This window comes from Amycolatopsis sp. TNS106 (genome assembly GCF_019330265.1).
Lineage (GTDB): Bacteria > Actinomycetota > Actinomycetes > Mycobacteriales > Pseudonocardiaceae > Amycolatopsis > Amycolatopsis lurida.
The window spans coordinates 5,093,358-5,208,700 of record NZ_CP024972.1 but is presented as its reverse complement, the minus strand read 5'-3'; the positions used below and the strand labels follow the sequence as shown (position 1 = coordinate 5,208,700).

The 115,343-nt window shown below is 67.7% G+C and carries 101 protein-coding genes, 2 tRNA genes, 3 rRNA genes and 2 other RNA genes (2 of these 108 cut by a window edge); 66 read left to right on the top strand and 42 right to left on the bottom strand.

Features of this window, described 5'->3' with window-relative positions; genetic code table 11:
- The 3 genes in view from CVV72_RS23275 to CVV72_RS23265 are tightly spaced (at most 49 nt apart) and all read right to left on the bottom strand, a layout consistent with a single transcriptional unit that may run on beyond the window.
- On the bottom strand, positions 1-321 hold the 5' portion of the coding sequence (locus CVV72_RS23275) for a helix-turn-helix transcriptional regulator (protein WP_219145806.1). Its footprint begins 6 nt before the window's first position; the window shows 321 of its 327 coding nt (coding positions 1-321); its start codon is at positions 319-321; the stop codon falls past the left edge of the window.
- A 49-nt stretch (positions 322-370) separates the two neighbouring features.
- Positions 371-1,738, bottom strand: coding sequence for a gluconate:H+ symporter (locus CVV72_RS23270; protein WP_219145805.1), 1,368 nt, complete (start codon positions 1,736-1,738; stop codon positions 371-373).
- Complete coding sequence (locus CVV72_RS23265) at positions 1,738-2,229, bottom strand: gluconokinase (protein ID WP_219145804.1); 492 nt, start codon at positions 2,227-2,229, stop codon at positions 1,738-1,740. Before CVV72_RS23265 ends, CVV72_RS23270 begins: the two co-directional genes overlap by 1 nt.
- Positions 2,230-2,332: 103 nt before the next feature.
- On the opposite strand from CVV72_RS23265, the gene CVV72_RS23260 reads away from it, so the two are divergent.
- Together CVV72_RS23260 and CVV72_RS23255 are read left to right on the top strand one after the other, a co-directional pair.
- Entirely contained in the window at positions 2,333-3,028 is a 696-nt protein-coding gene (locus CVV72_RS23260; protein WP_219145803.1) for a FadR/GntR family transcriptional regulator, read from the top strand.
- Positions 3,029-3,081: 53 nt separating this feature from the next.
- Complete coding sequence (locus CVV72_RS23255) at positions 3,082-4,023, top strand: CobD/CbiB family cobalamin biosynthesis protein (RefSeq protein WP_219145802.1); 942 nt, start codon at positions 3,082-3,084, stop codon at positions 4,021-4,023.
- Between the two features lie 206 nt (positions 4,024-4,229).
- On the opposite strand, the gene CVV72_RS23250 is transcribed toward CVV72_RS23255, so the two are convergent.
- From CVV72_RS23250 to CVV72_RS23240, 3 genes are read right to left on the bottom strand one after another with little or no spacing between them, the layout of a single operon-like run.
- A complete protein-coding gene (locus CVV72_RS23250; protein ID WP_219145801.1) occupies positions 4,230-4,850 on the bottom strand; it encodes an FMN-binding negative transcriptional regulator in 621 nt (206 codons plus the stop codon).
- A gap of 54 nt (positions 4,851-4,904) precedes the next feature.
- On the bottom strand, positions 4,905-5,726 hold the full coding sequence (locus tag CVV72_RS23245) for an SURF1 family protein (protein WP_219145800.1): 822 nt from the start codon (positions 5,724-5,726) through the stop codon (positions 4,905-4,907).
- A gap of 23 nt (positions 5,727-5,749) precedes the next feature.
- Positions 5,750-6,211 carry a low molecular weight protein-tyrosine-phosphatase gene (locus CVV72_RS23240; protein ID WP_219145799.1) on the bottom strand — a complete coding sequence of 154 codons (462 nt, stop codon included), beginning with the start codon at positions 6,209-6,211 and terminating at the stop codon, positions 5,750-5,752.
- A 130-nt stretch (positions 6,212-6,341) separates the two neighbouring features.
- Here CVV72_RS23240 and CVV72_RS23235 point away from each other — a divergent pair, with 130 nt between their 5' ends.
- Positions 6,342-6,662, top strand: a complete 321-nt coding sequence (locus CVV72_RS23235) for a hypothetical protein (RefSeq protein ID WP_125680336.1) — start codon at positions 6,342-6,344, stop codon at positions 6,660-6,662.
- A gap of 313 nt (positions 6,663-6,975) precedes the next feature.
- Here the strand turns inward: CVV72_RS23235 and CVV72_RS23230 are convergent, their stop codons facing one another.
- Positions 6,976-7,533 (bottom strand): chorismate mutase, encoded by a 558-nt coding sequence (locus tag CVV72_RS23230; RefSeq protein ID WP_219145798.1) that lies wholly within the window; start codon positions 7,531-7,533, stop codon positions 6,976-6,978.
- A 31-nt stretch (positions 7,534-7,564) separates the two neighbouring features.
- Here CVV72_RS23230 and CVV72_RS23225 point away from each other — a divergent pair, with 31 nt between their 5' ends.
- The 4 genes from CVV72_RS23225 (at position 7,565) to CVV72_RS23210 (ending at position 12,098) form a co-directional block, all read left to right on the top strand.
- Positions 7,565-8,386 (top strand): Nif3-like dinuclear metal center hexameric protein, encoded by an 822-nt coding sequence (locus tag CVV72_RS23225; protein ID WP_219145797.1) that lies wholly within the window; start codon positions 7,565-7,567, stop codon positions 8,384-8,386.
- 16 nt (positions 8,387-8,402) lie between these two features.
- Positions 8,403-9,140 carry a zinc ribbon domain-containing protein gene (locus CVV72_RS23220; protein WP_034313141.1) on the top strand — a complete coding sequence of 246 codons (738 nt, stop codon included), beginning with the start codon at positions 8,403-8,405 and terminating at the stop codon, positions 9,138-9,140.
- On the top strand, positions 9,137-10,249 hold the full coding sequence (locus tag CVV72_RS23215) for a bifunctional RNase H/acid phosphatase (RefSeq protein WP_219145796.1): 1,113 nt from the start codon (positions 9,137-9,139) through the stop codon (positions 10,247-10,249). Before CVV72_RS23220 ends, CVV72_RS23215 begins: the two co-directional genes overlap by 4 nt.
- 112 nt (positions 10,250-10,361) lie before the next feature.
- Positions 10,362-12,098 carry a hypothetical protein gene (locus CVV72_RS23210; RefSeq protein WP_219145795.1) on the top strand — a complete coding sequence of 579 codons (1,737 nt, stop codon included), beginning with the start codon at positions 10,362-10,364 and terminating at the stop codon, positions 12,096-12,098.
- An 83-nt stretch (positions 12,099-12,181) separates the two neighbouring features.
- Here the strand turns inward: CVV72_RS23210 and sfnG are convergent, their stop codons facing one another.
- Genes sfnG through CVV72_RS23190 form a run of 4 tightly spaced genes read right to left on the bottom strand, consistent with a single transcriptional unit; the run spans position 12,182 to position 17,143 of the window.
- Positions 12,182-13,309: a dimethylsulfone monooxygenase SfnG gene (sfnG, locus tag CVV72_RS23205; RefSeq protein ID WP_219145794.1), complete on the bottom strand. Its 1,128-nt coding sequence runs from the start codon at positions 13,307-13,309 to the stop codon at positions 12,182-12,184.
- Between the two features lie 33 nt (positions 13,310-13,342).
- Positions 13,343-16,177, bottom strand: coding sequence for an AAA family ATPase (locus CVV72_RS23200; RefSeq protein ID WP_219145793.1), 2,835 nt, complete (start codon positions 16,175-16,177; stop codon positions 13,343-13,345).
- Positions 16,178-16,208: 31 nt separating this feature from the next.
- Positions 16,209-16,577, bottom strand: a complete 369-nt coding sequence (locus tag CVV72_RS23195) for a zf-HC2 domain-containing protein (RefSeq protein WP_255632230.1) — start codon at positions 16,575-16,577, stop codon at positions 16,209-16,211.
- A gap of 11 nt (positions 16,578-16,588) precedes the next feature.
- Entirely contained in the window at positions 16,589-17,143 is a 555-nt protein-coding gene (locus CVV72_RS23190) for a sigma-70 family RNA polymerase sigma factor (protein ID WP_219145791.1), read from the bottom strand.
- Between the two features lie 246 nt (positions 17,144-17,389).
- Here CVV72_RS23190 and CVV72_RS23185 point away from each other — a divergent pair, with 246 nt between their 5' ends.
- The 5 genes from CVV72_RS23185 (at position 17,390) to rnpB (ending at position 20,984) form a co-directional block, all read left to right on the top strand.
- Positions 17,390-18,040, top strand: a complete 651-nt coding sequence (locus CVV72_RS23185) for a DUF4142 domain-containing protein (RefSeq protein ID WP_219145790.1) — start codon at positions 17,390-17,392, stop codon at positions 18,038-18,040.
- The gene (locus tag CVV72_RS23180; protein WP_219145789.1) at positions 18,037-18,846 is read left to right on the top strand and encodes a ferredoxin; all 810 of its coding nucleotides are present in this window, start codon (positions 18,037-18,039) and stop codon (positions 18,844-18,846) included. Before CVV72_RS23185 ends, CVV72_RS23180 begins: the two co-directional genes overlap by 4 nt.
- Positions 18,843-20,126, top strand: coding sequence for an NAD(P)/FAD-dependent oxidoreductase (locus CVV72_RS23175; RefSeq protein ID WP_219145788.1), 1,284 nt, complete (start codon positions 18,843-18,845; stop codon positions 20,124-20,126). Before CVV72_RS23180 ends, CVV72_RS23175 begins: the two co-directional genes overlap by 4 nt.
- A complete protein-coding gene (locus CVV72_RS23170; RefSeq protein ID WP_255632229.1) occupies positions 20,047-20,571 on the top strand; it encodes a hypothetical protein in 525 nt (174 codons plus the stop codon). Before CVV72_RS23175 ends, CVV72_RS23170 begins: the two co-directional genes overlap by 80 nt.
- A gap of 14 nt (positions 20,572-20,585) precedes the next feature.
- Positions 20,586-20,984, top strand: an RNA gene (gene rnpB, locus CVV72_RS23165) — RNase P RNA component class A.
- Positions 20,985-21,070: 86 nt separating this feature from the next.
- On the opposite strand, the gene CVV72_RS23160 is transcribed toward rnpB, so the two are convergent.
- From CVV72_RS23160 to CVV72_RS23145, 4 genes are read right to left on the bottom strand one after another with little or no spacing between them, the layout of a single operon-like run.
- Positions 21,071-21,715, bottom strand: coding sequence for a hypothetical protein (locus tag CVV72_RS23160; protein ID WP_219145787.1), 645 nt, complete (start codon positions 21,713-21,715; stop codon positions 21,071-21,073).
- Between the two features lie 50 nt (positions 21,716-21,765).
- Positions 21,766-22,908 carry a hypothetical protein gene (locus CVV72_RS23155; RefSeq protein ID WP_219145786.1) on the bottom strand — a complete coding sequence of 381 codons (1,143 nt, stop codon included), beginning with the start codon at positions 22,906-22,908 and terminating at the stop codon, positions 21,766-21,768.
- Positions 22,905-23,246, bottom strand: a complete 342-nt coding sequence (locus tag CVV72_RS23150) for a hypothetical protein (RefSeq protein ID WP_219145785.1) — start codon at positions 23,244-23,246, stop codon at positions 22,905-22,907. The genes CVV72_RS23155 and CVV72_RS23150 overlap by 4 nt, the downstream gene beginning before the upstream one ends.
- A 25-nt stretch (positions 23,247-23,271) precedes the next feature.
- On the bottom strand, positions 23,272-23,775 hold the full coding sequence (locus CVV72_RS23145; RefSeq protein WP_219145784.1) for a YbaB/EbfC family nucleoid-associated protein: 504 nt from the start codon (positions 23,773-23,775) through the stop codon (positions 23,272-23,274).
- A gap of 388 nt (positions 23,776-24,163) precedes the next feature.
- On the opposite strand from CVV72_RS23145, the gene CVV72_RS23140 reads away from it, so the two are divergent.
- From CVV72_RS23140 to CVV72_RS23100, 9 genes are all read left to right on the top strand, one after another.
- Complete coding sequence (locus tag CVV72_RS23140) at positions 24,164-25,027, top strand: hypothetical protein (protein WP_219145783.1); 864 nt, start codon at positions 24,164-24,166, stop codon at positions 25,025-25,027.
- Between the two features lie 443 nt (positions 25,028-25,470).
- On the top strand, positions 25,471-25,737 hold the full coding sequence (locus CVV72_RS23135; RefSeq protein WP_007035338.1) for a hypothetical protein: 267 nt from the start codon (positions 25,471-25,473) through the stop codon (positions 25,735-25,737).
- Positions 25,738-25,746: 9 nt separating this feature from the next.
- Positions 25,747-26,223: a hypothetical protein gene (locus CVV72_RS23130; protein ID WP_076153445.1), complete on the top strand. Its 477-nt coding sequence runs from the start codon at positions 25,747-25,749 to the stop codon at positions 26,221-26,223.
- Positions 26,224-26,226: 3 nt separating this feature from the next.
- The gene (locus tag CVV72_RS23125) at positions 26,227-29,187 is read left to right on the top strand and encodes an ATP-binding protein (protein ID WP_219145782.1); all 2,961 of its coding nucleotides are present in this window, start codon (positions 26,227-26,229) and stop codon (positions 29,185-29,187) included.
- The gene (locus CVV72_RS23120; RefSeq protein ID WP_219145781.1) at positions 29,184-31,349 is read left to right on the top strand and encodes a magnesium transporter; all 2,166 of its coding nucleotides are present in this window, start codon (positions 29,184-29,186) and stop codon (positions 31,347-31,349) included. The genes CVV72_RS23125 and CVV72_RS23120 overlap by 4 nt, the downstream gene beginning before the upstream one ends.
- A gap of 3 nt (positions 31,350-31,352) precedes the next feature.
- Positions 31,353-31,949, top strand: a complete 597-nt coding sequence (locus tag CVV72_RS23115) for a hypothetical protein (protein ID WP_219145780.1) — start codon at positions 31,353-31,355, stop codon at positions 31,947-31,949.
- A 4-nt stretch (positions 31,950-31,953) separates the two neighbouring features.
- Positions 31,954-32,952: a C40 family peptidase gene (locus CVV72_RS23110; RefSeq protein ID WP_219145779.1), complete on the top strand. Its 999-nt coding sequence runs from the start codon at positions 31,954-31,956 to the stop codon at positions 32,950-32,952.
- Positions 32,953-33,054: 102 nt separating this feature from the next.
- Entirely contained in the window at positions 33,055-34,176 is a 1,122-nt protein-coding gene (locus CVV72_RS23105) for a hypothetical protein (RefSeq protein ID WP_219145778.1), read from the top strand.
- 34 nt (positions 34,177-34,210) lie between these two features.
- Positions 34,211-34,408: a hypothetical protein gene (locus CVV72_RS23100; protein WP_219145777.1), complete on the top strand. Its 198-nt coding sequence runs from the start codon at positions 34,211-34,213 to the stop codon at positions 34,406-34,408.
- Positions 34,409-34,642: 234 nt separating this feature from the next.
- Here the strand turns inward: CVV72_RS23100 and CVV72_RS23095 are convergent, their stop codons facing one another.
- Positions 34,643-35,608, bottom strand: a complete 966-nt coding sequence (locus CVV72_RS23095) for an AAA family ATPase (RefSeq protein WP_219145776.1) — start codon at positions 35,606-35,608, stop codon at positions 34,643-34,645.
- 134 nt (positions 35,609-35,742) lie between these two features.
- Between CVV72_RS23095 and CVV72_RS23090 the strand changes: the two genes are divergently transcribed.
- Positions 35,743-37,152: a ribonuclease R family protein gene (locus CVV72_RS23090; RefSeq protein WP_219154068.1), complete on the top strand. Its 1,410-nt coding sequence runs from the start codon at positions 35,743-35,745 to the stop codon at positions 37,150-37,152.
- Positions 37,149-37,919, top strand: coding sequence for a helical backbone metal receptor (locus CVV72_RS23085; protein ID WP_219145775.1), 771 nt, complete (start codon positions 37,149-37,151; stop codon positions 37,917-37,919). The genes CVV72_RS23090 and CVV72_RS23085 overlap by 4 nt, the downstream gene beginning before the upstream one ends.
- A 46-nt stretch (positions 37,920-37,965) precedes the next feature.
- Here the strand turns inward: CVV72_RS23085 and CVV72_RS23080 are convergent, their stop codons facing one another.
- Positions 37,966-39,396, bottom strand: coding sequence for an aldehyde dehydrogenase family protein (locus tag CVV72_RS23080; RefSeq protein ID WP_219145774.1), 1,431 nt, complete (start codon positions 39,394-39,396; stop codon positions 37,966-37,968).
- Complete coding sequence (gene gabT / locus CVV72_RS23075; RefSeq protein WP_219145773.1) at positions 39,393-40,724, bottom strand: 4-aminobutyrate--2-oxoglutarate transaminase; 1,332 nt, start codon at positions 40,722-40,724, stop codon at positions 39,393-39,395. Before gabT ends, CVV72_RS23080 begins: the two co-directional genes overlap by 4 nt.
- 109 nt (positions 40,725-40,833) lie before the next feature.
- Here gabT and CVV72_RS23070 point away from each other — a divergent pair, with 109 nt between their 5' ends.
- Positions 40,834-42,303 carry a PucR family transcriptional regulator gene (locus CVV72_RS23070; RefSeq protein ID WP_219145772.1) on the top strand — a complete coding sequence of 490 codons (1,470 nt, stop codon included), beginning with the start codon at positions 40,834-40,836 and terminating at the stop codon, positions 42,301-42,303.
- On the opposite strand, the gene CVV72_RS23065 is transcribed toward CVV72_RS23070, so the two are convergent.
- Together CVV72_RS23065 and CVV72_RS23060 are read right to left on the bottom strand one after the other, a co-directional pair.
- Positions 42,287-43,021 (bottom strand): cache domain-containing protein, encoded by a 735-nt coding sequence (locus CVV72_RS23065; RefSeq protein WP_219145771.1) that lies wholly within the window; start codon positions 43,019-43,021, stop codon positions 42,287-42,289. The genes CVV72_RS23070 and CVV72_RS23065 overlap by 17 nt on opposite strands.
- A 32-nt stretch (positions 43,022-43,053) precedes the next feature.
- Positions 43,054-43,797 (bottom strand): FadR/GntR family transcriptional regulator, encoded by a 744-nt coding sequence (locus tag CVV72_RS23060; protein ID WP_034313079.1) that lies wholly within the window; start codon positions 43,795-43,797, stop codon positions 43,054-43,056.
- A gap of 164 nt (positions 43,798-43,961) precedes the next feature.
- Here CVV72_RS23060 and CVV72_RS23055 point away from each other — a divergent pair, with 164 nt between their 5' ends.
- The 5 genes from CVV72_RS23055 (at position 43,962) to CVV72_RS23035 (ending at position 49,512) form a co-directional block, all read left to right on the top strand.
- Complete coding sequence (locus tag CVV72_RS23055) at positions 43,962-45,383, top strand: gamma-aminobutyraldehyde dehydrogenase (protein ID WP_219145770.1); 1,422 nt, start codon at positions 43,962-43,964, stop codon at positions 45,381-45,383.
- 20 nt (positions 45,384-45,403) lie between these two features.
- A complete protein-coding gene (locus tag CVV72_RS23050; RefSeq protein ID WP_370641969.1) occupies positions 45,404-46,498 on the top strand; it encodes an ABC transporter ATP-binding protein in 1,095 nt (364 codons plus the stop codon).
- A 27-nt stretch (positions 46,499-46,525) separates the two neighbouring features.
- Positions 46,526-47,731, top strand: coding sequence for an ABC transporter substrate-binding protein (locus CVV72_RS23045; RefSeq protein WP_219145768.1), 1,206 nt, complete (start codon positions 46,526-46,528; stop codon positions 47,729-47,731).
- A gap of 80 nt (positions 47,732-47,811) precedes the next feature.
- The gene (locus CVV72_RS23040; protein ID WP_219145767.1) at positions 47,812-48,696 is read left to right on the top strand and encodes an ABC transporter permease; all 885 of its coding nucleotides are present in this window, start codon (positions 47,812-47,814) and stop codon (positions 48,694-48,696) included.
- A 9-nt stretch (positions 48,697-48,705) separates the two neighbouring features.
- Positions 48,706-49,512, top strand: coding sequence for an ABC transporter permease (locus CVV72_RS23035; protein ID WP_219145766.1), 807 nt, complete (start codon positions 48,706-48,708; stop codon positions 49,510-49,512).
- 6 nt (positions 49,513-49,518) lie between these two features.
- On the opposite strand, the gene pip is transcribed toward CVV72_RS23035, so the two are convergent.
- The 3 genes from pip to panB form a co-directional block, all read right to left on the bottom strand.
- Positions 49,519-50,472 carry a prolyl aminopeptidase gene (gene pip / locus CVV72_RS23030; protein ID WP_219145765.1) on the bottom strand — a complete coding sequence of 318 codons (954 nt, stop codon included), beginning with the start codon at positions 50,470-50,472 and terminating at the stop codon, positions 49,519-49,521.
- 89 nt (positions 50,473-50,561) lie between these two features.
- The gene (locus CVV72_RS23025) at positions 50,562-51,536 is read right to left on the bottom strand and encodes a right-handed parallel beta-helix repeat-containing protein (protein ID WP_219145764.1); all 975 of its coding nucleotides are present in this window, start codon (positions 51,534-51,536) and stop codon (positions 50,562-50,564) included.
- A gap of 395 nt (positions 51,537-51,931) precedes the next feature.
- Complete coding sequence (gene panB / locus CVV72_RS23020) at positions 51,932-52,807, bottom strand: 3-methyl-2-oxobutanoate hydroxymethyltransferase (protein WP_219145763.1); 876 nt, start codon at positions 52,805-52,807, stop codon at positions 51,932-51,934.
- 243 nt (positions 52,808-53,050) lie between these two features.
- Here panB and lysX point away from each other — a divergent pair, with 243 nt between their 5' ends.
- Positions 53,051-56,368 carry a bifunctional lysylphosphatidylglycerol synthetase/lysine--tRNA ligase LysX gene (gene lysX, locus CVV72_RS23015; protein WP_219145762.1) on the top strand — a complete coding sequence of 1,106 codons (3,318 nt, stop codon included), beginning with the start codon at positions 53,051-53,053 and terminating at the stop codon, positions 56,366-56,368.
- 143 nt (positions 56,369-56,511) lie between these two features.
- Positions 56,512-57,099, top strand: a complete 588-nt coding sequence (locus tag CVV72_RS23010) for a DinB family protein (RefSeq protein ID WP_219145761.1) — start codon at positions 56,512-56,514, stop codon at positions 57,097-57,099.
- On the opposite strand, the gene CVV72_RS23005 is transcribed toward CVV72_RS23010, so the two are convergent.
- Positions 57,096-57,632 (bottom strand): methylated-DNA--[protein]-cysteine S-methyltransferase, encoded by a 537-nt coding sequence (locus CVV72_RS23005; protein ID WP_219145760.1) that lies wholly within the window; start codon positions 57,630-57,632, stop codon positions 57,096-57,098. The genes CVV72_RS23010 and CVV72_RS23005 overlap by 4 nt on opposite strands.
- A 90-nt stretch (positions 57,633-57,722) precedes the next feature.
- Here CVV72_RS23005 and CVV72_RS23000 point away from each other — a divergent pair, with 90 nt between their 5' ends.
- On the top strand, positions 57,723-58,349 hold the full coding sequence (locus tag CVV72_RS23000; RefSeq protein WP_219145759.1) for a VOC family protein: 627 nt from the start codon (positions 57,723-57,725) through the stop codon (positions 58,347-58,349).
- Here the strand turns inward: CVV72_RS23000 and CVV72_RS22995 are convergent.
- Together CVV72_RS22995 and secA2 are read right to left on the bottom strand one after the other, a co-directional pair.
- Positions 58,320-60,077: an NAD+ synthase gene (locus CVV72_RS22995; protein ID WP_034313049.1), complete on the bottom strand. Its 1,758-nt coding sequence runs from the start codon at positions 60,075-60,077 to the stop codon at positions 58,320-58,322. The genes CVV72_RS23000 and CVV72_RS22995 overlap by 30 nt on opposite strands.
- Positions 60,078-60,236: 159 nt before the next feature.
- Complete coding sequence (gene secA2 / locus CVV72_RS22990) at positions 60,237-62,564, bottom strand: accessory Sec system translocase SecA2 (RefSeq protein ID WP_219145758.1); 2,328 nt, start codon at positions 62,562-62,564, stop codon at positions 60,237-60,239.
- Positions 62,565-62,713: 149 nt separating this feature from the next.
- Between secA2 and CVV72_RS22985 the strand changes: the two genes are divergently transcribed.
- Together CVV72_RS22985 and CVV72_RS22980 are read left to right on the top strand one after the other, a co-directional pair.
- Positions 62,714-64,285: an alpha/beta hydrolase gene (locus CVV72_RS22985; RefSeq protein ID WP_219154067.1), complete on the top strand. Its 1,572-nt coding sequence runs from the start codon at positions 62,714-62,716 to the stop codon at positions 64,283-64,285.
- Between the two features lie 52 nt (positions 64,286-64,337).
- Positions 64,338-65,888 (top strand): alpha/beta hydrolase, encoded by a 1,551-nt coding sequence (locus CVV72_RS22980; RefSeq protein ID WP_219145757.1) that lies wholly within the window; start codon positions 64,338-64,340, stop codon positions 65,886-65,888.
- 20 nt (positions 65,889-65,908) lie between these two features.
- Here CVV72_RS22980 and CVV72_RS22975 read toward each other — a convergent pair whose 3' ends face one another.
- On the bottom strand, positions 65,909-66,577 hold the full coding sequence (locus tag CVV72_RS22975; protein ID WP_219145756.1) for an LppX_LprAFG lipoprotein: 669 nt from the start codon (positions 66,575-66,577) through the stop codon (positions 65,909-65,911).
- 89 nt (positions 66,578-66,666) lie between these two features.
- Between CVV72_RS22975 and CVV72_RS22970 the strand changes: the two genes are divergently transcribed.
- The 6 genes from CVV72_RS22970 (at position 66,667) to rrf (ending at position 76,496) form a co-directional block, all read left to right on the top strand.
- Positions 66,667-67,932 carry an MFS transporter gene (locus CVV72_RS22970; protein WP_219145755.1) on the top strand — a complete coding sequence of 422 codons (1,266 nt, stop codon included), beginning with the start codon at positions 66,667-66,669 and terminating at the stop codon, positions 67,930-67,932.
- A 68-nt stretch (positions 67,933-68,000) separates the two neighbouring features.
- Positions 68,001-69,344 (top strand): type I glutamate--ammonia ligase, encoded by a 1,344-nt coding sequence (gene glnA / locus CVV72_RS22965; RefSeq protein ID WP_016331613.1) that lies wholly within the window; start codon positions 68,001-68,003, stop codon positions 69,342-69,344.
- Positions 69,345-69,358: 14 nt separating this feature from the next.
- Positions 69,359-70,921, top strand: coding sequence for an amidase (locus tag CVV72_RS22960; RefSeq protein WP_219145754.1), 1,563 nt, complete (start codon positions 69,359-69,361; stop codon positions 70,919-70,921).
- Between the two features lie 397 nt (positions 70,922-71,318).
- Positions 71,319-72,837: ribosomal RNA gene (locus CVV72_RS22955) — 16S ribosomal RNA — on the top strand.
- Between the two features lie 319 nt (positions 72,838-73,156).
- Positions 73,157-76,294 (top strand): 23S ribosomal RNA (locus tag CVV72_RS22950).
- A gap of 85 nt (positions 76,295-76,379) precedes the next feature.
- A 5S ribosomal RNA gene (rrf, locus tag CVV72_RS22945) occupies positions 76,380-76,496 on the top strand.
- The 16S, 23S and 5S rRNA genes sit together here, the layout of an rRNA operon.
- 127 nt (positions 76,497-76,623) lie before the next feature.
- Here rrf and CVV72_RS22940 read toward each other — a convergent pair.
- Positions 76,624-77,070 (bottom strand): Lrp/AsnC family transcriptional regulator, encoded by a 447-nt coding sequence (locus CVV72_RS22940; protein ID WP_219145753.1) that lies wholly within the window; start codon positions 77,068-77,070, stop codon positions 76,624-76,626.
- A 107-nt stretch (positions 77,071-77,177) separates the two neighbouring features.
- Between CVV72_RS22940 and CVV72_RS22935 the strand changes: the two genes are divergently transcribed.
- The 5 genes from CVV72_RS22935 to CVV72_RS22915 all read left to right on the top strand — a co-directional run bounded on the left by CVV72_RS22935 (position 77,178) and on the right by CVV72_RS22915 (position 83,336).
- On the top strand, positions 77,178-77,630 hold the full coding sequence (locus CVV72_RS22935) for a rhodanese-like domain-containing protein (protein WP_219145752.1): 453 nt from the start codon (positions 77,178-77,180) through the stop codon (positions 77,628-77,630).
- An 85-nt stretch (positions 77,631-77,715) separates the two neighbouring features.
- The gene (locus tag CVV72_RS22930; RefSeq protein WP_219145751.1) at positions 77,716-78,471 is read left to right on the top strand and encodes a type 1 glutamine amidotransferase; all 756 of its coding nucleotides are present in this window, start codon (positions 77,716-77,718) and stop codon (positions 78,469-78,471) included.
- 105 nt (positions 78,472-78,576) lie between these two features.
- Complete coding sequence (locus CVV72_RS22925; RefSeq protein WP_370641968.1) at positions 78,577-79,695, top strand: anion permease; 1,119 nt, start codon at positions 78,577-78,579, stop codon at positions 79,693-79,695.
- A gap of 106 nt (positions 79,696-79,801) precedes the next feature.
- Complete coding sequence (locus tag CVV72_RS22920) at positions 79,802-82,774, top strand: bifunctional [glutamine synthetase] adenylyltransferase/[glutamine synthetase]-adenylyl-L-tyrosine phosphorylase (protein ID WP_219145749.1); 2,973 nt, start codon at positions 79,802-79,804, stop codon at positions 82,772-82,774.
- A 127-nt stretch (positions 82,775-82,901) separates the two neighbouring features.
- Positions 82,902-83,336 (top strand): thioesterase family protein, encoded by a 435-nt coding sequence (locus CVV72_RS22915; protein ID WP_020633826.1) that lies wholly within the window; start codon positions 82,902-82,904, stop codon positions 83,334-83,336.
- A 90-nt stretch (positions 83,337-83,426) separates the two neighbouring features.
- On the opposite strand, the gene glnA (CVV72_RS22910) is transcribed toward CVV72_RS22915, so the two are convergent.
- On the bottom strand, positions 83,427-84,851 hold the full coding sequence (gene glnA / locus CVV72_RS22910) for a type I glutamate--ammonia ligase (protein WP_007033879.1): 1,425 nt from the start codon (positions 84,849-84,851) through the stop codon (positions 83,427-83,429).
- A 172-nt stretch (positions 84,852-85,023) separates the two neighbouring features.
- Between glnA (CVV72_RS22910) and CVV72_RS22905 the strand changes: the two genes are divergently transcribed.
- Positions 85,024-85,509, top strand: a complete 486-nt coding sequence (locus CVV72_RS22905) for an RDD family protein (protein ID WP_198935837.1) — start codon at positions 85,024-85,026, stop codon at positions 85,507-85,509.
- A gap of 61 nt (positions 85,510-85,570) precedes the next feature.
- On the opposite strand, the gene CVV72_RS41770 is transcribed toward CVV72_RS22905, so the two are convergent.
- Together CVV72_RS41770 and CVV72_RS22895 are read right to left on the bottom strand one after the other, a co-directional pair.
- On the bottom strand, positions 85,571-86,080 hold the full coding sequence (locus CVV72_RS41770; RefSeq protein ID WP_255632226.1) for a hypothetical protein: 510 nt from the start codon (positions 86,078-86,080) through the stop codon (positions 85,571-85,573).
- A gap of 548 nt (positions 86,081-86,628) precedes the next feature.
- Positions 86,629-87,357: a DUF4191 domain-containing protein gene (locus CVV72_RS22895; protein WP_219145747.1), complete on the bottom strand. Its 729-nt coding sequence runs from the start codon at positions 87,355-87,357 to the stop codon at positions 86,629-86,631.
- A 63-nt stretch (positions 87,358-87,420) separates the two neighbouring features.
- On the opposite strand from CVV72_RS22895, the gene CVV72_RS22890 reads away from it, so the two are divergent.
- From CVV72_RS22890 to CVV72_RS22865, 6 genes are all read left to right on the top strand, one after another.
- On the top strand, positions 87,421-89,508 hold the full coding sequence (locus CVV72_RS22890) for an ATP-dependent DNA helicase UvrD2 (RefSeq protein ID WP_219145746.1): 2,088 nt from the start codon (positions 87,421-87,423) through the stop codon (positions 89,506-89,508).
- Positions 89,509-89,724: 216 nt separating this feature from the next.
- Positions 89,725-89,991 (top strand): hypothetical protein, encoded by a 267-nt coding sequence (locus tag CVV72_RS22885; protein WP_219145745.1) that lies wholly within the window; start codon positions 89,725-89,727, stop codon positions 89,989-89,991.
- 167 nt (positions 89,992-90,158) lie between these two features.
- Complete coding sequence (locus CVV72_RS22880) at positions 90,159-90,542, top strand: WhiB family transcriptional regulator (protein WP_007033873.1); 384 nt, start codon at positions 90,159-90,161, stop codon at positions 90,540-90,542.
- Positions 90,539-90,790, top strand: a complete 252-nt coding sequence (locus tag CVV72_RS22875; protein ID WP_219145744.1) for a hypothetical protein — start codon at positions 90,539-90,541, stop codon at positions 90,788-90,790. Before CVV72_RS22880 ends, CVV72_RS22875 begins: the two co-directional genes overlap by 4 nt.
- A gap of 104 nt (positions 90,791-90,894) precedes the next feature.
- On the top strand, positions 90,895-91,764 hold the full coding sequence (locus CVV72_RS22870) for a bifunctional 2-polyprenyl-6-hydroxyphenol methylase/3-demethylubiquinol 3-O-methyltransferase UbiG (RefSeq protein WP_219145743.1): 870 nt from the start codon (positions 90,895-90,897) through the stop codon (positions 91,762-91,764).
- Positions 91,761-91,940: a hypothetical protein gene (locus tag CVV72_RS22865; RefSeq protein WP_219145742.1), complete on the top strand. Its 180-nt coding sequence runs from the start codon at positions 91,761-91,763 to the stop codon at positions 91,938-91,940. The genes CVV72_RS22870 and CVV72_RS22865 overlap by 4 nt, the downstream gene beginning before the upstream one ends.
- Before the next feature lie 3 nt (positions 91,941-91,943).
- Here the strand turns inward: CVV72_RS22865 and CVV72_RS22860 are convergent, their stop codons facing one another.
- The 3 genes from CVV72_RS22860 to CVV72_RS22850 all read right to left on the bottom strand — a co-directional run bounded on the left by CVV72_RS22860 (position 91,944) and on the right by CVV72_RS22850 (position 95,450).
- A complete protein-coding gene (locus CVV72_RS22860) occupies positions 91,944-92,855 on the bottom strand; it encodes a hypothetical protein (protein WP_219154066.1) in 912 nt (303 codons plus the stop codon).
- A 142-nt stretch (positions 92,856-92,997) separates the two neighbouring features.
- A complete protein-coding gene (locus tag CVV72_RS22855; protein ID WP_219145741.1) occupies positions 92,998-94,338 on the bottom strand; it encodes an AarF/ABC1/UbiB kinase family protein in 1,341 nt (446 codons plus the stop codon).
- Between the two features lie 77 nt (positions 94,339-94,415).
- Entirely contained in the window at positions 94,416-95,450 is a 1,035-nt protein-coding gene (locus CVV72_RS22850) for a hypothetical protein (RefSeq protein WP_219145740.1), read from the bottom strand.
- Positions 95,451-95,613: 163 nt separating this feature from the next.
- Between CVV72_RS22850 and CVV72_RS22845 the strand changes: the two genes are divergently transcribed.
- A complete protein-coding gene (locus tag CVV72_RS22845; RefSeq protein ID WP_034322173.1) occupies positions 95,614-96,177 on the top strand; it encodes a M48 family metallopeptidase in 564 nt (187 codons plus the stop codon).
- Positions 96,178-96,183: 6 nt separating this feature from the next.
- Here CVV72_RS22845 and CVV72_RS22840 read toward each other — a convergent pair whose 3' ends face one another.
- Positions 96,184-97,533 (bottom strand): zinc-dependent metalloprotease, encoded by a 1,350-nt coding sequence (locus CVV72_RS22840; RefSeq protein ID WP_219145739.1) that lies wholly within the window; start codon positions 97,531-97,533, stop codon positions 96,184-96,186.
- A gap of 203 nt (positions 97,534-97,736) precedes the next feature.
- Between CVV72_RS22840 and CVV72_RS22835 the strand changes: the two genes are divergently transcribed.
- The gene (locus CVV72_RS22835) at positions 97,737-98,741 is read left to right on the top strand and encodes a PDZ domain-containing protein (RefSeq protein ID WP_219154065.1); all 1,005 of its coding nucleotides are present in this window, start codon (positions 97,737-97,739) and stop codon (positions 98,739-98,741) included.
- A 128-nt stretch (positions 98,742-98,869) separates the two neighbouring features.
- On the opposite strand, the gene CVV72_RS22830 is transcribed toward CVV72_RS22835, so the two are convergent.
- Positions 98,870-99,418 carry a PPA1309 family protein gene (locus CVV72_RS22830; protein ID WP_219145738.1) on the bottom strand — a complete coding sequence of 183 codons (549 nt, stop codon included), beginning with the start codon at positions 99,416-99,418 and terminating at the stop codon, positions 98,870-98,872.
- A 174-nt stretch (positions 99,419-99,592) separates the two neighbouring features.
- On the opposite strand from CVV72_RS22830, the gene CVV72_RS22825 reads away from it, so the two are divergent.
- Positions 99,593-102,571, top strand: coding sequence for a UPF0182 family protein (locus CVV72_RS22825; protein ID WP_219154064.1), 2,979 nt, complete (start codon positions 99,593-99,595; stop codon positions 102,569-102,571).
- 67 nt (positions 102,572-102,638) lie between these two features.
- Positions 102,639-102,712 (top strand) — tRNA-Met (locus CVV72_RS22820).
- 188 nt (positions 102,713-102,900) lie between these two features.
- Here CVV72_RS22820 and CVV72_RS22815 read toward each other — a convergent pair.
- Positions 102,901-104,355: an FAD-dependent monooxygenase gene (locus CVV72_RS22815; RefSeq protein WP_219145737.1), complete on the bottom strand. Its 1,455-nt coding sequence runs from the start codon at positions 104,353-104,355 to the stop codon at positions 102,901-102,903.
- 93 nt (positions 104,356-104,448) lie between these two features.
- Here CVV72_RS22815 and CVV72_RS22810 point away from each other — a divergent pair, with 93 nt between their 5' ends.
- The 8 genes from CVV72_RS22810 to CVV72_RS22775 all read left to right on the top strand — a co-directional run bounded on the left by CVV72_RS22810 (position 104,449) and on the right by CVV72_RS22775 (position 110,347).
- Positions 104,449-105,042 carry a TetR/AcrR family transcriptional regulator C-terminal domain-containing protein gene (locus CVV72_RS22810; protein WP_219145736.1) on the top strand — a complete coding sequence of 198 codons (594 nt, stop codon included), beginning with the start codon at positions 104,449-104,451 and terminating at the stop codon, positions 105,040-105,042.
- Between the two features lie 83 nt (positions 105,043-105,125).
- A tRNA-Met gene (locus CVV72_RS22805) sits at positions 105,126-105,199 on the top strand.
- 279 nt (positions 105,200-105,478) lie between these two features.
- The gene (locus CVV72_RS22800) at positions 105,479-105,979 is read left to right on the top strand and encodes a PadR family transcriptional regulator (RefSeq protein ID WP_219145735.1); all 501 of its coding nucleotides are present in this window, start codon (positions 105,479-105,481) and stop codon (positions 105,977-105,979) included.
- Positions 105,980-106,045: 66 nt separating this feature from the next.
- Positions 106,046-107,149, top strand: coding sequence for a peptide chain release factor 2 (gene prfB / locus CVV72_RS22795; RefSeq protein WP_219145734.1), 1,104 nt, complete (start codon positions 106,046-106,048; stop codon positions 107,147-107,149).
- Positions 107,150-107,284: 135 nt separating this feature from the next.
- Positions 107,285-107,974, top strand: coding sequence for a cell division ATP-binding protein FtsE (gene ftsE / locus CVV72_RS22790; protein WP_005168409.1), 690 nt, complete (start codon positions 107,285-107,287; stop codon positions 107,972-107,974).
- Positions 107,975-108,025: 51 nt separating this feature from the next.
- On the top strand, positions 108,026-108,919 hold the full coding sequence (ftsX, locus tag CVV72_RS22785) for a permease-like cell division protein FtsX (RefSeq protein WP_125680480.1): 894 nt from the start codon (positions 108,026-108,028) through the stop codon (positions 108,917-108,919).
- Between the two features lie 52 nt (positions 108,920-108,971).
- The gene (gene smpB / locus CVV72_RS22780) at positions 108,972-109,454 is read left to right on the top strand and encodes an SsrA-binding protein SmpB (protein WP_034322147.1); all 483 of its coding nucleotides are present in this window, start codon (positions 108,972-108,974) and stop codon (positions 109,452-109,454) included.
- On the top strand, positions 109,451-110,347 hold the full coding sequence (locus CVV72_RS22775; protein WP_219145733.1) for an amidohydrolase family protein: 897 nt from the start codon (positions 109,451-109,453) through the stop codon (positions 110,345-110,347). The genes smpB and CVV72_RS22775 overlap by 4 nt, the downstream gene beginning before the upstream one ends.
- Here the strand turns inward: CVV72_RS22775 and CVV72_RS22770 are convergent.
- The 5 genes from CVV72_RS22770 to CVV72_RS22750 form a co-directional block, all read right to left on the bottom strand.
- Positions 110,337-111,662, bottom strand: coding sequence for an acyltransferase (locus CVV72_RS22770; protein WP_219145732.1), 1,326 nt, complete (start codon positions 111,660-111,662; stop codon positions 110,337-110,339). The genes CVV72_RS22775 and CVV72_RS22770 overlap by 11 nt on opposite strands.
- A 93-nt stretch (positions 111,663-111,755) precedes the next feature.
- On the bottom strand, positions 111,756-111,989 hold the full coding sequence (locus tag CVV72_RS22765) for a hypothetical protein (RefSeq protein ID WP_034322139.1): 234 nt from the start codon (positions 111,987-111,989) through the stop codon (positions 111,756-111,758).
- Positions 111,990-112,070: 81 nt separating this feature from the next.
- On the bottom strand, positions 112,071-112,712 hold the full coding sequence (locus CVV72_RS22760) for a response regulator transcription factor (RefSeq protein WP_219145731.1): 642 nt from the start codon (positions 112,710-112,712) through the stop codon (positions 112,071-112,073).
- Between the two features lie 52 nt (positions 112,713-112,764).
- Positions 112,765-113,904: a sensor histidine kinase gene (locus CVV72_RS22755; protein WP_219145730.1), complete on the bottom strand. Its 1,140-nt coding sequence runs from the start codon at positions 113,902-113,904 to the stop codon at positions 112,765-112,767.
- The gene (locus CVV72_RS22750) at positions 113,901-114,578 is read right to left on the bottom strand and encodes a sensor domain-containing protein (RefSeq protein ID WP_219145729.1); all 678 of its coding nucleotides are present in this window, start codon (positions 114,576-114,578) and stop codon (positions 113,901-113,903) included. The genes CVV72_RS22755 and CVV72_RS22750 overlap by 4 nt, the downstream gene beginning before the upstream one ends.
- 155 nt (positions 114,579-114,733) lie before the next feature.
- On the opposite strand from CVV72_RS22750, the gene ssrA reads away from it, so the two are divergent.
- Positions 114,734-115,106, top strand: a transfer-messenger RNA (tmRNA) gene (ssrA, locus tag CVV72_RS22745).
- Between the two features lie 50 nt (positions 115,107-115,156).
- Positions 115,157-115,343, top strand: the 5' portion of a protein-coding gene (locus CVV72_RS22740) for a hypothetical protein (RefSeq protein WP_219145728.1). Its footprint extends 107 nt past the window's final position; 187 of the gene's 294 nt are visible here — the first part of the coding sequence; it begins with the start codon at positions 115,157-115,159; its stop codon lies beyond the right edge, outside the window.

The window sequence follows — 115,343 nt, the reverse complement described above, 5'->3', positions numbered from 1 at the left end:
CGGCTCCTGCTTTTCGAGTTCGGCTTTGAGGTCGAGCAACGCGGTCACGTTGTGCTCGGTGAACTTGTCGATCCACCGGTCGTGGATCTGGCGGATCGGCACCGGGTTGAGAAAGTGCTTCTTCTCCCGGCCTTCCTTGCGTGTGACGACGAGCCCGGCCTCTTCGAGCAGTTTCAGATGCTTCATCACGCCGAACCGGCTCATGTCCAGGCCGGACTCGAGTTCGGTCAGCGTGCGACCGTCGCGCGCGAACAGTCGGTCGAGCAGGAACCGGCGGGTCGGATCCGCCAGGGCCTTGAAAACCAGGTCGTCGTCGGGCACGCCAGCAGAATAGGTGACCAAAAGGTCACATGACAACCCGGTACTGCGGCTACAGCAAGGCGCCGAGCGGCAGGATCAGCGCGATCGCGACCACCGAGATGACCGTCTCCATGATCGACCAGCTCTTCAGTGTCTGCCCGACCGAAAGCCCGAAGTACTCCTTGACCAGCCAGAACCCGGCGTCGTTGACGTGGGAGAAGAACAGTGACCCGGCACCGATCGCGAGCACCAGCAGCGCGCTGTGCGACGGGTCCATGGTCGCGGCGAGCGGGGCCACGATGCCGGCGGCCGACACGGTCGCGACCGTCGCGGAACCGGTGGCGAGCCGGATCGCGACCGCGACCAGCCAGCCGAGCAGCAGCGGCGACAGGTTCGCGCCGGTGGCGAGACTGGTGATGACGTTGCCGACGCCGGCGTCGACGAGGGTCTGCTTGAATCCGCCACCCGCGCCGACGATGAGCAGGATGCCGGCGATCGGCGGCAGCGAGTCCGCCACCGTGGACGACAGCTTGTCCCGCGTGAAGCCCGCGGACCTGCCAAGGGTGAGCATGCCGAGCAGGACCGCGGCGAGCAGCGCCACGAGCGGGTCGCCGATGAAGTCGAGCACGCGGCGGACGTGGTTCTCCTTCTCCAGCAGGATGTCCGCGAGTGCCTTGCCCATCATCAGCACGACGGGCAGCAGCACGGTGGACAGTGTCGCGAGGAAGCCGGGCCGCCGGCCGTCCGAAGAGGACGATTCCGGGATCAGGCGTTCCGGCGCGACGGCGTCCGGGACCATCTTCGCGGCCAGCTTGCCGAACAGCGGCCCGGCGATGATCACCGTCGGGATCGCGACGAGCAGACCGAAGGCCAGGGTGAGTCCGACGTTGGCGTTCAGCGCGCCCGCGGCGGCGAGCGGCCCGGGGTGCGGCGGGACGAGACCGTGCAGCACCGAAAGCCCGGCGAGCGCGGGGATTCCCAGCATCAGCAACGGTTTCCCGGTGCGCTTGGCGACCAGCAGGATCACCGGGATCAGCATGACCAGGCCGATCTCGAAGAACATCGGCAGCCCGATCAGCGCGGCGACCAGCGCCATCGCCCACGGCAGGGTGCGGTCGCCCGCGCGGCGCAGGATGGTGTCGACGATCTGATCCGCGCCGCCGGAGTCGGCGAGCAGTTTGCCGAGCATCGCGCCGAGTGCGATCAGCACGCCGACCGAGGCGACAGTGGACCCGACGCCGGAACTGAAGCTCTTGATCAGCTTGTCCACCGGCATGCCCCCGACGAGCCCGAGCACGCCGGAGCCGAGGATCAGGGCCAGGAACGGATGCTGCTTCGCCTTGGTGATCAGGACGACGATCACGGCGATGGCGAGCACCGTCGCGCCGATGAGACGGGTGTCGTGTCCGGTCCAGGCGGCGGCGAGAGTGGTGGTCATCAGCGGTCCTTGAAAGCGGAAAGGGCGATGTCGACGATCGCTTCCGGGTTCTTCGCGATGTCGGCGATGAGGCCGAATTCGTCCGGCTGCAACGGTTCGAGGTCGGCGAGCTGGGAGTCCAAGAGGGACACCGGCATGAAATGACCGGAGCGGGTCTTCATCCGGTCGGCGAGCAGGTCGCGGTCGCCGTGCAGGTGCAGGAACCAGACGTCGCCGCCGCTGCGCAGGATGTCGCGGTAGCGGTACTTGAGCGCGGAGGACGTCACGACGCCGCCGGAGGACTGATGGTCCCGGATCCAGGCGGCGATGGCTTCGAGCCAGGGTCGCCGGTCTTCGTCGTTCAGCGGGTGGCCGGAGCTCATCTTGTCGATGTTCGCCTTCGGATGGAACGTGTCCGCTTCGGCGTAGTCGACGCCGAGGCGTTCGGCGAGTGCCGTGCCCACGGTCGTCTTGCCCGAGCCGGAAACGCCCATCACCACGATGACGGTCATCCGTACCTCCCACGTCGTTGTAGCCGGGACGAGTACAGCTCAAAAGTACTACTTAAGCAACATCAAGTACTACTTAATCGAGTCAGAACGTTACAGTCGCCTGGTGGGCAACGACAGGCATGCCGAAGTACTCGACGCGCTCGGTTCCGCGATCGCGAACGGTGAGCTCCCGCCGGGTTCCGTCCTGCGCTCGGAGGAGCTCCAAGAGCGGTTCGGCGCGTCCCGCACGGTCGCGCGTGAGGTGGTACGCGTCCTCGAAACGATGTGCCTGACCAGCAGCAAGCGCCGGGTCGGGATGATCGTGCGCGAGCCGCGTGACTGGAACCATTACGACCCGAGGCTGCTCCGCTGGCAACTCGACGGATCCGAGCGGAAGACCGCGCTGCGAACCCTCACCGAACTGCGCTCCGGCGTGGAACCGTGCGCCGCCCGGTACGCCGCGCTGCGGGCGACACCGGAAGAAGGCGGCCGGCTCCGGGCCCTGGCGAAGAGGCTTGAGGAGACGGCGCACCAACGGGACCTCGAAACCTTCCTGGGGCACGACGTCGCCTTCCACGATCTGCTGCTGTCCGCGTCGCGGAACCCGATGTTCGCGCAACTTTCGGCGGTCGTCGCCGCGGTGCTCGCCGGGCGCACCGGGCACGGGCTGATGCCGGAGGAGCCGCAACCCGAGGCCGTCGCCCTGCACGTCGAGGTCGCCGCGGCCGTCGACGCCGGTGACCCTGACCGGGCCGAACGCGCGATGCGGGACATCGTCATCCAGGCGCGTGACGAGATGGCCGTCCTTCTGGACGGATGATCTTCGAGTAACCTCTGCAGGTCTTCGAGGGATACTGGCTGCAGGGGGCGATGGTGAGCGCGGCTCGCGCGATCGGCTTGGTGTTGGGGGTGGCCGCGGACGGGGTGATCGGAGACCCTCGGTCCCGGCGTCCGGCGACGGCGTTCGCCAAGGCGGCTTCGGCGGTGGACGCGAAGGTCCGGCCGAGGCATCCGGTGGCCGGCGTCCTGTGGACCGGTGGCCTCGCGGGCTCCGCCGTACTGGCGGGCGTGCTCGCCGAACGCGCCGGACGGCGCAGTCCCGTCCTGCAGGCGACCACGACCGCGGTGACCACCTGGGCCGTCCTCGGCGCCGCCGGCCTGGCCGCGCACGGCACATCGCTGGCCCGGGACCTCGAAGAAGGCGAACTCGAGACCGCGCGCGGCACACTGTCCACACTGGACCCCCGCGTCGCCGACGACCTCGGCGTCATCGGCCTCTCGCGCGCTTCGGTGGAGACACTCGCCGAGAACACCGCCGACGTCGTCATCGCCCCGCTGGTGTGGGGAGCACTGGCCGGTGTCCCCGGCCTGCTCGGCTCGCGCGCGATCAGCCTGCTGCGCGGCATCGGGCGCGGGCGCCCCGAGCGGTACCGATGGCTCGTCACCCGGCTGGACGAAATCGTCCATCTCGTGCCCACGCGAGTAGCCGCCGGGCTGACCGTGCTCGCGGCACCCGTCGTCGGCGGCTCGGCGGGCGGCGCTTGGCGGGCTTGGCGACGGGACACCACCGCGCACCCGAGCCCGAACGCGGGCCGAGTCGAGGCCGCGTTCGCCGGGGCACTCGAGATCCGGGTCGGCGGGCGGACGGTGTATCCGCACGGGGTCGAGGAACTGCCGGTGCTCGGCATCGGCCGCAATCCGGACGCCGGGCACGTGACGCGGGCTGTGGAACTCTCGCGAGTGGTCGGCTGGCTGGGCGCGCTCAGCTCGGTGGTGCTTGCGGGTCTCGTCGGGCTTCGGCGACGACGGCGCTGAGCTGCGGTTTCGGCGGCGGGGGAGCAAGGGACCTTTGCTACCACGTGGCGCGCTGACCTGCGGAAAGGGAGCGGGGGACCTTTGCTACCGCGTTCCAGGCGGGCGGGGGTGTGTGGAAATAGAGACGTTGAGTGTCCCTATTTCCACACACCCCTCACTCCGCGTTGCGGCCGTGTGACCTGCGGAAAGAGAGCAAGGGACCTTTGCTACCGCTCCCGCCGCGCCAGCTGCGCCCGCGCCCGTGCGTCCATCGGACCGTCTCGCCGCGCGAGCTCCGCGTCGATCCGTGCCCGGTCGACGGGCTGCTTGTTCCCGCCGAACTTGAACTTCGCCCGCACCCCGGTGACGGTCAGCTCGACACCGCGGATGCCGGGTAAGACCCGCTTGTCCGGCGCCTCGGTGGCGCTCACCCCCAACCGGGCCGAACCGGGTTCGAAGTGCGCGAGCTGTCGGTCGAGCAGCGTGGCCTTCTCCGCGGCGTCGTCGATCAGCCGGACGTCGCATTCGAGCTGGACGGACGCGTAATACGACGTCGGGACGCCGTGCGGCGGGTCGGCCGGGGTGTTCCAGCCGGAGCGGATGTAGGTGTGGTCGTCGATCACCGACAGCAGCGCGCGAGGGTGTTCCTCCAGCATCGGCCAGACCGGGTTGGGGCGCGCGAGGTGCAGCAGGACCGTTCGGTCGCCGTCGTAGACGAAGTGCACGGGGTTGACGATCGGCAGGTCACGGCCCGCACCCCCGGCGATCAGCTGGCCGAAGTCGTGTTCGGAGAGCCAGGCCTGCCATTCGGCGTCGTCGTGGGCGGCGTCCCACGGGTGAATCAGCATGATCGAAGGGGAGCACGCGGAATGGACCTATAAAAGGGCCATTTTCGCATCAGATCAGGTGGCCACTTCGGAGCGTTCGTCCTCGGCCAGCATCTCGGCGACACTCTTGCGGCGCTGTGGCCGCTCCGTGGCCAGCGCGCCGCCCGGCTTCAGCTCGCGGACGGTGAAGTACAGCCAGCCCATCAGCGCCATCGCCCCGAACGCGATCCACTGGAGCGCGTAGGAGAAGAACGGGCCGGCGTCGGTCTGCGGCAGCGGCAGCGCGCCCAGCACGCCGGGCTGGTCCACGTCGAGCTGGAAGTAGCCCGGACGGATGTCCAGCTTCGCGGCGCGCGCGACGACCTGGGAATCGACGACGTAGCTCTGCAGCTTCCCGCCGGTCGACTCGTCGGCGAAGGCGTCGCGGTTCTTCCCGTCCTTCTCGTCGTGACGGGCCCGCGTGACGATGTCGACCGTTCCGGCGGGAGGCGGGTCGAAGGGGAGCGCGCGCGACTTGTCGTCGAGCCGGACGTACCCGCGGTCCACCAGTACGACCGTGCCCTCGACGGTCCGGAACGGTGTCAGGACTTCGAAGGCCGCTTCGCCCTGTACGGAGCGCAGCCGGGCAATGACCTCACCCTCGGGCAGGTACGTCCCCTTCATCGCGACGAGGTGCCATTCGGTGCGCTGATCAGGGGCGGCTCCGTGGGGAAGCAGCTGGTCCAGCGACCGCGGCTGCCCCGAGAACGACTCCCGCAACGCCGCGTTCTGGTGCTCGCGTTCGGTGTTGCGGGAGAACTGCCACGGCGCCAGCAGGGTGAAGCAAGTGATGGCGAAGGTGAACACCACCAACGTCAACGCCAGCCACCCGGGCTTCAGCAGGAACTTCAACCGCACCCCACCACGGTAAGCGGTCGGCCTCAGGCGTGTGCGCGCACCCAGTCGAGCAGGCCGGGAACGGCTCGCTCGATCATGCCGAGGACGTCCTCGAAACCGTCGTCCTCGCCGTAGTACGGGTCCGGGACCTCGGCGCCTTCGGGCGCGGACGGATCGAACTCGCGCAGCAGCCGGACCTTCGCCGGGTCCGGCACCTTGCGCCGAAGGAACGACAGGTGACTCTCGTCCGCCGCGAGCAGCAGGTCGGCGGCCAGATGCCCGCGGTCGACCTCGGCCGCGACGTGACCGGTCGGGTAACCGTGTTCGGCCAGCTTCGCGCGGGCCCGCTTGTCGGCGGCCTCGCCGACGTGCCAGCCGCCGGTTCCGGCACTGGACACCTGAACGAGGTGATCGAGTCCCGCCTCCTCGGCCTTCGCACGGAAGACGAGCTCGGCCATCGGGGAGCGGCAGATGTTGCCGGAACAGACGAAGACGATGTGCAGCACCTGATCAGTGTGATGGCCGCCGGAGATCGACCGCTCACCGGCTCCGAACGGCTACCGGGCGCGCGAAGGTGGAAAGCCGGGACGAAGCGGGAGTAGACCTCCTGGAGAGAAACACGCAGGAAGGTCGCTTATGAGCGCACCAACACCCAGCGTCGAATCCCCGGCAACCGGGCTTCGCTGGTATCGCATCACCGTCAAGCTTCCGCACCCCTACGAGGTCGGGCGGATCCTGTCGGAGCACCACTTCGTCCAGGCGAGATCGCCGAAAGAGGCGATGACCAGGATGCCGTTGCACCTCCGGTCGAGCGCGTCCGTCGCGCCGTACGAGGTCGTCCGGCCCGACGTGCCCGATCAGGCGACGAAGGCCTACCGGGCGATGCTGTGGACGGGCCGCGTGGTGCGCGCGGCCGGCCGCTGGGCGATCAACAAGGACGCGAAGGCGCTGGACTGAGCCGGGAGCGGTAGCAAAGGTCCCTTGCTCTCTTTCCGCAGGTCAGCGTCCTGGGTGATCGACCCGGGGATGTCGCGAAAGCCACTTTCGGGACATCTGACGTCCTGAAAGTGGCTTTCGCGACACGGGCCGCGGCCGAGAAGTGGTAGCAAAGGTCCCTTGCTCCCCTCCGGCGGGCACTGTGTGGATTTCGGGTCACCCAACGCACCGAAATCCACACGGTCACTACCCGCAGTAGGAGGTGCGCGGAGATAGGGGCACTCAACGTCTCCCCCTCCGCGGTAGCAAAGGTCCCTTGCTCTCTTTCCGCTGGTCAGCGCCGCACGCAGGCAGACCGCACGGACTCCGCGAGCGCGCCCGAGTGCAGCCGGTCCAGCTCGCGCCGCGCGTCGGTCAGCCGCACCGTGACCGCGAGCCGCACGTCGCACGACCGCCGCGCCCGCGCGTCCCGCGTCTCCGCCAGTTCGGAGAGCAGGCCCGCGTTGAGCCGGTCGATCACCGGCCGCACCTCGGTCCCCAGATCGGGCCGTCCGGGCGGCCGCGTGGCGGGGTGCTCGGTCCACCGCGCGTACAGGCCGCGTTGCACGACCTTGTTCGCCTCGATCTGGTCGCGGAAGAACCGCACCACACCGGCCGCGTCGAGGCCGAGACCAGGCGCCTTCGCGGCCACCGAGTCGAGGATCTGCTGTTCCCGTACCGGGTCGTCGATCGGCGACGGCGTGCCGAACTTCGCGGCCGCGACCTTGTCGGCGATCTGCACGCGCTGCGCGGCCAGGTCGGTCAGCTGCCAGAGCCCCGAAGACGCTGACGCGGGCGGCGCCGGGAGCACCAGGAGAAGCAGCGAAGCGGCACAGAGCACCCGAAGTCGCATGCCCGGAAACGCTACATGCGAAAATCCCCGGGTGCCCGCGCTAGCCGAAGTCATCGCCGCCTTGGAGCAGGCGTACCCGCCCGAACTCGCCGAATCGTGGGACGCCGTCGGGCTCGTCTGCGGCGACCCGGCCGAGAACGTGGACAAGGTCCTGTTCTGCGTCGACCCGGTCGAGGAGACCGTCGACGAGGCGATCGACGGCGGCGCGCGGCTGATCGTCGCGCATCATCCGCTGCTGTTGCGTGGCGTCCACGGCGTCCCGGCCGACAGCACCAAGGGGCGCCTCGTGCACCGCCTGATCCGTGCGGGCGTCGCGCTCTACTGCGCGCACACCAACGCCGATTCCGCGTCGCCCGGCGTTTCCGACGCGCTCGCCGACGCCATCGGCCTGACCGTCCTCGGCCCGCTCGACCCCCGCGAAGACGGCGTCACCGGTATCGGGCGCATCGGGGAACTGCCCGTGCCCGAACCGTTTTCCGCCTTCGTCGAACGCGTCGCGAACGCCTTGCCGCGTACCGAACCAGGCGTCTACGGCGCCGGCGACCCGGCCCGCCTGATCCGCCGTGTCGCCGTCTCCGGCGGTTCCGGCGACAGCTATCTCAAACGGGCCACCGCCGCCGGTGTCGACGCGTACGTCACCGCCGATCTCCGGCATCATCCCGCCGGCGAGCATCTCGCCGAGATCACCGAAGTCCCCGCCCTGGTCGGCGTCACGCACTGGGCGAGCGAATGGCCGTGGTGCGAGCAAGCCTCGGCCGTCGTCCGCGCCGCGTTTGCGGGTAACGTCGACGTTCACGTCTCCACGAGGTGCACCGACCCGTGGACGCTACGGGCCACCCGAACCGAGCACTGACAATCCAAGGAGCACCGTGAAGGCCGACCCCGCCGTCCAGCGCCAGCTGCTCGAACTCGCGAAGGTGGACGCGGAACTCTCGCGTACCGCCCACCGCCGCCGCACCCTGCCGGAGATCGCCGAGATCGACGCGGGCGAGAAGACGGTGCGCGAACGACGTGACGCGCTGGTCTCGGTCCAGACCGCGGCGTCCGACCTCGACCGCGAGATCGCGCGCCAGGAGAAGGAGATCGAGTCGGTGCGCGCCCGCGGCGACCGCGACCGCAAGCTCCTCGAATCCGGTTCCGTCGCGGCGAAGCAGATGACCGACATCGAGCACGAGCTGAACAGCCTCAACCGGCGCCAGTCCGCCCTCGAGGACGACCTGCTCGAACTGATGGAGCGCCGCGAGGCGCTCGAACTCGACGCCCAGCGCACCAGTGCCGAGGTCGCGAAGGCCGAGAACGAGGTCGCCGAAGCCGTCCGCCGGCGCGACGAGCACTTCACCGATCTCGACACCACGAAGGCGCGCCGCGACGAAGACCGCGCCAAGCTCCTGCCGCGGTTCCCGGAAGACCTGATGAAGCTCTACGAGCGGGTCCGGGCGCAGAAGGGCATCGGCGCGGCGCTGCTGCGGGCCCGCCGCTGCGGCGCCTGCCAGCTCGACATCGACCGCCGCGAGATCGCCGAGATCAAGGCGGCCCCCGAGGACAACGTCATCCAGTGCGAGAACTGCGGCGCCATCCTGGTGCGCACGCTGGAGTCCGGCCTGTGACCGAGCACGTGCTCGTCGAAGCCGACGGCGGTTCGCGGGGCAACCCCGGGCCCGCCGGCTACGGCGCGGTCGTCAAGGACGCGGCCACCGGCGAGGTGCTCGCCGAGCGCAAGGCGTACGTCGGCATCGCGACCAACAACGTCGCCGAGTACTCCGGCCTGATCGCCGGGCTCGCCGCGGCCGCCGAGCTCGGCGCGTCCACAGTGGACGTCCGGATGGACTCGAAGCTCGTGGTGGAGCAGATGTCCGGGCGCTGGAAGGTCAAGCACCCGTCGATGCAGCCGCTGAACGCCGAGGCCAAGGAGCTGGCGGCGCGGTTCTCGCGAGTGCGCTACGAGTGGATCCCGCGTGCGGAGAACTCCCATGCGGACGGGCTCGCGAACGAGGCGATGGACGCCGGGGCCGCGAAGAAACCAGAAGCTCCGAAGACCGTGAAGCAGGACAGGGTCAGCCCGGTCGGCTGGACCGGCGCGACCGGGACACCGACGAAGCTGCTCCTCGTGCGGCACGGCCAGACGGCGATGTCGGTCGAGAAACGCTACTCCGGCCGCGGCGACGTGCCCCTCACCGAGCACGGCAAACAGCAGGCGGCCGCCGCCGCGAAACGCCTCAGTGCGATGGAGGGCCTGATCGTCGACGGCGAGGCCGCGCCGATCATCGCCTCACCGCTGATCCGCACCCAGCAGACCGCGCAGGCGATCGCGGACGCGCTCGGCGGCCGGGTCGAGACCCACCCTGGGCTGATCGAGACCGATTTCGGCGACTGGGAAGGCCTCACCTTCACCGAGGCGATGGAGCGCGACCCCGGATTCCAGACCAGCTGGCTTTCCGACACCTCGATCGCGGCGCCGGGCGGCGAAAGCTTCGACGGTGTCCACCGCCGCGTCCGCAAGGCCCGCGACGAACTGATCGCGAAGTACGGCGGCCGCACACTCGTGCTGGTCAGCCATGTCACGCCGATCAAGGCGCTGCTGCGGATGGGCCTGGACGCCGGGCCGTCGCTGTTGTTCCGTCTGCACCTGGACCTGGCCTCGCTGTCGATCGTCGAGTTCTATCCGGACGGCAACGCGTCGGTGCGGCTGGTGAACGACATCTCGCATCTGTCATAGCCGGGAAGATGTGGCGCGGATCACGCCTGGATATGACGTGTCGCGGGCGGTCGATGGGGTATTGGCTACAGTTCCGGCGACGGCACGTGAGCGAAAAGGCAAAGACGGGGACATGACGGCGAGCGCACTGAGCGAAGCTTCCGAACAAGACGTGCCCGGCCCGGCGGAGACGCCGGCCCGTCGTGGCCTGGCCGCCCGTGTCGCGCCGTACCTGGCGGTGCTCGCCGGGGTCGCGGCCGTCGCCTGGCACGCCACCCTCTACGGCCACTGGATCGTCGACGACGCGGCCATCACCTTCTCCTACGCGCGCAGCTTCGCCGACGGGCTCGGGCCGGTGCTGCAGCAGGGGCAGCCGTCGGTCGAGGGCTGGTCGAACTCGACGTGGCTGGTGGCGCTGGTGCTCGGCAAACTCGTCGGCGTCTTCGACAGCGGCATGCTGTTCGGCGTTCCCGACTACGTCCTGTTCCCGAAGCTGCTGGGGCTCCTGTTCACCGCCGGGACGCTGGCCGCGTGCCACGTCATGGCGAAGCAGATCTTCGCGCGCTTCGCCTGGCTGGCGACGCTGGTCGTCGGGCTGACGCTGGCCGCGATCCCGTCGTTCGTCATCTGGACGATCTCCGGTCTGGAGAACTCCCTGTTCGGCATGGCCGTCGCCTGGCTCGCCGCCCTGTTGTTCGTGGCCGTGCGCAAGGACACCGTGCTCACCGCGAAGGTCGCCGTCTGGTCCGGGGTGCTGGTCGCGTTCGCCGCGCTGACCCGCCCCGAAGGCCTGATCTACGGCGGCGCGTACCCGCTCGTCGTCCTGTTCCAGCTGCGGAAGCCGCTCCTGGGGCAGAGCGTCAAGCTGATCGTGGTGTCGGTGGTCGCGTTCGCGATCCCGTTCGGGGCGTATCTCGCCTGGCGGATCGCGGAGTTCGGCAGGCTGCTGGCGAACCCGTCCATCGCGAAGGGGCAGGGCCTGCCCGGGCTTTCGGCGCTGAAGCAGCCGTTCGAGCTGGTCGGCTACGCCGGTATCGCCGGGACGATCCTGCTGGCGCTGACCATCGGTTACGCGCTCGTCCGGGCGGAATGGCGGCGCGCGCTGATCGCGCTGCTGGTACCGCTGGCGCTGGGCATCATCGCGTACGGCGTGATGGTCCCGGACTGGATGGGCCAGCACCGGTTCGCGACCCCGATCTGGATCCTCGCCGTGCTGGCGGGAACGCTGGCCGCCGGTGAACTGCTGCGCCGCTCGCGGGCCGTGCTGCGGACCGTCGTGGTGCTCGTGCTGGTCGCGGCCGCGATCCCGTCCGGGATGGGCTTCGCGTCGGCGTCGAAGAAGTTCCAAGAGGTCCCGACCGTGCCCGCGTGCCTCATCGCCGACCGCTTCGGCCGCGGCTTCAACACCATGGCCGACATCCTCGGTCTCCAGCAGGCGTCGCTGCTGCTGCCCGACCTCGGCGGCTCGTCGATGACCAGCCGCCTGCACCTGGTCGACATGGCCGGGCTGGTCGAGGCGGACGTCGCGGACTTCCTCAAGAACGGCGACCTGCCGGGGCTGCGCGACTACGTGTTCGAAAAGGTCAAGCCGACCTTCATTCACTCGTGGGGCCCGTGGGCCGCGGGCAACGGCATCACCGTCGATCCCCGGATCGACCGCGATTACGAGCCGATCTTCGTGTACCCGGGCAGCGGCCCGCGGAACGGGGACTTCGTGCGCAAGGACGCGATCACCAGCCCGGAGAAGCTGAAGGCCGTCCAGGACTACGCCGCGAAGACCATGCCGGACGTCGAGAAGGCGCGCTTCGGCGGCCCGCTCAAGGACTGCGGCCCGACCATGCACCCGGGCCAGACCGTCTACCTGCCGTAAACCCCCACGCAATTCGGCACCTGGTTGCGATCGTTGCACGTGCAACGATCGCAACCAGGTGCCGAATTGCATAGGGGCGGGGGTCAAGGGGCGGAAGCGACGAGGGGTTCGGGGGTGCCGGCACCGCGTTCCAGGTCCGCCTCCTTCGCCCGGATCACCGGAAGCACGTGCTTCCCGAAGTACTCGACGTCCTCCAGGTAGTGCAGGAAGCCAAGCAGCAGCAGGTTCGCCCCGCGCTTCTTGTACTCGATGGCCCGGTCCGCGATCTGCTCCGGCGTGCCGATCAGCCCGGTGCGGAAGCCGTCGTTGTACTGCACCAGATCCTTGAACTCCGAGTCGGCCCACATCCCCTTCTTGTCCGAAGTGGAGCTTCCCGCCTGTTTGACGGCGTTGCGGAAGCCCTCGACGGCCTCGGTGTTCGCCTTCTCGACGATCTCGCGCAGCACGGCCTTCGCCTCGCTCTCGGTCTCCCGCGCGATCACGAAACCGTTGAGCCCGAAGCGGACGGCGTGGTCGTTCTCCGCCGCGTAGCCGCGGACCTCCGCGACCTGCTCGCTGAACCCGTCGAAGTCCTTGCCGTTGCTGAAGTACCAGTCGGAGACCCGGCCCGCGAGCTTCCGTGCCGCGGTGGAGTTGCCGCCCTGGAAGATCTCCGGATGCGGCCGTCCGACCGGTTTGGGCTTGATGTCGAAATCGTGGATCCGGTAGAAATCGCCGGTGAATTCGGCGTGATCACTGGTCCAGAGTTCCTTCAGCACGCGAATGAACTCCTCCGAACGACGGTACCGTTCGTCGTGTTCCAGCCACGGTTCACCGAGGTTCGTGAATTCGTCCTTGAACCAGCCGCTGACCACGTTCACCGCCGCGCGGCCGCCGGAGATCACGTCCGCGCTGGCGATGAACTTCGCGAGCACCCCGGGATGCCACAGACCGGGATGGATCGCCGCGATCACCTTCAACCGTTGCGTCGCGAGCAGCAGCGCGAGGCTGAATCCGGTCGATTCGTGCTGGTAGGCGGCGCCGTAGCTGGCCGTGTAGCGGACCTGGCTCAGCGCGTATTCGAACCCGCTGTTCTCCGCGAGGACGGCGAGTTCCCGGTTGTACTCGTAACCCCAGTCGGTGCGCTGCTCGATGTCGCTGGTGACCAGACCGCCGCTCACATTGGGGACCCAATAGGCGAATTTGAGTGGTTCGGATTCGATTCCCGGCATGCCGCGGAGTGAACCCGCCGACCCCGGAAATCGTCAATCGGTGTCCACGCGCTGGGACCGGCCGAGCGCGGAACTCAATTCGGTGCGGCCGGTGATCCCCAGTTTCCGGTAGGCGCCGGACAAATGGAGTTCGACGGTGCGGCGGGTCAGGTGCAGCGCCTCGGCGATCTCCCGGTTGGTGAGACCTTGTGACGCCATCAGCGCGACGCGGTATTCCTGTTTGGTGAGGCCGTGTTCGTTGTCCTTCGCCGTCGTGAGGCTCGTGCGCGCGTCCCGCAGCGCCTCGGCGGCCCGCCGCGCGAGCGGGCGCGCCCCGCAGTGCTTGCTCGACTGCGCGGCGATCCGCAGCGTGCCGATCGCCTTCTCGGTCTGCCCGCGCCGGGCCTGGAACACGCCGAGTTCGGTCAGTGCCTCGGCCAGCGCCAGTTTCGCGGTCGATCCGCCGAGGACGTCGACGGCCTTGGTGAGCAGGCGTTCGGCCTCCTCGCCGAAGCCGTCGTCGCGGACGAGACCGGCGGTGGTCAGCGCGCCACCGAGGATCCTCGGTGCTCCCCAGCGCCCGGCGGCGTCGAGATCCTCCTCGGCCAGCCGGGCCGCCGCGTCGGTGCGTCCGAGCGCCAGCGCGGTGCGGGCGGCGTGCGCGCGCCACGGGGCGAAACCGGGGAAGCGCATGCCGTGGTGTTCGAGACGGCGGCCGCAACCGCGCAGGTCTTCGTAGCCGAGTTCGGGTTCACCGGTGGCCGCGCGGAGCCTGCCGCGGGCGTAGAGCAGGTAATTGTGCGGGAAAAGTCCTTGGGTGGCCGCGAAATCGATTTTGCCCAGCAGCGCGGTCGCGACGTCGTGGCGGCCGAGGTCGACCGAGACCTCGATCAGCCTCGCCGCGCACAGCACCGCGATCGGGCACCGGCTGGTGACGCCGCGTTCGTCGAACTGCCGCACCAGCGATTCGTAGTGGACGCTCGCCCGCACCAGATCGCCGCCGGCTTGCAGGGCGATCCCGCGGGCGAGGGTGGCCAGGGCCCCCTTCGGCACATGGAAGTCCCAGGGCAGGCGTTTCGTGTCGAGTACTTGGCAGAGCTTGTCGGTGAGCGCGGGCTCGTCGGCGAGTGCGGCCGTCGCGAGCGTGAAGAAGTAGGGCTGTTCGAACAGTTCGGGCTGCTCGCCGGACAACGCCTCCCCGAAATACCGGACGGCGTTCGCCGAGGACTCCCCGCTGCGCACCGTGTCGAGCGCGAGCAACCCCGACCGGCTCTGCTGCGCGGCGGGATCGTTCAGCGGCGCCCATTGCCGCTCGAAGTCGCGGAAGTCCGGCGGCGGCCCGAGCCTGCTGCCCGCCTCGGCGAGATAGGTCATGCACAGCAGCGGCCAGACGGCGTCGGGCCCGCCCGCGTCGAGCCGCGCGGCGAACTGGCCCGCGGAGTTGATCGCCAGCCGCGCGTCCGGGCCGCAGCACAGGGAAAGGATCATGGCCGTCGCGACGAAGGCCGCGGTTTCCCGGTCGTCGATGTGGTCGATGGCCTCGCGAACCCTGGCCGGCGCCGAATCCGGGTCGCAGTGGAACTCCGCGTGCGCGAGCTGAAGCAGGATCGCCATCCGCTTGCGTTCGCTGAGCCGTTCCTCCAGCGCGCGCGACAGGAACCGGACGGATTGCTCCGGGTCGCCCTCGACCACGGAATGCCGTGCGGCCAGCCGCAGGACGTCGACCGCCCAAGGGATCCTGATCGCGGTCGCCTCCAGGAGATGCGCGCCGACCCGCTCCGGCGCGGCGCCCGCGTCGTGCAGGAGCCGTGCCGCCCGAGCCTGGGTGACCGCCCTGGTGGTGAGCGGCATGTCGGCGAGCACCGAGTTGCGGACGAACCGGTAGGTCAGCGCCGGCCGATGGCTGTTGGTCAGCAGATGCACGCGCACCATCGTGTCGATGGCTTCCAGCGCGGTGCTCTCGTCGACCCCGGCGAGCTGGGCCAGCAGGTCGAAGCTCGCGTCCTCGCCGAGGATCGCGACGGCTTCGAGCATCTTCGGCGCGGCGGTGTACTCGTGCATGCGGACCCGCAGCACCTCGCCGATCATCGCCGAACCCGCGGTGTCCAGATCCATCCCCGGGACCAAGCGGCGGGCCAGCGCGCCGAGCAGGAACGGGTTGCCGCCGGTGACCTCGCGGCATTCCTCGGCGAACCGCCCGGGCGGGACCCGAAGGAACTCGGCGACGTGCCGGGTGCCGAGCCCGCGCAACAGGATCGTCGCCGGGGTGCAGCCGGACATCTCCAGCAGCGCGACCTCGCCGGTCTGCAGATGGCCGATCAGCGAGGTCAGCACGACCAGCACCGGCAGGTGCTCGACACGATGGCGGATGTAGGCGAGACAGCGCATCGACCACGGGTCGGCGAGGTGGATGTTGTCGATGCCGAGGAAGACCGGCCCCTGGCCGGCGGCGTGCCGGACGGCGTGGAAGAAGGCGTCGAGTGCCTCGGTCTGTTCGCGTTCGGTCCGGGGAGGATGGTCCGGCAGGAGTTCAGTCTCATGCGGTGTGCGCGGTCGCGGTGATCCGGGGACGGCGGGGGCGTGGGTGAGCCCCTCGATCAGCTGACGGCCGACACCACCGCTCAGATGCGTCTCCAGCCGGGACGCGGTGGCGATCGCGACGGTGAACCCGGCCGCTTCCGCGAGCTCACCGGCCGCGGTGAGCACCGCCGACTTGCCCATGCCGAACTCTCCGGCCACCACCGCGCTGACGGCCCGGCCGGCCAGGGCGGCCCGGAACAGCCCCGTGATCGTGTCGAGTTCGCTGTCGCGGCCCAGTAGCCCGGCGGCGCGGCGCTTCGGTACCGAAGGCCCGCCGAAGGGGCTCTCGGGATTTACTTCGGTATGCACCGTAGAGACCTTCGTGTCGGGTTGCGGCAGACTACTCGAACGTGAGCGGTATCGGGAGTAATCGCTGGTCATCGAGGGGAGCAGGGGTCGAGATGCCCGCATCGGACGAGAGCCGCCGAAGCCGGCGGGACGACCGTTGTGACGACATCAAGGCCGCGACGACGCACGCCAGGAAGACCACCACGAGGTTGGCCGCGATCAGCGACAGCCGCCCGCACCGCGGTGAAGCGCCGGGGGACAGGTAGCGCAGGTCGGCTTTCGCGAGCGCGTCTTCCACCGAAGCGAATTCCGCGACCTGGCGGCCACAGCGCAGGCAGCCCTTCAAATGCGTTTCGAAGGCGAGAGCCTCGGCCTGGTCGAGCACACCGAGTACGTACGCCGCCACATCGGTGTGTTTCACCTTTCGCTTCCTCATCGCGAACCCAGCTCTCCTAACGACCGTCGCAATGTCCGCATGGCCGCGTACAGCCGTGATTTGACCGTTCCCTCCGGGATTCCCAATATCACCGCCGCCTCGCGGACCGTATGCCCGGTCAGATACGTCTCGTAGATGACGGCCTGATATTTGCCGTCCAGATAGCGTAGCGCTTCGGAAATGACGAGTGCGGACAGTGACTGCTCGGTCCGATCCGCTATTTCGGCGTTTTCGGAACTGTCCAGTTCCACCTCCTGTGGGCGCGCACGCCGGTTTCGCCAGCCGTCGATCACGATCCGCTTGGCGACCGTGAGCAGCCAGCCGCGCAGCATTCCCGGCTCACGGTTCAACGTGTCGGAATGCTGCCAGGCGCGAATCAGTGTTTCCTGGACGACGTCCTCCGCCCATTGTTGATCATGGCCGGTCAGGTACATCACCTGACTGAACAGGGTTTCCCGGAAATCCTTGTACAGCAACGAAATCAGTTCGTCGGAAAGCTCGCTCGGCCGAGGGTCGCCGCCGAGCCCGCATTCTCTGCCCACTGCTTCCATAGAGTTCGCAACCTCCCCAGCGGTGGAGGATTTCACAGGTTCGTACACCGTAGCGCAGACTTTCGCCGTGGGCCATGTGCAGTAGTGCTCTATTTACCATTAGTCGTCCGGTACGTAAGCCGACGGGAAACGGTTCTAAATATGTAGTGTGATGCACATCACACTGGCTGCGATAGCAGAGATCGAACCGGCCGCTCCGGTTCGCCGTACTCCCAGTGAGGCACTTCGAGGACGGGGACGGGTGAAATGATCTATCGGCTTCTTGGAGTGGTGATCGGCTGCATGGTGATATGGGTCGGTACGCCGACCGGCGCCTTCGCGGAAATCGACTCCCCTGATCGGGAGCTCCTCGTGCGAGTACGCCAAGCCGGTTTGTGGGAAGGCCCGGTGAGCCGTCAGGCGGAACATCGCGCGAGCGCGCGGCGGGTCCGCGAGGTCGGCCGCGAACTCGCCGACGACCACGACCGTCTCGACGCACAGGCGCGCACCCTCGCTTCGAAAGCCCGAATCGAACTGCCCGGCGAGCCCACCGAAGAACAGCGCTCCTGGGCCGACGAGATCACCGGCGCCACCGGTGCCGACTTCGACCGGCTCTACGTCAATCGCGCCCGCGCCGCGCACGGGAGCCTCTTCGGCCTCGCTTCCCACGTCCGGGCCGCCACCCGCGACGACGAGATGCGATCGTTCGCCCAGGCCGCCGTCGACACCGTCATGCGGCATATGACCCTGCTCGAAAGCACCGGTATCGCCGAGACCACCTCGCTGATGGTCGTTCCGGCGGGCGGCAACGAACTCGACGGCGGCGACCTCGCGCTCGGCATGCTCATGGTGGGGATCGCCGGTGGAGCGACCTTCGGGCTCGTCCGGGTTCTCGGCGCGCAGGGCAGGCGAGCATGACGGCCGCACTCCTGGCGGTGCTCCCGGCCCCGTCACCGCACGACAGCGGGGTGCGGGACATCGCCGCGCTTTCCGCCCGGTTCGCCTACGTGACGATGTGCCTGACGCTGGTGTGGGGCGTGTTGAGCGCGACCGGCTGGATCAGGCGCGCCACCGGTCACGACGCGTTGCGCGGGGGTCACGTCGTGTTCGCGACGTTCAGCCTCGCCACCGGTGCCGTCCACGGACTGTCCTATCTGTTCCTCGACGACGGCTCGTTCGGTGTGCTCGCGCTGCTGATCCCGTTCGCGGGCGGCGGGTTCGCGCGGCACGCGGCGGGTGTCGCCGGGCTGGAACTGTTCATCGCCGTCTCGATCACCGCCGCGGTGCGCCGTGGCGTGACCGATCGCCGAGGGCAGCGGTTCCACCAGGCCGGCTACCTCGCGGTCGGCCTGCTGGTGATCCACTCCTGGCTCGGCGCGGCCGCGAACGGGAACGTCGCGACGGTCTGGCTCGGCGGGATCACCGTGCTCACCCCGGCCGTCGTGCTCACCGTGCTCCGGGTGCTCCCGCCGGGGGCGCTGGTCCGGCTGGGGCTGCTCGACGGCGGAGCCGGCCGTGCCGAACCGGTCCGGATCTCCGTCGACGACAAGAAATGTCACCGCTACGCCATCTGCCAGGCCGAAGCGCCGCAGGTCTTCCAGCTGCAGGGAGACGGCCAGCTGCGCTATCTCCGGAAACCCGGCGCCAAACAGGTACCGCTGGCACAGGCCGCGGCCAGAGCGTGCCCGATGCGCGCGATCCGATTGCAGGGGGCTGGACGATGAGCGAACGGATCGTCGTGGTCGGCGGCGGGCTGGCCGGGCTGCGGTGCGCGGAACGGTTGCGGGAACTGCGGTTCGACGGCGAACTGGTGATCGTCGGCAACGAGCCGGAGCTGCCGTATCACCGGCCCGCGCTGTCCAAGCAACTGCTGACCGGCGCCACCCATCCGGCGGAAATGCTGCTCGCCCGGCCCGACGAGATCGACGCCGAATGGCGGTTCAACACGCCGGCGACCCATCTGCAGCCCGGCCGCCAGATCGTCCACCTGCCCGGGGCGGAGGAACTGCCCTACGACGGGCTCGTCATCGCCAGCGGCGTCGAACCGCGGCGCCTTTCCGGTGTGCCGCACGGACATCCGCGGGTGGTCGTCGTCAGGACACTGACGGACGCCGCGGAACTGCGCGACAACCTCGCCGCCGACCACGGGCCCATCGCGGTGCTGGGGAGCGGGTTCATCGGCTGCGAGGTCGCCGCGAGCCTGCGCGAGATCGGCCGGGAGGTCACCATCATCGGCCGGTCGGCGCACCTGCTCGGCGAGGCCGTGGGCAAGCACGTCGGCCAGAAGCTCTCGGCGCTGCACCGGTCGCGCGGGGTACGGCTGGCGCTGGGCGCGTCCATCGACGGCTGGCAGACCACGGCGAACGGCCTGCGGCTGCGCTCGTCCGACGGCTGGATCCTGGACGTCTCGTGTGTCGTCGTGGCCGTCGGGACCGTGCCGTCGATCTCGTGGCTGCGCGGGGCGAAGCTGCCGCTCGACGACGGTGTCGTCTGCTCGCCGACCTGTCACGTGCTGGGAATGAACAACATCGTCGCCGCCGGTGACGTCGCGCAGTGGCCGAACCTGCGTTTCGACGAGACGCCGCGACGGGTCGAGCACTGGCTCAACGCCGTCGAAATGGGCCGGGCGGCCGCGGAGAACCTGCTCGACGGCCCGCGGGCTTCGCGCCCGTTCGCACCGGTGCCGCGGTTCTGGTCCGAACAGCACGGCATGCGGCTCCAGGCGGGCGGCATCCCGAAGCTGGGCACCGACACCGTCGCGCTCGCTTCACCCGTCGGTGGCGAACGGCCCGTCACCGGTTTCGTCCGCAAGGGGCGTCTCGTCGGTGTCGTCGGCCTCGACAGCCCGTCCGCCGTCCGCCACTGGACCAACGAGATCGCCGCGCAGAACCCCGTCCGCCACCCGGGAGAAACGGAGACGCCTGATGCGCCGATCGCGGTTGACCATGCTCGTCGTCCTCGCGGTGCTCGTCGTGGGCGCCGCGATGTGGTGGCAGGCGGCTGAGCCGGTGTCGCGGACGGCACGGGCTCCGGTCACCGAAGCGCTCCCCACCCCGAGGCCCAGTACTCCGGCCGGGACGCGGCTCACCGCCGTCCACCTGGCCCGGATGGGGCAGGCCGTCCTCGACGAGACCGGCGCCGTCCTCTTCCGCTACGAACGCGACAATCCGCACAAGGCCCGCTCGGCGTGCCTTGGGGACTGCGCCACGGTCTGGACCCCCGTCACGACCAGCGGCACGCCGTCGGTGACCGGCATCGACCCGGCTCTCGTCGACACCGTCAAGCGTCCCGAAGGCGCCGAACAGGTGACCTTGGCGGGCTGGCCGCTGTACAAATCCGCCACGGCGCGGCCCGGCGAATGGACCGGACAGGGCACCGACCACGTGTGGTTCGTCGTCCAACCCGACGGGCGGCGCAACCCGAACTGCCTGCCCGGACCCGTGCAGTAGGATTCTCCGACGGACGAGTCGGCGGGGCGGCCGCGAGCCGGGAAACCGGTTCGAGGAAAGTCCGGACTCCACAGGGCAGGGTGGTTGTTAACGGCAACCCGGGGCGACCCGCGGGACAGTGCCACAGAAAACAGACCGCCTCCGTTCGCTTCGCGGGCGGAGGTAAGGGTGAAACGGTGGTGTAAGAGACCACCAGCGTCCTGGGTGACCAGGACGGCTAGGTAAACCCCACCCGGAGCAAGGTCAAGAGGGAGCCGCGAGGCTCCTGCGCAGGCGATCGAGGGCTGCCCGCCCGAGCCTGCGGGTAGGCCGCTCGAGCCCGTCGGCGACGGCGGGCCTAGATGGATGGCCGCCACCCGCGCCGCCGCGAGGCGGGGCGGGGACAGGATCCGGCTTACACGCCGGCTCGTCCGTACTACTTCTTCGACCGCCGAGGTGTCGGGTCGACGCGGGACCCCGTGCGAGCCGGCACCCTCCCCGGAGCCTGAAGAGGTCCTCGCTACTTCCGGCCGTCGCTGTCTTCCCGCCGTCCGGTCCAGTGGATGGTGTCCGGGAACTCGAAACGGTCGCGCAGATGCCGGTCCTCGGTGCGGCCGTGCAGGGTGAACGCGAAACTCGAACCGTCCGGCCAGGTGATGACGCGTTCGCGGAAGTCGATCGCGGGCGCTTGCGGTTTCCGGGCCTGCCAAAGGATCTCCGGCGGCGGCGCGTCGGCAGGGTCCCGGTAGGTCGAACCGGTGTCCACCACCGCGATCGCCGACGGCGAGCACACCAGCCACGGACCGCTCGCCTTGCGAAGCCGGTCGGTCAGGTCGAGCGCCAGCGCGTTCGCCGGGCCCTTCACGCGGATCTCCCGCTGGAACGGGTGACCCCCCTTGCCGCCGCCGCTGCCCGCGCCGTTCAGCAGCGCGAAGACGTAGACCACCGCGCCGCCGATGCCGCGGAACACGTTCCAGAAGAATCGCCGGACGAGCCGCTTTCCCTTGACCGTGCCGTCCTGACGCCTGCCGGGTACGTCGAAACCCAGGTCGGTGTCGCCCAGCCGCAGCACCAGGACCGGCTCGCGCCACTGGCCCGCCATCAGTTCCTCGACCCGTTCACGGTAACCGGGACGGACCTGGGCCTTCTCCGCCTTGTCCTCCATGCGTTCCTGGTGCGCGAAGATCTTCTCCGCCGCTCGCCTCCGGGATTCGCTCAGATGTCGAGGTTCCCCCGGGTCTCCTCCGGACTCTTGTCCCCGCCGATCTCGCTCTTGTCGAACCACGGCTCGTTCTCCCCCTCCGGCGTGACGGCTTCCTTGCCCTCGGTGTACGCGCCCTTCGCGGCTCCGATGCCGCCCTTGACGGCCGCGCCGGAGACCAGCGGGCGCGCGCCGACCGCGGTGCCGAACATCGTGGTGAGCGCCCGGTTGCTCGGGGTCAGCGCGACCCCGGCGGTGTTCTCCAGGACGTTCAGCGAGAACTTCGACTCACCGGCGAAGGTCCCGATCCGGAACTTCCTCGTCGCTTCCACGACCTTGGTCGAGTATTTCGCGAGGTACTCGATGAAGGTGTCGAGCAGCTTGCCGAACTTGCCGAGATACTTGGTCACCTTCTGCAGCACGCTGGCGGCCTTGGCGATGGACGCGGTCATCGCGGCGGCGACCGAACTGCCGAAGCTGATCACCGACGCCGCCAGCGCGGGCAGCCAGATGGTGATCAGCCAGGAGATCAGCTCGGTGATGATGCCCTTGATCAACTCCTCGATGACCACCATGACCATCGACCACATCTGCAGCACTTCGGCCACCGATCCGGCGGCGGACCCGATGCCGCGGATACCGGAGGAGAAGTCGCCCAGCGCTTCCTTCGCCGCCTTGCCCGCGTCGTCCACCCACTCGGCGAGCGCCGCGTCACCGGTCTTCTCGAAGTCCTCGGCGAGGGCGACGAAACCGTTCGCGAGGGTCACGAAGTTCTCCGATGCGTGCCCGATGGCCGGGCCGTCGCCGGTGACCTGGTGCAACGCGTCCTGCAGCGGCTGGACCAGCTCGAGCAGCATGTTCAGGCCGTGGCTGACCAGCCAGCCGATCGGGTCCATGGCGAAGGTGACCATGTCCGCGGCGGCCGCGCCGACGAACGCCGCCCCGTCTCCGACCAGCGCGGCACCCGCGGACGCCAGTTCGGCCGGGTTGTCCGCCTGGGCCGCCTGCTGGGCGTGCCCGGCGATCGACTTGCCCGACTTGTAGATCGTGCCCGCCACGGGCACGTGTCCCATCGCGCGATCGAGGTTCGCGCTCATGCTCTCGTCGTACGCCTGGACGTTCAGCCCGTCGGCGATGCTCGACTTCTCCTCGGTCATGACCCCTGCTTTCCGAGCGTCTGGTCGATGGTCGCCTCGTGTTTGCCGAACTCGACCTTTCCGGCTTCCTCGATGCCCCGGTACATCTCGGCGGCCTTGTTCAGCTTGGTGATGAACCCGTCGACGCCGTCCTTCATGTCGTTCATCAGGGAACGGAGTTCGCCGAGGCGGTCGGTGTAGCCCTGTTTGGCCCAGATCCCGACGACACCCCAGGCCTCGTCGGTCACGTCGGCGGCGTCGATCTTGGCGCCGAACTTCTCCGCTTCCTGCTCGTAATAGGGGAGCTGCTGGGCGTACGCGGCGATCGCCGCGATATTCGTCTCGATTCCCTTTGACATCTTGGGAGTCCCTCGGTCGGTTCGGTCAGCTGCGGCGGAGGAAGGAGCCGTCGTCGAAATAGTCGTCGTCGTCCCGCGGGGCGGGCCGGCGCGCCGGCCGGGATGGCTGCTGCGGTTGCTGCTGCTGCTGTGACGCCGGTTCTTCCTCGGCGGTTCCGAACGCCTCGGCCTGTGCCTCGCGGACCTGTTCCGACGTCTTGAGGCCGAACGCCTCACCGAACGTGTCGTCCACGATCCCGGCCTGCTGCTGGGCGGCGCCCGCGACGGCCTTCTGCAGGGTGCTCATGATCACCGAGGACAGGTGGCCCGCTTCGAGGCGCATGGCGCCCGCGCTGAGCCGGAGATCGGTGACGGTTCCGCCCGCCCCTGCGACCACCGTGACCTCGCCGGACGGGGAGGTCACGGTGGTCTCGACCCGCGCGATCCGCTCCTGCATGTCGCCGACCTCGGCGAAGCGCGCCTCGGCCTGGCGCACCTTGGCCTGGAAGTTCTCGAACTGGGCGATCAGTTGTTCCATCTGGGCGGACATCGTCGCTCCCCGTGCGCTGTGGTGATCCGTCGTCTGGAGTATGACGCAGCCGAGCGGGCTCGGTTCCGCCTTGTCTCCCGGCGGTAGCAAAGGTCCCTTGCTCCCTTCGGCGCCGTGGTGGGCGGCTTTCGCGATGGCGGCCAGGGCTGGGTGACTGTGTGGATTTCGGGTCACCCAACGCAACAAAACCCACACGGTCGCCACGCGGAGTGGCGGGTGTGTGGGAATAGGGACACTCAACGTCCCTATTCCCACACACCCCCAAGTGGCAGCAAAGGTCCCTTGCTCCCTTTTCGCAGGTCAGCGGCCCAGGTGGTAGCAAAGGTCCCTTGCTCCCGCCGCCCCTTCGGACGCTGCGCCCGTCGCTACTTGTCGGTAGGGTGCTCACATGGGTGAAGCGAGTCGGGTCACGGGGCGGTTCCGCGGAACGTTCGATGTACTGCATTCCCTTACCTACTTCGCCCCCGAGACGGAAGCCGCGCTCACCGGCGCGGGTCTCCGGCCGGGGCGCATGACGTACTTCGCGGGCCGCGCGGCGCCGATGGGCGCGGTGGGGCCCGGCGTGGTCGCGGCGACGTTCTACAACTTCAACCCCGAACTCGTCGCCCGCCACATCCCGCGCGCCTGGACGCTGGCCTCGCCCGAAAAGATCATCGAGGCCCGGTTCGAGGCCGTCGACGCGACACTGACCCGGCTGCTCGGCAAGGAGACGCTCGGTTCCGAAGGGGTCGCCGAAGCGGCGGAGCTCGCCCGCGAGGCGACCGGCGGCTGCCAGGTCGACGGCCGTCCCCTGTACGCCGGGCACGCGGGTCTCGACTGGCCGAGCGAGCCGCATCTCGTCCTCTGGCACGCCATCACCCTCCTGCGCGAGCATCGCGGCGACGCCCACATCGCCGCGCTCGTCGTCAACGGGCTCGACGGGCTCGCCGCCCTCGTCACGCACACCGCCACCGGCAAGGGTTTCCTGCCCGACGCGGCCAAGGTGTCCCGCGGCTGGAGCGACCAGCAGTGGGACGAAGCGGCGGCGAAGCTTCGCGAGCAAGGCATCCTCGACGGCGAGGGCGGCCTGACCGAGGCCGGGAACGATCTTCGTGAACGGCTCGAAGTCGCCACCAACGCGGCGTCGGCAGGGCCTTGGGAGCACCTCGGCGAGGAGAAGACGAAACGGCTTCACGAGCTGTGCGGACCTTTGAGCCGTCAGGCCGTCGAAGCGGGCGCTTTTCCCGCCAATGTGTTCTCTACGGGCCGATAATCACGCTATGTAGTGAAAATGGCCGCTCCGTTTTCGCTTTGGGTAACGGAAGTGTGACTTTCGCTTGATCGGCACTCATGATTTTTGTCGAATGCGTGTTCACCCAGCGGACTCGGGAGAAGCCACCGAACGAGTCATGTCACACTGGTCGAGGCCGAAATCTCCGCGGCCGACCCGTACTCACAGTGAGCAAGATGCCTCGCAAGCGAGTGAGGCCGTCCGCACACTGCGAAATACGGGTGGCCGGGGTTAATCCTGACGACCCTTGCAACGATGATGGAGACCGAGGATGGTCGTGGTGCTGTGCCTCGCTCTGTGAACTGTAGACAAAACGACATCTACAGAGCGCGCTTTGACCACTACGCCTCGTGACGCCATGATGTTCGAAGCACCACCGAGCCAGAACCGCGCGAACCCCCTCTCCGCGCACCGGGAGTAATGCGATGATGACCATGACCACCCTCGACACGCTGGCCGCCGGCGAGCTCGGCACCGGCAACGTCCGCACCTGGCTGATCGACAACATCATCCCCCTGGTGCTGCTGGCCGTCGCACTCCTCCTGCTGTGGCTTGGCGGTGGCAAAGGGGACAACGCCGGTGTCATGCGCCGGCTCGCCGGTGTCGTGATCGCGCTGGCGATCATCGGCCTCGCGGTGAGCGGCGCCGGAGTCAACGTGGGCCAGTGGATCGCCGGCCTCTTCACAGGCTGAGGGCTCGCGTTGCGTATCCGGACCGATGACGAGGTTTACCGGGTCGATGCCGTGTGGCTCGGCCCGCCGAAAGCGACTTTTCCCTGGAGAGCCCGCTACGTCGCGTGGCTCGTCGGTATCCCGGTCTTCCTGCTCGTGCTCACCGTCGAACGGTGGGCGGGCTGGAGCTTCGGGTTCTTCTCGACCGCCTGGGCCTTCGTCGCCACAATTGTGATCACCAGATTGATCACGGCCAAGATCAGCCACGAGCGTCCGCTGGGCGCCGTGGCCGCGATGGCGGCGAAAGAGCTCAACACACCCAGAGAACGGACCACGGGCACCGGGGGCGCGGCCAGCGCCTCCCGCGTCCGGGTGCGGGCGAACCGCCCGCTACCGAAGCACCGCAGGAGACGGCAGTACCAGCACCACGGCTACGGCGGCGGCGCCGGAGCTCAGGGAACACCACGAGCGCGTCGGAGCCGCCCTGCGGCTCGGGCCGGGAGGTAGTCGTTGTTCGGTCGCGGCGGAAGCCGAGGAAAACGTGATCGAGATCTGCAGCAAGGGGCCTGGCACCCGCCCCAGCAGGTCCGCTCCGCGCAGCCCAAGAAGGCCGGCAAGGGAAGGCGGCTGCCCGGTGAGGCGGCCATACCCTCCTATACCCCGTCCATCGCGGCGCGAAGCATCGACGGGCACCTGTTACGCACCGGTTATGAGGTGTACGCCTGGTACCGGCTCGCCCCGCAGCGCTGGTCGTTCCGGTCGGACTCGCAGCGCCGCGACCTGATCGCGGCCATCGCCGGGCAGTACGCGGAACTCCAGGGCCGCTGGCTGCACCTGCGCGTGACCAACCGGCCGTACCCGATCCGCATGTGGGCCGAGGCCCACGTGCACAACGCCGTCGGCCGTCCTCAGGACGTCCAGGGCGCGCTGTCCTTCGACGACTACCTCATCGGCGAGCAGCAGCAGCTGATGGGCCGTTCGATGGCCGAAAAAGAGGTCTACCTCGGCGTCCAGGTGCAGACCAGGCGGATGATCGACCGCGCGGTCGAGAGCGCCGCCCCGGTGCTGCGCAAGGTTTTCCCGGAGGCGGTCGACGCCGAGCTGGCCGCGCTCGACTCCGAGGTCGAGCATCTCGACCAGGTGATCGGCTCGGCCGGGCTCGAAGGCCGTCCGGTGCACGCCGAGGAGATGTCCTGGCTGATGCACCGCTCATGCTCGCTGGGCCTGCCCGCGCCGCGCAACATGCCCGCGGTCCCCGGCGCCGCCTGGGAGCCCGAGGACCTCGCCAGCTTCACCGACGCGGCGGACTTCCACGCCGAGCCGTACGCGCCGACGGTGACCGTCCGCGGTCGCACGGGGTCGAACGCCGGGGTTTCGCGGCATCTCGCCGTCCTCACCGTCGGCCAGATGCACGGCCTGCAGATCCCCGAGGTCGACGACCCGTGGATCCAGCACGCGGACCGGCTGCCCGCCGCGGTCGAGGTGTCCGCGCGGATCTACGTCCGGCGCCCCGAGGAAGTGGCGGGCGAGCTCCAGCGCCAGATGAACAAGGTCCGCTCGCAGGTCAAGCACTACACCGACGAGCACGAGCTGGAGCCGCCGCAGTCACTGGCACGCCAGGCGGGCCGGGTGCTGGAGATCGACGACGAGATGACGTCGGGTTTCACCGCGCTGGCCACCCGGGTGCGGTCGTGGTGGCGGCTCGCGGTGTCCGGGCCGACGGAGCGGGACGCCCTGCGCCTTGCCCAGCAGCTTCTTGACCTCTACAAGCCGAAGATCGCCGTCGAGCATCCCGAGGCCCAGTACGCGCTGGCCCGGGAGTTCATCCCTGGCGAGCCGCTGGCTTCGGCGGCGTACATGCGCCGCGGTTCGGTCGTGTGGGCGGCGTCGTCCGTTCCGACGGCGACGGCCGAGGTGGGCGACCGCCGCGGCATCCTGCTCGGCGAGACGGTGACCGCGACGCGGCGCCCGGTGGCGTGGGACCCGTGGATGGCTCAGGAAATCCGCGACGGTTCCGGTCTGACCGCGATGGTCGCCGGTCTCGGTGGCGGTAAGTCGTTCCTCGGCGGCGGCATCGTCTACAAAACGCTCCGCGCGGGCGCGCACTGGACGATCCTCGACCCGTCGGGCCCGCTATCGCGGCTCTGCGACCTGCCCGAACTGCGTCCGTACGCGCGGCCGATCAACCTGCTCAACGCGCAGCCCGGCATCCTCAACCCGTACCGCGTGGTCGCCGAGCCGCAGCTTGAGCACTTCATGGACGAGGACGATCCCGAGCGGTCGTGGCGGCGGGAGAAGGCCCTCGCGGGCGCGACGCGCCGCCGTCTCGTGCTCGACGTCCTCACCGGTGTCCTGCCGTACGAGGTCTCGCGGATGGCGCAGACCCGGATCGTGCTGCTGCGCGCCGTCCGCGCGGTCGGCGGCCGGTTCGACGCCGACCCGGGCCAGGTCATCGACGCGCTGCGGCGCGACTCCAGCGAGCACCACGAGCACGCCGTCGTCGTCGCGGACTTCCTCGACGAGATGCGCGAGCGGATGGCGCTGCTCATCCCGGAGAGCGACGCGGACCCGTACGCCGAGACCCGCGACGACCGGATGACCGTGCTGACCATGGCGGGGCTGACCCTGCCCAAGGACGGCGTCCCGCGCGAGTACTGGACGGACGCGGAATCCCTCGGCGTCGAGATGCTGAACCTCGCCGCGTGGCTGACGCAGCGGTCGGTGTACGAGAAGCCGAAGGAACTGCGCAAGGGCGTCTGGATCGACGAGGCGTTCTTCCTCTCCGAGGTCCCGACCGGTCGCGTGCTGATGAACCGCTTCGCGCGTGACTCGCGCAAGTGGAACGTCCGGGTGCTGCTGTCCTCGCAGATCCCCGCGGACTTCCTGAAGATCCAGGGTTTCGTGGCCCTGCTGGACTCGGTGTTCGTCGGCCGCCTCGACGACGACGACGCCCAGGCCGACGCGCTGCGCCTGCTGAAGGTCCCGGTCGGCGTCGGCTACGAACAGGTCGTCGCGGCGCTGGGCCGCCGCCCCGGTTCGTCACGCGATCTCCAGCGCGACGTCGAGCCGCGGCAGTTCATCTTCGGTGACGGCGCCGGCGGCGTGGAGCGGATCCGCGTCGACTTCTCCGGCCCGCATCTGGAGCACCTGCGTCGGGTCATGGACACCACGCCGGGTTCGCCCGACGCCAAACCGTCCAGGCCGGGCAACGAACTCGCGGTACCGGCGGAGAAGCAGTTCGTCGCTTCGCCGCCGGAGGAAGACGACTTCGAGCTCGAAGAGGATCTCGAACTCGCGGCCGAACTGGAGGTCGGTCTCACCGACGAACAGATGCTCGGCGCCCCGGACCCGTTGGCGGCCGAAACCGGAGAAGTGCAAGGCGCTGTCCAGAACGGACATAACGGGAACGGGAGTCAAGGCGAGCAGCACGCGCGCGCCGGCAAGGGTGGCACCGGCAGGGACGCCGCATGAACACGGTGCTCACACTGGCGTTCGTGCTCGCGTTCGCCGCCGGCTGGCACGCGCTGCGCCGCCGTCTCAAAGAGGGGCCGCGGCCGGGCAAGACCAGACCCAGCCGCCGCGCGACGATGTTCGTCGTCATGGTGATCCTGGGCCTTCAGGCCGTGGCGACCGCTCCGGCGGCGTCGGCCGCGGCCTGCGGTGAGGCCCCGAACCCGGAACGTCCCGGCGCGGGCATGGTCGGCGCGCTCGACCCGCCCGCCACCGCTCGCGGTGAAGGCGGCAGCCCGTACAACGTCTACGGGTACGCCGGGCACGTCTGGGACACCTTCGAAACCGACTGCGGCCCGCTCGCGGGCATCACCTCGCCCAACTCGACCATCGACACCTGGGCGGGAAACCAGCTTTTCAACATCGGCAAGAACATCGTCGGTGCGACCAACTCGCTGCACTACACCGTGTTGCAGGGCAGCCTGCTCAGCCCGCTGTACAACGCCGTCAAGGCCGGGGCCGAGAAGGTCTACAACAACATCTACGCGCAGTTGTTCGGCCTGGCCGCGCTGATCATGTCGATCATGTTGTTCCGCAACATCTGGCGCGGCGATCTCGCGGCGGTCAGCAAACGGGCGCTGTACGGCCTCGCCGCGGTCTGGCTGGCCGCGTCCTCCTTGGCACTGCTCAGATTCCTCGATCCGATCGACAACGCGATCGTGCAGACCACGACCAACATCCAGGCCGGGTTCATCGACGAGGCCAAGACCCCGCCGCCGTCCCAGCCGCAGCCGCCCGCCGCGCAGCCGTGCCAGGCGACTCCGGAGGCCGTGGCCGCGCGCCAGCCGTGGGACCGGGTCCCGACCGAGTTGCACTGCCGGGTCGTCTACGACAACTGGCTCCGCGGCGAATTCGGCAGCCCGGACTCACCGCAGGCGATCCAGTACGGCCCCGCTCTCCTGGACGCGCGTGCCTTCACCTGGGGTCAGATCCAGCAGGGCGGGGACGCCGACGCCGCGCTGGTCGACTCCAAGAAGGCGGCGTTCAAGGACATCTCCACCAAGCTCGGCCCGGCGACCGGGTACTTCACCGGTGAGGACGGCAGCCGCGTCGGTGCCGGTTTCCTTTCGCTCGGCCAGGGCATCTTCTACTCGCTGTTCCAGCTGCTGGCCAAGGCCACGGTGCTGCTCGCGCAGGTACTGATCAGGATCTTCGTCCTGACGGCTCCGTTGATCGGCCTGATCGCGCTGCTCCAGCCCCAGATCATGCAGCGCATCCTGAAGGTCGTCGGCGCGGTCGCCTTCAACCTCATGGTGCTCTCGGTGCTGGCCGGTGTGCACACCCTCCTGCTGGAGGCGATCTTCACCGCGGGGAACTCGCTGTCCCTGCTGACGAAGATGGCGCTGGCCGCGATCATCACCGTCCTGCTGTTCATGGTCGGCCGTCCCGTGCGGCGGCTGTGGCAGATGGTCGAGATGTCCGTCGGCATGGTCGGCGGCGCGATGCCTTCACCGCGCGGCGGGCTCTTCTCCCGTTTCCGCAAGAAGAACAACGAGCCGACCCCGCAGGACGCGTTCTGGCAGAACGTCCGCGACACCGACGACGTCGTCGACGGCGACCTCCGCGGTCCCGTGGGCGCGACGGTCGGTGGCGGGCGGTTCCGGCCCGAGGCGACGATCTTCGCCAGCTCCCAGCGGCTCGACAACGGTTCCGGCGCGATCCGCCCCGCGGCGGCCTGGTCGGGAGCGCCGTGGCCGGGTGCGGTCGGCGGTGGCGGCGGGATGCCCGCGCTGCCCGCCGGTGGTGGCGGAGGCGTTCCCGTGTTCGGCCAGTACAACCCGTCCGCGGGCAATCCCGGCGACTCGATGTTCACCTCCGGCGGGCGGAGCCCGATCCAGGTACCGAGCCGCCGGGTCGACACCTCGCCGGTCGCCGACCGGCGCTGGAGCGACGAACCCGAACCGGTCGTGGTGCCGTCGCGGATGAACTCCGCGGGCGGCGGTTACGCCATCCCCGACCAGTCGGGCGCCGTGCCGGTGCAACCGGGACCGTCGACACCGCGTCCGCGCCGTGTCGACCCCGAAGTCGTCGCGGGGAAGCCGGTCTTCGTGCTGTACCGGCCGTCGCGCGGGCTCGAGGTCCGCGAGGAAGTCCGCGACACAGACCACGCAGTGGGCCGGTGACCCATGCCGATCCGGACCAACCGCGGGCGTACCGCGGTCTACCGCAGACTGTGGGGCTGGCCGTTGCGCTCGCCCCGCCACCTCGTCGGCACGCTGGTGATCCTCGCGGTTGTGCTCACCGCCTTGGGCATCCTGCTGCCCAAGGCCATCGGAAAACCGGGACAGACGGCCGCCGGGCCGGGTTCCTCGGCGACAGCCACCTCACGCCCCGGCGTCGCGGCGCCGGTGACCGTGACGTCGACGTTGCCGCCGAGGCTCACCAGCCAGCCACCGCCGTCTTCCGCACCACCTGACCAGGACGGTATCCGGGTCGCCAAGAATTGGGTGACGGCATGGGCGAACCATCCCGACGGAACGACGACCGAGCAATGGCTGAGCGGCTTGAAGCCGTACACCACCGAGGAGTACCTCGCCGGGGAACTGACGACGGTGGAACCCGCGAACATCAAGGCCACCAGGGTGACCGGGGAGCCGCAGGTGGTCTCCTCGCTCGCCGGATCGATGGAAGTCGACGTACCCACGGACGGGCCCAGGGTCCGGGTCACCGTCGTCAAGACGAACCCGGGATGGCGGGTCACCAAGTTCACCCAAGCGGGCTGACCCGATGAAGATCGGGCTCATCGTCGGCGTGCTGATCGCCGCGGTCTTCGCCGCGGTGGTCACCACGAGCACGGTCACCAAGGTGGTGACCGACCATGTGGAGGCGCAGTCGGGCGGGATCGTCAAGACCTCGTGCGACGCGTCGATCGGGCCGACCCTGCCGGGACAGACCGATCGCGGCTCTTCGGACATCAACAAGCTGGACGAAGAGCAGAAGGGGATCGTCGCGCTGATCATCTCGATCGGCAAGCAGCGGTCGCTGTCCCCGCGCGCGTGGCAGGTGGCGATCCAGGCCGGGATGACCGAGTCCAAGCTGCGGAACCTGACCTACGGCGACCGCGACTCGCTCGGCATCTTCCAGATGCGGCCGTCGATGGGCTGGGGCACCGTCGCCCAGGTCACCGACCCGCCGTACCAGGTCAACAAGTTCTACGACGTGCTGCTCGCGGTGCCGGACTGGGAGAACATGCGGCCCGGCGACGCCGCGCAGCGCGTCGAGCGCTCCGGCTTCCCCGACCGTTACCACAACTGGGAGCCGATGGCCGCCCTCCTCGTGCAGAACGAGGGCCAGATCGTCGACGTCGTCGGCTGCGGCACGAGCGTCGGCAGCGTGGTGCCACCGAGCCAGGCGGCCGCGCAGGCCATCAAGTTCGCCCTCGCCGAGCAGGGAAAGCCGTACGTCTGGGGCGCCACGGGACCGAACAGTTACGACTGTTCCGGGTTGATGCTGCGGGCCTACGAGTCGGCCGGGATCATCCTGCCGCGCGTTTCCCGCGACCAGTACAAGGCGGGCGCGATGCTGCCGGTGCGGCAGGCGCAGCCGGGTGACCTGCTGTTCCTCGCCACCGTGCCGTCGAATCCGGCGACCATCCACCACGTGATGATGTACCTGGGCGACGGCAAGATCGTCGAAGCGCAGCAGACCGGGGTGCCGGTGCACATCCGCGACTTCTCCTTCGACGAGGCCGAAGTGGTCGCGCAGGCGGTCCGTCCTGGCGTTTAGCATGGTGAGAGCGTGGTATCGCGATCGCGGGACCAACGGATTCACCCGAAGTGGCGGCCTGTCCACCGGCACGCGGCCGCACACTGGCAGAGGATGAAGAACGTGGCACGGAAATTCGGAAGGCGAGGCAAGCCCGCGGCGGGAGGCGGCCCGGAGGTCGATCCCCGCGATCTCTTCGGTACCGCCCAGCCCGCGCGGCAGGCGGCGCGGCCGGCGTCGAGCACCCCGCTCGCCGACCAGCTGAACCAGGGCTGGCCGGGCGTCGATCCCGGTTACGTCGTGTTGCCGCGTTCGCTGGCCGAGGGGATGTCGCTGCCCTGGCAGCAGCAGATGGCCGCCCTGCTCGCTCAGTTCCACCAGGAGAACGCCCGGCTCGCCTGGCCGATCTACCGGGTCGTCCCGTCGCGCTACGAAAAGCTCGTCGATCTCGACGAGGAACAGCTCGCGGAGGCCGGCTACCTGGTCGAGATGGACACCGAGGGCGAGATGGTCTACCGCGAGCGCAGCGGACGGAAGATCGAAGACCCGGCGAACACCACGGTGCTCGTCTCCTGCCTCGATCCGATCCCGAAGCCCGCGCAGCGTTCGGCGCCCCCGGCGCCTTCGCAGACCGCGCCGCCCGCGACCGGGCAGCCGCCGCGCGCTCCGGCGCCGATGAACATCGGGCCCGCGCCGGTGTGGCGTACGGTCGCGCCGCCTCCGGGGCCGCCCGCGCCGCCGTTGCCGGGCAATCAGGGGATGGCCGCGCCTGCTCCTCAGGCACCGGGGCCTCAGGCACCTGCGCCGCAGACACCCGCCCCGCAGGCGCCCGCGCCTCAGGCACCGTCGGCCCAGCCGCCGGTGTCTCCGCCGCCGCTGCCTCAGCCCACCCGGACACAGTCCTCGCCCGGGAACCACACGCCGCCGCCGGTGAGCGCGCCTCCTTCCACCCCGGAGGCCCCGGCCGCCGCCTCGCCCTCGCAAGCCGAGCCGGAGCCGCCCGTGACGCCGCCGTCGTCGGCAATGCCCCCGGCTCCGCCGTTGACGCAGCCCGTGTCTCCTCCGCCGGGGATTCCCCTGGCGCCCGAACCGGCGACCCCGCCGCGTGGCGTCCCGATGCACCGCGGCTGGTTCGACGAACTCGCCGAGAACGTGCCGGAAAGCTCGAAGGTGGACCAGCCGGAGGGCGGCGAGTTCGGCCCGACCGGCGATCCCACGGAGATCCCCTACCGCTATCGCAAGTGATGACAGGACGTCCGGGTGATGTCAGGCTTGACGTATGTCGAGCGACCCGAACCCGGATCAGGGCTGGTACTTCAACACCAAGACGAACCAGGTCGAGCACCTGGAACGAGGCCGGGGCATCGACCTCCTCGGTCCGTACCCGGACGAGGCGACGGCCAGGCGCGCCCTGGAGATCGCCAAGGAACGCACCAGGCAGGCCGACGCCGAAGACGCCAAGTGGAACGGCGACTGATCTGACGGACGACTCGCGGCAGAACCCCCGTCCGCAGGCGTGTGTCGTCCATCCAGGCACACGAGTCGTCCGTCGGATCACACGTGTCGTCCATCCAGTCACGCGAAACCGCCCGCTCACCCCGGCGCCGCCGATGCTGCGAAAGCCACTTTCGCAACCTTCAACGTTGCGAAAGTGGCTTTCGCAGCACGTCGCTGTCGCAGCAGGCCGCCGGCCCCACCAGGCCGCTTCGCCTCAGGCGTCCTGAGCGGCGAGCGCCGGCCCGAGCACGAACTCCGGGTCCACCTGTGCGGTGAGGTCTTCCCCGGCCCGCCCGCTGCCCCACGCCCGCGCGTTGCGGAGGTGGAATTCGACGCCTTGCCGCTGGTAGCGCGCCCAGTCGCGCCGCTCGCCGTCGACGGTCGCGAGCATCGAGTCCAGCGTCGCGAGGTTGTGCGCTTCGAGTTCTCCGATCGGGCGCGCGCGGCCGCGTTCGGCGGCGCGGACGTGCCGCGAGTTCTCCATCCAGCCCAGCAGGGCGTCGCCGACCTCTTCGCGCAGGAACTCGATGTCCTCGTCCTCGGTCACCTTGTTGCCCACGACGACCAGCCGCACGCCGAAGTCCCGCGCGTAGTCGGCGTACTGCCGGTACACCCCGACGCTGCGCACGGTCGGCTCGCACACCAGGAACGTCACGTCGAACCGCGTGAACAGCCCGGACGCGAACGCGTCGGCGCCGGCGGTCATGTCCATGACCACGTATTCGCCCGCGTCGTCGATCATGTGGTTCAGCAGCAGCTCCGCCGCGCCGACCTTCGAGTGGTAGCAGGCGACGCCGAGGTCGTCCTCGTCGAACTGCCCGGTGACGCCGAGCCGCACCCCGCCGAATTCGCGGAAGCACGCCTGGAAGATCGGGTTGTCCTCGAACGGCCGGACCAGCCGCGACCCGCGCCCGGGCGGGGTCGTCTTGATCATCGAGGCCGCGTCGGCGATCCGCGGGTTGTCGCCGCGCAGGTACTCCTTGATCAGGCCCATGTTGTCGCCCAGCGTCGGCCAGGCGATGGCCTCTTCCTCGCTCGCGCCGAGCGCGACGGCGAGGTGCTGGTTGATGTCCGCGTCGATCGCCAGAACCGGTTTCCCGCCGCCGGCCAGGTACGCGGTGAACAGCGACGCCAGCGTGGTCTTCCCGCTGCCGCCCTTCCCGACGAACGCGATCTTCACGCCACGGCCCTTCCTGTCGTTTTGAAAAGGGTATCGGTTTTCATTTCGGCCCGTAACGTACACCCGACCGGCCCGCACCCGAACGGGCGATCAACGGCGCCGGATCGGGATAGGGTTGGGTGGTGCCTCCACTCGTGATCAGGACACACGTGGCAGGAGGGGACTTCGGTCACCTTCGAGCCGAGTTCTCGCTGCCGGAGTCGTTCGGGCCCGACGTGCTCGCCGAGGCGGAGGCGGCGGTCGTCGACCCGCTCGAATCGGCGGGGGAACGTGAGGACGCCACCGGTCTGCCCTTCGTCACCATCGATCCGCCCGGTGCCAAGGACCTCGACCAGGCGGTACTGGTCGAACGCGTCGACGGCGGCGGGTTCCGGGTCCACTACGCGATCGCCGACCTGGCCGCGTTCATCCCGCCGGGTGGCGCGCTCGACAAGGAGGCGCGCCGTCGCGGGCAGACGCTCTATCTGCCCGACGGGAACGTCCCGCTCCATCCGCCGGTGCTGTCCGAGGGCGCGGCGAGCCTGCTGCCGGGGGAGACCCGGCCCGCGGTGCTGTGGACGATCGACGTCGACGCGAGCGGTGAGCCGACGGCGACCAACGTCCGACGGGCGCTGGTCCGGTCCACCGAACAGTTCGACTACGAGACCGTCCAGGCGGCGATCGACGCGGGCGATCCGCACCCCTCGGTGGCCGCCCTGCCGGAACTGGGCCGTCTGCGCCGCGAACTCGCCATCCGGCGCGGCGCGGTGGAGCTGCAGCTGCCGGAGCAGGAGATCAGTGGCGATCCCGACGGCGGCTGGGCGCTGATCCAGCGGCCGCGCAACGACGTCGACGCGTGGAACGCCGAGATCTCGCTGCTCACCGGCATGGCCGCGGCGAAGATCATGATCGGCGCCGGGATCGGGGTTCTGCGCACGCTGCCCCAGCCCGACGCCGAAGCGATCGAATGGCTGCGCCGGTCCGCGCAGGCGCTGAACATCGACTGGCCCGAGGGCAAGAGCGTGTCGGAGTTCCTGGCCGCGCTCGACCCCGGCCAGCCCGCGTCCATGGCGCTTTTCGCCGACACCACCAGGCTTCTGCGCGGCGCCGGATACACCGCCTTCGACGGCGAACTGCCCGCCTTGACCACGCACGCCGGGATCGGCGGCGCGTACGCGCACGTCACCGCGCCGATCCGGCGGCTGGTCGACCGGTTCGCCACCGAGATCTGTCTCGCCGTGAGCGCCGGCCGGGAAGTGCCCGCGTGGGTCCGTGCGGCGCTTTCCGAGGTACCGGAGCAGATGACCGCGTCCGACACCCTGGCGGCGAAGGTCGAACGCGCCTGCATAGACCAGGTCGAGGCCTGGGTCATGGCCGAGCACATCGGCGAGGAGTTCGACGCGATCGTGCTGCGGGCCGACGAGACCAAGTCGGAGATCCTGATCGAGAATCCGCCGGTGATGGGCAAATGCGCGGGCGAGAAACCGCCGGAAGGCGAGCGGATCCGCGTCCGGCTCACGGCGGTGGACGTCGACAAGCGGAAACTGTCGTTCGAGCGCGCATGATCGACGATCTCGGCGAAGTCGTCCCGCTGCGCGAACCGGCGTCGCGGGTGGTGTCGCTCGTGCCGTCGCTGACCGAAGCCGTCGAGGTGAGCGCGCCGGGACGGCTCGCGGGCGCCACGGACTACTGCACCCATCCGGTGGATCTGGACGTTCCGCGAGTGGGCGGCTCGAAGTACCCGAACGTGGACAAGGTGCTCGAACTCGAGCCGGATCTGGTGCTGGCCAACTCCGAGGAGAACCGGCCGGAAGACGTGGAACGCTTACGCGCCAACGGGATTTCGGTCTGGGTGATGGAGGCGTCGGCGACCGTGCCCGGTGCGCTCGCCTCGATCCGGCGGATCCTGACGCAGGCCTACGACCTTGCCGAGCCGGAGTGGCTGGTCGAGGCCGAAGAGCTCTGGCGGGAGACGCTGCCGGAGCGGTTCCGCGCGGTCGTGCCGGTTTGGCGGAAGCCGTGGATCGTGCTCGGCAGGGAGACCTTCGGCGGCGACGTCCTGCATCGCGTCGGAATCGGCAACGTCTACGCGGATCACGAAGAGCGCTACCCGCGTCCGAAGCTCGACGAGCTCCAAGCGCGCTTCGGGGACGGAGACGCGAACCTGCTTGTACTGCCCGACGAGCCCTACGAGTTCACCGCGGACGACGGTCCCGAAGCGTTCCCCGGCGCGAAGCACGTCCTGGTCTCCGGGCGCTACCTGACCTGGTACGGCCCCTCGCTCGTCGAGGCCCACGCCCACCTCACGCAACTCGTCACCTGGTTGCGATAGTTCGTGCACCGAACCATCGCAACCAGGTGACGAATTGCGAGGGGGATCAGAGGGTGAGGCCGGTCAGGACGGTGACGCGTTCTTCGGTGAAGTCGGCCATCGCGGACGCGGGGCCCTCGCGGCCGACACCGGAGTCCTTCACGCCGCCGTAGGGCATCTGGTCGGCGCGGAAGCTCGGTACGTCGCCGACGAGCACGCCGCCGACACGCAGCTTCGCGGACACGTCGAACGCCGTCGGCAGGTCGCGTGTGAACACTCCCGCCTGAAGGCCGAAGCGCGAGTCGTTGATCCGGCGCACCCCGTCCTCCACCGAGTCCACGCGCGTGATCGACACGACCGGCCCGAAGACCTCGTCGGCCATCACCGACGCGTCCTCCGGCACGTTCGCGAGCACCGTCGGCTCGACGGTCGCGCCGTCGCGCTTGCCGCCGGCGAGCAGTTCGCCGCCCGCCTCGACCGCCGCCGTGATCCACGACTCCACCCGGGAAGCGGCTTCGGTGTTGATCAGCGGCCCGACGTCGACGCCGTCCGTCCGCGGGTTGCCGGTGCCGAGCGCGCGCACCTGCTCCAGCACCTTCGCCTGAAGCTCCTCGTAGACGTCGGCGTGCGCGTACACGCGCTGCACCGAGATGCACGACTGGCCGGCCTGATACATCGCGAACGTCGCGATCCGCTGCGCCGCGAAGTCCAGATCAGTCCAATCAGGACAGACGAGCACGGCGGCGTTGCCGCCGAGTTCGAGTGCGACGTGCTTGCGAGGCACGCTGTCCCGGATGCCCCAGCCCACCGGCACGGAACCGGTGAACGACACGACCGGCAGCCGCGGGTCCGAGACCAGCTTGGCCGATTCCTCGTTGCTCACCGGAAGAATCGACCAACTTCCGGCGGGCAGGTCGGTCTCGGCGAGGATTTCGCCGAGCAGCAGCGCGGTCAGCGGTGTCGCGGGCGCGGGCTTGAGCACGATCGGCGCGCCGACCGCGATCGCCGGCGCGACCTTGTGCGCCACCAGGTTCAGCGGGAAGTTGAACGGCGTGATGCCCAGCACGGGGCCCTTCGGGACACGGCGGACCAGCGCGAGCCGTCCGGTGCCGCCCGGGTCGGTGTCGAGGCGCTGCAGGTCACCGGAGAACCGGCGAGCCTCCTCGGCGGCCCAGCGGAACGTCGACGCCGCGCGCCCGACCTCGCCGCGTGCCCACTTCAGCGGCTTGCCCGACTCGGCGGTGATCAGCTGCGCCAGCTCTTCGGACCGCTCACCCAAAACTCGGGACACGCGGTCCAACGCGCCTGCCCGGACGTGCGCGGGCAGCGTCGCGAACTCCTCCTGGACGTCGTGCGCCGCCTGCACGGCGGTCTCGATGTCCGAAGTGGACGGAACGTGGTGCGAGCCCGCCTCGCTTCCGTCGAAGGAGTGACGGACGACGACGGTCTCGTCGCTGGTGACCGGTTTCCCGGCTACCCAGAAAGGAAAGGTGGTCACTTGGCGGCCTCCGTGCGGACAGCGTGCTCCAGGACCGACAGGCCCTCTTCGAGCAGTTCGGTGGACAGGGACAGCGGCGGCAGCAGGCGGACGACGTTGCCGTAGGTGCCGCAGGTGAGGACGACGACGCCCGCCCGGTGGCAGGCCTGCGCGACCCGCTTGGTCAGGTCGGCGTCGGGTTCGGTGGTGCCCGGCTTCACGAACTCGGCGGCCAGCATCGCACCGCGGCCGCGGACGTCGCCGATCACGCCGGTCTCCTCGGCCAGCGCCCGCAGCCGCGGCAGCACCGTGTTCTCGATGCGCTTCGCCGACGCCGCGAGGTTCTCCTGACGCATGACCTCGATCGAACCGAGCGCCGCGGCGCACGCGATCGGGTTACCGCCGTAGGTTCCGCCGAGCCCGCCCGGCGGGACGGCGTCGAGCAGTTCCGCGCGGCCGGTGACGGCGGCGAGCGGCAGCCCGCCCGCGATGCCCTTGGCGGTGGCGATCAGGTCGGGGACGACGTCTTCGTGCGTGGACGCGAACCACTCGCCGGTGCGGCAGAAGCCGGTCTGTACCTCGTCGGCGACGAACACGACACCGTTTTCGGTGCACCAGCGGGAAAGCGCGGGCAGGAAACCGGGTGCGGGCTCGATGAAGCCGCCTTCACCCTGCACCGGCTCCAGCACGACGGCCGCGACCTGGTCGCCGCCGATCTGCTTTTCGATGCGGTCGATGGCGATCCGCGCCGCTTCGGGACCGGACAGCCCGTCGCGGTACGGGTACGAGCCGGGAACGCGGTAGACCTCGGGCGCGAACGGGCCGAAACCGTGCTTGTAGGGAATGGACTTCGCGGTCAGCGCCATCGTCAGGTTCGTGCGGCCGTGGTAGGCGTGGTCGAAGACGACGACGGCCTGACGCCCGGTCGCCGCGCGGGCGATCTTCACCGCGTTCTCGACGGCTTCGGCGCCGGAGTTGAACAGGACCGAACGCTTCTCGTGGGTGCCCGGCGTGAGCTTGTCGAGTGCTTCGCACACCTCGACGTACCCCTCGTACGGCGTGACCATGAAACACGTGTGCGTGAACCGGCCCACCTGCTCGCGGACGCGGTCCACGACGGCCGGGGCGGCGTGGCCGACGTTGGTCACCGCGATACCGGAACCGAAGTCGATCAGGACGTTGCCGTCGGCGTCGGTGAGCAGGCCACCTTCGGCGGAGGTGACGTAGACCGGCAGTACCGAACTCACGCCCGCGGCGACGACGGCGGCGCGTCGCTCCTGCAGGGCGCGCGAGGCGGGGCCGGGGATCTCGGTGCGCAGCCTGCGCTGGGTTTCGGTGGTGACGGTCACGGCCAGACTCCTGCGGACGCGAGGGACGGGGTCGCCCTCCAGGATGGGAGCCTGCCCGGGCCACGTCAGCTCGACATCTTGTCGATATCGAGGCGTAGAGTTGGACAACATGGCACTGACCCTCGCCGCACTGGTGGCCGAACGCTCGCTCGGCCTGCGGGTGCGCGCGGCCGAGGCGGGGCTCGACCGGGCGATCGGCTGGGTCCACCCCACCGAACTGACCGATCCGCAGGCCTTCCTCGAAGGCGGCGAACTGCTGCTGACCACCGGCCTCACCCTGGATGAGACCACGTCGCCCGGGTACATCCGGCGGCTCGTCGACGCCGGCGTGGCGGGCCTGGGCTTCGGAGTCGGCCTCAGCCACGAGAGCATTCCTCGGTCCCTTGTGGACACCGCGGAAGAGGTCGGGCTGCCGGTGCTCGAAGTGCCGAGGAAGACGCCGTTCATCGCGATCACGCGGGCGGTTTCCCGCGCGGTCGCCGCCGACGAATACGCCTCGCTCGTGCGCACCGGCAAGGGTCAGCAGGAACTGACCAGGACGGCCGTCGGCAAGGGCGGGCCCGGTGGAGTGGTGCGCAAACTGGCGAAGCTGGTCGACGGCTGGGTGCTCCTGCTCGACTCGTCGGGCGCGGTCACTGAGGCTTCGCCTGCCGCAAGACCCTTCGCCGACGACCTCCAGGAAGACCTGGCGCGGCTGCGAGCGGGCACGCTGGTGACGGTGGCGGGGGAGTACAACGTCGTCCTGCAGACGCTCGACACCCGGGCTCGGGGAGTGCTCGCCGTCGGTACCCACGAGCCGCTCGATGCCGCGGGGCAGCATATCGTCAACACCGCGGTGTCGTTGCTTTCCCTTGCGCTGGAACAGAATCGTGAGCACGTAGGTGCCTTGCGGAGGCTGAGGTCAGGGCTGTGCGATCTGCTCGGCGCGGGGCAAGCCGAACTCGCCACGCGGACGATGAAGTCGCTCTGGGGCGGTGTCCCGGAAGCACCGTGGTCCGTGCTGGCCGTCGCCGGCCCCGCGGGCACGCGCCGCTCGCTCGCCGACGTGCTCGACGCGGAAGTGGCCGGAGACAAGGTGTTCTTCGGCGAGTCGGGGGCGTTCGTGGTCGCGCTCGGCGACGTGGAGACCGTCGCCCGGCAGGCTTCCCGGCTCGGCGGGCTGCACGCCGGGCTGTCCGATCCGGTGTCCACGGTCGATTTCCCGGCCGGGCTCCGGCAGGCGAAACAGGCGGCGGAAGCGGCGAAGGCCGAGCGTTCCCCGTTGGTCCGGTTCGCCGAACACGCCGGGCGCGGTTTCCTGGAGATGGTCGAGTCCCAAGCGGCACAAGCGTTTTCGGACAGTCTTCTGGCGCCGCTGCGGCATCATGACGAGACCGGCCGAGGCGAGCTCGTCGCGTCGCTGACCTGCTGGCTCGAACACCACGGTCACTGGGATCTGGCGTCCGCGCGGCTCGGCGTCCACCGGCACACCTTGCGCAACCGCATGCGCAAGGTCGCCGAACTGACCGGCCGTGATCTCGATTCCCCCGGGGTGCGCGCCGAATTCTGGCTCGCGTTGCAGGTCAGCGTTCGGACCTGACCAGGGCGATCGGCGAGTCTCCGCAGCGTCGCAGGTGCGTGCCGGTCTCTGTCGTGACCGGCTCCGCGCCGGCGGACCACCACGCCGGGACGTCGACGTCGCGGACCAGCGATCCGGTCGCCTGGCGCGCGTTGTTCGAGACGATCACCCGGCCCTGGGCGTTGACCAGCGCCGCGCGGCCGCCGAGCGCGCGCAGTTTCAGCTGCAGCAGGCGCTCGACCTCGCGTACGTAGATGTCCGCGCCGACGACCCCCGCGAACCCTCCGTCACGCTGGACCGGGACGGTGAAGGTCAGCGTGTACTCGTCGGTGCAGAGATAGTCGACGTACGGGCCGTTGATATGGCGGCGGCCGGTGTCACGCGGGACGGTGAACCACGATTGCCGGGTGTAGTCCAGGAAGTTCTCGCTGCCCGGATCGAGGCTGATGACCAGTTGCGCCGGTTCGGCGTCCCCGGTCTCGGTCCACCATTCGAAGCCGAATTCCTGATCGGCCAGCGCGTTCGGCGCGCTGATGAACCCGGCGCCGACGACCAGTCCGCCGAGGACGTCGAAGACCTGCGGCCGGAGGCGGGTCAGGTCTTCGACGGTGGCATCGGTGGAGGCGGCCAGGAGCCCCTCGGCGCCGGCCAGTAGCGGCTTCAACCGGCCGAAGACGTCCTCGACCAGGGTGGATACCTGTTCGACGACCTCGGAACCGGCGGACGGTGTGTCGTTCACGATGCTCACCTCGGATGCGCGGATGCCGCAGCTTAAGGGGCCAGAAGGTCTAAATGCACGTCCGCCAGCCGGTCTATCGCTTCGAGGATGTGCTCCTCGGTGAGCTTTCTGGCCAGCTCGCCGTCTCCCTGCGCGATGGCGGCGGCGATCGCGCGGTGTTCGGCGTAGGCGTTCTCGCGGGTGCCGTGCGGTTCGAGCGGCAGCCACAGCAATCCGCCTCGTTCGCTCTGCAACTGCACTTCTTCCCTGGTCAGCCGCGGCGATTGGGCGGCCGCGGCGACTTCGAGATGGAACTGGCGCTCGGCACGCGACGCCTCCGCGCCGGTCGCCGTGCGGATGTCCTCGGTCGCCAGTTCGAGCCGCTCGATGTCCTCGGGCGAACTCCGCTCGGCGGCGAGTTTGGCCGCGGCGCCCGCGATGGCGAGGTAGTGATCGCCGACGTCGCGAAGCTCGGACAGCGAAACCGTGCGAAGGCGCTCTCGCCACGAAGCGGCCGAAGGGTTGGCAGGCGTCTTCACGAAGCTTCCGCCGCCCCGGCCGCGTCGCGTCTCGACAAGGCCCTGCTGTCGCAAGGCCACGAGCGCTTCGCGGACCGTCACGGTGGAGACGCCGAACTGGGCGGCCAGCTCGGCTTCGCTCGGCAGCTGCTCCGAATCGGCCAGCAGCCCGAGAGTGATGGCGTCGACCAGTCGCGCGGTGACCGCTTCCGCCCGGCCGATCTGGTCGAGCGGAGCGAACATCGCTGATCGCGCGCTGTGCGACATCCCCTTACGCATGGTGGCCCTTCGCCCGTACCGCTACCCGATGGAAGCAATCTTGCCTCATCGTCTTGTCATTTAACATCTGGACTTATATGTTTTAGCGACCTCGCCGCCCCACAAGGGAGCAAGGGACCTTTGCTATCGCCTCACGCCCCCAGGCCCAGTAGCCAGGAGCTCTCGTGCAGCAGTTGAAGCACTTCATCGGCGGTGAGTACACCGGATCCGCGTCGGGCCAGGTCGCCGACGTCGTCGATCCCGTCACCGGCCGTCCGTATCGCACCGCCGCCGTCGCCGGCCCCGAAGACGTCGATCGCGCGCTCAAGGTCGCGGCCGCCGCCTTCGAAACCTGGCGCGAGACCACGCCCGCGCAGCGCCAGCTCGCGTTGCTGAAGATCGCCGACGCCGTCGAAGCACGCACGGAAGAGATCGTGCTCGTCGAATCGGCGGACACCGGCAAGCCGATCGCGCTCACCGCGACCGAAGAGCTGCCGATGATCGTCGACCAGTTGCGGTTCTTCGCGGGGGCCGCGCGTGTCCTCGAAGGACGGTCGGCGGGCGAATACATGGAAGGCCATACCTCTTTCGTCCGCCGAGAGCCGATCGGCGTGTGCGCGCAGGTTACGCCGTGGAACTATCCGCTCCTCATGGCGGTCTGGAAGATCGCCCCCGCGCTCGCCGCCGGGAACACCGTGGTGCTCAAACCGGCCGACACGACGCCCGCCTCGACCCTGCTCTTCGCCGAAATCTGCGCCGGATTCCTGCCGCCAGGCGTGCTCAACGTGATCTGCGGAGACCGCGACACCGGGCGGACGCTCGTCGAGCACGAGATCCCCGCGATGGTGTCCATCACGGGCTCCGTGCGGGCTGGGATCGAGGTCGCCGCTTCGGCCGCGAAGGACGTGAAGCGCGTACACCTGGAACTCGGCGGTAAAGCGCCCGTAGTGGTCTTCGCGGACGCGGACATCGAAGCGGCCGCTGAAGGCATCGCCGCCGCCGGGTACTTCAACGCGGGCCAGGACTGTACGGCGGCGACGCGCGTCCTGGTCGCCGACGAAGTCCACGACACGTTCGTCGCCGCCCTCACCCGGCAGGCGCGGGCGACCACCACCGGCAAACCCGACGACACGTCGGTCACCTACGGCCCTCTCAACAACGCAGCGCAACTCGAACGGGTCGCCGGGTTCGTCGATCGGCTGCCCGAACACGCGGTGGTCCACTGTGGAGGTAAGCGGCAGGGGGACGAGGGTTACTTCTACGAGCCGACGGTGATCTCCGGCGTTCGTCAAGACGACGAGATCAGCCAGACGGAGGTCTTCGGCCCGGTCATCACCGTGCAGCGCTTCGAGACCGAGGCCGAAGCGCTCGCCGCGGCCAACGGCGTCGAGTACGCGCTCGCGTCGTCGGTGTGGACCACCGACCACCAGCGCGCGATGCGGCTGGCCGCGAAGCTCGACTTCGGCTGCGTGTGGATCAACACGCATATCCCGCTGGTAGCCGAAATGCCGCACGGCGGCTTCAAGAAGTCCGGCTACGGCAAGGACCTCTCGCTCTACGGCCTCGAGGACTACACCCGCGTCAAGCACGTGATGAGCGCGCTGTGACGACCACCGAAAGGCACGCCATGCCTCATCAGGCACCCACCGCCGCCGCAGGGGAGCAAGGGACCTTTGCTATCACTTCCGCAGGTGGAGGCGACATTCCGGCCATCCGCCTGTGCGGGCTGCGCAAGGAGTTCGGCCAGGTCCACGCGGTCGACGGCGTCGACCTCGACATCCCACCCGGCGAGTTCTTCTCGATGCTCGGCCCGTCCGGCTCGGGCAAGACGACCGTGCTCCGCATGATCGCCGGCTTCGAGCTCCCGACGGCGGGCACGATCGAACTGCACGGCCGCGACGTCAGCCGTCTCGCGCCCTTCGACCGCGACGTCAACACCGTCTTCCAGGACTACGCGCTCTTCCCGCACATGACCGTGCAGCAGAACATCGAGTACGGCCTCCGCGTGAAGCGCGTCCCCCGCGCGGAGCGCCGTCAGCGTGCGAAGGAAGCTCTCGACACTGTCCGGCTCGGCGAGTTCGGCGAGCGCAAACCCGATCAGCTCTCCGGCGGCCAGCGTCAGCGCGTCGCGCTCGCCAGGGCACTGGTCAACCGGCCGAAGGTGCTCCTGCTCGACGAACCGCTCGGCGCCCTCGACCTGAAGCTGCGCCACACCATGCAGACCGAGCTGAAACAGATCCAGCGCGACGTCGGCATCACCTTCATCTTCGTCACCCACGACCAGGACGAGGCGTTGACGATGAGCGACCGCATCGCGGTGTTCAACGCCGGCCGGATCGAACAGGTCGGCTCACCGGTCGAGGTCTACGAGCGGCCCGCGTCGGCGTTCGTCGCCGGATTCGTCGGCACCTCGAACCTGCTCAGCGGCGGCGGCGCCGAGAACATCATCGGCGAACCCGGTGTGTTCAGCATCCGCCCCGAAAAGATCCGCATCGACGCCGATCTCTCGAAGACCGCGGAGGTCGGCGAGACCAGCGCCACCGGCACGGTCACCAACACCGTCTACGCCGGCGCGACCGTGCGCTACGAGGTGACCCTCGACGCCGGCGGCCAGCTCTCCGTGGTCCGGCAGAACACCGCCGAACCCGCGGGCTTCGAGGGCGGCCGTGTCCGCCTGAGCTGGCGGCACGAACACAGCTTCCGCGTCCCCGAAGCCGGTTAGTTCTCCCCAGCACCGAAAGGTTGTTCAATGAAGAACAGGAAACTCGCGCTCGCCGGCCTGCTCGGCGCCGGCCTGCTCGTGGCCGCCTGCGGAACCTCCGGATCCGGCTCGACCGCGGCCGCGCCCGGCGGACAGGGCTTCACCCCGCCGAAGCTCGACGCGCTCGCGCAGCTCGGTCAGCCGGAGGGCCAGGTCAACGTGCTGGCCTGGCCCGGCTACGCGGAGAACGGCTCCAACGATCCGGCCGTCGACTGGGTCACCGGCTTCGAGAAGGAGACCGGCTGCAAGGTCAACGTCAAGGCGTTCGGCACCTCCGACGAGGCCGTGAGCCTGATGAAGACCGGACAGTACGACGTCATCTCCGCCTCCGGTGACGCTTCGCTGCGGCTCATCGCGTCCGGAGACGTCGAACCGGTGAACACCGCGCTAGTGCCGAACTACGCCGACGTCTTCGACTTCCTCAAGAACCGCCCGTGGAACAGCGTCAACAACGTGTCCTATGGCGTGCCGCACGGCTGGGGCGCGAACCTGCTCACCTGGCGCACCGACAAGGTGACCCCGGCGCCGACGTCGTGGTCGGTCATGTTCGACGCGAACAGCCCGTACAAGGGCAAGATCACCGCCTACGACTCGCCGATCTACATCGCCGACGCCGCGCTGTACCTGCAGACGCACAAACCCGAACTCGGCATCAAGAACCCGTACGCCTTGGACGACAAGCAGTTCCAGGCCGCCGTCGACCTGCTCAAGCAACAGCGCCCGATGGTGGCGGAGTACTGGTCGGACTACCTGAAGGAGAGCCAGGCTCTCAAGAGCGGCGACGCGGTGGTCGGCACCGCCTGGCAGGTCACGGTGAACCTGACCAAGAGCGAGGGCGCACCGGTCGAGTCCGTGCTTCCGTCCGAAGGCGCGACCGGCTGGTCGGACACCTGGATGGTGTCGGCGAAGTCGCCGCACAAGACGTGCTCCTACAAGTGGCTGAACCACATCGTCAGTCCGAAGGCCAACGCCCAGGTGGCCGAGTACTTCGGTGAATCGCCCTCGAACCCCAAGGCGTGCGCCGAAACCAAGAACAAGGCGCACTGCGAGACCTTCCATGCCGGTGACGCCGCGTACGCCTCGAAGATCCAGTACTGGACGACGCCGATCGCGCAGTGCCTCGACGGCCGCACCGACGTCAAGTGCAAGGACTACGGCGAATGGACCCGCGCCTGGACCGAGATCAAGGGCTGACCTCCCGAACTCCGGGAGCGGACGGTGGTGCCCCCCCAACGCCGTCCGCTCCCGGTCCCATCCCTCACCTGGTGGAGACGATGACGACCACCTTCGATTCGCCCAGGCGGAAAACCTCCGCCTTCCTGTACCGCAAACCCCGGCTGCGACTGGGAATCCTGCTCTCCGCGCCGATGCTGTGGCTCGGCCTCGCCTACCTCGGCGCGCTGGCCGCGTTGTTCGTGACCGCGTTCTGGAGCACCGACGTCTTCACGGGCCAGGTCGTGACCGAGTGGTCACTGAACAACTTCGTCACCCTCTTCAGTGACGCGGTGTACCGCACGATCACCCTCCGGACGGTCGGGATCGCCGCGCTCGTCACGGTGGTCACCGCGATCATCGCCTTCCCGATGGCGTTCTACATGGCCAAATTCGCCTCACCGAGGGCGCGGCGCCTCCTGGTCATCGCCGTCATGACGCCGTTGTGGGCGAGCTACCTGGTGAAGGCCTACGCGTGGCGGACCATGTTGTCCGGCAACGGGGTCCTGCACTGGCTGCTGAACCCGTTCGGCCTCGACACCCCCGGCTACGGCGTGCTCGCGACCGTGATCACCCTGTCGTATCTCTGGCTGCCGTACATGATCCTGCCGATCTACGCGGGCCTGGAGCGGCTGCCGACCTCGCTGGTGGACGCCTCGGGCGACCTCGGCGCCCGGCCGTTCCGGACGTTCCGCTCGGTGGTGCTGCCGGTGACGTTCCCGGCCGTCGTCGCCGGCTCGATCTTCACGTTCTCGTTGTCGCTGGGCGACTACATCGCGGTCAAGATCGTCGGCGGCACGTCGCAGATGCTCGGCAACGTCGTCTACGACAACATCGGCGCGGCCAACAACCTGCCCTTCGCGGCGACCGTCGCGACCGTACCCGTGATGATCATGCTCGCCTACCTCGCCGCCGTGCGCCGCACAGGCGCGTTGGACAACCTGTAGGAGCGCGCGATGCGGCTTTCCCGGACGACCAAATACCTTCTGCTCGCGGCGCTGGTGCTCGGCCTCGCGGTGATCTACTTTCCGCTGCTGGTGGTGCTGCTCAACTCCTTCAACGCCGACACCACCTTCGGGTGGCCGCCGTCCAGCTTCACCCTCGAATGGTGGGGCCGGGCCGCAGACAACGAAGGCGCCCTGAACGCGCTCGGCACGAGTGTCCGAGCAGGACTCGCCGCGACCGCGATCGCCCTGGTACTAGGCACAATGGCGGCCTTCGCGCTGCAGAAGTACCGCTTCTTCGGCCGCAATCAGGTGTCGCTGCTGATCATCCTGCCGATCGCGCTGCCCGGTATCGTCACCGGTATCGCGCTGAACAACGCCTTCCGCACGATCCTCGGCATCGACCTCGGCCTGTTCACCGCGATCGTCGCGCACGCGACGTTCTGCATCGTGGTGGTGTTCAACAACGTCGTCGCGCGCCTGCGGCGTATGGGCGGCAACCTCGAAGAGGCGTCGATGGACCTCGGCGCCGACGGGCTCACGACGTTCCGGCTGGTGACCTTCCCGATGCTGCGCTCGGCACTCCTGGCAGGCGGCCTGCTGGCGTTCGCCCTGTCGTTCGACGAAATCATCGTCACGACGTTCACCCTCGGGACCGGACTGGAGACCCTGCCGATCTGGATCCTGAACAACCTGTTCCGGCCGAATCAGGCGCCGATCGTCAACGTCGTGGCCGCCGTGCTGATCCTGGCTTCGACCGTTCCGGTCTATCTGGCGCAACGGCTTTCCGGCGACACGACCTCGGGCGGCCGGTTGTAGTCGCTCCTACCGAAAGGAATCCGTCGCCTCACGGAGCGCGGCCAGCATCCCGGGATCCGTCACAGCGTGCCCGGCCGCCTCCACCAGCTCCAGTTTCGAATCCGGCCAAGCCCGGTGCAGTTCGTAAGCCGTCGTCGGCGGGCATACCGCGTCGTATCGACCCTGCACGATCACGCCGGGGATCCCGGTCAGCTTCCCGGCTTCCCGGATCAGCTGCCCTTCCTCAAGCCATGCGCCATGGCAGAAGTAGTGCAGCGCCAGCCGGGCGAACGTGACAGCGAACTCCGGTGACGCGTACTGGTTGCGGAAGGCGGGGTCCGGTCGCAGGCAGACGATCGCGCCTTCCCAGGCGCTCCAGGCGATGGCGGCACGTTCTCGAATCGCCCGATCGGGGTGGTAGACGAGCTCGCGGTACGCCGAAAGTGGGTCATCGCGGCGGTCCTCGGGGATCGGGGCGAGGAACGCTTCCCACTCCCGGGGGAAGAGGTTCGCAGCGCCGCCGTTGTAGATCCAGTCGAGTTCGCTGCGGCGGACGGTGAAGACGCCTCGCAGGATGATCTCGCTGACACGGCTCGGGTGGGCTTCGGCGTAGGCGAGGGCGAGGGTCACGCCCCATGAGCCGCCGAAGAGTTGCCACTGGTCGAGATTCAGCCGTTCGCGCAGCTTTTCCATGTCCGAGACGAGGTGCCAGAGGGTGTTGACCGACAGGTCTACGTCCGGCGTGCCGATGTGCGGAGTGCTGCGGCCGGCACCGCGCTGGTCGAACAGGATGATCCGGTAGGCATCGGGGTCGAAATGCCGCCGGGCCATCGAGGAGATGCCGCTACCAGGGCCGCCGTGCAGGACGACCACCGGTTTGCCGTCCGGGTTCCCGGCTTCCTGGCAGTAGATCCGGTGCCCGTCGCCGACGTCGAGCATGCCCTCGGCGCGCACATGGATCGGCGGGTACAGGTCATCCATAAGGACACTCTGCCCGAATAGGCGAGTGTCCGAAGGGTGGGGGCCCGCCCCCGCCGCCGGGCTGAGCGGGCCCCCGGTCTTCGGTCGCGTCAGCAGCCCGCCGTGGCGGCCACGTTCGCGAATCCCTTCCCGGCACCGGTCACCTTGTTGCTGGCGCAGACCTTGTTCCCCGTCGCGGCCTTCACGAGGTAGAAGCCGTAGGCGAAGCTGGACCACACGTCCGCGGTGTTGCCGGAGAAGGTGTTTCCGCGGCCCCAGCCGTCGAGCTGGACGTGGACTTCGAAGCCGCCGTAGGTCGCGTCGTGCACGAATACCTTGCTGCCCCGGTTGTCCGCGACCACGTAGTTGTTGCCCTTCATGTCCACCCAGCTGTCGGCGAAGTGCTCGCCGCTCTGCCCGGTCCCGTCGAAGACGTTGCCGCGCAGCTCACCGCCGGTGGTGCCTTCCTTGACGTCGATCGACTCGGCTCGCACGTTCGGGCCGATCTTGTTGTTCAGCGCCTTGTTGCGGTCGCTCCGGTCGGGCGTGCCGCCGGGCCAGTTGCCCTTCGCGGAACCGAAGTAGATGCCTTCGCCGTAGCCCGCGTATTCGCGACCGGTGTCGGTCACCTCGGAGTTCTTCACGATGTTGTCGGTGCTCGTGTACTGGAAATGGATGCCTTCGTGGCCGACGCCGGTGACCTTGATGCCGTCGACGACGGTGTTCCTGACGCCTGTCGCCATCAGGCCCTTCTGGCCACCGGTGAGGGTGAAGCCGGTCAGGTTCCAGTGGCTGCCCGTCAATTCCAGCGTGCGCCCGGCCGAGGCCTTGATGACCGCGCTCCGCGGCCCCTTCAGGGTGATACGGCTGCTGGCCGTGCCGCTCTTCGCCGCCTTGAAGTTGCCCGTGAAGGTCGTGTCGGCCGCGAGTTCGATGACCGTGCCCGGAGTGACCGAAGCAAGCGCCGCCGTTAGCTGCTCCGAAGTCCCTACGCGGATTGTCGCGGCTTCAGCTGGGTACGCCGCCAGCGTGGACAGCAGGGCGGCGCCGGTCGCAAGAGCCAGAACCCGCTCACGAACACGCATCCGTGGTCCTCCTCGTCGAGGGATCGAAGCTTGGTCGTGGCGGCGACGGCTAGACGGTAAGCCTCTTTACGAATGCGCGTCAAGGACATGATTGAAGTTCATATACGTGAACAACTAAAGGAGGGTCACCCCCGCGAGGCCTACCCGAAAGAGAGCAAGGGACCTTTGCTACCACGCTCGCGACGGGCAGAGGGTGTGTGGAAATAGAGACACTCAACGTCCCTATTTCCACACACCCCCGGACTCCGCGTAGTGACCGTGTGGATTTTGGTGCGTTCGATGACCCGAAATCCACACAGTGCCCGCGGGGGAGCAAGGGACCTTTGCTACCACTCGCCAGCCGGGCGGAGCGGTAGCAAAGGTCCCTTGCTCTCTTTTGGCAGGTCAGAGGTGTGTCAGTCCTGGAACGAGTGCTCCGGAGCCGGGAACTCGCCTCGCCGGACATCCTCCGCGAACGCCGTCGCGGCCCCCGCCAGCACGCCGGCGAGGTCGGCGTACTTCTTCACGAAACGAGGGGTCCTGCCGCGTCGAAGCCCGGCCATGTCCTGCCAGACGAGCACCTGCGCGTCGCAATCCGGCCCGGCGCCGATACCGACGGTCGGGATCTTCAGTTCGTGCGTGATCCGCTTCGCCGCTTCGGACGGCACCATCTCCATGACGACGGCGAAGGCGCCTGCCTCCTCCAAGGCGAGCGCGTCGGCGAGCAGCGCTTCGGCCGCTTCGCCGCGTCCCTGGACTCGATAGCCGCCCAGATTGTGTTCACTCTGCGGGGTGAATCCGATATGTCCCATCACCGGGACGCCGGCCGACGTCAGCGCCTCGACATGCGGAGCGAATTTCCGTCCGCCTTCGAGTTTCACCGCGTGCGCGCGGCCTTCCTTCATGAACCGCACCGAGGTTTCCAGCGCCTGCTGCGGGGAGAGCTGATACGAGCCGAACGGCAGATCGGCCACGACCAGCGCCCGCTTCACCGATCGGGTCACCGCCCGGACCAGCGGAAGCAGTTCCTCGACGGTCACCGGAAGCGAAGTGTCGTAACCGAAGACGTTGTTCGACGCCGAATCCCCGACCAACAGCACGGGAATGCCCACTTCGTCGAACAGCGCGGCGGTGTACATGTCGTAGGCGGTAAGCATCGGCCAGGTTTCGCCGCGCTCTTTCATGTCGCGAAGGTGATGTACGCGGACCTTCTTCCCAGATGTGGCCTGGGGCGCCGCGCCGGTCCCGTACGGAGCCGCGAGCTCGCCGGAATCCTTTTCGGTGGCAGACATCCTTGTCGACCGTCCTTCCCTCGAGGCCTCGAAGAGGTCCCCGGGTCGTGGAGCTGAACAGGCCAAGCGTGACATGCCCATATGGCCGTCCCAAGGCCCTGCGACCAGCTTCACACAGGGCCGTCACACCCGCGAATGAGGAAATTCAGACCAGAGGATGATGATCGTTGACAACCACACGGGGTTGTGTGACGTCAAGTAAGTACAGCTGTCGATCTCCTGTGTGTACCGCGAAGGACCAGAATGGCAAACCCAGTGAGCCGAGTCGCGCCGTGGAAGGCGAGGGCGGGCGGCATCGTCGCCACCCTCGTGCAGCTCGCGGCCGTGTTCTCGGTGATCCTCCTGCTCGCCGGCGGTGTGAAGGGGCCGGTGCTCAGGACGGGTGACATCGCCTTCTCGGCCTTGAGCATCCCGACGAACGCGAGCCTCGTGATCGTCCTGCTGCTCGTCGTCCTCGGCGCCGCGCTCCGCCGCCGCAAACGCGCCGCGCTTTACACGCTGCTGCTGTTCCAGGTCGGTGGACTGGCGGTGACGCTGGCGTTCCAAGCCGCGCTGCTGTGGTGGCCCGAGCTGCTGAAACTCGGTCCGTGGCAGGTCCGGCACATTCCGCATCAGGTGTGGGTGCTGGCCATCGCCGACCTGATCTCCCTCGGCATGATCGCGTTCCTGTGGATCCTGCGCCCGGCGTTCCCGGCCAGGCTCGCCCCCGGCGCGTGGCGCGATGGACTCACCGTCCTGTTCGGCGGCCTGGCCGCGGTCATTGTCGTCGGCTGGGGCTTGAGCGAAGCCTTTCCCGGTCGTCTCGCCGACACCTGGGCACGCTTCGCCTGGGTCGTCAACCACACGACCGGCGAGAACATTCAGCTGCGCCGGGTCGGCATCGGTGAAGGGCCCGCTTGGCTCGATCTCGTGCTCGACCTCAGCGCGACAGCCGTCGCGACTGCCGCGTTGTACACGCTCTTCCGCGGCGTGCGGAGCCGTCGCTTGAGGACGGACGAGGAAGAACTGCGCGTACGCCGCCTTCTTGCCGAACACGGCGAAGACGACTCGCTGGGCTATTTCGCCACCAGGCGCGAGAAGAGCGTCGTCTTCTCGCCCAACGGCCGCGCCGCCGTGGCCTATCGCGTGCTCGCGGGCACCAGCGTCGCGAGCGCGGACCCCATCGGCGATCCCGACGCCTGGCCCGACGCCGTCCGCTCCTGGCTGAACGAAGCGCGCACCTACGGCTGGACGCCCGGCGTGCTCGGCGCGAGTGAACATGGCGCGAAGGTCTACGCCGACGCGGGCCTGCGTGCGCTGGAAATAGGTGACGAAGCCGTCCTCGACGTCCGTGACTTCAGCCTGGCCGGACCGGAACGGCGCTCGGTCCGCCAAGCCGTCAAACGGATCGAACGGGCCGGATACACCACGAAAGTCCGTCGGCACAGCGAAATCCCGGCCGACGAAATGGCCAAGCTCCTGCTGCACGCACAGCAGTGGCGCGGAGCGGAAACCGAGCGCGGGTTCTCGATGGCTCTCGGCAGGCTCGGAGATCCGAGTGACGGCCGCAGCGTGATGGTGGAGGCGTACGACGCCAAGGGTCAGCTTCGCGGCATGCTGTCGTTCGTGCCGTGGGGCCGTCGCGGCCTGTCCCTCGACCTGATGCGGCGCGACCGCGACGCCGAAAACGGCCTCAACGAATACATGGTCGCGGAGGTCGTCGCGGCGAGCTCACACCTTGGCGCACAACGGATTTCACTGAATTTCGCGATGTTCCGCGCGGTCTTCTCCGAGGGGGAGCGGATCGGCGCGGGCCCGGTGCTGCGCGCCTGGCGCGGCGTTCTCAGCATGGCGTCGCGCTTCTTCCAGCTGGAATCGCTCTACCGGTCCAACGCCAAGTACGGCCCCGACTGGGAGCCGCGTTTCCTGTGCTATTCCTCGGCTCGACGGCTGCCTCGGGTCGGCATCGTCGCCGGTGCGCTCGAAGGATTCGTTCCGACAGGCCGGTCGGGACGAGCACTGAAACTGGAGACCGTCACCGACGACTTCGTCGCCGAGGTGCACCGCATCGAAGCGAACGCGGCCACCCCCGCGCCGAAACAGGTGCGGCGCCCCGATCAGGTCCGGGTGCGGATGGCGAAGCTGGATCGCTTGCGGGAAGCGGGGATCGATCCCTATCCGGTCGGCTTCGCCCGGGAGGATCTGCTCGGTGACGTCGTCTCGAAGTTCGGTGATCTGAGCCCGGACACCCGGACCGGTCATCGGGTCCGGGTCGCGGGCCGGGTGCTCGCGATGCGAAACCTCGGCGGTCTGTGCTTCGCCCGGGTCAAGGATTTCAGCGGCGAGATCCAGTTGATGCTCGACGCCTCCGTGCTCGACCCGGGCGGCTGGCGGCGAGGCGTCGACCTCGGCGATCACGTCGGCGTGAGCGGGCAGGTCGTGACATCACGGCGCGGTGAACTTTCCGTGCTCGTCGACGAATGGACCGTTACGGCGAAGAGCCTGCATCCGTTGCCGGACAAGCGAAAGGGCCTCACCGACCCCGAGACGCGGGTGCGGCAGCGTTACCTCGACCTAGCCGTGAACCCGGATTCGACGGCGATGCTGCGGATGCGCTCGACCGTGGTGCGCGCGGTGCGGGAACGGCTGCACCAGGGTGATTACCTCGAAGTCGAGACGCCGATGCTGCAGACGGTCCACGGCGGCGCCAACGCTCGCCCGTTCATCACGCACATCAACGCCTACGACATGCGGATGTACCTGCGGATCGCCCCCGAGCTGTACCTGAAGCGGTTGTGCGTGGCTGGTGTCGAGCGCGTTTTCGAGCTGAACCGGAACTTCCGCAACGAAGGCGTCGACGCGACCCACAACCCCGAATTCACCATGCTGGAGGCGTACCAGGCGTACGCCGACTACAACACGATGCGGACGCTGACGCGGGAACTCGTGCAGTGCGCCGCGGAAGCCGCGTACGGCGCGCAGGTCGTTCGCCGTCCGGGGGCGGACGGTCAGGTCGTCGAGTACGACATCTCCGGCGACTGGCCGGTGATCCCGGTGCATGAAGCCGTTTCGGCTGCGCTCGGGGAAAAGATCGACGCGAGCACCTCGGTCGCCGAGCTCCAGCGGCTGTGCCGTGCGGCGGGAGTGCCGGTGAACGAGGAGGCCGGGCACGGCGATCTCGTGCTGAAGGCCCACGAGCACCTGGTCGAAGGCGCGACCGTGCTGCCGACCTTCTACACCGACTACCCGACCGACGTCTCGCCGCTGACCCGGCAACATCGAGTGGACCCGCGGCTGGCCGAGCGCTGGGACCTGATCGCGTTCGGCTCCGAAGTCGGCACGGCCTACACCGAGCTGACCGACCCGCTCGAACAACGGCGGCGGCTGGAGACCCAGTCGCTGCGCGCGGCGAGCGGGGACGTCGAGGCGATGGAGCTGGACGAGGACTTCCTGCTCGCGCTCGAACACGGCATGCCGCCGACCGGCGGGCTCGGCATCGGCGTCGACCGGCTGCTGATGATGCTGACCGGGGCGTCGATCCGGCAGACGGTGCTGTTCCCGTTCGTCCGCCCGCAGGGCTAGCGGGGGAGCAAGGGACCTTTGCTACCACCTCTCTCGATCTTGAGGGAAGTGGTAGCAAAGGTCCCTTGCTCTCTTCCTGGCCGAAACGCCGCAACAAGCCGGTGCCGGATGCCATGATCCCCTTCCCAACGGAAGGAGCCGCCATGGCTGGAAACGTTCCCCCGGTCGCCGACGAGCGCGAAGGTCTTCTCGCGTACCTCGAGCAGCAGCGCCACGTCCTGCGGATCGCGGCGCACGGCCTCACCGAAGAACAGGCCAGAGCCGTCCCGACCAAGAGCTCCCTGAGTGTCGGCGGCCTGATCAAGCACACCGCGAGCACGGAAGACGGCTGGATCGACATCCTTCTCCAGAAGCCCGCGAAGCCGATGGACGAAGCGATGAAGGAGTACGAAGCCGGGTACGTGATGACGCCGGAAGAGACGGTCGAAAGCGTCCTCGCGCGCTACGACGAGGTCGCTCGCCGCACTTCGGACGTCATCGCAGGCATCGCGGACCTCGGCCAGCCGGTCCCGGTGCCGAAGGGCGTGCCCTGGTATCCGCAGGACGTCGACGCGTGGTCGGTCCGCTGGGTGCTGCTCCACCTCATCGAGGAGACCGCGCGCCACGCCGGGCACGCCGACATCATCCGCGAGCACATCGACGGCGCGACGGCGATCCCGCTGATGGCCGCCGCGGAAGGCTGGCCGGAGACGCCTTGGCTCAAGCCCTGGTCACCTACCCAAGGCGACTAGAACAAGGTCGGTTCGTCCGCCAAAGCGCCTTCGATGACCAGCATCCGGCGCTTGGTGGCGACCCCTCCGCGCGCCGAGAAGCCACCGTCCTTGCCGCCCGCCGCGAGCACGCGATGGCACGGAACGATGATCGGGAACGGGTTCCGGCCCATCGCCTGCCCCACGGCCTGCGCGCCGCCGGGCATGCCGAGGATGTTCGCGATGTCGCCGTAGGTCAGCGTCTTGCCCGCGGGGATGGTGCGGATGAATTCGTAGACGCGGTGGTGGAAGTCCGGTACTCCTTCGTAGTCGAGGCCGACGTCGGTGAGATCCGTGCGCGCGCCGTCCATCAACGAGACGATTCCGTCGATCGCGCGCTGGATCTCGCCCGGCGGCGTGGATTCGGCCGCCTCGGGAAGGCGCGCGGTCAGTCGCGCCCTCGTCTTCTCTTCACTGCCCTCGGGGAGCTGGACCGCGACGACCCCGCGTTCGCTCCACGCGATGCCGCAGTCGCCGATCGCGGTGCCGAACACGGAATAGCCCGGTGCCGTCATGTACCCAGGGTACGAGAGCGGTCCGACAGTTTCGGATTCGTCGCCGGGCCGTGGTGCCGCCGGAGCCGTCACTGCGGTAGGAGTATGGACATGAGCGACCTCGTGCTTGATCACCTCGTCTACGCCGGGCCGGATCTCGAAGAGGCCGTCGCGCGCGTCGCCGAGCTGACCGGCGTCACGCCGGTACGCGGCGGAAGGCATGTCGGGTTCGGTACGGCCAATTACCTGGCCGATCTGGGCGCCGGCGCCTATCTCGAGGTGGTCGGCCCCGACCCGGACCAACCCGAGCACGTCGGACCGCGCCCGTTCGGCATCGACGAGCTGACCGCGCCGGCCCTGGTCACCTGGGCCGCACGGGTGGAAGGCATCGACGAGGCGATCGCCGAAGCGCGTGAACGCGGCTACGACCCGGGCGAAGCGTCCGAGATGTCGCGGACCACCGACGACGGCGAGTTGCTGACCTGGCGGCTCACCGGCGCAGGCGGTCTCGACGGGCTCGCACCCTTCCTCATCGACTGGGGGAGCACCCCGCATCCGACGACGCGGGGGCTCCCGTCGATCCCGCTGCTCATGGTCACCGGCGTCCACCCCGAGCCCGCCGCGGTCGAATCCGCGGTCCGCGCGCTCGGGATGGACATGCTCGTCCGGCGTGACACGAAGCCCGGCCTGGTGGCCGTGCTGACGAACTCAGCGGGGAAGCAGGTCGCGCTGAGCTGAGCGGGTCACGACCGTGCCCTCTCGCCAGCCGTTGGTCATCGGCAGCCGCCGGTCCCGGCCGAACGCCTTGAACGTGATCTTGGTGCCCGGCGGGTACTGGCGGCGCTTGTATTCGGCCTTGTCGACCATCCGCACCACACGATCGATGGTCTCGGGTTCGAAGCCCGCGTCGACCAGGTCGACGTAACCGCGGTCGCCCTCGATGTAGTCGTCGAGGATGTCGTCGAGCATCAGGTAGTCGGGCAGCGAGTCGCTGTCCAGCTGCCCCGGCCGCAGTTCGGCCGATGGCGGTTTGGTGATCGAGTTCTCCGGGATCGGCGGGGTTTCGCCGTTCTTCTCGGCTTCCGCGTTGCGCCACTTGGCCAGGTGCCAGACGTGCGTCTTGAACAGGTCCTTGATCGGCGCGAAGGCTCCGACGGCGTCGCCGTAGATCGTCGAATACCCGACGGCGAGTTCGGTCTTGTTGCCGGTGGCGAGCACGAGGTGACCGTCCTGATTGGACAGTGCCATCAGCAGCATGCCCCGGACCCTGGCCTGGATGTTCTCCTCAGCGAGGCCCGTCAGCTGAAGCTGCTCCACGTAGACCTTGACCATGTCCGCGATCGGCTCGACGCGGTAGTGCGCGCCGATCCGGCGGGCGAGGTCCTCGGCGTCGCCCTTCGAGTGCTCGGAGGAGTACTCCGAAGGCATCGAAACGCCGTAGACGTTGTCGCCGCCCAGCGCGTCGGCGGCCAGCGCCGCCACGACCGCGGAGTCGATGCCGCCCGAGAAGCCGAACGTCACCGACGAGAAGCCGTTCTTGTGCACGTAGTCGCGCAGGCCGACGACCAGCGCGTGCCACACCTCGGCTTCGTCCGACAGCGGCTCGCTGATCGCGGACTCGGTGCGCGGGGTGTACGCCGGAACCGGCTCCTCGCTGAGCACCCGGCGCTTCACCCGCAGGCCCTCGAACTCGCCTTCGGCGGTGTGCCCGCCCGACTCGAGGTCCGTGTCGACGACGAGCAGATGCTCGACGAACTGGGGCGCGCGCGCCAGCAGCCGTCCGTCCGCGCCGACCACGATCGAGTCGCCGTCGAAGACGAGGTCGTCCTGACCTCCGACCTGGTTCGTGTACACCAGCGGCGCCCCGGCCTCGGCCGCGCGGCGAGCGATCAGCGGCAGACGGATGTCGTCCTTCGCGCGCTCGTACGGCGAAGCGTTGGGCGCGACCACCAGGTCCACCCCGGCCTTGCCCAGCGCGGAGATCGGGCCGCCGTCCTGCCAGACGTCCTCGCAGATCACCATGCCGACGTCGACACCGTGGAAGCGGACGACCTCGAGGTCGTGGCCCGGCTTGAACCAGCGGTGCTCGTCGAAGACGCCGTAGTTGGGCAGGTGGTGCTTGAACTGGCGGGCGACCACTTCGCCGCGGTACAGCGCGGCCGCCGCGTCGCGCGGGCCGGTCTCGTCCAGATCGAGGTACCCGATGTAGGTGAGGACCTCGCCGCATCCGGCGTCTTCGAGCCGCTTGGCGAGCGCTTCGACCATCTGCTTCGAGGCGGACGCGAAGGTCGGGCGGAGGGAGAGGTCCTCGACGGGGTAGCCGGTGAGGGACATCTCCGGGAAGACCACGACGTGGGCGCCTGCTTCGGCGGCTTTGCGAGTCCACTCGACGGTGAGCTCGGCGTTGCCTTCGAGGTCCCCGACGGTGGTGTTGACCTGGGCCAGTGCGATGCGCAGTTGCGGCATGCCGACATTCTCACCCACCGGCGTCCGCGGGGACGACCGGATGTGCCGAATCGCCCACCTGGGTCCGGGCGGTGCGAAAGAGAGCGGGGGACCTTTGCTGTCACTCTCCAAAAGAGAGTGACAGCAAAGGTCCCCCGCTCCCCGCCGAGGACCCGCGCGCTACTTGCGCTTGATCATGCTCCGCACCTTCTTGATGGTCTGCTCGAAGTCGGAGTCGAACGGGTTGTCGTGCACCAGGTAGGTCCACGTCGTGTTCGCCCGCCGCACGCCCGCGTCACCGAGGTCGATCCCGTTCTCGGTGATCTCGGCTTCCTCGAGCGTCTTCGCCGCCCTCTCGGCCGCCTCCGGGATGATCTTGTGGAACTCGGGGATCGCCGCGCGGTGGAACTCGTCGATCGGCGTCTCCCGCGCCAGCGCCCGCAGGTGGATGCTCTCCCGCACGTCGGTCAGGAACGCCAGGTGGTCGGACCACAGCTGGTCGATGTGGAACAGCAGCACCTCCCGGCACAACTGCTCGACGCGGGCCTCGTCGTCGACGGCCTCCGAAAGCTCCTTGAACTTCTCCGGGTGTGCCTTCTCCAGCACCTCCGCCGCGTGCTTCGTCCGCAGCACCTTGTCCCGGTGCTCCAGCAGCTCGCCGCGCTGCCGCTCGATCAGCCGGGTGTAGCGCCACGTGTTCCGATGGATCTCCAGGTCGACGCCCTCGGCGACACGCTGCGCGTGATTGATCTGCCGCAGCGCCGCCGGGTCGACGATCTCGCCGCTGCCCACGTCGGAGCTGATGCCCTCGGGGATGTCCGGCGCGTTCGACAGCACGAGTTCGTCGTTCAAGCTGGCGAAGAACACCGCGCTGCCCGGGTCGCCCTGGCGTCCGGACCGGCCGCGCAGCTGGCCGTCCAGCCTGCTCGACGGGTAACGGGCGGTGCCGATCACGTGCAGTCCGCCCAGCTCGACGACCTCGTCGCGGCCTTCGCCGTCCTTGCCGCCCAGCCGGATGTCGGTGCCTCGACCGGCCATCTGGGTCGAGACGGTGACCGCGCCCTTCTTGCCGGCGTCGGCGATGATCGCGGCTTCCTCGGCGTCGTTGCGCGCGTTGAGCACGACGCATTCGAGGTCGACCTTCGCCAGTTTCTCGGCCAGTTCTTCGGATTCGGCGACGTCCTGGGTGCCGACGAGGATCGGCCGCCCGGTCTCGTGCACCCGCCGGATCTCCTCCTCGATCGCGCGCAGCTTCTGCGACGGCGATCCGAAGATCCGGTCATCCTGGTCCTCACGGATGTTCGGCGTGTTCGGCGGGATGACCGCGACCTCGAGCTTGTAGAACTCGCGCAGCTGCTCGGCGACCGCGACCGCGGTACCGGTCATCCCGGCGACCTCCGGATACCGCGCGAGCAGCGCCTGCACGGTGATCGAGTCGAGGATTTCGCCGCGATCGGTCGCCTTGACCTGCTCCTTCGCTTCGACGGCGGCCTGGAGCCCGTCCGGCCAGCGCTGCAGTTCGGCGACGCGGCCACGCGCGGCGTTGATCAGCTGCACCTTCCCGTCGCGCACGAGGTAGTCGACGTCGCGGGTGAGCAGCGCGTGCGCGTGCAGCGCCACGTTCACCGCGGGCAGCCGGTCCGACCCCGTCTCGTCGTAGAGATTGATGTCGTCGCCGAGGGCCTTCTCGACCACCGAAGCGCCCGCCTTGGTCAGCCAGGCGTTGCGGCCGTCGGCGTCGGTCTCGTAGTGCAGCCCGAGCCGCAGCCGCCGGACGATGTTCGCGACCTCTTCGTCGGCGTCGGTGTGATCGATCGACCCCGCCATCACCAGCGGCACGCGGGCCTCGTCGACCAGCACGGAGTCCGCCTCGTCGACGATCGCGACCTCGGGCTCGCGCTGGACCAGGTCCTCCTCGCGGGTCACCAGCCGGTCGCGCAGCACGTCGAAGCCGATCTCGCTGACGGCGCCGTACGTGACCTCCTTCGCGTACGCCTCGCGGCGTTCCTCGCGGGAGTGCGCGGGCTCGACCCAGCCGACGGAGACGCCGAGCAGGTCGTAGATCGGGCCCATCCACTCCGCGTCGCGGCGGGCGAGGTAGTCGTTCACCGTGACGACGTGGACGTGCTTCCCGCGCAGGGCGTACCCGGCGCCGGCCAGCGCACCCGCGAGCGTCTTGCCCTCACCGGTCTCCATCTGCACGATATGCCCGCTGAGCAGGCCCATCGTTCCCAGCAGCTGGACGTCGAAGGCACGCTCGCCGAGCGCCCGCCGCGCGGCCTCGCGACCGAGCGCGCAGACCTCGATCAGCTGGTCGTTGCCGAAGGAAGCCGCGTCCCGAAGCTTGCCGGCCCGCTCTGTCAGCTCCTCGTCGGAAAGCTTTTCCAACTCGGGCTCGAGCTTCTCGATGGCCGGCAGCAGCGCTTCGTAGCGGGTCAGCTCGACGCTGCCCGGCCGCTGGATGATCCGGCGCAGCTTCTTGCCCACCCGGCTGATCAGTGCTGCCACCCCTGTGCTCCCGTCTGTTCTTCTGCCGTCCGCACCCGTACCACCAACGCAGTGGTGGTGCGGCCGAGTTCCACGGCCGATGGCACGATCCAACCGTGTCCACTCATGTCAGCGCCAGGTCCCGTGCCCGTCGATTCGCCGCGATCACGCTGTCCGGCCTGCTCGCGGTCACCGTCGCCGCCTGCTCGTCGGGAGAGGGTAGAACCCAGCCGCCGCCTCCGGCCACCGAATCGCACGCTCCGACCGGACCGGTGCCCGCCGGACTCGAGAAGTTCTACGGACAGAGTCTGACCTGGGCCGACTGTGCACCCTACGCGACATCCGATGACGCGAAAGCGGCGTTTCGGGTGAAGGACGCACAGTGCGCCCGGCTGACTGTCCCGCTCGACTACGCGAAGCCCGAAGGCGACTCGATCACGCTCGGCCTGCTGCGCCGGAAGGCGCTGGAAACCGACGAAAGGATTGGCGCGCTCGTGGTCAACCCCGGCGGTCCAGGTGCCTCCGGGATGCAGGCCGCGGCCGGTCTCGCCTCCCGGACGGCGACGAACGAGCTGGGCAAACGCTTCGACATGGTCGGTTTCGACCCGCGCGGGATCGGCGCGAGCCAGCCGCAGGTCCGCTGCCTGACCGACGCCGAACGCGACGCGGACCGCGCGGACGACAGCGAGACCGACGGCTCACCCGAGGGAGTGAAAAAGCAGGAGACCGAGTCCCAGGACTTCGCGGCGAAGTGCGCCGAGCGGACCGAACACGGCGCCGCGATGCTCGCGAACTTGGGCACGCGTGACGTCGTCAAGGACATGGACATCCTGCGCTCGGTCCTCGGCGAGCCGAAGCTGAGCTACCTCGGCTACTCCTACGGGACGCGGATCGGCTCCGCCTACGCCGAGGCGTTCCCGGCGAACGTCCGCGCCCTGGTGCTCGACGGGGCCGTCGACCCGGAGCAGGACGCGGTGGAGTCGCTGGTCGGGCAGGGGCAGGGCTTCGGCAAGGCGTTCGGGGAGTTCTCGAACTGGTGCGCCGCGCGTGAGGACTGCGCCCTCGGGCGCGACGCCGCCGGCGTGACGAAGGCGTTCCAGGATCTGGTGCGCCCGCTGATCGACTTCCCGGTGCCGGTCAGCGACGGCCGGAAACTGTCGTACGAGGACGCGACGACAGGCGTGATACAGGCCCTCTACCAGGAAGATCTCTGGGAACCGCTGAACACCGCGCTCAACGATCTGAAGCGCCAGCGCGGCGACGGCCTGGAGAAACTGGCCGATCTCTACAACGAACGCGGCGCCGACGGCCGGTACGGGACGACGCAGGACGCGTTCGTCGCGATCCGCTGCGTCGACGACCCGCGGGTCACCGATCAGGCGAAGATCCTCGACGCGCAGAAGCGGTACGCGGCGGCGGCGCCGTTCCTCGACGACGGGAGGCCGGACGGTTCCGCGCGTGACGCCTGCGCCTTCTGGCCGGTGCCGAACACGTCCGAGCCGCATCAGCCGAACGTCGAAGGGCTGCCGAAGACGCTGGTCATCTCGACGACGAACGACCCGGCGACCCCGTACCAGGCGGGCGTCAACCTCGCGAAAGCGATCAAGGGAGCTTTGCTCACGTTCGAGGGCAACCAGCACACCGTGTTCCTCCAGGGCGTGTCGTGTGTCGACCAGATCGGCATCGATTACCTGGTGAACGGCGCCCTGCCGGACGAGGGCACGCGCTGCGCCGCCAAGTAACGAGTTCGGCGCGAAGAGCCATGAGCGGCCGGGACGCTGCGAAGATCGCGAAATGAGCCTTCGCCGCGTCCCGGCCGTGCTCGTCGTCGCCGTGCTGGTCGCCTCGTGCACGACGCAGCAGCCGCAGCCCGCGCCGACGACGTCTCCGACGACCACCGCGTCACCGACGCCGGACCCGAAGGCGCTTGAGAAGTTCACTCGGCAGGAGCTGGCATGGGGCGCGTGTGAGTCCTCCGCGGACAAGGCGTTCGACTGCGCGAAGCTCACCGTGCCGCTCGACTATCTGAGACCGGACGGCGAGACGATCTCGATCGGCGTCCTCCGGCACAAGACGAAGAATACCGGCAGGCGGATCGGTTCCCTCGTGCTCAATCCGGGCGGTCCAGGTGGCTCAGGCGCCTCGGCCGCGGCGCGGATCGCTAAGTCCAGGCCGGCGGCGGCGCTGGCCGAACGCTTCGACATCGTCGGATTCGATCCGCGCGGAGTGGGGACCAGCGAACCGAAACTCGTCTGCCTCACCGACGCCGAACGCGACGCTGACCGCGCGGAGGATTCGGAAAGCGACTCGACGCCCGGCGGGATCGCGAAGCAACTCGCCGACGCCAGGGCGTACGCCGCGAAGTGCGCCGAGCGCACGAAGCACGGTAAAGAGCTGCTCGCCAACATCGGCACCAGGGACGTCGTGCGCGACCTCGACGTCCTGCGCTCGGCCCTCGGCGACGAGAAGCTCACCTACCTGGGCTTCTCCTACGGCACGCAGATCGGGACCGCTTACGCCGAGGCCTATCCGGACAAGGTGCGCGCGTTGCTCCTCGACGGTGCGGTCGATCCCCAGCTCGACACCGCCGAGTCGCTGGTCACGCAGATGGCCGGCTTCCAGAACACGTTCGCCGAATTCGGCAAGTGGTGCGCCGCTCGCGAAGACTGCGCGCTCGGCCGGGACGCGGGCGCGGTGACGAAGGCCTTCCAGGACCTGGTGCGGCCACTGATCACCGAACCGGTGCCCGCGGGGACCCGCAAGCTCTCGTTCGAAGACGCCATCACCGGGACCAGCGCCGCGCTGTACTCGCAGGACGCGTGGAAGTTCCTCAACGACGGGCTCGCCGAGCTGAAACGGGGAAGCGGCAAAACCCTGGTCGCGCTCGCGGACAACTACTACGGCCGCGAGACGGGCGGCCGGTACACCGGCATCCTCGACGTGTACTTCGCGGTCCGTTGCGTCGACAGCACGCGGATCGCCGACAGACGTGTCATCGAAGGCGCCCACCAGCGGATGCTCCAGGGCGCGCCGTTCCTCGCCGGTGGCACCCCGGACATGAGTGAGCTCGACATCTGTTCGGTGTGGCCCGTGCCCGCCACCTCGGAGGTGCACAAGCCGGACATCGACGGCCTGCCGAAGCCCCTGATCATCTCGACCACCGACGACCCCGCGACCCCGTACGCGTCCGGCGTGAACCTCGCGCGGGACCTCAAGGGAGCTTTGCTCACGTTCGAGGGCGCGCAGCACACGGTCTTCCTCGAGGGGAACGAGTGCGTCGACAAAGCCGGCATCGCCTACCTGACCGACGGCGAACTACCCGCCCCCGACACCCGCTGCTCCTAGCGGGGAGCAAGGGACCTTTGCTACCGCCCCGCGCCGATGACCACCGCGTTATGCCTGGTCAACGCCAGTTCCAGCATCACCGCGAAATCCTCCGGACTCGACGGCGGCACCTGCAGCCACACCCGCACCAGCCGCCGGGGCTCGTCCTTCGAGATCCACAGCTTCACGACGACGTCCGACTTGATCTCCGGCACGATCCCGCCGATCACCGCGGCCGGCACCTTCGCGGCGATCCGGAACGACTCGGTGTCCTGCACCCGCTCCCATCGCTCTCCCCGCAGGTCGGTCGCCCCGGTCAGCAGCCGCCGAAGCCCGCCTTCAGGCCCGAGCATCGCTTCGGGCGTGTACGGCGGCGAAGCCGGAATCACGCGCTCTTCGCGAGGCCCACTGAGTGTGATCTCCGAGCCCGACAGTCGGTACTTGACCTTCATCCGTTCGAAGTCGTCCTGCAAGTCGGCATTACCGACCGCGCCACCCTCCAGACTGACTTCGCCGTCGAGCCCGCGCACCGGCAGGCCGGTGACGACACCGTTCACCCCGAGCGTGAACCGCACACTGCGCAACGAGACGAGGGAGTCGGCCGCCGCGCTCACGTATTCCTCGGCAGGCGGCAGCGGGGGAGACCCCGCGCAGCCGCCGATGAGCCCGATCGTGAGCAGCAGCGCCGGCACGAGGTGACGGCAGCGCATGGCCGAGAGCCTATGGCCTGGCCCGAATCTTTCGCACAGTGTCCTTCCGGCCGCTTTCGCCGCGAGCCGCCGCTGATGAGGCTGTATCCGTGCAACCTCAGACCCGGCTCCACCGCGCGTGGTTCGTCGCCGCCGCCGCATTCATCGCCCTGCTCGCCGCCGCCGGTTTCCGCGCGGCTCCCGGTGTGCTCATCGACCCGCTTCACAACGAGTTCGGCTGGTCGCGCGCGACGATCGCGTCGGCCGTCTCCGTGAATCTCGTCCTCTACGGCCTCTTCTCGCCCTTCGCCGCAGCTCTCATGGAGCGCTTCGGTATGCGGCGCGTCGCCTCGACGGCATTGTTCGTCGTCGCGCTCGGCGCGGGCGGCACGGTGTTCATGGACGCGAGCTGGCAGCTCATCCTCTGCTGGGGCGTCCTGGTCGGCGTCGGCACCGGCTCGATGGCGATGAGTTTCGCCGCGACGGTCGCCGCCCGCTGGTTCGTCCGCAGTCGTGGCGTCGTCACCGGGGTCCTCACCGCGGCGGGCGCCACCGGCCAGCTCATCTTCCTTCCGATCGTGGCGAATTTGGCCGTCGACGAAGGCTGGCGGACGGCGTCGCTCGTCATCGCCATCGCCGCACTGGCCGTCGTGCCCGTCGTTCTCCTGGTGGTTCGCGATCACCCGTCCGACGTCGGACTGACCGCTTACGGCGCGGAGCCCGGCGAAGTCGCCCCAGTCGCCCGCACGGGTGGCTCCGTGCGCCGTGCGCTCTCGGTCCTCGGCTCGGCAGCGCGCACGAGGACGTTCTGGCTGCTCGCCGTCGGCTTCGCGATCTGCGGCGCCACGACGAACGGCCTGGTCAGCACCCACTTCGTGCCCGCGGCGCACGACCACGGCATGCCGCAGACGACGGCCGCCGGACTGCTCGCCCTCGTTGGGATCTTCGACGTCGTCGGCACGATTGCGTCCGGCTGGCTCACCGACCGCGTCGATCCGCGGATCCTCCTCGGCGTCTACTACGCCCTTCGTGGCGTTTCGCTCGCCCTGCTCCCTCAACTGTTGAGCGGAACGGTGGAACCGAGCATGTGGGCGTTCATCATCTTCTACGGCCTCGACTGGGTGGCGACGGTTCCGCCCACGGTCGCGCTCTGTGTCCGGCAATACGGCGCCGCCGGGCCGATCGTCTTCGGCTGGGTCTTCGCCAGCCACCAGCTCGGCGCGGGTCTCGCGGCCTTCGGCGCGGGCGCGATCCGCGATTCATCGGGCAGCTACGCGCTCGCTTGGTACATCGCGGCGAGCCTCGCCGTGGTCGCTTCGGTCGCTTCGCTGGCGATCACCAAGGCGGCCAAACCCGAACCGGCGCTCGTCGGGTGATCCACCACTTACGGTCGATCGGCGCGTCGCGAAACATGTCGTTAACACGTTCTCGTTAGGGTGCGGCCATGGATCGCCAGCAGGAGTTCGTGCTCCGTACCTTGGAAGAGCGCGACATCCGTTTCGTCAGGCTCTGGTTCACGGATGTGCTGGGGTTTCTCAAGTCCGTCGCGGTGGCGCCCGCCGAACTCGAGGGCGCCTTCAGCGAGGGGATCGGCTTCGACGGATCGGCCATCGAAGGATTCGCCCGGGTCTACGAGTCCGACATGGTCGCGAAGCCCGACCCGGCCACGTTCCAGGTCCTGCCGTGGGAGACCCCGGACGGCGGCCCGTACTCGGCGCGCATGTTCTGCGACATCGCGATGCCCGACGGCTCCCCGTCCTGGGCGGACCCCCGGCACGTTCTGCGCAGGCAGCTCTCCAAGGCGGGCGAAGCGGGTTTCACCTGCTACGTCCACCCCGAGATCGAGTTCTTCCTGCTCTCCAACCTGCCGGACGACGGCAGCGAGCCCGAGCCCGCCGACAACGGTGGCTACTTCGACCAGGCCAGCCACGCGACCGCGACGCACTTCCGCCGCCACGCCATCGAAACGCTCGAGGCGATGGGGATCTCCGTCGAGTTCAGCCACCACGAGGGCGCGCCCGGTCAGCAGGAGATCGACCTCCGGTACGCCGACGCGCTGACCATGGCCGACAACGTGATGACCTTCCGCTACGTCGTCAAGGAGGTCGCGCTCACGCAGGGCGTCCGCGCGACCTTCATGCCGAAACCGTTCACCGATCAGCCGGGCTCCGGGATGCACACCCACGTGAGCCTGTTCGAGGGTGATCGCAACGCCTTCTACGACGCGGAAGACCCGTACGAGTTGTCGGCGACGGGTAAAGCTTTCGTGGCGGGGCTGCTGCACCACGCGAAGGAGATCTCGGCCGTCACCAACCAGTGGGTGAACTCCTACAAGCGGCTGATCAGCGGCAGCGAGGCCCCGACGACCGTTTCGTGGGGCCGCGCCAACCGCTCCGCGCTGGTCAGGGTGCCGATGTACTCGCCGGGCAAGGCGTCGTCACGCCGCGTGGAGATCCGGACGCTCGACTCCGCGTGCAACCCCTATCTGGCGTACTCGGTCATCCTGGCCGCCGGTCTCAAGGGCATCGAGAAGGGCTACGAGCTCCCGCCTCCCGCCGAAGACAACATCTGGCAGCTTTCGGACGCCGAGCGCCGCGCGGCCGGATATGCCCAGCTCCCGCAGAACCTGGGGGAGGCGCTGGCGGAGATGGAGAAATCGGAACTTCTGCCCGAAGCGCTCGGAGAGCACGTTTACGACTTCTTCCTTCGCAACAAACGTGTTGAATGGGACAACTACCGCAGCGCGGTGACCCCGTACGAGCTGCGGACCCTGCTTCCGGTTCTCTAGACGAAGGAGACCTGATGGTGCGGCGACCGGTGTTCCGAGTTCTGACGACAGTGGTCGCCGTGACCATCGCGGCGAGTGCCGCGCCGGCGGCATCCGCCACCGGGAAGCCACTCGATCTCGACTCCGCCGACATCCCCGCGCTCCAGGCCCGGATGTCCTCCGGACGGCTGACCGCGGTCGGCCTGACCTCGGCTTACCTCGACCGCATCCACAAGGTCGACCGGAAGGTGAACGCGGTCATCGCGGTCAATCCGGCCGCGATCGCGCAAGCCGCGGAGAGCGACGTCCGCCGCCGCGCCGGCAAGAGCCGCGGACCACTGGACGGCATCCCCGTCCTGGTGAAAGACAACGTCGACACCCGCTCCATGCAGACCACGGCGGGGTCGCGCGCACTGCGCAGCAAGCCCGAGAAGGACGCGACCCTGATCCGCCGTCTGCGTGACGCGGGCGCGGTGGTCCTCGGCAAGGTGAACTTGTCGGAATGGGCGAACTTCCGCGCCGCCAAACCCACTTCCGGGTGGTCGAGCGTCGGCGGGCAGACGAACAACCCGTACGTGCTCGACCGCAACCCGTGTGGGTCGTCCGCCGGATCCGCCGCAGGGGTTGCCGCGTCACTGGCCCAGGTCGCCATCGGCAGTGAGACCGACGGCTCGATCGTCTGCCCGGCCGGGATGACCGCGACGGTGGGGCACAAACCGAGCCTCGGCCTGGTCAGCCGCACCGGCGTGGTGCCGATCTCGGCCGAACAGGACACCGCGGGCCCGATGGCCAGGCACGTCGTCGACGTCGCGCTCACCCTGTCCGCGCTACAGGGCCGCGACCCGAGCGACCCGGCCACCGGTGCGTACCCGCCGAATCAGCCGACCGACTACGCCGCGCACCTCCGGCCCGGCGTGCTGAAGGGCTCCCGGATCGGTCTCTGGCGCCTGCCCGTCCTCGGCCCGGATGTCGACGCCGTCGTGACGAAGACCAGGAACTCGCTGGTCGAGGCCGGTGCCGAGGTCGTCGAGGTGACGCCGCCGTACCAGGCCAGGCTCGGTGAACTGGAGTTCCCGGCGCTGCTCACCGAGTTCCACCGGGACATCGATCGCTACCTGGCCACACGCCCGGAAGGTCCGCGCGACCTCGCCGCGCTCATCGCCTACAACCGGTCCGACCCCCTGGAGCAGACCTGCTTCGCCGGGCAAGAGCTTTTCGAGCAGGCACTCGCCGCGCCCGGGCCGTCCGATCCCGCCTACCAGGCCATGCGACGCGAGCTCACCGATCTGGCGAAACGCTCGATCGACGAAACCCTCGCGAAGTACCGCCTCGACGCGATCGCCGCGCCCACGAACCCACCCGCCTGGAAGACCGACTGCAAGACCGGCGACAACGACGTGATCCCGTCCTCGACGCCGGCCGCGGTCTCGGGCTACCCCGCGGTGACCGTGCCCGCCGGGTTCGTCGGCGAGCTCCCGGTCGGTGTCTCGTTCATGGCGGGGCAGTGGACGGACGCCCGAGTGCTCGCCTACGCGGCCGACTTCGAGCGCGTCGCGCCGGCCCGCAAACCGCCCCGCTACCTGAAGACCGTCGGATGAGGGTGATCCACACCGGCTGACCTGCGGCGATGTCGTTAAGTGACCCCCCTGTTTTCAGGGGGTTCCGGGGCATGTAATCTTCTCTTCGTCGCCAGGAACACCGGGCCGCCGGGGCCGAAAGCCCCGAGGCAAGGAACCAGGGCCGAGCGGGTTGACACCGCGAACCGGACCAGGTAATGTTCAGCGTCGGCCCACGAGCGGCCGCCGACCCCCTACGACTAACAGTGTAGGATTCGGCATGCTCGACCAAAAAGCTTGTGAATATCGCTTTGAAACAAAGCGTGTTGCTTGAGAACTCAACAGTGTGCTAGTGAACTAAGCCAGTAGAGCTTATGTATTTGAACCTCGTTTGAGGTTCCTTTGAGAGCAAGTAAATTTGCCTCGATCAAATTTGACATTGTTGGAGAGTTTGATCCTGGCTCAGGACGAACGCTGGCGGCGTGCTTAACACATGCAAGTCGAACGATGAAGCCTTTCGGGGTGGATTAGTGGCGAACGGGTGAGTAACACGTGGGCAATCTGCCCTGTACTTTGGGATAAGCCTGGGAAACTGGGTCTAATACCGGATATGACTGAGCCTCGCATGGGGTTTGGTGGAAAGCTCCGGCGGTACAGGATGAGCCCGCGGCCTATCAGCTTGTTGGTGGGGTAATGGCCTACCAAGGCGACGACGGGTAGCCGGCCTGAGAGGGTGACCGGCCACACTGGGACTGAGACACGGCCCAGACTCCTACGGGAGGCAGCAGTGGGGAATATTGCACAATGGGCGCAAGCCTGATGCAGCGACGCCGCGTGAGGGATGACGGCCTTCGGGTTGTAAACCTCTTTCGCCAGGGACGAAGCGCAAGTGACGGTACCTGGATAAGAAGCACCGGCTAACTACGTGCCAGCAGCCGCGGTAATACGTAGGGTGCGAGCGTTGTCCGGAATTATTGGGCGTAAAGAGCTCGTAGGCGGTTTGTCGCGTCGTTCGTGAAAACTCCACGCTTAACGTGGAGCGTGCGGGCGATACGGGCAGACTTGAGTTCGGTAGGGGAGACTGGAATTCCTGGTGTAGCGGTGAAATGCGCAGATATCAGGAGGAACACCGGTGGCGAAGGCGGGTCTCTGGGCCGATACTGACGCTGAGGAGCGAAAGCGTGGGGAGCGAACAGGATTAGATACCCTGGTAGTCCACGCTGTAAACGTTGGGCGCTAGGTGTGGGCGACATCCACGTTGTCCGTGCCGTAGCTAACGCATTAAGCGCCCCGCCTGGGGAGTACGGCCGCAAGGCTAAAACTCAAAGGAATTGACGGGGGCCCGCACAAGCGGCGGAGCATGTGGATTAATTCGATGCAACGCGAAGAACCTTACCTGGGCTTGACATGCGCCAGACATCCCTAGAGATAGGGCTTCCCTTGTGGTTGGTGTACAGGTGGTGCATGGCTGTCGTCAGCTCGTGTCGTGAGATGTTGGGTTAAGTCCCGCAACGAGCGCAACCCTTATCCTACGTTGCCAGCGCGTGATGGCGGGGACTCGTGGGAGACTGCCGGGGTCAACTCGGAGGAAGGTGGGGATGACGTCAAGTCATCATGCCCCTTATGTCCAGGGCTTCACACATGCTACAATGGCTGGTACAGAGGGCTGCGATACCGCGAGGTGGAGCGAATCCCTTAAAGCCGGTCTCAGTTCGGATCGCAGTCTGCAACTCGACTGCGTGAAGTCGGAGTCGCTAGTAATCGCAGATCAGCAACGCTGCGGTGAATACGTTCCCGGGCCTTGTACACACCGCCCGTCACGTCATGAAAGTCGGTAACACCCGAAGCCCATGGCCCAACCGCGTAAGCGGGGGGAGTGGTCGAAGGTGGGACTGGCGATTGGGACGAAGTCGTAACAAGGTAGCCGTACCGGAAGGTGCGGCTGGATCACCTCCTTTCTAAGGAGCAACACATCCACCCCGCCGGGATACCCGGAGCAACGGTGGTGGAGTGGCCAGGGCTCAAGTGCCGAATGTGTACTTGTTCTGGTTGCTCAAGGAATTGTGGAACTACTGGTTAGGGTTCGAGATTGGGTTGCCAGCGGGGGCGAGTACTGCTTCTCCGGAAGCGTGGAAAGTGTTACGCCGGATTCAGTCAAGAATTGTTCACTACGCATGCTGTTGGGTCCTGAGGCAACACGCCAAGGGGCTAACCCCCCAGGTTGTTTGTTTCTGGTGTGGTGTTTGAGAACTGTAGAGTGGATGCGAGCATCTTTGTGGTCAAGTTGTTAAGGGCACATGGTGGATGTCTTGGCTTCAGGAGCCGATGAAGGACGTGGGAGGCTGCGATATGCCTCGGGGAGCTGTCAACCGAGCTGTGATCCGAGGATTTCCGAATGGGGAAACCCAGCACCAGTTATGTGGTGTTACCCGCATCTGAATATATAGGGTGTGTGGAGGGAACGCGGGGAAGTGAAACATCTCAGTACCCGTAGGAAGAGAAAACAACCGTGATTCCGTGAGTAGTGGCGAGCGAAAGCGGAAGAGGCTAAACCATGCACATGTCAAGCTGTCAGGCGTTGTGTGTGTGGTGTTGTGGGACCCGCCTTGAGAATTCTGACAAGTTCTCGGGTTTACGCGTGTGTTAGTGGAACGCCTTGGGATGGGCGACCGGAGTGGGTGAGAGTCCCGTACGCGAAAACACATGTTTGTGGACCTTGGTGGTGTTCCCGAGTAGCAGCGAGCTCGTGGAATTTGCTGTGAATCTGCCGGGACCACCCGGTAAGCCTAAATACTTCCTGAAGACCGATAGCGGACTAGTACCGTGAGGGAAAGATGAAAAGTACCCCGGGAGGGGAGTGAAAGAGTACCTGAAACCGTGTGCCTACAAGCCGTCAGAGCCCGAGCACATCCTTGTGATGTTGAGGTGATGGCGTGCCTTTTGAAGAATGAGCCTGCGAGTTAGTGCTGCGTGGCGAGGTTAACCCGTGTGGGGTAGCCGTAGCGAAAGCGAGTCTGAATAGGGCGATTGAGTCGCGTGGTCTAGACCCGAAGCGGAGTGATCTACCCATGGCCAGGCTGAAGCGTCGGTAAGACGACGTGGAGGGCCGAACCCACTTAGGTTGAAAACTGAGGGGATGAGCTGTGGGTAGGGGTGAAAGGCCAATCAAACTCCGTGATAGCTGGTTCTCCCCGAAATGCATTTAGGTGCAGCGTCACATGTTTCTCCACGGGGGTAGAGCTACTGGATGGTCTAGGGGCCTTACCGGGTTACCGAAATCAACCAAACTCCGAATACCGTGGTGTGAGAGTGTGGCAGTGAGACGGCGGGGGATAAGCTTCGTCGTCGAGAGGGAAACAGCCCAGAACACCAGCTAAGGCCCCTAAGTGTGTGCTCAGTGGGAAAGGATGTGGGATTGCCCAGACAACCAGGAGGTTGGCTTAGAAGCAGCCACCCTTGAAAGAGTGCGTAATAGCTCACTGGTCAAGTGGTCCTGCGCCGACAATGTAGCGGGGCTTAAGCACACCGCCGAAGCTGTGTCATTGACACATATAGATCGGCGTTCTCCTTGCGGGGACGTCTAGTCGTGTTGATGGGTAGGGGAGCGTCCTGCATCCAGGGAAGCGGCGGCGGAAGCCAGTCGTGGAGGGTGTGGGAGTGAGAATGCAGGCATGAGTAGCGAATGCAGAGTGAGAAACTCTGCCGCCGGATGACCAAGGGTTCCTGGGCCAGGCTAATCCGCCCAGGGTAAGTCGGGACCTAAGGCGAGGCCGACAGGCGTAGTCGATGGATAACGGGTTGATATTCCCGTACCCGAGCACGTGCGCCCAGGATGAGGCGGTTGATACTAACCACCCAAAGCCGGTTACCGATGTCTTCGGACGGAGGTTTCTGTGTGGAGCGTGGGATCTGATTCCGTAGTAGTCGAGTGATGGGGTGACGCAGGAAGGTAGCTCCGCCAGTGAGTGGTAGTACTGGTGTAAGCGTGTAGACCGAGTGGTAGGCAAATCCGCCGCTCATCAAGGTTGAGACGTGATGCGTAGCCGATTGAGGCGAAGTAGAGTGATCCTATGCTGCCGAGAAAAGCCTCTAGCGAGTGCGTGCACGGCCCGTACCCCAAACCAACACAGGTGGTCAGGTAGAGAATACTAAGGCGATCGGGTGAACTGTGGTTAAGGAACTCGGCAAAATGCCCCCGTAACTTCGGGAGAAGGGGGGCCAAACACTCTGAAGTCCCTTGCGGACTAGGGGTGGGTGGCCGCAGAGACCAGCGGAAAGCGACTGTTTACTAAAAACACAGGTCCATGCGAAGTCGCAAGACGATGTATATGGACTGACGCCTGCCCGGTGCTGGAACGTTAAGAGGACCGGTTAACCCCTTTGGGGGTGAAGCTGAGAATTTAAGCGCCAGTAAACGGCGGTGGTAACTATAACCATCCTAAGGTAGCGAAATTCCTTGTCGGGTAAGTTCCGACCTGCACGAATGGCGTAACGACTTTCCGGCTGTCTCAACCACAGGCCCGGCGAAATTGCACTACGAGTAAAGATGCTCGTTACGCGCGGCAGGACGGAAAGACCCCGGGACCTTTACTATAGTTTGGTATTGGTTTTCGGTTCGGCTTGTGTAGGATAGGTGGGAGACTGTGAAGCTGGCACGCTAGTGTTGGTGGAGTCGTTGTTGAAATACCACTCTGGTCGGATTGGGAATCTGAACCTCGGACCATGATCTGGTTCAGGGACAGTGCCTGATGGGTAGTTTAACTGGGGCGGTTGCCTCCTAAAGAGTAACGGAGGCGCCCAAAGGTTCCCTCAGCCTGGTTGGCAATCAGGTGTTGAGTGCAAGTGCACAAGGGAGCTTGACTGTGAGACAGACATGTCGAGCAGGGACGAAAGTCGGGACTAGTGATCCGGCACCACCTGGTGGAAGGGGTGTCGCTCAACGGATAAAAGGTACCCCGGGGATAACAGGCTGATCTTGCCCAAGAGTCCATATCGACGGCATGGTTTGGCACCTCGATGTCGGCTCGTCGCATCCTGGGGCCGGAGTAGGTCCCAAGGGTTGGGCTGTTCGCCCATTAAAGCGGCACGCGAGCTGGGTTTAGAACGTCGTGAGACAGTTCGGTCCCTATCCGCCGCGCGCGTAGGATACTTGAGGAAGGCTGTCCCTAGTACGAGAGGACCGGGACGGACGAACCTCTGGTATGCCAGTTGTCACGCCAGTGGCATGGCTGGTTGGCCACGTTCGGAAGGGATAACCGCTGAAGGCATCTAAGCGGGAAGCCTGTTCCAAGATGAGGTATCCCACCCCTTGTGGGTTAAGGCCCCCAACAGACCATTGGGTTGATAGGCCAGAAATGGAAGCACAGTAATGTGTTGTCGAGTTGACTGGTACTAATAGGCCGAGGACTTGCCCACAAAGATGTTACGCATCCACTCTACAGCTCTGAAACACCACACAACCACACACAATGTGTGAGCGTGTGTGGGTGTTTCACAGTGTTTCGGTGGTTATAGCGTCAGGGAAACGCCCGGTCCCATTCCGAACCCGGAAGCTAAGCCTGACAGCGCCGATGGTACTGCAACCGAAGGGTTGTGGGAGAGTAGGACACCGCCGGACTAACCTTGAAAAAAGGGAGGGTCCAGGCCCCGGTCGAGAACCACGAGTTCTCCCGGCGCCTGGACCCTCCTTTTTCATACCCGCGCTCGCCAAGTGGTAGCAAAGGTCCCTTGCTCCAGCGGCCCGCTCAGCAGCTCTGCCGGCCGACCGCGCGTCGGCGCACGGGCGACGAGAAGACCAGCGAAGTCGTCGTCTCCCCATAGCGCTGCATCCGCTCTACGAGTTCTTCCAACTCCGCGGTGCTCCGGCAGGCGACCCGCACCAGCCAGCATTCGTCACCCGTGACGTGATCGGCGTCAAGGACCTGGGGGAGCGGAAGGATGGTTTCGCGGAAGCGAGCCGTGTCCAAACTCCGCACCTTCGCCCGGACCACCGCCTCGATCGGTAACCCGAGCTTCGCCACGTCGACGTTGGCTGAGTATCCGGTGATGATCCCCCTCTCCTCGAGCCGGCGAACCCGCTCGGTCACCGCGGGCGCGGACAGCGACACACGCCGACCGAGTTCCGAAAAGGTCAATCGGCCGTCGGACTGGAGCAGTTCGAGGAGCTGCCAATCGAGATCGTCGAGGTCCACAGAACTCCAAGTTGATCGTCGTGTCCACCAGGAAACTCCAGGCTAATCGCCGACAAGACCTGGATTGTCCGATGTTGGGGATGATCACTGGTCAGCATGATTGAGGCATGGCGACCGAACCCCGCGTACTCACGTTCCCGGCCTTGGACAGCGCGACGGCTGTCGCGCATCTGCGCGCCGAACTCGCTCTCGAGGTCGACCCGGACGACCTGGTCCGGGACCTCACCTCTGGTGCTCAGCAGGGGTACGTGATCGTTGAAACCCGAGCTCCCGAAGCCTTCGCGTCAGCTCGCATTCCTGGCGCGATCAACCTCCCGTACCGGGAGATGACCCCCGAGTCGGTCCGCGGGCTGGACCGCGAACTCGTTTACGTCTGCTACTGCGAGAGCATCCACTGCAACGCCGCGACCAAGGGAGCACTCAAACTCGCGGAGTTCGGCTTCAAGGTCAAGCGCTTGTCCGGAGGCATCACCGCCTGGCAAGCAGCCGGCTATCCCGTTGACCGGGACGCCTCGTCACCGGCCATCGCCTCGACCCCCGCTCCCCGCTGCTCCTGTTGACCAAAGTAAGCGGGGGACCTTTGCTACCGAGCCCCCGAGCGGTAGCAAAGGTCCCCCGCTCTCCTGTCGGTCGTAGGCTGGTGGTGTGACCGCTCCCAAGTTGCTCGTCATTCAGCCGGACGCATCAGACCCGATCGGCCCTCTCGGTGACTGGCTCACCGAGGCGGGAGCCGAGCTCGACATCAGGTTGCTGCCCGACCAGACACTCCCGGCCGATCTTGATGGGTACGCGGGCGTCGTATGCCTCGGCGGCGGGATGGGCGCCAACGACGACGGCGATCATCCGTGGCTGGCGGACGTGCGGAAGCTTCTTTCAAAAGCCGCGGGTGCACGCATCCCGACGCTCGCGATTTGCCTCGGTGGTCAGCTCCTGGCGGCAGCGTTGGGCGGCAGCGTCGCCACCGGTGATCAAGGGCCCGAGGTCGGCCCGGCCCTTGTGTCCAAGAAGGACGCTGCTTGGACAGACCCGCTCTTCGCGGACTTGCCACTCATGCAGGATGTCCTGCAGTTCCACAACGACGCGATCACCCGGCTCCCCCCGGGCGCCGAGCTGCTCGCTTCCTCACCGCGATACGCCTACCAGGCCTTCCGATTCGACCGTTGTGCCTACGGTGTCCAGTTCCACATCGAGACGACGCCGGACGTGGTCCTGGATTGGGCGCGGCAGTCACCAGAAATGGCAGAACTCACCCGGCCGGACGCACTGACCCCGGAAAACCTCGCTCGGGTGCATGCCGACATCACCGAAACCTGGCGGCCGTTCGCCCATCGCTTCGTCCGTCTGGTGTCCGGTGACCTCGCCCCGGCTGCGGACCGTCAACGTACATTGCCGATGGCTTAACGGCCTATGTCTCAAATGCGTATGGGTTATTAACACTCGGGTCATGCCGTCAGGTACCTTGCGAAGGGAATTTCGAAGGGTTCGGAGGTCGGGGTGGAGCCCTCAGTGTTGGTCGTGCTCGTCGTCGTCACGGCCCTAATTTTCGATTTCACGAACGGGTTCCACGACACGGCCAACTCGATGGCGACGTCGATCGCCACCGGTGCGTTGCGTCCCAAGGTCGCGGTGACGATCTCCGCGGTCCTGAACCTGGTCGGAGCCTTCCTGTCGGTCGAGGTGGCCAAGACCATCTCCAATGGACTGGTCGACGACTCCAAGATCGGGCCGGCGATCGTGTTCGGCGGTCTGGTCGGGGCGATCGTGTGGAACCTGATCACCTGGTTCGTCGGACTACCGTCCAGCTCGTCCCACGCGCTGTTCGGCGGGCTGATCGGTGCCACGTGGGTATCGGCCGGAACGGACTCCGTCCATTTCGGAAAGATCGTCGAGAAGGTGCTGGTCCCGGCTGCGTTGTCGCCGATCCTGGCCGGTCTCGTCGCGATGATCGTGACGTACTTCGTCTACCGGATCTTCGTCCGCCGCGGCCGCACCGCCGGCTTCCGGGTCGGCCAGATCATCTCGGCCTCGCTGGTCTCGCTTGCCCACGGCACGAACGACGCGCAGAAGACCATGGGCGTCATCACGCTGACGATGATCACCGCCGGAGCCCTCCCCGCCGGGGCGGGACCGCCGCTCTGGGTGATCGTCAGCGCGGCGCTGGCGCTCGCGCTCGGCACGTACCTGGGTGGCTGGCGTATCACCTTCACACTAGGCAAAGGCCTGACGGATATCGATGGCCCGCAGGGCTTCGCCGCGCAGACCAGCTCGGCGGCGGTCATCCTCGCCTCGACGAATTTCGGCTTTCCGCTTTCGACGACCCACGTCTGCTCCGGCGGCATCGTCGGCTCCGGGGTAGGCCGAAACGAATCACCGGTTCGCTGGCGTACAGCCGGGCGCATGGTGACAGCCTGGCTGTTCACTCTTCCCGCCGCTGCCATCGTCGGCGCCGCGGCCGGTCTCGTGACCTCGACAGGCACGGTGGGCACGATCGCCGTTGGTGTCACGGGCCTGGCGATCGGCATCGGGATCTACCTTCTTTCACGGCGGAGCCCGGTCAACGCGGGTAGCTTCGCCAGTCCCACCCCGACCGTTCCTGAACAGGAAGTCGGCAGGATCGCTGCTTAGGAGAGCAAGGGACCTTTGCTACCGCTCCCAACGCGGTAGCAAAGGTCCCTTGCTCCCTTGCGCGTCCGTCTGGCCTCGGGCGTAAGGGCGACTACGGTGGAGGCCGATGGTTGAGCGCGCCAGGCCGACCGCTTCCGTGGCGAGATACGGCTTCACCGACCCCCGTGCCGACGGGCAGCTGCGTGCTGCCGGTTGGTGGACCGAATCCGGCCCGGACGGCTCCGCCGCCGACGTGATGTCGGCACTTTCCCGTGCCGCGGATCCCGATCTCGCGCTGAGCGGGCTGGACCGGATCAGGGAAGCCGACCCTGGTGCCTGGAATGAGCTCGACCAGGCGCTCCGTACCAACCGCACCTTCCGCGGCCGGTTGCTCGGCGTTCTGGGTACTTCGAGCGCGCTCGCGGATTTCCTGGTCGCGAATACCGACTGTTGGAAGATCCTCCAGGGCGAGAAGAACATCGCCCCAGATCGGTATGTGAGCAGTCTGCTCGATCATTTGCGACCGGACGGAGAGCTGCTTACAGGCCTCGAGTCGGAGCATGCACTTCGCACCGGCTACCGCGAACTTCTACTCGGAATCGCTGCGGCCGACCTCGGGCATCTCGTCGAACCTGGCCTCCGCCAGCCGCCCTATGCCGAGATCGGGGCCCAGCTCACGATGCTGGCAGAGTCCGCGCTGCAAGTTGGGCTGCTGGTCGCGGAGGTCGAGGTGGGTGCCGGCGCCGAAGGACGCCTGGCCGTGATCGCGATGGGCAAATGCGGTGGTCGAGAGCTGAACTATGTGAGCGACGTGGATGTCATCTTCGTCGGAGATGGAGACCTTTCAGTCTCCACGCGGCTGGCCAGCACGATGATGCGCGTGGTTGGCAAAGCATGTTTCGAGGTCGATGCGGCGTTGCGCCCGGAGGGCAAGGCCGGCGCGTTGGTCAGAACCCTCGACGGCCACGCCGCCTACTATCAGAAGTGGGCCAAGACCTGGGAGTTTCAGGCCTTGCTCAAGGCGCGACCTGTCGCAGGCGATGCCGAGCTCGGGCGTCAATACGCGGAGATGGTCGCGCCGAAGGTGTGGGCAGCGGCCGATCGGGAGAATTTCGTCCCCGAGGTACAGAAGATGCGGCGCCGCGTCGAGGGCCATGTGCCGTCCGCGCATGCCGAACGTGAGCTCAAGCTGGGGCGCGGCGGCCTTCGTGACGTCGAGTTCGCCGTGCAGCTGCTGCAACTAGTCCACGGCCGGATCGACGCCGAGCTGCGTTCCCCGTCCACGATGGACGCACTCGCTGCCCTGGGGGACGGCGGGTATGTCGGCCGCAAGGACGCTGCGGAGCTCGCATCGTCCTACGAGTTCCTCCGGACCATCGAGCACCGGCTTCAGCTTCGCCGACTACGGCGTACGCACCTGTTCCCTGCGGCTTCGGACGTGAGCGAGCTGCGAACGATCGCGAGAGCGAGCGGCGTGCGGCCGGTCCGGGGCAGAAGTGAAGGGGACGTGTTGGTGGCGGAGTTTCGCCGTCACCTGCAGAGCATCCGGCGCCTGCACGAGAAACTCTTCTACCGGCCCCTGCTGCAATCGGTCGCGAATGTGCCGACCGAAGCACTACGGCTGACTACGAAACAAGCCGAGAGCCGCCTCGCCGCACTCGGCTATGCCGCGCCGGACGGGGCCCTGCAGCACATCAAGGCGCTGACTGCGGGCATGTCCCGCCGGGCGGCCATCCAGCAAGCTCTGCTGCCGGTCTTGTTGGACCTTCTCGCCGATACTCCAGACCCGGACCGTGGCCTCCTGTCCTATCGGAAGGTATCGGAAGCACTCGAAGAAACGCCTTGGTATCTCAGGGTTCTTCGGGACGAGGGTGCCGTCGTCGAGCGGCTCGCATTTCTGCTCGGCACGTCACGTCTGGTTCCCGACCTGTTGGCGAGAGCGCCGGAAGTGCTGCAGTTGCTCGGTGACCCAGCGAGGCTGTCCGGCCGTACTCCGGCGGAGGTCGCCACTTCGCTGCGAGCCACCGTGCGGCGACAGCCGGGGTTGAATGCCGCGGTCGCGGCCGCGAGATCCTTGCGCCGGCACGAGATGCTCCGGATCGCGTCGGCGGATTTGCTGGGGCTGCTCGATGTCCCAGCCGTCTGCGAGGCACTGTCCAGCGTGTGGGCCGCCGTGCTTCAAGGTGCCCTGGCGGCTGCTTTTCGCCAGCGCCAGGCCGAGCTCGGCCAGACCCCCGCGAAGATATCCGTCATCGGTATGGGGCGGTTGGGCGGGGCCGAACTCGGCTACGGGTCCGACGCGGACGTTCTCTTCGTGTGCGAGCCTGCCGAGGGCGTTTCGGACTCCGACGCAGCGAAGTTCGCTTCCTCCGTCGCAGAGACGGTTCGCAAGATCCTCGGTGCCCCCAGCCCCGATCCCGCACTGGTCGTCGACGCCGATCTCCGTCCAGAGGGACGGAGCGGTCCACTAGTGCGAACCCTCGAGTCCTACCGCAGCTACTACGGGCGGTGGGCGGAGGTCTGGGAATCGCAGGCGCTGCTCCGTGCGCGGTTCATCGCCGGTGACGACGACCTCGGTGCACGGTTCATCGAGATGATCGACCCCATTCGCTACCCGGAGGCCGGCCTCGACGCGGTCCGCGTGCGGGAGATCAGGCGAATCAAGGCGCGCGTGGAAACGGAACGGATGCCCAAGGGCGCCGACCCGACCCGGCATACGAAACTCGGCCGTGGAGGACTCGCCGACGTCGAATGGACAGTCCAGCTTATGCAACTGCGTCACGGGCACGAAGTCGAGGGGCTCCGGACCACCTCGACGATCGAGGCGCTGAAGGCCGCGGCGGAGGCGGGGCTCGCCGAGCCTGCCGAGATCGAGTCCCTGACTGAGGCGTGGTTGCTGGCGACGCGCGTCCGTAACGCCGGGATGCTGGTCCGCGGTAAGGCAGTCGACGAGATTCCCAGCTCCGGTCGTGACCTCGCCGCTGTCGCGCGAGTGCTCGGCTACTCGGCCGATGACGATCCAGGTGAGTTCCTCGACGCCTATCGGCGGACGACGCGACGTGCCCATGCGGTCGTGGAGACCCTTTTTTACCAGGGCTGACCGCTCTGACCTGCGGAGTGTGAGCAAGGGACCTTTGCTGTCGCTTGCCCAGGCTGGGGATACGGCAGCAAAGGTCCCTTGCTCACACTCCGCGTCGCGGACGGTAAGTGGCGCTTACAGTGGACCGGTGACTGTGCGCGAGCCGTTTCGCACCCGGATCAAGGTGCGTCATTACGAGCTGGACACCCTCGGCCATCTCAACCACGCCGTCTACCACTCATACGGCGAGGTCTCCAGGCTCGAGTTGATGGAGCTCGCAGGTGGCCTCAACTCGGGTATGCGCGATGCGAATCTTGCCTTCGTGCTGCTCGAATCCCACATCGTGTTCCGACGCGAGCTTCGGGCCGGTGATGTCGTCGACGTGACCTGCGACGCCAAGTTCGGCACCGGCAAGACCTTCCACATGGACTCGAACATCTACAAGGTCGACGGCACCCTCTCCGCTGAGATCACGTGCACGCTGGGGTTGATGGATCTCGAGCGACGCAAACTGGTGGACGATCCACGTGGCCGTATCGAGCGAGCGGGCGTCGATCTGAAGGTCCTTTCCACTTCGGAGTAGCCGCACTACCCGGCCCAATAAGAAACGCCGGTGGTGAGGGCGCTTCCGCACCTCACCACCGGCGTGCTCTTGGTGTTTCTTACCGCACGATCACACGTCGTAGTACAGCGAGAACTCGTACGGGTGCGGACGCAGCCGCAGCGGGTCGATCTCGTTCTCACGCTTGTAGGAGATCCACGTTTCGATCACGTCGGGAGTGAACACGCCACCCTCGAGCAGGTAGTCGTGGTCGGCTTCCAGCGTGTCGAGAACCGCGCCGAGGTCGCCCGGGACGAGCTTGACGTTCTGAGCCTCCTCCGGCGGAAGCTCGTAGAGGTCCTTGTCGATGGGCTCCGGCGGCTCGATCTTGTTCTTGATGCCGTCGAGACCGGCCATCATCATCGCCGAGAACGCGAGGTACGGGTTGCCGGACGAGTCCGGGCACCGGAACTCGGCGCGCTTGGCCTTCGGGTTGTTGCCCGTGATGGGGATACGGACACAGGCCGACCGGTTCCGTTGCGAGTACACCAGGCTGACCGGGGCCTCGAAGCCCGGCACGAGCCGGTGGTACGAGTTGACGGTCGGGTTGGTGAAGGCCAGCAGGCTCGGGGCGTGCTTGAGCAGACCGCCGATGTAGTGGCGGGCGGTATCGGACAGACCCGCGTACCCCGACTCGTCGTGGAACAGCGGCGTGCCGTCCTTCCACAGCGACTGGTGGCAGTGCATGCCCGAGCCGTTGTCGCCGGCGAGCGGCTTCGGCATGAAGGTCGCGGTCTTGCCGGCGGCGAACACGGTGTTCTTCACGATGTACTTGAACAGCTGCAGGTCGTCCGCAGCGTGCAGCAGCGTGTTGAACTTGTAGTTGATCTCGGTCTGGCCAGCGGTGCCCACCTCGTGGTGCGCGCGCTCGATCTCGAAACCGGAGCCCTGCAGGTTACGGACGATCTCGTCGCGCAGGTCGGCGAAGTGGTCGACCGGCGGGACGGGGAAGTAGCCGCCCTTGAACTTCGTCTTGTAACCCTGGTTGCCGCCCGGCACGTCGGCACCGGTGTTCCACCAGCCCTCGACGGAGTCGATCTCGTGGAACGAAGCGTGCTCGGCCGAGTCGAACCGGATCGAGTCGAAGATGTAGAACTCGGCCTCGGGGCCGAAGAACACGTTATCCGCGACGCCGTACTCGGAGATGTACTGCTCGGCCTTGCGCGCGATGTTGCGCGGGTCGCGGCTGTACGCCTCGCGGGTGAACGGGTCGTGCACGAAGAAGTTCAGCGAGAGCGTCTTCGCCTTGCGGAACGGGTCGATACGAGCCGTTTCGGGGTCCGGGAGGAGCAGCATGTCGGATTCGTGGATCGACTGGAACCCGCGCACCGAGGAGCCGTCGAAGGCGAGGCCTTCTTCGTAGGCTTCCTCGTTGAACGCCTTCGCCGGAACGGTGAAGTGCTGCATAACGCCGGGCAGGTCGCAGAACCTGACGTCGACGACCTCTACGTTCTCGTCGGCGATAAGGCGCTGAATGTCGTCTGGAGTAGTGGGCACCCTCGGTGACTCCTTCTCGTTCGTTGCCGGCGGCAGTACTCTCTTCGGCTCACGCTAAGAGCGCGGTGTTGCCCGACCGTCACCCGTATGTTTCGCCGGTGTTAACGGGGCGGCGATATCGGGTAGTCGACCAGGGCGAATGTGGCCAGCGCCACCGGCATACCCTGGATGGGTGGCGAGATGGACCGGAGAATGGCTGCCCGGGGCTGGCGATGAGACGACGGCCGGTGGCGAGGGTACGCAGCGGTGGCGTGGTGAGCGACTCGGCTTGCCCCAATCGGGTGTCGGCTCGGTAGCGGGCGGCGGCGCTCGCCTTCTCGGCCTGCTCATCGACCTGGTTCTCGCCTCGTTGGTCACCACCCTCTTTGTGACTCCCAGCCTTCAGGATCCGGCGGTCATGCAGACCTTCAATCTCTGGTCGGTCGGGGTCTGGGCGGCGATCACGGTCATTCCCGCCGCCTTCTTCGGGTTCACTCCTGGCATGGCAGTGGTCGGAATTCGCGTCGCCAGGCTCGACGGCGCGCAAATGGTCGGGATATGGCGTGCCGTCGTGCGGGGTGCGCTGACCTTCGTGATCATTCCGGCCGCGATCCGTAACATCGACGGGCGAAGCTGGCTCGACCGGCTGACCGGAACCGTGGTGATCCGCATGCGATGACCTCAGGGGGAGCAGGGGACCTTTGCTCTCGCCGGAGGATCGGCTGCCGGACCGGCGGTCGTCAGGCAGCCGGCGCCGCAGGCACGCTCCCGAGATCTGGAGGGGGTCGTTGTCGGGCGCGGCGATGAGCTGCTCGCAGGTCTTGGATGACCACCAGTGGCTCGTCACGTAGCTGTGCCGGACTCACCTGGACGACGATGAGGCCTGGAGCGGACAGGGCTGGGATCTCGGACACCTTGTCCGGTTCGAGAGCGACCTCGTCGTAGCGGACCTGCAGCGCGACGCCGACCTGCGGCCACCACGCATCGGCGCTCCCGATAACCACTCCGTCCGGAGTTCTTAGCTCTGCTTTCCACACGGGTTTTGGCAAACCGCTGCGCTCGACTGCAGCCTCCAGCCACTGCTCGACGGCGGAGTCGACGCCGTCCTGGAGAGCGTTGACGACTATTCGAGGGAGCGCCGAGCCGATCGTGCTGGCCTGGGCCAGCTCGTTTCGAAGTTCCTCCGGGGTGCAGAGCCCGCGATGGACGGCGTCGTGGATCATCGCCCGCACCGCCTTCAGTTCGTCCATGCGTCGAGCCGCGTCGATCAGGGCTCGGGCTAGAGGAGCGACAGGCAGCCCGGCGATCTCCACTGGTTCCGGGAGGTGGATCGTTCGTTCTACGACGGCGAATCCCCACGTGGCGACCTTGCTCCGGTGAGGGATCAGAGTGTGCGCCCGTCTTTCTGGCGGAAGTCTTCGGACGCCGTACAACCTGGCGGCTTGTACTCCGGTGAGCATCGCATCCGGACCCGCATGAGTCAGTGCGACTTTCAAGAGCTGGTGCTTGGTCGGCGGGGCACTGGTCAGGAGGATGACACCGGGTATCGGACGGCGCCACGGGCCGCCTTCGCGGCAACGGCGCGAGATCGAGGAATGGGAGTGCCCGAGGGCGACAAGTTTCGCCCGGGCGGCCACGCCGTCCGGGAACATCGCTGCCAGCGCCTTCTGCCGGGCGCTCGAGGTTCGGTCCACTCAGTGATCATGCGACCACCCACCGACAGTTTTTGTCCAGAGACGCATCAGGGGTCCTTTGCTACCGCACGCGGCGGTAGCAAAGGACCCCTGATCCTCGTTTGTCAGCGGCGACGGATGGTGCGCTGGACGTTGCGCATCTTCGCGCCGGCGGGCATCGGGCCCTTGGGCATGGCGGCACCGCGGCTGCCGAGTGCGGCGAGCTTCGCTTCCAACGCGTCGACCTGAGCGGGCTTCAGGTTGCGCGGCAGCTTCATCAGGTGGCTCTGCAGCTTCTTCAGCGGTACCTGCTGGTCTTCGTTGCCGATGATCACGTTGTAGATCGGAGTCTCACCGATCAGACGGGACACACGCTTCTTCTCCTGCGCGAGCAGGGACTTCACGCGGTGCGGCGCACCCTCGGCGACGAGCACGACACCGGGACCACCGAGCACTCGGTGCACGGCGTCGAGCTGAGTGGTGGCCGCCACGGTCGGCGTCACCTTCCAGCGGCCCCGCATGTTCTCGAGCGCCCAGGCCGCGGCACCCGGCTGGCCGTCGGCCTTCGAGTACACGGTCTTCTGGACCCGCCTGCCGAAGATGATCACAGCGGCGAGCGCGCCGAGCAGGATGCCCAGCGGCAGCACTACCCAGTGGACGTCGAAGATGAACCCGATGCCGAACACGACACCGGTGATGACCAGGAGCGATCCGACCATCCAGGGGATGAGCGCCTTGTCTTCCTTGCGCTGCATCTTGAAGGCCTCGAAGATCTGCCCGCGGCGAGCCTTGCTCGCGGCACGCTTCTCCTCCTTGGCCAGCTTCGCTGCTTCCTTGTCCTGCTTTCCCGCCATGTGACCAGGATACGGCCGCGTGCCCTGCGCCGATCCCGTCGGGCCCTCTGCGAGGATCGGGACGTGGTTAGCGCAGCGTCCCCGAAGAGTCGTCCAGGCCTGCTCGATGGGCTCGATCCCGAGCAACGTGCCGCCGCCTGCGCGCCGAGGGGGCCTGTCTGCGTCCTCGCGGGAGCGGGGACAGGCAAGACCCGGACGATCACACACCGCATCGCCCACCTGGTCCGTTCCGGCCACGTCGCCGCTGGTCAGGTCCTCGCCGTCACTTTCACGACCCGCGCCGCGGGCGAGATGCGCACGCGTCTCCGAGGGCTGGGTGTGGACGCCGCCCAGGCGCTCACGTTCCACGCCGCCGCCCGTCGTCAGCTGCGGTATTTCTGGCCTCAGGTCGTCGGGGACCGGCCTTGGGAGCTGCTTGAGAACAAGTTTCGCTACATCAGCCAAGCCGCCACGAGGGCCGGTCTCGGCACCGAGACGGAACTGCTGCGTGACCTCGCCAGTGAGATCGAGTGGAGCAAGGCCTCTTTGGTATCGCCGGACGACTATCCGGCGGTAGCCGCACGGACACAGCGGGACACGCCGGCGCCCGCCTCGCAGGTCGCGGAGGTCTACCGCAACTACGAGAAGGTCAAGAACGCCGCGCAGGTCCTCGACTTCGACGACCTGCTCCTGCACACCACGGCCGTCCTCGAGGAACACACGGTGGTGGCCCAGGAGTTCCGCGAGCGCTATCGCTGCTTCGTCGTCGACGAGTATCAGGACGTCACCCCGCTGCAGCAGCGGCTGCTCGACGCCTGGCTCGGCGGCCGTGACGACTTGACCGTCGTCGGCGACGCCAACCAGACCATCTATTCGTTCGGTGGTGCTTCTCCCCGGCCGCTCCTGGAGTTCACTCGGCGGTTCCCCGAGGCGACGGTCGTGAGGCTCGAGCGGGACTACCGGTCGACTCCGGAGGTCGTGGCTCTCGCCAATCAAGTGATCGGCGCCGCGCGCGGTCGTCCCGCGGGGTCGAGGTTGAAGCTGATCGGCCAGCGTCCCTCCGGGCCACCACCGCGGTTCGCCGAGTATGACGACGAGACCGCCGAGGCCGCGGCTGTCGCGCGCAGAATCCGCGATCTGCTCGACAGCGGAGTGGCGGCCAGCGAGATCGCGGTGCTCTACCGCGTCAACGCCCAGTCCGAAGCCTACGAGCAGGCTCTGGCGGAGATGGGCATCCCTTACCTGGTCCGCGGCGGCGAGCGGTTCTTCGCCAGGGCCGAGGTCCGGCAGGCCATGTCGGCGCTGCGGATGGCGTCGACCGACGCCTACACCGGAGAGCTGGTGACCCGCGTTCGCTCCGTCCTCGCGAAGGTGGGGCTCACCGACCAGCCTCCCGCCGGAGGCGCGGCGAAAGAGCGGTGGGACGCGCTTCTTTCGATCGTCGAGCTGGCCGAGGAACTGGCTTCCACTGTGGAAGATGCGGATCTCCCTCGATTCGTGGCGGAGCTCGAACAGCGGGCGACAGCGCAGCATCCGCCGACGGTGGAGGGCATCACCCTGGCCTCGCTTCACGCGGCGAAAGGTCTCGAATGGGACGCCGTGTTCCTCGTGGGGCTCGCCGAGGGGACCATGCCGATCCTCCATGCCGACGGCGACGACGCGGCCATCGAGGAAGAGCGCCGCCTCTTCTATGTCGGCGTCACGCGTGCACGAGTGCATCTCTCGCTGTCGTGGGCCTTGGCCAGGACGTCGGGAAACCGCCGTAACCGGCGACGTAGCAGGTTCCTCTACGGCCTCATCCCTGAAGATCACCCGGCGGCGAGGGTCGCCCGGTCGCAGCAGCCGAAGCAGACCGGTAGCAAGGCCCGGTGCCGGGTATGCGGCGGGCCGCTGCTGGAGACGCTGGACATCAAGCTCGGCCGATGCTCCCGGTGCCCGTCCAACGTGGATGAGCAACTGCTCGAGAAGCTGAAGTCCTGGCGAGGTGAGCGTTCGCGGGAGCTCAAGGTGCCGGCCTTCGTCGTTTTCACGGACGCGACGCTCGTGGCCATCGCCGAGCAGCGACCGACCGATGACACGGCCTTGTGCGCCATCTCCGGGATCGGCGCGACGAAGCTCGAGCGCTTCGGAGCGGAGGTTCTCGACGTCGTGCGGGCCTCGGTGGAGACTTGACCGCGTCCCGGGCTTGATCCACGCGGCGAACCTGCTGCTCAGAGCCGATCTTCGCAACTTCGACGGATTTTCTGGAAAATAAGTTGCCCCGGTGCGGCCGGTGGCAATAACCTGCAGGTACCGGGCGGGAAGCGCCTGGTCTGGGGAAGAACTTCTACAACACAGCGTAGACCGCAGGGCGGCTCGCGCGCGACAGAGAAAGGTGGTGTCAGTGAAATGAGGATCAACATGAAGCTCACGAACCCTGGCACCCGTCTGTCTTGCGTCGCGGAAGTCCCGCAGGCACAGCGCCAGGGCACCTTCATGCCCGTGAGCATCCTTGCCGCCCGCGGCACTCAGCGTCTCAACCGGCGCTGGGTTACCGCCGACGAGACCTTCACGCACGCTGCCGCCTTCGGTGGGGCGTACGTGAACGGTGGCGTCGATCTGCCGGTCATCAAGCAGTTCCGTGTTCCGTTGTCCCAACGGGAGCGAAGTTCCTGACCTAGTCAGGATCAGAGGCTCACGAAGGCCGCGGAACCGGTTACCGGATCCGCGGCCTTCGTGTTTTTTGCTGCACAAACAAGTTGGCTGCACAACCTAATTGGGGTTCAGCGTTGTCCAGTTCCACCGTGAGTACGAAATCCGTTACGGCACAGAGGAGTGCACTTATGTCATCGGCCATAGCTTTCGCGCCGGGGGAGGCCCTGCCCTTCGCCGACGCAGGCGTCGTCGACCTGCTCGACGCCATCGACTCGCCCGAGTCGATGCTTCCCTGCCGTTCGGGCGACGCGGACCTGTGGTTCGCCGAGTCGCCGGCAGAGCTCGAGCGGGCGAAGGCGTTCTGCGCCGACTGCCCGGTCCGTTCCGCCTGCCTCGCGGGCGCTCTTTCGCGGCGTGAGCCGTGGGGCGTCTGGGGTGGCGAAATCTTCGAGCGTGGCGTTGTCGTCGCGCGGAAGCGGCCCCGTGGCCGCCCCCGGAAGAACCCGGTCGTCGAGCCCGCCGCCGAGGCTCGCCCCGTCGCGCGCAAGGTCGAGCGGAGCGCCGCGGCATGACCGTCGAACTCATCACCACCAGGGATTACGAGGCGCTGACGGGAACTCACGCGCCGGCCGAATTGAACGAGATCAAGGTCGAGGAGACCAGCGAAATGTTGCTTTATGAAGAACTGTCCAGGGCCCGAATACGAGACCTCGAGGAGGGAGTCCGCGCGCAGCGGGCTCGGAGCGGTCCACGCGCCGCGCGCAGGTGGACCAAGGTCGCCCGCTGGGCGACCCGGCGAGCCGAGCGCTTTCAGGCCTGACCACTCGGGGGGAGCGGGGGACCTTTGCTATCGCGCCGCGACAGCAAAGGTCCCCCGCTCCCTTTTGGGACGTGATGCGGCTCGGCGTGGTGTTCACTGGGGGAATGGCCGTACACACGCATGACGACATCGACTGGTCTGATCGGCTTCGCTCGCTTCGCATGGCCGAGGCGCTCGATGCCGAGCCGATGCGGGCAGCGGCCCGGCGGCTGCTCGAGGGCATGCCGGAGGGTCCGACTGTCCTCGACGTCGGCTGCGGCGCGGGCGGGATGAGTGTGCTCTTCGCCGAGGAGCTCGCTTCCATCGGCGCCAAGATCGTGCTGGTCGACGCGACCGAACAACTGCTCGCCGAAGCGCACCGAGCCGTCAGCGCGGCCGCAGGGGAGAGGGCCGTCGTCGAGACGGTCCATGCCGACGTGGCTGACGACGGATTGCCGGCCAAGCTCCCTGCCGCCGACCTGGTCTGGGCTTCCCGAGTGGTCCACCACCTGCCCGACCAGCAGTCGGCCATCGATACCCTCGCCCGGCTCGCCCGCCCCGGCGGACTGGTCGCCATCTCCGAGGGCGGCCTGGACTTCAACTGTCTCCCCTGGGAGCTCGGCATCGGCCGCCCCGGGCTCGAGGAAAGGCTCCTCGCCGCTCGCGGCGAGTGGTTCGCCGAGATGCGGGCAGGAATCCCCGGCTCCGCTTCCATGCCCTACGGCTGGAACATCGCGCTGCAGCGAGCCGGCCTCGCCGACGTCGACTCTTTCGGAGTGCTCATCCATCACCCGGCACCGGGCCCGGAGCTGCTTCGCGAGTTCGTCATCGAGCGGGTGACCTGGCTGACCGAGGTCGCGGGTGATCGCCTGGGCGATGACGACCACAAGACCGCGGCCGCACTCGTGGATCCGGCGCACCCCAGCTACCTGGGCGCTCGCGGGGACCTGTTCCTGCAAGGGGCAAAGACCGTCCATTGTGGACGTCGATCGTGAGTGACCAGGCCACTTGCTCGTTGTGCGGCCGGATCCGCGGTGGCGACGAGGAGCCCGCGCAGACACTCGCCTGGGTTTCCACTCGCGAGAAGAACGTCGTGCGCTGGATGTGCCCCGCCTGCGCTCGCCGCCACACCCGCGACATCGAAGGAAAGCTGCCGGACGAGTACTGGTGAGTTTCAGGCGGCGTCGATCCGGCCGATCGTACGGACTTTCGGCCTCGGCGTCCGAGTCGCTTCGCCGAACGCCCTGACGAGTTCTGCCGCGACTTCCAGCGGAACCTTCTTCAGCTGGTCGATGGTGCAGCGCACCAGAACGGTCCCGGTCGCGGTCAGTGCCAGCGGGTGGAAATTCGCGGCGCCCTCCTTCAGTGCCCGGAATTGCCACGCCATGCCGATGTCGTCCCACCAGGCGTCGGCGGTGCCGATGGGGCGCCCTCGCCTGTCGCAGAGTGTCGTGTTCCACGACGGCGCGGGCAGCGGGCAGCCGCTGAGGACCTTCTTCGCCAGCCCATGCGCGTACGTCTCTTCGGGGTCGACCCGCCGCAGAGCCGCGCGCACCGCGGCCGAACCTCGCCGGTTACCGGAATCGAGCTCCTCGTTGAGTTCATCGAGCGTGCACAGGCCCCAATACAGCGGCAGCGAGATCAGCTCGTCGATGCGCGCGGGGTCGAGCTCCAGCCGGGCGAGATCGAGCGCTGCCCGGGCCGGTGGGGCGAACGGAACACCGTCGATCGTGGTCGGCGGCGGCATCCGGGTGGTTCTTCGTGGCAGCATGCCGGGTTCCGCCGGCACGCGCCGATAGTCGGGGACCAGGAGATGGACCTCTCGTGTCAACGGGCAGCCGACACCTCGTGCGCGTAGCGCGTCGGCACCTGTCACCACGACCTCCGGCCCGAACCGTGCGACAGCGGCTTGTAGCAGCTGAAGCCGGGTGGGGGCGACGTCGCGCAACAGGATGACGCCCGGCATCAGCCTTCGCCAAGGTCCGCCAGGACCGCAGAGCTTCGCGGCGTAGCGCGCGGTGATACCCGCCTGCCGCAGCTCGCGGCTGGTGACGATCCCGGATTCGCTGGTGTTACTGAGCGCTATGAGTCGGGCGCTTCGTGTAGTGGTCATGAATCGAGGATGACCGCTGGGCCGACCGGGTGGAACCACTTCCGCGAACTTGTGGACAACTCGCCGGAGCAGCCCCGTTTTCGGCTCTGTCGCCCCGTTCCCTGTGGATAACTTCTCAGGCCGCGAAGCCCGGCTGCCACCGTTCGACGATCGCGCGGGCGGGGATCTCGGCGTCGAGCTGACAGAGAATGCCGGTCGATCCGGCGGTCACCCGGTGGATCATCAGGTACTCGGGCGGCAGGTTGAGGGAGCGGCCGATCCGGAAATCCCGGCCGCGCGTGTCGCCGACCCGGCCCGCCTGTCGCTGCATCCAGCGACGGGTGAAGTGGAACGTGTCGCCCGCCAGCGGTTCGGTGAACGGCGCCAGGTAGGCGAGCACGTCATCGGCCCGCAAGTCCGCGTCGCCTCGGATGAAGCCGGATTCCCTGAGCAGTTTCATCAGTTTCGCGGACTCGCCGTCGAGCGCCAGCCTGGTCATCTCGCCGAGGTGCTGAGGGATCCCCTCGGGCAGCCGGGACACCCCGCCGAAGTCGATGACGCACAGCCTGCCGTCGGCGGTCAGCATGAAGTTGCCGGGATGGGGGTCCGAATGCAGGAGCCGGGCTCGTTCCGGCGACGAGTAGTGGAACTCGGTGAGCAGGCGGCCGGCGCGGTCTCGTGTCTCCTTGTCGCCACTGGCGATGATCTTCGACAGCGGGGTTCCGGTGGCCCACTCGGTGACGACGACCTTCGGCGCGCTGGCGACCACGCGGGGGATCAGGAAGCCGGAGACACCTTCGAACGCCTTGACGAAGGCACGCTGATTCTGCGCTTCGGCCTGGTAATCGAGTTCTTCGTTCATCCGCTCGGCGAGTTCCGCCAGAAGCGGCTTCACTTCGGTCCCCGGCACGAACGCCTGGAACAACCTGCTGAAACGCTGGAGCTGCCGGAGGTCGCTCCGCAAGGCGTCGTCGGCTCCGGGATATTGCACCTTGACGGCGACTTCGCGGCCGTCGTGCCAGGTCGCGCGGTGGACCTGGCCGATGCTCGCGGAAGCGGCGGGCTCGTCGTCGAAGGCCGCGAACCGCTGCTTCCAGGTGCGCCCCAACTGCTCGGCGAGGACCCGGTGGGTCTGCCGGGCGGGCATGGGCGGCGCGGCGGCCTGAAGCTTCGTCAGGGCCTCGCGATAGGGCTTCGCCATCTCGTCCGGCACCGCGGCCTCGAAGACGCTCAGCGCCTGGCCGAACTTCATCGCACCGCCCTTGAGCGTGCCGAGGACCTCGAAGAGCTGCTCCGCCGCCTTGGCGGACAGCGTCGCGTTGACTTCTTCGGCGCTCTGCCCGGTCAGCCGCCTGCCCCAGCCGCCGACCGCCCGCCCCGCTATGCCGAGCGGGATACTGGCCAGCTTCGCCGTTCGCGCGGCCCCGTTACGGGGGATGGCGGCTTCACGGTCCTCGGCGTTGCGGGAGTCGGTCACCTTCGCGATTCTGCCTTGATTCACTGCGCCCGCGCAGCCTGTTGCGGGAGTGTATGTGGGCTACGTCGCTTGCCGTATCACCGAGCACCGCATCCGCACGCGCTGTGGGGCGGCCAGTCGCGATGCCGGATCTTGCCGTCGAAGAAGTCGATCTCCAGCGTGGCGTTCCAAGCGGGCGGCGCATGATCGCTCGGGGACAGAAGCCTGAGCGCCTGCGCTGCGGCGAGCGCGGCGCAGGCCTGAACGGAGCCGAGATCGGCTCGCTGCACGCGGCCGACGAGCTGGCTCGCCACCCGCGGCCAGGAGTCGTCGCGACCGGCCCGGTGCAGGTCGGCGCAGCGCAGGCAGCTGCTGCGGCCGGGCACCACCAAAGGTCCCACGATGCCGACCCCGTCCCGGACGCGCACCGGGAGGTGGTTGACGCCGTCGCGGACGAGTTCGTCGACCACCTCGGGAGCAGGTACCACGGCGTCGGTGAGCAGGGCGAGTTCCGGCCGCCGGTCCGAGTAGAGCCGCGTTGTCACGGTGCTCGCCCTGGTGCGGTGCACGACCTGAGCCATCGCGTCCCGGCGGGGCATGCCGATTTCGGCTTCGGTGTAGCCCGAGCCCAGGTCGCCTTCGAGAACCGTGCCCGAAGCCCGGACGTCGATGTGCCCGATTCCGCCGTTGGCGAGCAGGACCGCGATGGCCACCGCCAGCCTGCCGTCACCGTGGATCGCCACCGCGGTGCGCCCGCGACGGGCCGTCATGGCCGTCTGATGGTGGCGGGCGCGTAGCGACCAGAGCCCTGTCTCCGGTCTCGGTCTCGGATGTCGTTCGGACTGGCCCGCATCGGTCACGAGACCTCGGGCCGTCAGATCCGTCATCAGGTCCCGCAGCTGTTCGTCGTGTTCGCTCTGCGCGAGCACGATGTCGTCCGCGGCCTGTTTCCCGTCCAACCCGCGGAGGGCTTCGGCCACCTCGGTGGCGACGCCGGCGATCACCACGGCGTGTGCGGGGTCGAGGCCGATCTGGATCTCGCCGTTTCCCCGTTCCAGCACATCCAGCCCCGGAAGCAGGGTGGGGAAGGCGGGCAGGATGATCGATCGTAAGTCCGGTTCGCGCAGGTTCATGATCGCAGGATCGCACCCACTCACTGTCCGTCAGCCCGAAAGAACGCGAGTTATCCACAGGTTGGCCCCGTTGTGGACAACTGGAGGCTGTGACCTTTCGGCTCTCGGAGTTGTCGGTGACTGGCCTTACCGTGGTCGAGTGGTCGAAGCACGGACGCCCTCATTGAGGGGCCGGGACACGACGAATCCGTCGGACACTCCCGAACACAAGGTCGAGGTACGGCGTAGCCAACGCCGCCACCGGACCGTCACCGCGTACTGGGACGAGGACACCCTCGTCGTGCTGATCCCTGCCCGGATGACCCGGGCCGAGGAGAAGCACTGGGTTGCCGAGATGCAGCGCAAGCTGCTGCGCAAAGGCCCGCGGCAGGCCGCGCCGCCAAAAGCCTCGGACGAGGCGCTGTTGGCACGCTGCGCCGTGCTCTCGGCGAAGTATCTGGACGGGAAGGCGATACCCGCGAGCGTTCGCTGGGTCCCGCCGATGAGGACGAGGTGGGCGTCCTGCACACCGGTCGACGCGACGATCAGGGTCAGTGATCGTCTGCGCCGGGTGCCGGCATGGGTGCTGGACTACGTCCTCGTGCACGAACTCGCGCACCTGAAGGAACCAGGGCACAACGCGGCGTTCTGGGAACTCGTTCGCCGTTATCCCAAGACCGAACGCGCCATCGGCTTCCTGGAGGGTCTGTCCTCCGCCGCCGGATGGGGCATCGCGGCGGAGGACTGACGTGCCTCAGCTCTCTTCTTCGTCGCCCTTGGGCTTGTTCTTCTCGCGCTCGGTGCGTTCGATCTCGGCGATCGGGTCGATGCCTTCGAGCGTCGACTCGCCATCGCCGAGGCGTTCGGAGAAGTCGAGCGGCTCGTCGAGGTCGTCGGCGGTCGGCATGAGGTCGGGGTGGGACCAGAGGCCGTCCCGCTTCTCGATGCCGTGCTGGTCGCCGACCAGCTTCCACAGCGAGGAGGCCGCCCGCATCCGCCTTGGCCGGAGCTCAAGCCCGACCAGGGTGGCGAAGGTCTGCTCGGCGGGGCCACCCGTGGCCCGGCGGCGGCGTAGCGTTTCCCGGAGCGCGTCCGCGCCCGGAAGCCGGTCGCCGATGGCCTCGGCGACGACGACGTCGACCCAGCCTTCGACCAGCGCGAGCAGGGTTTCCAGGCGGTTGAGCGCCGCCTTCTGCTCGGGCGAGGTCTGCGGCTCGAGCAGGCCGGAGGACATGGCCTCTTCGATGCTGGCCGGGTTCGACGGGTCGATCTGGCCCGCGAGCTGCTCCAGCGCCGAAGTGTCGACGGAGATGCCGCTCGCGAACTCCTCGACGGTGGCCAGGAGTCGCTGCCGCAACCAGGGGACATGGGCGAACAGTCGCTGGTGGGCGGCCTCGCGCGCGGCGATGAAGACCAGCACCTCACTGGTCGGCAGCTCCAAGCCCTCGGTGAACTTCTCGATGTTCGCCGGCAGCAGCGCGGAGGTGGCCGCGGGGCCGAGCGGGAGACCGACCTCGGTGGAGGTGAGCACTTCGGAAGCCAACTGAGCGAGAGCGTTACCGAGCTGGGAGCCGAAGGCCATCCCGCCCATCTGCCCCATCATCGAGAGCAGCGGGCCCGCGGCCTGCTTGGCCTCTTCGGGCAGGGCCTGGACCCACGCGCCCGAGACCTGCTGGGCGACGGGGTCACAGAGCCGCTGCCAAGTAGGCAGCGTCTTCTCCACCCAGGTACGCGCGGACCAAGCGACGGTCGTCGTGGCCCCTGCGGGCAGGATCGTCGCGGCGTCCAGCCACAGTTCCGCCAGGTGGGCGGCGTCGCGGACGGCCGTGCTCGAATCGCCGCCGCTGGACGACGAAAAGCCGAGTTGGACGTCGGCGGTTCCGCTGCTGCTGAGGTTCTGCAACGCGATCTGTTTCGCCAGGTCATAGTTGACCGGCCCGGTCGAGCTGCCGGCCTGGCTGAGCATCTGGCCCAGCTGGCTGAGCATCTGACCGAGCTGATTGAAGGCCTCGGCGCCGGAGGGCTGGCCGCCGGAGTCCGACGGCTCGTTCTCGCCTCGTTTGTCGGGATCGGGCGGTCCGAAGCCGAACGGGGGTTTGCTCATGGCACCACCGTACGCGGGTCCGGAGATTCACAGCTCGTCAAGTGGAGTGATGAGCGTGGCCTTCACCGAGAAGCGAACACCGTCACCGTACGCTGTCACGCGTGACAGAGCCCTCGGAGGAGACCACAGGATCGCGGAGCCGTGCGAGCTCCGCGGGTGACCAGGACCGCTCCGACCGGCGGCTGACCCGGCGCGGCTGGACGCTGCTGGTCAGCGGCGCGCTGTTCGTCGCCTTCGCGCTGGTCGGGTTCTTCATCCCCGTGCCGTACGTGGCGATCAGCCCCGGGCCGACTTACGACACGCTCGGCAAGGACGCGGCCGGACAGTCCGTGATCCAGGTCAACGGGCACGAGATCTTCCAGACCTCCGGCGAGTTGCGGATGACGACGGTCTCCCTGCGCGATGGCGGCATCACGCTGTTCAACGCGCTCGGGCTCTGGGCGAGCGGCCGGTACGCGCTGGCGCCGCGCGAGGAGTATTTCAAGCCGGGTGAAACCAACGAGCAGGTCCGGCAGGAGAACATCCAGCAGTTGCAGGACTCGCAGACCGCCGCCCAGGTGGCCGCGCTGCGCCGCAAGTTCCCGGTGAAGGTGCTCGCGAAGACGATCGTCTCCGGCAGTCCCGCGGACAAGGTGCTCGCTCCTGGCGACCGGCTTTTGGTGGTCAACGGGAAGACCGTCACCGAGGCGGCCGAGGTGCGCGCCGCGCTCAACGGAACGAAGCCCGGGCAGACCGTCCAGATCACTTTCAAATCCGACGGGCAGGCCGAACGCACCGTGCCGCTCACGCTCGCGCAGCGACCCGACGGCCCGGAAGGCTTCATGGGCCTGACCGCGGTGGACCGGGCCGACGTTCCGTTCGACGTGAAGATCTCGCTGCAGGACGTCGGTGGCCCCTCGGCGGGCCTGATGTTCGCGCTCGCGATCGTCGACAAGATGGAGCCCGGCGACCTCGCCGGTGGCAGGCATATCGCCGGGACGGGCGAGATCTCCGAGAAGGGCGTTGTCGGCGCGATCGGCGGCATCTCGTTCAAGGTGGTCGGCGCTCGCGAGGCCGGCGCCACCGACTTCCTCGTGCCCGCGCACAACTGCGCCGAGGCGAAGACCGCCGCGCCCGAAGGGCTGAACTTGATCAAGGTGTCCACACTGGACGAGGCGATCGCGCAACTCGAGAATCTCAAGGCGGGAAGGCCGACCGCCACCTGCTGACCGCCGCGGAAGCAAGGGACCTTTGCTACCGCCTCGCGGGCTGCCGGAAGAGAGCAAGGGACCTTTGCTATCGCTCGCCGCGCGCCCGGGTCGGCGGTAGCAAAGGTCCCTTGCTCTCTTTTCGCAGGTCAGGGCAGCAGGGTTGCCTTCAGTGCTTCGAGCAGGTTCGGGGCCAGCTCCGGGTTCTCGATGATCTCGTCGACAGGGACGTCACCGGGCTCGGAGGGCTGCCCGGCACCGCGAAGCCGCATTACGCACGCACCGGCACCATCCCGCAGCACCGCCGCGACGAGGCGGGCCTCGGTCCGGCGCGGGTGGTCGGCGGCCGCTTGACGCAGGCGTTCGGCGTCGGTTTCGGGCACGGCGGGAAGCTCGGCTTCGGCGTCCGGCGGCAGCACGATGATCTCCTGCGCGAGCGCGCAGCCCAGCACCAGATCGGGCCACGCTATCTGTGCCAGCGCTTCACCCAGGTCACCGTCGGGCAGAGCCTCCTGCGCGACGGGCGTCAGCGGGGCCGACGCGTCGAGTTGCCCGGCCAGTTCGGGTTGTTCGTCCAGCAGCGCCGCGGTCGGGACCAGCGCGAACAACTGCGGGGGCTGATCCCAGCCTCCCGAAGCGACGAACTCCTCGACTTCGCGGGCCAGGCCGGCCACGCCCTGCTGCTCACTCGGTGCCATTGGCACATCGTTCCAGGCGGCCGGGGCAGCGGCCTTCCGAGTCCGGTTTGGGCGGGTTCCGGGAACTTCCGACGGCATCCGTAGAGTTAGAGCATCAGGGGCCGCACGCGGTACGCGCGCCCCCGCGAAAAGTTCACCAAACCAGGAGCGTGTGCAGTGGCCACTCGGCCCCCCGTGAGCCTGCCGAAGCTGTCCCGGCGCAGCCGGATACTGCTGATCATCGCCGCCGTCGTCATTCTGGCCCTGCTGCTGGGGGCGAGACTGCTGGACACCTACGTCGACTGGTTGTGGTTCGGCGAGGTCGGCGCCCGCACGGTGTTCAGCACGGTGCTGATCACTCGTGTGGTCTTGTTCTTCGCAGTAGGGCTCCTGGTGGGAGGATCGCTCGCGGTCAGCTTGATGATCGCGTACCGGTCCAGGCCGGTCTTCGTGCCGATCTCCGGCAACGACGACCCGCTCGCGCGCTACCGGTCGGCGATCGTCGGCCGGATCCGCCTGTTCGGCATCGGCATCCCGGTGCTCACCGGGCTCATCGCCGGCGCGTCCGCGCAGAGCGACTGGCAGGTCGTGCAGCTGTTCCTGAACGGCACACCGTTCGGCCAGACCGATCCCGAATTCGGCAACGACGTCGGCTTCTACGCCTTCGACCTGCCGTTCTACAACTGGCTCCTGGGCTGGCTGTTCATCTCGGTCGTCATCGCGTTCTTCGGCGCGCTGATCTCGCACTACATCTTCGGCGGCATCCGGCTCGCGGGTAAGGGCGGCCAGCTCGCCGGTCCGACCCGTGCCCAGCTCGCCATCACCATCGGCATCTTCGTGCTGCTGAAGGCGGTCGAGTACTTCTTCGACCGCTACAACCTTCTGTTGTCCGATCGGGGGGCTCCGCTGTTCGTCGGTGCGACCTACACCGACTTGAACGCGGTTCTGCCCGCGAAGCTGATCCTTCTGTGCATCTCGGTGATCTGTGCCGTCGCGTTCTTCGCCGGCGCGTTCCTGCGCAACCTGCAGCTGCCCGCTATCGCGCTGGTGCTGCTGATCCTGTCGAACGTGCTCGTCGGCGTCGCGTGGCCCGCGGTACTCGACCAGTTCTCCGTGAAGCCCAACGCGAACGAGAAGGAATCCGCGTCGATCCAGCGCAACATGGACGCGACGCGCCAGGCGTTCGGCCTGACCAATGTCGAGTACAAGGACTACACCGGCAAGTCCGAGGCGACCTCCGCGGAGATCAAGGCGGACAAGGGGACCGTCCCGAACATCCGCCTCCTCGACCCCAACGTCCTCAGCGACACGTTCACCCAGCGCGTCGGCCGTGAGAACTTCTACGGCTTCCCGTCCAAGCTGGACATCGACCGCTACACCCTCAACGGGGTCACGCAGGACTACATCGTCGCGGCCAAGGAGATCAAGACCGAGGGCCTCACCGGCAACCAGACGAACTGGATCAACAAGCACCTCGTCTACACGCACGGAAACGGTTTCGTCGCCGCGCCGGCCAACACGATCGACCGCGCCCTGAAGGATGCCAACTCCGACGGCGGTTACCCGATCGCCACCACCAGCGACACCCAGAACCCGGCGGGCGCCGGGTCGACGGACCCGAACAAGCCGGGCATCAAGGTGGACGAGCCCCGTATCTACTACGGCGAGCTCGCGACCGACGCCGCGTACGCGATCGTCGGAGGCAAGGCAGGGCAGGCACCCGGCGAGTACGACACCGCGGTCGACCGCGCCTACATCTACAAGGGTTCTGGCGGCGTGCCGATCGACAACTGGTTCAACCGGCTCGTTTTCGCCGCCGAGTACGGAGAGCGCAACATCCTCTTCTCCGACGCGATCGGCGACGGATCCAAGATCATGTTCAACCGCGAACCCCGTGATCGGGTCGCCAAGATCGCCCCGTGGCTGACCCTCGACGGCGACCCGTACCCGGCGGTCGTGGACGGCAAGATCAAGTGGATCGTCGACGGCTACACGACGATGAACAACTTCCCGTACGCCCAGCAGACCCAGCTCGGCCAGGCGACCAACGACTCGCTCAGCGGCACCACCCGCCAGGCGAACTCCTCGATCAACTACATCCGCAACTCGGTCAAGGCCACCGTCGACGCGTTCGACGGCACCGTGACCCTGTACGGCGTCGAGGACAACGAGCCGGTGCTCAACGCCTGGAAGCAGGTCTTCCCTGGCCTGGTCAAGCCGAGCAGCGAGATCTCGCCGGACCTGCGGTCGCACTTCCGCTACCCCGAGGACCTCTTCAAGGTGCAGCGGGAACTCCTGTCGAAGTATCACGTGAACAACCCCGCGGAGTTCTACGCTCAGCAGGCCTTCTGGAGCGTTCCGCAGGACCCGACGCAGGAAGGCGGCGTGAACGCGTCCGCCTCCGGGATCGCCAACCAGCCCGGCTACTACGTGCTGGCCACCGCGCCAGGCGACACCAAGTCGCGGTTCCAGCTCACCAGTTCGCTGACCGGTCTCCAACGGCAGTATCTGGCGGCCTGGATGTCGGTGTCTTCGGATCCCGAGGACTACGGGAAGATGCGCGTCCTGAGATTGCCGACAGGCGCCAGCGGATCCACCCAGGTGGACGGTCCCGTTCAGGTCCAGAACCGATTCCAGAGTGATCCACGGGTCGCTCAAGACCGGACTCTGTTCAACAACCCGAACGTCACCGTCACCTACGGGAACCTGATCACGCTGCCCGTCGCCAACGGCTTCCTCTACGTGGAACCGGTCTACATCCGGCAACGGAACCAGCTGAGCTATCCGCAGCTGGCCCGTGTCCTGGTCTCCTACGGCACCAAGATCGGGTTCGCGCCGACGCTGAACGAAGCGCTCGACCAGGTCTTCGGCGCGGGCACGGGCTCCGGGGTCACACCGCCGCAGACCGGCGGCACCCCTGGGCCCACGACGCCTCCGCCGCCGGGGACGTCGACGCCGCAGCCGCCCGCCGGCGGTAACCCGGCGCTCGACAAGGCCGCGGGCGACATGCACGACGCCTGGGTCAAGTTCCGCGCCGCCCAGCAATCCGGGAACTACGCCGACCAGGGTGCCGCCCTGGCCGCACTCGAAGCGGCCTCCAAGGCCTACGAGTCGGCCAAGGCCGCCCCGCCGGCATCCGGTGCGCCTCCGACCTCCGGCCAGCCTGGAGGGTGACGTCGCTTACCTAAAGGGCACCTGCTTTGCGCCTGCTCGAAACGCAGGCGTAAGGTAGGTGTCACGACGCGGGGTGGAGCAGCTCGGTAGCTCGCTGGGCTCATAACCCAGAGGTCGCAGGTTCAAATCCTGTCCCCGCTACAGAGGTAGGAGGCCCGTGTCTGCGGAAAACGCAGACACGGGCCTCCTTCGTATTTGCCCCGGGGGTCGAACCCCCGGACCCCCGCCAGGGAGGCTCCGCCCCCTGGACCCCCGAAGCGTTGGGTTGCGCGGGTGCCAGAGGTAGCGGGGGACCTTTGCTATCACCGGTGGGGAGCGGGGGACCTTTGCTACCGCGTGGGGGCGACCCAGCAGGCATAGCCATCGGGGCGGTACAGGACGGCTTCCGTGGACGGCCACGGAAGCGCTGTGACCAGCTGAGTGACCAGACGCGGCGAGGGGGCGTGGGCCCGGGCGGCGTCGACGTGGGCCTGAGAGGTCGTCAGGAGCACGAAACCACCGTCATGGAAGAGTGTGCTGGGCCGCAGCGGGCCGGTCTCCGTGGCGACGTCCTGGTCGGTGAGCCGCGAGCCGAGCGCGGGATGCGAAGTCCCGTGCGTCGTGTAGCGGATCCCGAGGCCGGAAACCATGCCCGACAGGTAGCGGCTCACCTCGGGCAGTTCCGCAAGCTCGCCGAAGAGGGCGCGAAGCGCGCGTGACTCGTGAGAGCGCGGAGTCAGCCCCAGTTGAGCGGCGACGTTGTGCAGCACCTGGGCGCCGACAGGGTGCCGCTCGGCCTCGTAGGTGTCGAGCAGGTCGTCATCGGCCGCCCAGCCGCGCACGGTCGCGGCGAGCTTCCAACCCAGGTTCATGGCGTCCTGCACGCCCAGGTTCAGGCCTTGGCCGCCTGCCGGGAAGTGGATATGCGCGGCATCGCCCGCCAGCAGTACCCGCCCGACGCGGTAGTGCTCCGCCTGCCGCGCCGCGTCGGAGAACTGTGACGCCCAGCGGATTTCCGACACCGTCGCGGTCTCACCGTACGAGTCGAGCAGGGCTTGCCGGACTTCGTCGTGTGCGATGGCGGACCGGATGTCCTTGGGGCAGGAGGCTCGATCGCCGTAGATGAAGCGGTAGAGACCCGGTTCTCCCAGCGGAATCAGACCTTTGAACGTGGTCGCACCGGTCGGCTCGCCGACGTTCCGCATCGTTCGCCACTGTTTTTGCGCACCGGCGGGGATTTTGTCGAACAGGACGTCCGCGACGACCCCGAAACCTTCACCGTCCACACCGGGAAAGTCCACGTCGAGTCCTTTGCGTACAACGCTTCGGGCGCCGTCGCAGCCGACGAGGAACTTCGCGTGCAGCTGGTTCTCGCCACTGTCTGTTCGGTACCGAACAGAGACGAAGTCCTTTTCCTGCACGAAATCGATTACTTCCGCGCCGCGGCTCACCTTTGTTCCTTGCGCGGCAAGCCGTTCCTCCAGGTACGCCTCGACCTGCGCTTGCGGAATCCCCAGCTGGAAAGGGAATCGAGTGCCCCAGCCGTCGTAGCCGATGGGGATCATCGCGAAATGCCCGTCCTGCACGGTCGTGAACGAACGCTCCTCGGCGCCGTCCAGAAGTCCGCGCAGCTCCAGTATTTCCGCGGTCCGCGGTTGCAGGTTCAGTGCCTTCGACAGTCCTGTGCGTTCGCGATGCCGTTCCAGGACCACGACATCGACGCCGGCGAGCGCGAGTTCGTGGGCCAGCATCAGCCCCGTCGGCCCCGCCCCGGCCACGATCACGTCCGTCCCCAGGTTGTTCATACCACTCCTTAACGTTGTTAAATTGACCTGCGGTCAGCGTGCCCTTAACATCGTTAAATTGTCAAGGAGCTTCCATGGGAAAGAGAGGCAAAAGTGGGTCTGACCAGGCAGGACATCGTCCGTGCCGGGCTTCGGCTGCTCAACGACGTCGGGCTCAACGGGCTGACGCTCCGCCTGATCGCGCAGGAACTCGGCGTCAAGGCTCCTGCGCTGTACTGGCACGTGAAGAACAAGCAGGAGTTGCTCGACGAGATGGCGACGCTGATGTACGCGGACGCGATGCCGGGCCGGGTTCCCGAAGGTACGGGGGAGCGGGAGGCTCTCGAGCTGGCATCACGGGCTTTGCGCCGGATGATGCTCGCTTACCGTGACGGGGCGAAGGTGTTCGCGGGGACTTTCCTGACCGACGACAGCCTTCTCGGTGACAATCCGTTTCAAGGGCGCGTCGACGCGGGGCTGGAGCTGTACCTGGCCGGACGGGCGTTGTTCACCGTCTACAGCTACGTCATCGGTTTCACCATCGAAGAGCAGGCGGTTTACCCGGTTCCGGGCGAACGGGATCCGCGTTACGACGTCACGCCCACGGCCTGGGTGTTCGACGAGGACATCGAGGGCAGGTTCGCCGACGGGCTGACCATGGTGCTCAACGGCGTCTTCGGCTGGCTGGATGACAAAGTCGCGCCATAACGGCTGGTCAAAGGCTCTTCGGGAAGTTAGGGGTACCCGCCTGAAAGGCGGTTTCGCCCCCCTGTAATCTATTGACACAACGACGCGGGGTGGAGCAGCTCGGTAGCTCGCTGGGCTCATAACCCAGAGGTCGCAGGTTCAAATCCTGTCCCCGCTACAGAGAAAACGAGGCGCGGGTCTGCGGAAATCGCAGACCCGCGCCTCTTTGTTTCCCTGTTTCGTACGAAGTGTGCCCCTCGGGGCGATCACTCCCCGTCGTTGGTCGGGGCGGGGGACGCGTACCGCTGTCCGTGGCGAAGGCCGGTTGCGTAGCGTGTCCGGTCCATTGTGGACAGGCGTAGTGCGTTGGGCCGAATGAGCGCATATCACTAGCCACAATGGACAGATGTGCTGACCACAGTGGACACAGGTTCCGAAAAGTGGGACCGTAGAGGACGTGTCCGAATTGAATGCAACAGCCGCCGCACTGCTCGGTCTTCTCCACGACGGTCCCGCCACGGGCGGGCAACTGGTCGCGGGGGCGGGTGAGCGTTTCGGCGCCTTCTTCAGCGTGACCCGCAGCCAGGTGTACCGGGAGCTCCCCGCCTTGTCGAAGGAGGGCCTCGTCCGCCTCGGCAAGCAGGGCCCGCGGTCGAGCCAGCAGTACCTCATCACCGCGGCGGGCAAGAAGGCGTTCAAGACGTGGCTGACCACCGAAGCCGGTCCTGACCACCTCCGCAGCCCGCTTATCCTGCGTCTCGTGCACGCCGGTTCGCTGACGGTCAAGCAGCGCTCGGCCCTGCTCGAGTCTGCCCGCGCGAGCTACACCCAGCAGCTCGACGAGGCGAAGGCCGCCACGAAGGCCGCCGACGGCCCGTACGCCAAGGCCGTCGCCGAGTTCGCGCAGGCGCAGGCGAAAGCCGCACTGAAACTGCTGGATTCCATCCCCCAGTCCTGACCCGGACAGGTGCCCACGACCGGTTCCCCGCAACCGGTCGTGGGTTTTGCCGTAACCTTGGCCGACGTGAGTGATGAGTTCGATGCGGCACTGAAGGACCTGGCCGGCAAGCTGACGCAGATCGAGTCGGTGATGGACCTGGATGCGCTGCGTGCCCAGGTGGCCGAGCTGGAGGAACAGGCATCCAGCCCGAACCTCTGGGACGACCCCGAAGCGGCGCAGAAAGTCACCAGCCAGTTGTCCCACCGGCAGAGTGAGCTGCGACGCATTTCCGAGCTGCGGCAGCGGCTCGACGACCTGGGCGTTCTCTATGAACTGGCCGAGGCAGAGGGCGACTCCGCCAGCGTGGCCGAGTCCGAGTCCGAGCTCACGGCGCTCACCAAGGACATTGACGGGCTCGAGGTCCGCACGCTGCTCTCGGGTGAGTACGACCCGCGCAACGCCGTGGTCACCATCCGGTCCGAAGCGGGTGGCGTCGACGCGGCCGACTGGGCCGAGATGCTGCTCCGGATGTACCTGCGGTGGGCCGAGCGCCACAACTACCCGACGGACGTCTACGACATCTCCTACGCCGAGGAAGCGGGCATCAAGTCCGCCACCTTCAAGGTGACGGCGCCCTACGTCTACGGCACGCTCTCGGTCGAGCAGGGCACCCACCGGCTGGTGCGCATCTCGCCGTTCGACAACCAGAGCCGCCGCCAGACCTCCTTCGCGCACGTCGAGGTGATGCCCGAGGTCGAGGAGGTCGATCACGTCGACATCCCCGAGAAGGACATCCGCGTCGACGTGTACCGCTCGTCCGGCCCCGGTGGCCAGAGCGTGAACACGACGGACTCGGCGGTGCGGATCACGCATATCCCGACCGGCGTGGTCGTGTCGTGTCAGAACGAGAAGTCACAGCTGCAGAACAAGGCGGCCGCGATGAAGGTCCTCCAGGCGCGGCTGCTGCAGCGGAAGAAGGAGGAGGAGCGCGCCGAGATGGACGCGCTCAAGGACGGCGGCTCCAGCTGGGGCAACCAGATGCGCTCCTACGTGCTGCACCCGTACCAAATGGTCAAGGACCTGCGGACCGAGTTCGAGGTCGGCAACCCGTCGTCCGTGCTCGACGGCGAGATCGACGGCTTCCTGGAGGCCGGCATCCGCTGGCGCAAGCAGTCCGGAGCCGCGTAGCAACCCTGCGTGAGAGAGCAAGGGACCTTTGCTCTCACTTTCCGAGAGAGAGTGAGAGCAAAGGTCCCTTGCTCGCTTGGCCGCCGGGACCGGGCTACCCGGGCTTAACGACGGGCATGGGTAGTATGCCGAACCGTGATCCGGCTCGAAGAGGTTTCCAAGGTCTACAAGACCTCGACCCGTCCCGCCCTCGAACGGGTGTCGGTCGAGATCGACAAAGGCGAGTTCGTCTTCCTGATCGGTCCTTCGGGATCCGGGAAGTCGACCTTCCTGCGTCTCCTGCTGCGCGAAGAGGTGCCGAGCAAGGGTCGCGTCATGGTCTCCAACTTCGACGTCGCCAAGCTCGCCCGTCGCCGGGTGCCGCGACTGCGGCAGACCATCGGCTGCGTGTTCCAGGACTTCCGTCTGCTGTCGAACAAGACCGTCGCCGAGAACGTCGCCTTCGCGCTCGAAGTCATCGGCAAGCCGCGCCCCACGATCCGCAAGGTCGTGCCCGAGGTGCTCGAACTCGTCGGCCTCGACGGCAAGGCCGACCGTCTCCCCAACGAACTCTCCGGTGGTGAGCAGCAGCGCGTCGCGATCGCCCGCGCCTTCGTGAACCGCCCGCTCGTGCTGCTCGCCGACGAGCCGACCGGGAACCTGGACCCCGACACCAGCCAGGACATCATGTTGCTGCTGGAGCGGATCAACCGCACCGGCACGACGGTGCTGATGGCCACCCACGACCATTCGATCGTGGACTCGATGCGGCGAAGGGTCGTCGAGCTCCAGCTCGGCAAGGTCATCCGTGACGACGCCCGAGGCGTCTACGGCATCGGCCGCTGACCGGCCCCGCCCTCCTCCGTAACCCACGACTTCCAAGGGACATCAACCCCGATGCGCGCCAGTTTCGTCTTCAGCGAGGTAGTCACCGGCTTGCGCCGGAACGTCACGATGACCATCGCGATGATCCTCACCACCGCGGTCTCCCTCGCCATGCTCGGCTTCGGCCTGCTGGCGGTCGGCACGATCGACAAGATGAAGGCCAACTTCCTCGCCGACGTCGAGGTTTCGGTCTATCTGGTCAACGACATCAGCGCGGGTGACCCGAACTGCTCGCAGTCCGCCTGCCAGTCGCTGCGCCAGGACCTGCAGGGCAACGACGGCGTCGAGTCGGTCGTCTTCGAGAACCGCGAGCAGTCCTACGAGCGGTTCAAGAAGATGTTCGAGAGCCAGCCGGAACTGCTCGCGCTGACCGGGCCGGAGGCGCTGCCCGCGTCGCTGCACGTCAAGCTGAAGAACCCCGAGCGCAGCCAGGCGATCATCCAGGAGTACACCGGCAAACCGGGCGTCAGCAAGGTCGACGACCAGCAGAAGGCACTGGACCGCGTGTTCAACGCGCTCAACGGGGTGCGGAACCTGGCCTTCGGTGCCGCGCTGATCATGGCCATCGCCGCGCTGCTGCTGATCGCCAACACGATCCAGGTGTCGGCATTCACCCGGCGCACCGAGGTCGGCATCATGCGGCTGGTCGGCGCGACCCGCTGGTACACGCAGCTGCCGTTCCTCCTGGAGGCGGTGGTCGCCGGCCTGGTCGGTGCGATCATCGGCATCGTGTTCCTCGTGCTCACCAAGGTGCTGTTGCTCGACTTGGTGCTCACCGGGGACGTGTTCCCCGCGGTCGGCATGCTCGAATTGCTGTTCCCGGTGGCGCCGATCCTGCTCGCCGTCTCGATCGTCATTTCGGCGATCACCGGCTACGTGACGCTGCGCCTGTACGTGCGCCACTAGCCGCCCCGATAACCACCTGCCCGAACACAGAAACTCACGTAGAGTCGCCGCTATGCCCAAGGAACGTGGACACAAGGTGATCGTGTCGAACCGCAAGGCTCGCCACGATTACTCCATCCTCGATACCTACGAAGCCGGTCTCGTGCTCGTCGGTACCGAGGTGAAGAGCCTGCGTGAAGGACGGGCATCGCTGGCCGACGCGTTCGCCACGGTGGACGACGGCGAGGTCTGGCTGCGGAACGTGCACATCCCGGAGTACGTGCAGGGCACGTGGACGAACCACACGCCGCGGCGCACCCGGAAACTGCTGCTGCACCGCCAGGAGATCGAGAAGCTCATCGGCAAGACCAAGGAGAGCGGCCTTTCGCTGGTCCCGTTGTCGATGTACTTCAAGGACGGCAAGGTCAAGGTCGAGATCGCGCTGGCGAAGGGCAAGAAGTCCTACGACAAGCGGCAGGACATCGCCAAGCGGGACGCGGATCGCACCATCAGCCGGGCCATGGGCCGGGCGTTGAAGGGCCGGTACAACGATTGATCCACGGGCCCGCGTCGGACGCCGAGATCCCTGGCTGGATCTCGGCGCTCGGCATCGACGGGCTCGTGGACCTTCACCTGCACTTCCTGCCGAAGCAGGTCATGGACAAGGTGTGGGCCTACTTCGACCAGGCCGAAGAGCACTACGGCATGGCCTGGCCCGTGCACTACCGCACGCCGGAAGAAGAGCGCATCGAAACCCTGCGCTCGTTCGGTGTGCGCAAGTTCGCGCCGTTGGTCTATCCGCACAAGCCCGGAATGGCCGAATGGCTGACCTCGTGGGCGCTGGAGTTCGCGGAACGTGTTCCGGAGGCGGTGCCGACCGGCACGTTCTATCCGGAGCCCGGCGCGCTGTCCGTTGTGGACGGTGCGCTGCGCGCGGGCGCCCGCTGTTTCAAGGCGCACGTCCAGGTCGGCGCCTACGACCCGCGTGACGAGCTGCTGGACGGCGTCTGGGGCGCCCTGGCGGACGCGGGTGTCCCCGTGGTCGTCCACTGTGGACACGGTCCGTTGAAGGGCGCCTACACCGGGCTACGGCTGTTCGAGGAGATCCTGGTCCGGCATCCCAGCCTGACGCTGGTGCTCGCGCACGCCGGCATGCCGGAGATCGATTTCGCGTTCGCGCTGGCCAGGAAGTATCCGCGGGTGTACCTCGACACCACGATGGTCGGGGTGGAGTTCACCGCGCGCGGCAATCCGCTCCCGCCGGACTGGACGGATCTGCTGGCCGAGTTCCCCGATCGCGTGGTGCTCGGTACCGATTTCCCCAACATCCCGTACTCGTACGCCACACAGCTGCAGGCGATCGCCGGCTGGGCAGCCGACGATCGCCTGGGAGAGCCGTTCCTGCGGGCGGTGCTGCACGACACTCCCGCGAAACTGCTCAGCGTTTGAGCTGTGCCACCTCGGTGACCGAGACGGCGCGGCCGAGCAACCGCGTTCCCAGCTCCGAAACCTGGATTTGCTTGCCGGCCAGGAGGAAGCCGCCCGTCGCCAGCGCCACCCACGGCGCCGGACCCTGGGCGAGGCCGTCGCTCAGCGGGGCGAAACCGTGCGCGGCCAGCCCGAGCAGGCCGCCCGCGATCGCCAGCCCGGCCACCACCAGCTGAGGTGTGTGGGCGGTCGACGCGGGGCCGGAATTCTGCGTTTCGAACCGGGCGAACATCCGCAGCAGTCCGAAGAGCACCAGCCCGCAGGCGCCGAGCCAGGCCGGGAGCATCGTCAGCCACAGCACGGAACCCGGTTCGGGGGTTTCGTAGCCGAGGCCGTAGACCGCGACACCGGAGACGACGATCAGCGCCGGCATGTGCCACAGGTAGACGCTCATGAACCGCGGGCCGATCCACTTCAGGGCGGCGTCGAGCGACGGCCGCGTGGCCATGGCGTTCAGCTGCGGTTTGAAGGCCAGCAGGAGCCCGATCTGGCCGATCGCGAGGAAGGCCAGCAGGACGGTCGGCGGGCTCATGTTCGACACCGGGGCGCCCGGCATGCCGATCATGCTCGCGGGGTACGGGCCGAACGCGACCATCAGCGCGGTGACGCCGAACCCGATACTCGCCATGCCCAGCGCGGCGTTGCGGCTCAGCGAGCCGAGACGGCCCTGCGTGTAGTGGAAACCGAGCTGGTGCACGGCCATCCAAACGAAGATCGCGTTCGCGAAACCGATCAGGCCGAGGTCGTTGAAGCGGGCGACGTCGACGAGGACGGCGGCGGCGAGCATCACGAGCGGGACCTTGAGGCCCCAGCGCCGGTGTGCCGCGGCCATCAGCGGGGTGAGCAGCACGGTGAGCACGTACACGGCCAGGAACCACAGCAGCTGCGCGGCGATCGCTCCACCGACCTGCAGCGGCTGCTCCGGAATGCCCATGCCGCGCAGGATGTCCGGGACGAACAGCCACACGGCCACCAGCGGCAGCACCGGGATCATCAGCCGCTTGAGCCGGGCCGCGAGCCAGGAACGGGAACTTTCCGCGCGGCTCAACGAGATCAGGTTCGCCGCGCCGCCGGCGAAGAAGACGAGCGGCATGACCTGGCTGAGCCAGGTGATGACCCACCAGCCGGGCGTCGCGAGGGCGTTGCCGGTCGAGAGATGGCCGTCGGCGTACGAGAGCACCGGCATTCCCCAGTGCTGAACGACGACCGCGAGGATCGCGACCGCTCGGACGATGTCCAGGAACCTGTCCCGGCCCTGTTTCTGGCTCGTGTGCATGGAAAAGAGCCTGGTGCTTCGGGGTCGCGAAAACAGCGGTGCGGGCCGCCGTATCGGTCTTCCTGTTTTCGCCCTCGGAAGGTGGAGTTTTCCCTACCCCACGCCGTCGGTCTCGGGCTCCGGGAGCGGGGCGGGGCAGAGCCGGAATTCCCAGCAGTCGTCCTCGGCGAGGCCGAGTTCGTAGCGGGTCTCGATCTTCGGGCCGTCGTGCAGATGGACGTGTTTGAGGACGGTGCCCGCGACCGGTTCGGTGTCACCGAGTTCCTGGACGCGTCCGTCGAGAGGGCCGCCGAAGAAGCGGGCGCTGTGGGAGGGCCTGTCGGTCATGGGTCCTCCTCGGTTCGGCGCGTCACCCACCTACAGTCTGCCCATGTTAGGTGAGTGACGGCTTCGCCACCAAGAGCTACTTCAGCGTCCTAAGTAAGTCAGTACCGCGCGGACCCGGCGGTGTTCCACCGAACTCGCTTCGAGGCCGAGCTTGGCGAAGATGTTGCCGATGTGCTTCTCGACCGCGCCGTGCGAGACGACGAGCGAGTTCGCGATCGCGGTGTTCGACAGCCCCTGCGCCATCAGTCCCAGCACCTCGGATTCGCGGGCGGTGAGCGCGTCGAGCGGGTTCTTGCGGCCCCGCGCCATCAGCTGCGCGATGACGTCCGGGTCGATGGCCGTGCCACCGCCGGCGACACGTTTGACCGCGTCGAGGAAGTCGCCGACGTCGGCGACGCGTTCCTTGAGCAGGTAACCGACTCCGCCAGCGCCGCCGGACAGGAGCTCGACGGCGTAACTTTCCTCGACGTACTGGGAAAGCACGAGAACCGGCAGGCCCGGGATGACTTCGCGAGCGCCCAGTGCGGCGCGCAGACCCTCGTCGGTGAAGGTGGGCGGCATCCGTACGTCGACGATCGCGAGGTCCGGCCGGTGCTCCTTGACCGCGACCAGCAGGTCGTCACCGTTGTCCACGGCCGCGACGGTCTCGATGTCCTCGTCGGCGAGGAGGCGGATCACCCCCGCGCGCAACAGAACCGCGTCTTCGGCGATGACAACCCGCATGCTGCCCCCAGCGTCGTGAGTGAATGGCAGAGCCTATTCACTCACGAGCGGGTCACCATTGACACGGCAGGTCCGCGCGAATCACCGTCGGGCCACCCGGCGGGCTGACGACGGTGATCACGCCGTCGATCGTGGCCGCGCGGTCGGCGAGCCCGGCGAGCCCGCCACCAGGCCGGACTTCGGCGCCACCGTGCCCGTTGTCGGTGATCTCGACGATGACCATCGAGTCGGTGCGCCACACCTTCACACCCGCTTCGGTCGCTCCCGAGTGCTTCGCGATGTTCGTCAGCGTCTCGCCGACGATGAAGTAGGCCGTCGTCTCGACCGCGGCGGGGGGCCGCGGTTCGACGTCCACCTCGACATCGACGTGGATCGGCGATTTCGCGGCCTGCGCGGACAAGGCGGCGTCGAGACCGCGGTCGCCGAGCACGGCCGGGTAGATCCCGCGGGCGAGATCGCGCAGTTCCGACACCGCGAGCTTGGCGTCGAGGTGCGCCTCGTCGATCAGTTCGCGTACCGCGTCCGGGTCCTGGTCGAACTTCGACTTCGCGCGGCCGAGGCTCATCGCGACGGCGACCAGGCGCTGCTGGGCACCGTCGTGCAGGTCCCGCTCGATGCGGCGGCGCTCGGCCTCGGCGGCGTCGACACCGCGAGCCCGCGACGCCTGCAGCCGTTCGGCCTTCTGCTCCAGTTTCGCGGCGCGGTTCGGGCCGAGCAGCGAGTACGCCAGGTTGCCGTGCAGCCACCCGACCCACGGGGTCACCCAGATCGCCATCGGCAGCAGCACGATCGACGCGATCGCGATCGGAAGTTCCAGGCACGCCAGCGGGAACGCCACCATCAGGTAGGCGAGGTCGCGCCACGTCGTCGCGTCGGTCAAGCGGGTCAGCCAGCGCTTGATCAGCGGAAGCCCTTCGACCGGCAGACGCTCGACCGGCTCCAGGGGAGTCTCGAGCATCGTGCGCGCCCACCCCCGCTCGCGGTCGGCGGACCAGCGGATGAAGTTGGTCGTGGCCATGAGGATCGGGAAACCGATCCACACCACCGCCGTCGCGATGCCGACCGCCAGACCGGTGACGATGAGAACGAACTGGAGGAGCCGGAACACGAAGCTGACGATCATGTAGACGATCGACCTCAACGGTCGCGGCCGCGGAATCCCCACCTGCGGTACCTGCTGGTCGATCGTCATCCGTGAACCTCGCCCCATGAATCCTCCAGACGGCGGCGCTGGGCGTGGGTCGGCCCGAGCAGCGCCGTCGCCAGCCGGGCGTGCATCCCGGCCAGCGCCTTCGTCAACGCTACCGACAGCGCGATGCAGAGGACCCCGAGCGCCGCCCAAGGCAGCGCCGAGACCGTCGAATCGACGGTGAACCACGCGTTTTCCCAGGTCGGGAAGCGGTACTCGCCGCCGGGCAGGAAGCGGTAGTGGATCGGCAGGCCGGCGAGGCCGAGGCTGGTCGCCCAGAACACCGTGACCAGGACGAACTCGATGATCCCGAGCGGGAAGAGCAGGAAGAAGTAGGCGAGGTCGCGCCAGGTCGAACCGTCCTTCAGTCGTGCCTTCCAGCGCACGGACTGGCCGGCGACGGGCAGCGGGAGATACGGCAGGTCGATGTAGCGGTCGAGCAGCGCGTACACCCGGGCGCGCTCCATCCGGGCCGCGCCGCGGACCGTCAGGATCACCAGTGCGAGGAGTGGCAGACCGATCCAGACGACCGCCGTGCCGACGCCCGCCGAGATGAAGGACACCAGCAGCGCGAACGCCAAGATGCCCATCGGCAGGTTCATCAGCAGGTAGACCAGCGAGCCGCCGAACGACGGATCGGACCTGCTCAGCTCCCGCTCGGCCGCTAGCGAGCTCATGGTCGTGCTCCTCTCTGGTGTGAGGAGTCCAGCATCGCGCTCGCGCGTGCTCGCTGACATGGTGCCCACGGGCATCTCCCAGGTGGGGCTAGCCCCACCTGCGGGAATAACCCGGTTGCCGTCCGAGTTATGATGTACAGGTTGTATCCCACCAAGGGGGTGAACGGTTTCGACTTTGGTCGTTGAATCAGGAGAAGCGTGCCGGTGCAGGCGAGAGACCACCGTAAGCGTCATCGCAAACCAATAAGCGCCGAGCCTAAGAGCCAGCGCGAGTTCGCTCTTGCTGCCTAAGCAGTAGAGCAACTCTGTCGGTCCGGGGTCGCCTCCGACCCGGTCACCGGCATCAGCTAGGAGGCTTACCGCCACACTCGGCTACGGGGTGTGGTTGGGAACCAAACAGTGGCTGGGCTCGTCACTTCAGCTTGTTCGCGTGACTGAAGGGGCCAAGTAGAGACATAGCGGACTGCGCACGGAGAAGCCCTGGTGATGCGCCAGAGGACCCGGGTTCAATTCCCGGCACCTCCACTGGTCGACGGAGCGGCCCTGCCCCTGAGGGGGTGGGGCCGCTTCTTTTTTGCGTGTCGGCCGGGGTGGCAGGGGTTGCCATTCCCGATCCGGTGCCGGAGACGCTGCGGCGGGGTGCCCGCGCACTGGTCGGGATGCGGCCGCCGGGAGACGCGTTGGCCTCGGCGGATTTCCCGATGCTCGTGATCACCGGTGACCATCGTCCGGAGTACGAGATCATCGCCGACGCGATCGCGCCCA

Bases quoted from the DNA above. Each gene is read 5' to 3' on its own strand.
- CVV72_RS23270 (WP_219145805.1), bottom strand. From the start codon at position 1,738: ATGACCACCACTCTCGCCGCCGCCTGGACCGGACACGACACCCGTCTC.
- CVV72_RS23265 (WP_219145804.1), bottom strand. From the start codon at position 2,229: ATGACCGTCATCGTGGTGATGGGCGTTTCCGGCTCGGGCAAGACGACC.
- CVV72_RS23250 (WP_219145801.1), bottom strand. From the start codon at position 4,850: ATGCTGATTCACCCGTGGGACGCCGCCCACGACGACGCCGAATGGCAG.
- CVV72_RS23235 (WP_125680336.1), top strand. From the start codon at position 6,342: ATGAGCGCACCAACACCCAGCGTCGAATCCCCGGCAACCGGGCTTCGC.
- CVV72_RS23230 (WP_219145798.1), bottom strand. From the start codon at position 7,533: ATGCGACTTCGGGTGCTCTGTGCCGCTTCGCTGCTTCTCCTGGTGCTC.
- CVV72_RS23210 (WP_219145795.1), top strand. From the start codon at position 10,362: ATGACGGCGAGCGCACTGAGCGAAGCTTCCGAACAAGACGTGCCCGGC.
- sfnG (WP_219145794.1), bottom strand. From the start codon at position 13,309: ATGCCGGGAATCGAATCCGAACCACTCAAATTCGCCTATTGGGTCCCC.
- CVV72_RS23190 (WP_219145791.1), bottom strand. From the start codon at position 17,143: ATGGAAGCAGTGGGCAGAGAATGCGGGCTCGGCGGCGACCCTCGGCCG.
- CVV72_RS23185 (WP_219145790.1), top strand. From the start codon at position 17,390: ATGATCTATCGGCTTCTTGGAGTGGTGATCGGCTGCATGGTGATATGG.
- CVV72_RS23180 (WP_219145789.1), top strand. From the start codon at position 18,037: ATGACGGCCGCACTCCTGGCGGTGCTCCCGGCCCCGTCACCGCACGAC.
- CVV72_RS23175 (WP_219145788.1), top strand. From the start codon at position 18,843: ATGAGCGAACGGATCGTCGTGGTCGGCGGCGGGCTGGCCGGGCTGCGG.
- CVV72_RS23170 (WP_255632229.1), top strand. From the start codon at position 20,047: ATGCGCCGATCGCGGTTGACCATGCTCGTCGTCCTCGCGGTGCTCGTC.
- CVV72_RS23160 (WP_219145787.1), bottom strand. From the start codon at position 21,715: ATGGAGGACAAGGCGGAGAAGGCCCAGGTCCGTCCCGGTTACCGTGAA.
- CVV72_RS23155 (WP_219145786.1), bottom strand. From the start codon at position 22,908: ATGACCGAGGAGAAGTCGAGCATCGCCGACGGGCTGAACGTCCAGGCG.
- CVV72_RS23150 (WP_219145785.1), bottom strand. From the start codon at position 23,246: ATGTCAAAGGGAATCGAGACGAATATCGCGGCGATCGCCGCGTACGCC.
- CVV72_RS23145 (WP_219145784.1), bottom strand. From the start codon at position 23,775: ATGTCCGCCCAGATGGAACAACTGATCGCCCAGTTCGAGAACTTCCAG.
- CVV72_RS23140 (WP_219145783.1), top strand. From the start codon at position 24,164: ATGGGTGAAGCGAGTCGGGTCACGGGGCGGTTCCGCGGAACGTTCGAT.
- CVV72_RS23135 (WP_007035338.1), top strand. From the start codon at position 25,471: ATGATGACCATGACCACCCTCGACACGCTGGCCGCCGGCGAGCTCGGC.
- CVV72_RS23120 (WP_219145781.1), top strand. From the start codon at position 29,184: ATGAACACGGTGCTCACACTGGCGTTCGTGCTCGCGTTCGCCGCCGGC.
- CVV72_RS23115 (WP_219145780.1), top strand. From the start codon at position 31,353: ATGCCGATCCGGACCAACCGCGGGCGTACCGCGGTCTACCGCAGACTG.
- CVV72_RS23110 (WP_219145779.1), top strand. From the start codon at position 31,954: ATGAAGATCGGGCTCATCGTCGGCGTGCTGATCGCCGCGGTCTTCGCC.
- CVV72_RS23100 (WP_219145777.1), top strand. From the start codon at position 34,211: ATGTCGAGCGACCCGAACCCGGATCAGGGCTGGTACTTCAACACCAAG.
- CVV72_RS23085 (WP_219145775.1), top strand. From the start codon at position 37,149: ATGATCGACGATCTCGGCGAAGTCGTCCCGCTGCGCGAACCGGCGTCG.
- CVV72_RS23070 (WP_219145772.1), top strand. From the start codon at position 40,834: ATGGCACTGACCCTCGCCGCACTGGTGGCCGAACGCTCGCTCGGCCTG.
- CVV72_RS23060 (WP_034313079.1), bottom strand. From the start codon at position 43,797: ATGCGTAAGGGGATGTCGCACAGCGCGCGATCAGCGATGTTCGCTCCG.
- CVV72_RS23050 (WP_370641969.1), top strand. From the start codon at position 45,404: ATGCCTCATCAGGCACCCACCGCCGCCGCAGGGGAGCAAGGGACCTTT.
- CVV72_RS23045 (WP_219145768.1), top strand. From the start codon at position 46,526: ATGAAGAACAGGAAACTCGCGCTCGCCGGCCTGCTCGGCGCCGGCCTG.
- CVV72_RS23040 (WP_219145767.1), top strand. From the start codon at position 47,812: ATGACGACCACCTTCGATTCGCCCAGGCGGAAAACCTCCGCCTTCCTG.
- CVV72_RS23035 (WP_219145766.1), top strand. From the start codon at position 48,706: ATGCGGCTTTCCCGGACGACCAAATACCTTCTGCTCGCGGCGCTGGTG.
- pip (WP_219145765.1), bottom strand. From the start codon at position 50,472: ATGGATGACCTGTACCCGCCGATCCATGTGCGCGCCGAGGGCATGCTC.
- CVV72_RS23025 (WP_219145764.1), bottom strand. From the start codon at position 51,536: ATGCGTGTTCGTGAGCGGGTTCTGGCTCTTGCGACCGGCGCCGCCCTG.
- panB (WP_219145763.1), bottom strand. From the start codon at position 52,807: ATGTCTGCCACCGAAAAGGATTCCGGCGAGCTCGCGGCTCCGTACGGG.
- lysX (WP_219145762.1), top strand. From the start codon at position 53,051: ATGGCAAACCCAGTGAGCCGAGTCGCGCCGTGGAAGGCGAGGGCGGGC.
- CVV72_RS23010 (WP_219145761.1), top strand. From the start codon at position 56,512: ATGGCTGGAAACGTTCCCCCGGTCGCCGACGAGCGCGAAGGTCTTCTC.
- CVV72_RS23005 (WP_219145760.1), bottom strand. From the start codon at position 57,632: ATGACGGCACCGGGCTATTCCGTGTTCGGCACCGCGATCGGCGACTGC.
- CVV72_RS23000 (WP_219145759.1), top strand. From the start codon at position 57,723: ATGAGCGACCTCGTGCTTGATCACCTCGTCTACGCCGGGCCGGATCTC.
- CVV72_RS22995 (WP_034313049.1), bottom strand. From the start codon at position 60,077: ATGCCGCAACTGCGCATCGCACTGGCCCAGGTCAACACCACCGTCGGG.
- CVV72_RS22980 (WP_219145757.1), top strand. From the start codon at position 64,338: ATGAGCCTTCGCCGCGTCCCGGCCGTGCTCGTCGTCGCCGTGCTGGTC.
- CVV72_RS22975 (WP_219145756.1), bottom strand. From the start codon at position 66,577: ATGCGCTGCCGTCACCTCGTGCCGGCGCTGCTGCTCACGATCGGGCTC.
- glnA (WP_016331613.1), top strand. From the start codon at position 68,001: ATGGATCGCCAGCAGGAGTTCGTGCTCCGTACCTTGGAAGAGCGCGAC.
- CVV72_RS22960 (WP_219145754.1), top strand. From the start codon at position 69,359: ATGGTGCGGCGACCGGTGTTCCGAGTTCTGACGACAGTGGTCGCCGTG.
- CVV72_RS22935 (WP_219145752.1), top strand. From the start codon at position 77,178: ATGGCGACCGAACCCCGCGTACTCACGTTCCCGGCCTTGGACAGCGCG.
- CVV72_RS22920 (WP_219145749.1), top strand. From the start codon at position 79,802: ATGGTTGAGCGCGCCAGGCCGACCGCTTCCGTGGCGAGATACGGCTTC.
- CVV72_RS41770 (WP_255632226.1), bottom strand. From the start codon at position 86,080: ATGGACGAACTGAAGGCGGTGCGGGCGATGATCCACGACGCCGTCCAT.
- CVV72_RS22895 (WP_219145747.1), bottom strand. From the start codon at position 87,357: ATGGCGGGAAAGCAGGACAAGGAAGCAGCGAAGCTGGCCAAGGAGGAG.
- CVV72_RS22885 (WP_219145745.1), top strand. From the start codon at position 89,725: ATGAGGATCAACATGAAGCTCACGAACCCTGGCACCCGTCTGTCTTGC.
- CVV72_RS22880 (WP_007033873.1), top strand. From the start codon at position 90,159: ATGTCATCGGCCATAGCTTTCGCGCCGGGGGAGGCCCTGCCCTTCGCC.
- CVV72_RS22875 (WP_219145744.1), top strand. From the start codon at position 90,539: ATGACCGTCGAACTCATCACCACCAGGGATTACGAGGCGCTGACGGGA.
- CVV72_RS22870 (WP_219145743.1), top strand. From the start codon at position 90,895: ATGGCCGTACACACGCATGACGACATCGACTGGTCTGATCGGCTTCGC.
- CVV72_RS22850 (WP_219145740.1), bottom strand. From the start codon at position 95,450: ATGAACCTGCGCGAACCGGACTTACGATCGATCATCCTGCCCGCCTTC.
- CVV72_RS22840 (WP_219145739.1), bottom strand. From the start codon at position 97,533: ATGAGCAAACCCCCGTTCGGCTTCGGACCGCCCGATCCCGACAAACGA.
- CVV72_RS22830 (WP_219145738.1), bottom strand. From the start codon at position 99,418: ATGGCACCGAGTGAGCAGCAGGGCGTGGCCGGCCTGGCCCGCGAAGTC.
- CVV72_RS22815 (WP_219145737.1), bottom strand. From the start codon at position 104,355: ATGAACAACCTGGGGACGGACGTGATCGTGGCCGGGGCGGGGCCGACG.
- ftsX (WP_125680480.1), top strand. From the start codon at position 108,026: ATGCGCGCCAGTTTCGTCTTCAGCGAGGTAGTCACCGGCTTGCGCCGG.
- smpB (WP_034322147.1), top strand. From the start codon at position 108,972: ATGCCCAAGGAACGTGGACACAAGGTGATCGTGTCGAACCGCAAGGCT.
- CVV72_RS22770 (WP_219145732.1), bottom strand. From the start codon at position 111,662: ATGCACACGAGCCAGAAACAGGGCCGGGACAGGTTCCTGGACATCGTC.
- CVV72_RS22765 (WP_034322139.1), bottom strand. From the start codon at position 111,989: ATGACCGACAGGCCCTCCCACAGCGCCCGCTTCTTCGGCGGCCCTCTC.
- CVV72_RS22760 (WP_219145731.1), bottom strand. From the start codon at position 112,712: ATGCGGGTTGTCATCGCCGAAGACGCGGTTCTGTTGCGCGCGGGGGTG.
- CVV72_RS22755 (WP_219145730.1), bottom strand. From the start codon at position 113,904: ATGACGATCGACCAGCAGGTACCGCAGGTGGGGATTCCGCGGCCGCGA.
- CVV72_RS22750 (WP_219145729.1), bottom strand. From the start codon at position 114,578: ATGAGCTCGCTAGCGGCCGAGCGGGAGCTGAGCAGGTCCGATCCGTCG.